General features: G+C 49.8%; 102 protein-coding genes, 13 tRNA genes, 2 rRNA genes and 1 pseudogene (1 of these 118 only partly in view). 99 read left to right on the plus strand and 19 right to left on the minus strand.

Translation table 11 applies throughout. The annotated features are described in order from the left end of the window. From MKX98_RS08300 to yajC, 21 genes are all read left to right on the plus strand, one after another. Positions 1-1,801: ribosomal RNA gene (locus MKX98_RS08300) — 23S ribosomal RNA — on the plus strand; it begins 1,128 nt to the left of the window's first position. A gap of 212 nt (positions 1,802-2,013) precedes the next feature. Further along, positions 2,014-2,130: ribosomal RNA gene (gene rrf / locus MKX98_RS08305) — 5S ribosomal RNA — on the plus strand. 10 nt (positions 2,131-2,140) lie between these two features. Beyond that, positions 2,141-2,216 (plus strand) — tRNA-Asn (locus MKX98_RS08310). A gap of 5 nt (positions 2,217-2,221) precedes the next feature. Next, positions 2,222-2,313: transfer RNA gene (locus MKX98_RS08315), tRNA-Ser, on the plus strand. Between the two features lie 17 nt (positions 2,314-2,330). Beyond that, positions 2,331-2,405, plus strand: a tRNA-Glu gene (locus tag MKX98_RS08320). A 136-nt stretch (positions 2,406-2,541) separates the two neighbouring features. Beyond that, positions 2,542-2,617: transfer RNA gene (locus MKX98_RS08325), tRNA-Val, on the plus strand. A gap of 88 nt (positions 2,618-2,705) precedes the next feature. Next, positions 2,706-2,782, plus strand: a tRNA-Met gene (locus MKX98_RS08330). A 30-nt stretch (positions 2,783-2,812) separates the two neighbouring features. After that, positions 2,813-2,889 (plus strand) — tRNA-Asp (locus tag MKX98_RS08335). A gap of 128 nt (positions 2,890-3,017) precedes the next feature. Then, positions 3,018-3,093, plus strand: a tRNA-Lys gene (locus MKX98_RS08340). 40 nt (positions 3,094-3,133) lie between these two features. Further along, positions 3,134-3,208 (plus strand) — tRNA-Gly (locus tag MKX98_RS08345). Positions 3,209-3,212: 4 nt separating this feature from the next. Next, positions 3,213-3,289: transfer RNA gene (locus tag MKX98_RS08350), tRNA-Arg, on the plus strand. Positions 3,290-3,330: 41 nt separating this feature from the next. Then, positions 3,331-3,410, plus strand: a tRNA-Leu gene (locus MKX98_RS08355). 8 nt (positions 3,411-3,418) lie between these two features. Next, positions 3,419-3,492: transfer RNA gene (locus MKX98_RS08360), tRNA-Pro, on the plus strand. A 146-nt stretch (positions 3,493-3,638) separates the two neighbouring features. Further along, positions 3,639-4,352: a BofC C-terminal domain-containing protein gene (locus MKX98_RS08365; RefSeq protein ID WP_071222745.1), complete on the plus strand. Its 714-nt coding sequence runs from the start codon at positions 3,639-3,641 to the stop codon at positions 4,350-4,352. 212 nt (positions 4,353-4,564) lie between these two features. After that, a complete protein-coding gene (gene ruvC / locus MKX98_RS08370) occupies positions 4,565-5,068 on the plus strand; it encodes a crossover junction endodeoxyribonuclease RuvC (protein WP_071222746.1) in 504 nt (167 codons plus the stop codon). Beyond that, entirely contained in the window at positions 5,065-5,682 is a 618-nt protein-coding gene (gene ruvA / locus MKX98_RS08375; RefSeq protein ID WP_127594677.1) for a Holliday junction branch migration protein RuvA, read from the plus strand. The genes ruvC and ruvA overlap by 4 nt, the downstream gene beginning before the upstream one ends. Before the next feature lie 29 nt (positions 5,683-5,711). Next, a complete protein-coding gene (ruvB, locus tag MKX98_RS08380) occupies positions 5,712-6,719 on the plus strand; it encodes a Holliday junction branch migration DNA helicase RuvB (RefSeq protein WP_071222748.1) in 1,008 nt (335 codons plus the stop codon). 57 nt (positions 6,720-6,776) lie between these two features. After that, positions 6,777-8,867, plus strand: coding sequence for a SpoIID/LytB domain-containing protein (locus MKX98_RS08385; protein ID WP_339222547.1), 2,091 nt, complete (start codon positions 6,777-6,779; stop codon positions 8,865-8,867). 5 nt (positions 8,868-8,872) lie between these two features. Next, entirely contained in the window at positions 8,873-9,904 is a 1,032-nt protein-coding gene (queA, locus tag MKX98_RS08390) for a tRNA preQ1(34) S-adenosylmethionine ribosyltransferase-isomerase QueA (RefSeq protein ID WP_071222750.1), read from the plus strand. A gap of 20 nt (positions 9,905-9,924) precedes the next feature. After that, on the plus strand, positions 9,925-11,064 hold the full coding sequence (tgt, locus tag MKX98_RS08395) for a tRNA guanosine(34) transglycosylase Tgt (protein ID WP_339222549.1): 1,140 nt from the start codon (positions 9,925-9,927) through the stop codon (positions 11,062-11,064). A gap of 47 nt (positions 11,065-11,111) precedes the next feature. Then, positions 11,112-11,426: a preprotein translocase subunit YajC gene (gene yajC, locus MKX98_RS08400; RefSeq protein ID WP_071222752.1), complete on the plus strand. Its 315-nt coding sequence runs from the start codon at positions 11,112-11,114 to the stop codon at positions 11,424-11,426. Between the two features lie 136 nt (positions 11,427-11,562). Here yajC and MKX98_RS08405 read toward each other — a convergent pair whose 3' ends face one another. After that, positions 11,563-11,952: a TIGR04086 family membrane protein gene (locus MKX98_RS08405; RefSeq protein WP_220686138.1), complete on the minus strand. Its 390-nt coding sequence runs from the start codon at positions 11,950-11,952 to the stop codon at positions 11,563-11,565. Between the two features lie 192 nt (positions 11,953-12,144). Between MKX98_RS08405 and MKX98_RS08410 the strand changes: the two genes are divergently transcribed. Beyond that, the gene (locus MKX98_RS08410; RefSeq protein WP_220686137.1) at positions 12,145-12,927 is read left to right on the plus strand and encodes a DUF421 domain-containing protein; all 783 of its coding nucleotides are present in this window, start codon (positions 12,145-12,147) and stop codon (positions 12,925-12,927) included. Here the strand turns inward: MKX98_RS08410 and spoVB are convergent. Continuing rightward, positions 12,924-14,525, minus strand: coding sequence for a stage V sporulation protein B (gene spoVB, locus MKX98_RS08415; protein ID WP_339222552.1), 1,602 nt, complete (start codon positions 14,523-14,525; stop codon positions 12,924-12,926). The genes MKX98_RS08410 and spoVB overlap by 4 nt on opposite strands. Positions 14,526-14,713: 188 nt before the next feature. Between spoVB and MKX98_RS08420 the strand changes: the two genes are divergently transcribed. The 6 genes from MKX98_RS08420 (at position 14,714) to MKX98_RS08445 (ending at position 21,368) form a co-directional block, all read left to right on the plus strand. Then, entirely contained in the window at positions 14,714-14,971 is a 258-nt protein-coding gene (locus tag MKX98_RS08420) for a post-transcriptional regulator (protein WP_006208841.1), read from the plus strand. Positions 14,972-15,102: 131 nt separating this feature from the next. Further along, positions 15,103-16,353 carry a protein translocase subunit SecD gene (gene secD / locus MKX98_RS08425; protein ID WP_339222554.1) on the plus strand — a complete coding sequence of 417 codons (1,251 nt, stop codon included), beginning with the start codon at positions 15,103-15,105 and terminating at the stop codon, positions 16,351-16,353. Next, on the plus strand, positions 16,343-17,260 hold the full coding sequence (gene secF / locus MKX98_RS08430) for a protein translocase subunit SecF (protein ID WP_074961950.1): 918 nt from the start codon (positions 16,343-16,345) through the stop codon (positions 17,258-17,260). Before secD ends, secF begins: the two co-directional genes overlap by 11 nt. 139 nt (positions 17,261-17,399) lie before the next feature. Then, positions 17,400-18,365, plus strand: coding sequence for a cation diffusion facilitator family transporter (locus tag MKX98_RS08435; protein WP_339222556.1), 966 nt, complete (start codon positions 17,400-17,402; stop codon positions 18,363-18,365). Between the two features lie 61 nt (positions 18,366-18,426). After that, complete coding sequence (recJ, locus tag MKX98_RS08440) at positions 18,427-20,826, plus strand: single-stranded-DNA-specific exonuclease RecJ (protein ID WP_339222558.1); 2,400 nt, start codon at positions 18,427-18,429, stop codon at positions 20,824-20,826. A 26-nt stretch (positions 20,827-20,852) separates the two neighbouring features. Then, the gene (locus MKX98_RS08445) at positions 20,853-21,368 is read left to right on the plus strand and encodes an adenine phosphoribosyltransferase (protein WP_071222758.1); all 516 of its coding nucleotides are present in this window, start codon (positions 20,853-20,855) and stop codon (positions 21,366-21,368) included. Positions 21,369-21,462: 94 nt separating this feature from the next. Here MKX98_RS08445 and uraA read toward each other — a convergent pair whose 3' ends face one another. Further along, positions 21,463-22,767 carry a uracil permease gene (uraA, locus tag MKX98_RS08450; RefSeq protein WP_339222561.1) on the minus strand — a complete coding sequence of 435 codons (1,305 nt, stop codon included), beginning with the start codon at positions 22,765-22,767 and terminating at the stop codon, positions 21,463-21,465. 301 nt (positions 22,768-23,068) lie between these two features. Between uraA and MKX98_RS08455 the strand changes: the two genes are divergently transcribed. The 9 genes from MKX98_RS08455 (at position 23,069) to MKX98_RS08495 (ending at position 34,854) form a co-directional block, all read left to right on the plus strand. Next, on the plus strand, positions 23,069-25,246 hold the full coding sequence (locus tag MKX98_RS08455) for a bifunctional (p)ppGpp synthetase/guanosine-3',5'-bis(diphosphate) 3'-pyrophosphohydrolase (RefSeq protein ID WP_339222563.1): 2,178 nt from the start codon (positions 23,069-23,071) through the stop codon (positions 25,244-25,246). Between the two features lie 473 nt (positions 25,247-25,719). Then, the gene (dtd, locus tag MKX98_RS08460; RefSeq protein WP_194541504.1) at positions 25,720-26,163 is read left to right on the plus strand and encodes a D-aminoacyl-tRNA deacylase; all 444 of its coding nucleotides are present in this window, start codon (positions 25,720-25,722) and stop codon (positions 26,161-26,163) included. Between the two features lie 104 nt (positions 26,164-26,267). Continuing rightward, the gene (locus MKX98_RS08465; RefSeq protein ID WP_194541505.1) at positions 26,268-26,435 is read left to right on the plus strand and encodes a hypothetical protein; all 168 of its coding nucleotides are present in this window, start codon (positions 26,268-26,270) and stop codon (positions 26,433-26,435) included. Between the two features lie 217 nt (positions 26,436-26,652). Then, positions 26,653-27,159 (plus strand): type 1 glutamine amidotransferase domain-containing protein, encoded by a 507-nt coding sequence (locus tag MKX98_RS08470; protein WP_194541506.1) that lies wholly within the window; start codon positions 26,653-26,655, stop codon positions 27,157-27,159. 83 nt (positions 27,160-27,242) lie between these two features. Next, entirely contained in the window at positions 27,243-27,698 is a 456-nt protein-coding gene (locus tag MKX98_RS08475; RefSeq protein ID WP_194541507.1) for a hypothetical protein, read from the plus strand. Between the two features lie 809 nt (positions 27,699-28,507). Continuing rightward, entirely contained in the window at positions 28,508-29,761 is a 1,254-nt protein-coding gene (gene hisS / locus MKX98_RS08480; protein ID WP_220686131.1) for a histidine--tRNA ligase, read from the plus strand. 46 nt (positions 29,762-29,807) lie between these two features. Further along, entirely contained in the window at positions 29,808-31,583 is a 1,776-nt protein-coding gene (aspS, locus tag MKX98_RS08485) for an aspartate--tRNA ligase (RefSeq protein WP_194541509.1), read from the plus strand. Between the two features lie 35 nt (positions 31,584-31,618). Continuing rightward, a complete protein-coding gene (locus tag MKX98_RS08490; protein ID WP_076320449.1) occupies positions 31,619-32,374 on the plus strand; it encodes a tRNA threonylcarbamoyladenosine dehydratase in 756 nt (251 codons plus the stop codon). Positions 32,375-32,676: 302 nt separating this feature from the next. Next, on the plus strand, positions 32,677-34,854 hold the full coding sequence (locus MKX98_RS08495) for a UvrD-helicase domain-containing protein (RefSeq protein WP_339222567.1): 2,178 nt from the start codon (positions 32,677-32,679) through the stop codon (positions 34,852-34,854). 121 nt (positions 34,855-34,975) lie between these two features. Here the strand turns inward: MKX98_RS08495 and MKX98_RS08500 are convergent, their stop codons facing one another. After that, positions 34,976-35,104 carry a hypothetical protein gene (locus MKX98_RS08500; protein ID WP_267907843.1) on the minus strand — a complete coding sequence of 43 codons (129 nt, stop codon included), beginning with the start codon at positions 35,102-35,104 and terminating at the stop codon, positions 34,976-34,978. Positions 35,105-35,382: 278 nt separating this feature from the next. Between MKX98_RS08500 and MKX98_RS08505 the strand changes: the two genes are divergently transcribed. The 4 genes from MKX98_RS08505 to nrdG all read left to right on the plus strand — a co-directional run bounded on the left by MKX98_RS08505 (position 35,383) and on the right by nrdG (position 40,254). Beyond that, the gene (locus MKX98_RS08505; protein WP_071222769.1) at positions 35,383-36,690 is read left to right on the plus strand and encodes a replication-associated recombination protein A; all 1,308 of its coding nucleotides are present in this window, start codon (positions 35,383-35,385) and stop codon (positions 36,688-36,690) included. Between the two features lie 57 nt (positions 36,691-36,747). Next, complete coding sequence (locus MKX98_RS08510; RefSeq protein WP_339222571.1) at positions 36,748-37,287, plus strand: PCYCGC motif-containing (lipo)protein; 540 nt, start codon at positions 36,748-36,750, stop codon at positions 37,285-37,287. Positions 37,288-37,519: 232 nt separating this feature from the next. Continuing rightward, positions 37,520-39,754, plus strand: coding sequence for an anaerobic ribonucleoside triphosphate reductase (locus tag MKX98_RS08515; protein WP_339222573.1), 2,235 nt, complete (start codon positions 37,520-37,522; stop codon positions 39,752-39,754). After that, on the plus strand, positions 39,751-40,254 hold the full coding sequence (gene nrdG, locus MKX98_RS08520) for an anaerobic ribonucleoside-triphosphate reductase activating protein (protein WP_339222575.1): 504 nt from the start codon (positions 39,751-39,753) through the stop codon (positions 40,252-40,254). Before MKX98_RS08515 ends, nrdG begins: the two co-directional genes overlap by 4 nt. A gap of 73 nt (positions 40,255-40,327) precedes the next feature. Here nrdG and mnmA read toward each other — a convergent pair whose 3' ends face one another. Next, positions 40,328-41,437, minus strand: coding sequence for a tRNA 2-thiouridine(34) synthase MnmA (gene mnmA / locus MKX98_RS08525; protein ID WP_339222577.1), 1,110 nt, complete (start codon positions 41,435-41,437; stop codon positions 40,328-40,330). 298 nt (positions 41,438-41,735) lie between these two features. On the opposite strand from mnmA, the gene MKX98_RS08530 reads away from it, so the two are divergent. Beyond that, positions 41,736-42,155: an Rrf2 family transcriptional regulator gene (locus MKX98_RS08530; RefSeq protein ID WP_071222772.1), complete on the plus strand. Its 420-nt coding sequence runs from the start codon at positions 41,736-41,738 to the stop codon at positions 42,153-42,155. Positions 42,156-42,234: 79 nt separating this feature from the next. On the opposite strand, the gene MKX98_RS08535 is transcribed toward MKX98_RS08530, so the two are convergent. Then, positions 42,235-43,323, minus strand: a complete 1,089-nt coding sequence (locus tag MKX98_RS08535) for a tyrosine-type recombinase/integrase (RefSeq protein WP_339222579.1) — start codon at positions 43,321-43,323, stop codon at positions 42,235-42,237. A 62-nt stretch (positions 43,324-43,385) separates the two neighbouring features. Between MKX98_RS08535 and MKX98_RS08540 the strand changes: the two genes are divergently transcribed. Beyond that, positions 43,386-44,522, plus strand: coding sequence for a DNA polymerase (locus tag MKX98_RS08540; RefSeq protein WP_339222581.1), 1,137 nt, complete (start codon positions 43,386-43,388; stop codon positions 44,520-44,522). Between the two features lie 64 nt (positions 44,523-44,586). Here MKX98_RS08540 and MKX98_RS08545 read toward each other — a convergent pair whose 3' ends face one another. Next, complete coding sequence (locus MKX98_RS08545) at positions 44,587-45,009, minus strand: hypothetical protein (protein WP_339222583.1); 423 nt, start codon at positions 45,007-45,009, stop codon at positions 44,587-44,589. Between the two features lie 207 nt (positions 45,010-45,216). Between MKX98_RS08545 and MKX98_RS08550 the strand changes: the two genes are divergently transcribed. Beyond that, positions 45,217-45,348, plus strand: a complete 132-nt coding sequence (locus MKX98_RS08550; RefSeq protein ID WP_339222585.1) for a hypothetical protein — start codon at positions 45,217-45,219, stop codon at positions 45,346-45,348. A gap of 47 nt (positions 45,349-45,395) precedes the next feature. Here the strand turns inward: MKX98_RS08550 and MKX98_RS08555 are convergent, their stop codons facing one another. Next, a complete protein-coding gene (locus tag MKX98_RS08555) occupies positions 45,396-46,253 on the minus strand; it encodes a hypothetical protein (protein ID WP_339222587.1) in 858 nt (285 codons plus the stop codon). A 113-nt stretch (positions 46,254-46,366) separates the two neighbouring features. Here MKX98_RS08555 and MKX98_RS08560 point away from each other — a divergent pair, with 113 nt between their 5' ends. From MKX98_RS08560 to MKX98_RS08575, 4 genes are all read left to right on the plus strand, one after another. Continuing rightward, a complete protein-coding gene (locus MKX98_RS08560; RefSeq protein WP_339222589.1) occupies positions 46,367-47,494 on the plus strand; it encodes a hypothetical protein in 1,128 nt (375 codons plus the stop codon). A 588-nt stretch (positions 47,495-48,082) separates the two neighbouring features. Beyond that, positions 48,083-48,171, plus strand: a tRNA-OTHER gene (locus MKX98_RS08565). Positions 48,172-48,177: 6 nt separating this feature from the next. Next, positions 48,178-48,250, plus strand: a tRNA-Pro gene (locus MKX98_RS08570). Positions 48,251-48,363: 113 nt separating this feature from the next. Beyond that, complete coding sequence (locus MKX98_RS08575; protein WP_339222591.1) at positions 48,364-48,609, plus strand: hypothetical protein; 246 nt, start codon at positions 48,364-48,366, stop codon at positions 48,607-48,609. Positions 48,610-48,995: 386 nt separating this feature from the next. Here MKX98_RS08575 and MKX98_RS08580 read toward each other — a convergent pair whose 3' ends face one another. Then, the gene (locus MKX98_RS08580; protein WP_339222593.1) at positions 48,996-49,610 is read right to left on the minus strand and encodes a hypothetical protein; all 615 of its coding nucleotides are present in this window, start codon (positions 49,608-49,610) and stop codon (positions 48,996-48,998) included. Between the two features lie 291 nt (positions 49,611-49,901). On the opposite strand from MKX98_RS08580, the gene MKX98_RS08585 reads away from it, so the two are divergent. From MKX98_RS08585 to MKX98_RS08595, 3 genes are all read left to right on the plus strand, one after another. Next, positions 49,902-50,069: a hypothetical protein gene (locus MKX98_RS08585; protein WP_339222595.1), complete on the plus strand. Its 168-nt coding sequence runs from the start codon at positions 49,902-49,904 to the stop codon at positions 50,067-50,069. 476 nt (positions 50,070-50,545) lie between these two features. Then, positions 50,546-50,686, plus strand: a complete 141-nt coding sequence (locus MKX98_RS08590) for a hypothetical protein (protein WP_339222597.1) — start codon at positions 50,546-50,548, stop codon at positions 50,684-50,686. 135 nt (positions 50,687-50,821) lie between these two features. Beyond that, the gene (locus tag MKX98_RS08595; protein ID WP_339222599.1) at positions 50,822-51,490 is read left to right on the plus strand and encodes a hypothetical protein; all 669 of its coding nucleotides are present in this window, start codon (positions 50,822-50,824) and stop codon (positions 51,488-51,490) included. A gap of 221 nt (positions 51,491-51,711) precedes the next feature. On the opposite strand, the gene MKX98_RS08600 is transcribed toward MKX98_RS08595, so the two are convergent. Beyond that, on the minus strand, positions 51,712-51,978 hold the full coding sequence (locus MKX98_RS08600) for a hypothetical protein (RefSeq protein ID WP_339224668.1): 267 nt from the start codon (positions 51,976-51,978) through the stop codon (positions 51,712-51,714). On the opposite strand from MKX98_RS08600, the gene MKX98_RS08605 reads away from it, so the two are divergent. The 21 genes from MKX98_RS08605 (at position 51,893) to MKX98_RS08705 (ending at position 71,766) form a co-directional block, all read left to right on the plus strand. Then, positions 51,893-52,288 (plus strand): beta-propeller fold lactonase family protein, encoded by a 396-nt coding sequence (locus MKX98_RS08605; protein WP_339224361.1) that lies wholly within the window; start codon positions 51,893-51,895, stop codon positions 52,286-52,288. The two genes, MKX98_RS08600 and MKX98_RS08605, sit on opposite strands and share 86 nt — an antisense overlap. A gap of 219 nt (positions 52,289-52,507) precedes the next feature. Further along, positions 52,508-52,969: a phage holin family protein gene (locus MKX98_RS08610; RefSeq protein ID WP_339222601.1), complete on the plus strand. Its 462-nt coding sequence runs from the start codon at positions 52,508-52,510 to the stop codon at positions 52,967-52,969. Next, positions 52,966-53,607 (plus strand): N-acetylmuramoyl-L-alanine amidase, encoded by a 642-nt coding sequence (locus MKX98_RS08615; RefSeq protein WP_339222603.1) that lies wholly within the window; start codon positions 52,966-52,968, stop codon positions 53,605-53,607. The genes MKX98_RS08610 and MKX98_RS08615 overlap by 4 nt, the downstream gene beginning before the upstream one ends. A 191-nt stretch (positions 53,608-53,798) precedes the next feature. After that, positions 53,799-54,125, plus strand: coding sequence for a YolD-like family protein (locus tag MKX98_RS08620; protein WP_339222604.1), 327 nt, complete (start codon positions 53,799-53,801; stop codon positions 54,123-54,125). A gap of 203 nt (positions 54,126-54,328) precedes the next feature. Further along, entirely contained in the window at positions 54,329-54,886 is a 558-nt protein-coding gene (locus tag MKX98_RS08625) for a hypothetical protein (protein ID WP_339222605.1), read from the plus strand. 46 nt (positions 54,887-54,932) lie between these two features. Next, positions 54,933-55,208 carry a hypothetical protein gene (locus MKX98_RS08630; protein ID WP_339222607.1) on the plus strand — a complete coding sequence of 92 codons (276 nt, stop codon included), beginning with the start codon at positions 54,933-54,935 and terminating at the stop codon, positions 55,206-55,208. Next, on the plus strand, positions 55,209-55,640 hold the full coding sequence (locus MKX98_RS08635; protein WP_339222608.1) for a protein-export chaperone SecB: 432 nt from the start codon (positions 55,209-55,211) through the stop codon (positions 55,638-55,640). Positions 55,641-55,946: 306 nt separating this feature from the next. Beyond that, on the plus strand, positions 55,947-57,092 hold the full coding sequence (locus MKX98_RS08640) for a cysteine desulfurase family protein (protein WP_339222610.1): 1,146 nt from the start codon (positions 55,947-55,949) through the stop codon (positions 57,090-57,092). Positions 57,093-57,231: 139 nt separating this feature from the next. Then, positions 57,232-57,753, plus strand: coding sequence for a PRC-barrel domain-containing protein (locus tag MKX98_RS08645; RefSeq protein WP_339222612.1), 522 nt, complete (start codon positions 57,232-57,234; stop codon positions 57,751-57,753). Positions 57,754-57,764: 11 nt separating this feature from the next. Continuing rightward, positions 57,765-57,974, plus strand: a complete 210-nt coding sequence (locus MKX98_RS08650) for a hypothetical protein (RefSeq protein ID WP_071222775.1) — start codon at positions 57,765-57,767, stop codon at positions 57,972-57,974. A 164-nt stretch (positions 57,975-58,138) separates the two neighbouring features. Further along, positions 58,139-59,206, plus strand: a complete 1,068-nt coding sequence (locus tag MKX98_RS08655) for an AI-2E family transporter (RefSeq protein ID WP_339222614.1) — start codon at positions 58,139-58,141, stop codon at positions 59,204-59,206. A 422-nt stretch (positions 59,207-59,628) separates the two neighbouring features. After that, entirely contained in the window at positions 59,629-62,256 is a 2,628-nt protein-coding gene (gene alaS / locus MKX98_RS08660) for an alanine--tRNA ligase (protein WP_339222616.1), read from the plus strand. Positions 62,257-62,473: 217 nt separating this feature from the next. Continuing rightward, complete coding sequence (locus MKX98_RS08665; RefSeq protein WP_006208869.1) at positions 62,474-62,734, plus strand: IreB family regulatory phosphoprotein; 261 nt, start codon at positions 62,474-62,476, stop codon at positions 62,732-62,734. Positions 62,735-62,746: 12 nt separating this feature from the next. Continuing rightward, positions 62,747-63,160 (plus strand): Holliday junction resolvase RuvX, encoded by a 414-nt coding sequence (gene ruvX, locus MKX98_RS08670; RefSeq protein ID WP_194541519.1) that lies wholly within the window; start codon positions 62,747-62,749, stop codon positions 63,158-63,160. Between the two features lie 17 nt (positions 63,161-63,177). Next, on the plus strand, positions 63,178-63,480 hold the full coding sequence (locus MKX98_RS08675) for a DUF1292 domain-containing protein (RefSeq protein ID WP_071222779.1): 303 nt from the start codon (positions 63,178-63,180) through the stop codon (positions 63,478-63,480). After that, the gene (locus MKX98_RS08680; protein WP_233354791.1) at positions 63,477-63,791 is read left to right on the plus strand and encodes a DUF1292 domain-containing protein; all 315 of its coding nucleotides are present in this window, start codon (positions 63,477-63,479) and stop codon (positions 63,789-63,791) included. The genes MKX98_RS08675 and MKX98_RS08680 overlap by 4 nt, the downstream gene beginning before the upstream one ends. A 94-nt stretch (positions 63,792-63,885) precedes the next feature. Further along, positions 63,886-64,929, plus strand: coding sequence for an endolytic transglycosylase MltG (gene mltG, locus MKX98_RS08685; protein WP_339224363.1), 1,044 nt, complete (start codon positions 63,886-63,888; stop codon positions 64,927-64,929). 108 nt (positions 64,930-65,037) lie between these two features. Further along, positions 65,038-65,970: a peptidase U32 family protein gene (locus MKX98_RS08690; RefSeq protein ID WP_220686123.1), complete on the plus strand. Its 933-nt coding sequence runs from the start codon at positions 65,038-65,040 to the stop codon at positions 65,968-65,970. 12 nt (positions 65,971-65,982) lie between these two features. Continuing rightward, positions 65,983-67,326, plus strand: a complete 1,344-nt coding sequence (locus MKX98_RS08695) for a U32 family peptidase (protein ID WP_194541521.1) — start codon at positions 65,983-65,985, stop codon at positions 67,324-67,326. 216 nt (positions 67,327-67,542) lie between these two features. Continuing rightward, the gene (locus tag MKX98_RS08700) at positions 67,543-69,717 is read left to right on the plus strand and encodes a methyl-accepting chemotaxis protein (RefSeq protein WP_194541522.1); all 2,175 of its coding nucleotides are present in this window, start codon (positions 67,543-67,545) and stop codon (positions 69,715-69,717) included. 258 nt (positions 69,718-69,975) lie between these two features. After that, a complete protein-coding gene (locus MKX98_RS08705; protein WP_339222622.1) occupies positions 69,976-71,766 on the plus strand; it encodes a penicillin-binding protein 2 in 1,791 nt (596 codons plus the stop codon). Here the strand turns inward: MKX98_RS08705 and MKX98_RS08710 are convergent. Beyond that, the gene (locus MKX98_RS08710; protein ID WP_194541527.1) at positions 71,715-72,878 is read right to left on the minus strand and encodes an AI-2E family transporter; all 1,164 of its coding nucleotides are present in this window, start codon (positions 72,876-72,878) and stop codon (positions 71,715-71,717) included. The genes MKX98_RS08705 and MKX98_RS08710 overlap by 52 nt on opposite strands. A 142-nt stretch (positions 72,879-73,020) precedes the next feature. On the opposite strand from MKX98_RS08710, the gene MKX98_RS08715 reads away from it, so the two are divergent. After that, positions 73,021-74,403 (plus strand): polysaccharide deacetylase family protein, encoded by a 1,383-nt coding sequence (locus tag MKX98_RS08715; RefSeq protein WP_339222624.1) that lies wholly within the window; start codon positions 73,021-73,023, stop codon positions 74,401-74,403. A gap of 137 nt (positions 74,404-74,540) precedes the next feature. Here the strand turns inward: MKX98_RS08715 and ilvD are convergent, their stop codons facing one another. Both ilvD and MKX98_RS08725 read right to left on the minus strand, forming a co-directional pair. Further along, on the minus strand, positions 74,541-76,229 hold the full coding sequence (gene ilvD, locus MKX98_RS08720; protein WP_194541529.1) for a dihydroxy-acid dehydratase: 1,689 nt from the start codon (positions 76,227-76,229) through the stop codon (positions 74,541-74,543). 237 nt (positions 76,230-76,466) lie between these two features. After that, positions 76,467-76,706 (minus strand): annotated as a pseudogene (locus tag MKX98_RS08725) (general stress protein); the annotation flags it as partial. 209 nt (positions 76,707-76,915) lie between these two features. Between MKX98_RS08725 and MKX98_RS08730 the strand changes: the two are divergent. From MKX98_RS08730 to mgrA, 3 genes are all read left to right on the plus strand, one after another. Further along, positions 76,916-77,683: an HAD family hydrolase gene (locus MKX98_RS08730; RefSeq protein ID WP_339222625.1), complete on the plus strand. Its 768-nt coding sequence runs from the start codon at positions 76,916-76,918 to the stop codon at positions 77,681-77,683. Between the two features lie 37 nt (positions 77,684-77,720). After that, positions 77,721-78,473: an NAD-dependent protein deacylase gene (locus MKX98_RS08735; protein WP_339222627.1), complete on the plus strand. Its 753-nt coding sequence runs from the start codon at positions 77,721-77,723 to the stop codon at positions 78,471-78,473. Positions 78,474-78,598: 125 nt separating this feature from the next. Then, positions 78,599-79,615, plus strand: coding sequence for an L-glyceraldehyde 3-phosphate reductase (gene mgrA, locus MKX98_RS08740; RefSeq protein WP_194545089.1), 1,017 nt, complete (start codon positions 78,599-78,601; stop codon positions 79,613-79,615). Positions 79,616-79,747: 132 nt separating this feature from the next. Here the strand turns inward: mgrA and MKX98_RS08745 are convergent, their stop codons facing one another. Then, complete coding sequence (locus MKX98_RS08745; protein WP_194541532.1) at positions 79,748-80,608, minus strand: AraC family transcriptional regulator; 861 nt, start codon at positions 80,606-80,608, stop codon at positions 79,748-79,750. 193 nt (positions 80,609-80,801) lie between these two features. Here MKX98_RS08745 and MKX98_RS08750 point away from each other — a divergent pair, with 193 nt between their 5' ends. The 12 genes from MKX98_RS08750 (at position 80,802) to MKX98_RS08805 (ending at position 97,141) form a co-directional block, all read left to right on the plus strand. Then, a complete protein-coding gene (locus MKX98_RS08750; RefSeq protein ID WP_339222630.1) occupies positions 80,802-81,980 on the plus strand; it encodes a galactokinase in 1,179 nt (392 codons plus the stop codon). A 1-nt stretch (position 81,981) separates the two neighbouring features. After that, positions 81,982-82,971 (plus strand): UDP-glucose 4-epimerase GalE, encoded by a 990-nt coding sequence (gene galE, locus MKX98_RS08755; RefSeq protein WP_339222632.1) that lies wholly within the window; start codon positions 81,982-81,984, stop codon positions 82,969-82,971. Between the two features lie 19 nt (positions 82,972-82,990). Continuing rightward, entirely contained in the window at positions 82,991-84,580 is a 1,590-nt protein-coding gene (locus MKX98_RS08760; RefSeq protein WP_339222634.1) for a UDP-glucose--hexose-1-phosphate uridylyltransferase, read from the plus strand. Between the two features lie 177 nt (positions 84,581-84,757). Continuing rightward, positions 84,758-85,921, plus strand: a complete 1,164-nt coding sequence (locus MKX98_RS08765; RefSeq protein ID WP_339222636.1) for an iron-containing alcohol dehydrogenase — start codon at positions 84,758-84,760, stop codon at positions 85,919-85,921. Between the two features lie 202 nt (positions 85,922-86,123). After that, a complete protein-coding gene (locus MKX98_RS08770) occupies positions 86,124-86,657 on the plus strand; it encodes a protease (protein ID WP_339222638.1) in 534 nt (177 codons plus the stop codon). A 4-nt stretch (positions 86,658-86,661) separates the two neighbouring features. After that, on the plus strand, positions 86,662-88,188 hold the full coding sequence (locus MKX98_RS08775) for a flotillin family protein (protein ID WP_194541538.1): 1,527 nt from the start codon (positions 86,662-86,664) through the stop codon (positions 88,186-88,188). A 148-nt stretch (positions 88,189-88,336) separates the two neighbouring features. Beyond that, a complete protein-coding gene (locus MKX98_RS08780; protein WP_339222640.1) occupies positions 88,337-89,194 on the plus strand; it encodes a PRD domain-containing protein in 858 nt (285 codons plus the stop codon). A gap of 281 nt (positions 89,195-89,475) precedes the next feature. Continuing rightward, positions 89,476-91,557 carry a glucose-specific PTS transporter subunit IIBC gene (ptsG, locus tag MKX98_RS08785; RefSeq protein WP_339222642.1) on the plus strand — a complete coding sequence of 694 codons (2,082 nt, stop codon included), beginning with the start codon at positions 89,476-89,478 and terminating at the stop codon, positions 91,555-91,557. Positions 91,558-91,617: 60 nt separating this feature from the next. Continuing rightward, a complete protein-coding gene (locus tag MKX98_RS08790; RefSeq protein WP_071222804.1) occupies positions 91,618-91,893 on the plus strand; it encodes an HPr family phosphocarrier protein in 276 nt (91 codons plus the stop codon). After that, entirely contained in the window at positions 91,886-93,607 is a 1,722-nt protein-coding gene (gene ptsP, locus MKX98_RS08795; RefSeq protein ID WP_339222645.1) for a phosphoenolpyruvate--protein phosphotransferase, read from the plus strand. The genes MKX98_RS08790 and ptsP overlap by 8 nt, the downstream gene beginning before the upstream one ends. A 339-nt stretch (positions 93,608-93,946) precedes the next feature. Then, complete coding sequence (gene pulA, locus MKX98_RS08800) at positions 93,947-96,304, plus strand: type I pullulanase (RefSeq protein ID WP_339222647.1); 2,358 nt, start codon at positions 93,947-93,949, stop codon at positions 96,302-96,304. A 207-nt stretch (positions 96,305-96,511) separates the two neighbouring features. Then, positions 96,512-97,141 carry a 50S ribosomal protein L25 gene (locus tag MKX98_RS08805; protein ID WP_194541542.1) on the plus strand — a complete coding sequence of 210 codons (630 nt, stop codon included), beginning with the start codon at positions 96,512-96,514 and terminating at the stop codon, positions 97,139-97,141. A 77-nt stretch (positions 97,142-97,218) separates the two neighbouring features. Here MKX98_RS08805 and MKX98_RS08810 read toward each other — a convergent pair whose 3' ends face one another. The 4 genes from MKX98_RS08810 to kduI form a co-directional block, all read right to left on the minus strand. Further along, positions 97,219-98,103, minus strand: a complete 885-nt coding sequence (locus MKX98_RS08810) for a transporter substrate-binding domain-containing protein (protein WP_194541543.1) — start codon at positions 98,101-98,103, stop codon at positions 97,219-97,221. 259 nt (positions 98,104-98,362) lie between these two features. Then, positions 98,363-99,115 carry a 2-dehydro-3-deoxy-D-gluconate 5-dehydrogenase KduD gene (gene kduD, locus MKX98_RS08815; protein WP_194541544.1) on the minus strand — a complete coding sequence of 251 codons (753 nt, stop codon included), beginning with the start codon at positions 99,113-99,115 and terminating at the stop codon, positions 98,363-98,365. Between the two features lie 76 nt (positions 99,116-99,191). Beyond that, a complete protein-coding gene (locus tag MKX98_RS08820; protein ID WP_194541545.1) occupies positions 99,192-99,941 on the minus strand; it encodes a DeoR/GlpR family DNA-binding transcription regulator in 750 nt (249 codons plus the stop codon). Between the two features lie 40 nt (positions 99,942-99,981). After that, on the minus strand, positions 99,982-100,815 hold the full coding sequence (kduI, locus tag MKX98_RS08825; RefSeq protein ID WP_194541546.1) for a 5-dehydro-4-deoxy-D-glucuronate isomerase: 834 nt from the start codon (positions 100,813-100,815) through the stop codon (positions 99,982-99,984). A gap of 274 nt (positions 100,816-101,089) precedes the next feature. Between kduI and MKX98_RS08830 the strand changes: the two genes are divergently transcribed. The 11 genes from MKX98_RS08830 (at position 101,090) to MKX98_RS08880 (ending at position 113,795) form a co-directional block, all read left to right on the plus strand. After that, on the plus strand, positions 101,090-101,989 hold the full coding sequence (locus MKX98_RS08830) for a glycerophosphodiester phosphodiesterase family protein (protein ID WP_339222653.1): 900 nt from the start codon (positions 101,090-101,092) through the stop codon (positions 101,987-101,989). 305 nt (positions 101,990-102,294) lie between these two features. Then, positions 102,295-103,554: an urea ABC transporter substrate-binding protein gene (urtA, locus tag MKX98_RS08835; RefSeq protein WP_194541548.1), complete on the plus strand. Its 1,260-nt coding sequence runs from the start codon at positions 102,295-102,297 to the stop codon at positions 103,552-103,554. A 58-nt stretch (positions 103,555-103,612) separates the two neighbouring features. After that, the gene (gene urtB / locus MKX98_RS08840; RefSeq protein ID WP_220686106.1) at positions 103,613-104,518 is read left to right on the plus strand and encodes an urea ABC transporter permease subunit UrtB; all 906 of its coding nucleotides are present in this window, start codon (positions 103,613-103,615) and stop codon (positions 104,516-104,518) included. 15 nt (positions 104,519-104,533) lie between these two features. Beyond that, a complete protein-coding gene (gene urtC, locus MKX98_RS08845; RefSeq protein ID WP_220686105.1) occupies positions 104,534-105,622 on the plus strand; it encodes an urea ABC transporter permease subunit UrtC in 1,089 nt (362 codons plus the stop codon). Next, positions 105,597-106,436 carry an urea ABC transporter ATP-binding protein UrtD gene (gene urtD, locus MKX98_RS08850; protein ID WP_339222656.1) on the plus strand — a complete coding sequence of 280 codons (840 nt, stop codon included), beginning with the start codon at positions 105,597-105,599 and terminating at the stop codon, positions 106,434-106,436. Before urtC ends, urtD begins: the two co-directional genes overlap by 26 nt. Then, a complete protein-coding gene (urtE, locus tag MKX98_RS08855) occupies positions 106,414-107,109 on the plus strand; it encodes an urea ABC transporter ATP-binding subunit UrtE (protein ID WP_194541551.1) in 696 nt (231 codons plus the stop codon). The genes urtD and urtE overlap by 23 nt, the downstream gene beginning before the upstream one ends. 266 nt (positions 107,110-107,375) lie before the next feature. After that, positions 107,376-108,863, plus strand: coding sequence for an L-arabinose isomerase (gene araA / locus MKX98_RS08860; RefSeq protein WP_194541552.1), 1,488 nt, complete (start codon positions 107,376-107,378; stop codon positions 108,861-108,863). 101 nt (positions 108,864-108,964) lie between these two features. Further along, positions 108,965-110,053 (plus strand): GntR family transcriptional regulator, encoded by a 1,089-nt coding sequence (locus MKX98_RS08865; protein ID WP_220686104.1) that lies wholly within the window; start codon positions 108,965-108,967, stop codon positions 110,051-110,053. A 93-nt stretch (positions 110,054-110,146) separates the two neighbouring features. Further along, entirely contained in the window at positions 110,147-110,836 is a 690-nt protein-coding gene (araD, locus tag MKX98_RS08870) for an L-ribulose-5-phosphate 4-epimerase (RefSeq protein WP_071222819.1), read from the plus strand. A gap of 45 nt (positions 110,837-110,881) precedes the next feature. Beyond that, on the plus strand, positions 110,882-112,552 hold the full coding sequence (locus tag MKX98_RS08875; protein WP_194541554.1) for a ribulokinase: 1,671 nt from the start codon (positions 110,882-110,884) through the stop codon (positions 112,550-112,552). Between the two features lie 61 nt (positions 112,553-112,613). After that, a complete protein-coding gene (locus MKX98_RS08880; RefSeq protein ID WP_339222659.1) occupies positions 112,614-113,795 on the plus strand; it encodes a sn-glycerol-1-phosphate dehydrogenase in 1,182 nt (393 codons plus the stop codon). Positions 113,796-114,005: 210 nt separating this feature from the next. Here the strand turns inward: MKX98_RS08880 and MKX98_RS08885 are convergent, their stop codons facing one another. Then, on the minus strand, positions 114,006-114,923 hold the full coding sequence (locus MKX98_RS08885; protein WP_194541556.1) for a winged helix-turn-helix transcriptional regulator: 918 nt from the start codon (positions 114,921-114,923) through the stop codon (positions 114,006-114,008). Between the last annotated feature and the right edge of the window lie 420 nt (positions 114,924-115,343).

Consider the following 115,343-nt stretch of genomic DNA (forward strand, 5'->3'; position numbering starts at 1 on the left):
ATTTAAAGAGTGCGTAATAGCTCACTGGTCGAGTGACTCTGCGCCGAAAATGTAACGGGGCTAAACACACCACCGAAGCTATGGCTTGATGCGTATGCATCAGGGGTAGGGGAGCGTTGTGTATGCGTTGAAGGTGTACCGTAAGGAGCGCTGGAGAGTACACAAGTGAGAATGCCGGTATGAGTAACGAAAAGATCAGTGAGAATCTGATCCGCCGAAAGCCCAAGGTTTCCTGAGGAAGGCTCGTCCGCTCAGGGTAAGTCGGGACCTAAGGTGAGGCCGAAAGGCGTAATCGAAGGACAACAGGTTGAAATTCCTGTACCACCGTAAACCGTTATGAACGATGGGGTGACGCAGGAGGGTAGTGACGCGGACTGATGGATGTCCGTCCAAGCAGTGAGGCTGATGTGTAGGCAAATCCGCACATCGATAAGGCTGGGCTGTGATGGGGAGTGAAAATTATAGTAGCGAAGGTCATGATCTCACACTGCCAAGAAAAGCCTCTAGTCAGGTGAAGGTGCCCGTACCGCAAACCGACACAGGTAGGCGAGAAGAGAATTCTAAGGCGCGCGGAAGAACTCTCGTTAAGGAACTCGGCAAAATGACCCCGTAACTTCGGGAGAAGGGGTGCCTCGGTAGGGTGAATAGCCCGAGGGGGCCGCAGTGAAAAGGCCCAAGCGACTGTTTAGCAAAAACACAGGTCTGTGCGAAGCCGTAAGGCGAAGTATACGGGCTGACGCCTGCCCGGTGCTGGAAGGTTAAGGGGAGCGGTTAGGAGCAATCCGAAGCTGTGAACCGAAGCCCCAGTAAACGGCGGCCGTAACTATAACGGTCCTAAGGTAGCGAAATTCCTTGTCAGGTAAATTCTGACCCGCACGAATGGCGTAACGACTTGGGCGCTGTCTCAACGAGAGATCCGGTGAAATTTTAATACCTGTGAAGATGCAGGTTACCCGCGACAAGACGGAAAGACCCCATGGAGCTTTACTGCAGCTTGATATTGGATTTGGGTACGATCTGTACAGGATAGGTGGGAGCCTAAGAAGCATGAGCGCCAGCTTGTGTGGAGGCGACGTTGGGATACCACCCTGATCGTATCTAGGTTCTAACCTGGTACCGTGATCCGGTACGGGGACAGTGTCAGGCGGGCAGTTTGACTGGGGCGGTCGCCTCCTAAAGAGTAACGGAGGCGCCCCAAGGTTCCCTCAGAATGGTTGGAAATCATTCGAAGAGTGCAAAGGCATAAGGGAGCTTGACTGCGAGACCTACAAGTCGAGCAGGGACGAAAGTCGGGCTTAGTGATCCGGTGGTACCGCATGGAAGGGCCATCGCTCAACGGATAAAAGCTACCCTGGGGATAACAGGCTTATCTCCCCCAAGAGTCCACATCGACGGGGAGGTTTGGCACCTCGATGTCGGCTCATCGCATCCTGGGGCTGAAGTAGGTCCCAAGGGTTGGGCTGTTCGCCCATTAAAGCGGTACGCGAGCTGGGTTCAGAACGTCGTGAGACAGTTCGGTCCCTATCTGTCGTGGGCGTAGGAAATTTGAGAGGAGCTGTCCTTAGTACGAGAGGACCGGGATGGACGTACCGCTGGTGCACCAGTTGTTCCGCCAGGAGCATGGCTGGGTAGCTACGTACGGACGGGATAAGCGCTGAAAGCATCTAAGCGTGAAGCCCCCCTCAAGATGAGATTTCCCAACTAGTAAGACCCCTTGAAGACGACGAGGTAGATAGGTTGGAGGTGGAAGTGCAGCAATGCATGGAGCTGACCAATACTAATCGGTCGAGGGCTTATCCAAATGACCCCAAAAAGTGAAGCGAAGCTTTGGAGCAACGCCGAATACTTTCCGGGGACCCCGATACCACATCGGGTAATGCTACGGATTCTAATCAACGCAAATTTCGTTTCGTATCTAGTTTTCAGGTGATCAAAACTGAATTGTAAGTGTACAAGCTATACTTGCAAGGAGGATGATCACGGCATTTGGCGATGCCGGATCCTGAATATACGTTTGGTGGCGATAGCGGAAGGGTTCCACGCGTACCCATACCGAACACGACCGTTAAGCCTTCCAGCGCCGATGGTACTTGGACCGAAGGGTCCCGGGAGAGTAGGACGTCGCCAAGCGGATACATATTCCCTGATAGCTCAGTTGGTAGAGCACTCGACTGTTAATCGAGTTGTCACAGGTTCGAGTCCTGTTCGGGGAGCCACTTATGGAGAGGTGTCCGAGTTGGCCGAAGGAGCACGATTGGAAATCGTGTAGGCGCCAAAAGCGTCTCGAGGGTTCGAATCCCTCTCTCTCCGCCAGCAAGGACTTCATATATGGCCCGTTGGTCAAGGGGTTAAGACACCTCCCTTTCACGGAGGTAACAGGGGTTCGAATCCCCTACGGGTCACCACTTTCTTAATTGCATCAGGGGATGAGAATCCCGTCGGTTCGTCGGAGGATATCTTCGTAAGCATTGACTTCGCAGTCTCGAACGAAGTGAGAGTATCCCCTACGGGTCACCACTTTCTTTTAAGATCAATCCAGACGGAGGCTTAGCTCAGCTGGGAGAGCATCTGCCTTACAAGCAGAGGGTCGGGGGTTCGATCCCCTCAGCCTCCACCATGATTTATCCTCAAAAAGTGAAGCACATGCTTCGTAGGTGATTCCGATTACTTTTCGGGGACCCCATACAAGCAACCCTTTATAATGACGCGGGGTGGAGCAGTTCGGTAGCTCGTCGGGCTCATAACCCGAAGGTCGTAGGTTCAAATCCTGCCCCCGCAACCAATTTATATCGCGATAGCGATAATGCCTCTTGGAACTGTGGTGTAGAGGCCTAACATGCCTGCCTGTCACGCAGGAGATCGCGGGTTCGAATCCCGTCAGTTCCGCCATTCTTATAAGCTTCAGGGATGAGAATCCATCATGGGTTCGTCGAAGCAGCATCTTCGTTAGTATAGACTTCGCAGTCTCGAACGAAGAGAGAGTATCCCGTAGTTCCGCCATTTACTCTTAGTAATAAGAGCCATTAGCTCAGTTGGTAGAGCACCTGACTTTTAATCAGGGTGTCGAAGGTTCGAGTCCTTCATGGCTCACCATCTTTACCAAGAGAGCATAAGACGGAATACATATTACATTGCGGACGTGGCTCAGCGGTAGAGCATCGCCTTGCCAAGGCGAGGGTCGCGGGTTCGATTCCCGTCGTCCGCTCCATTTTGCGCCCTTAGCTCAGCTGGATAGAGCGTTTGACTACGAATCAAAAGGTCGGGAGTTCGAATCTCTCAGGGCGTGCCATTTTTTAAACAATTACTTAACTCATTATGAAATTACATTGTGCCGGTGTGGCGGAATTGGCAGACGCGCGCGACTCAAAATCGTGAGGGAAACCGTGGGGGTTCGAGTCCCTTCACCGGCATTAAATAACGGGATGTAGCTCAGCTTGGTAGAGCACCTGGTTTGGGACCAGGGGGTCGCATGTTCAAATCGTGTCATCCCGATTCGATCGAAAGACTGCTTTCAGTGTAACTGAAGGCGGTCTTTCTTTGTTTTGGATTGAAAATGAGGCTGATGGCAAAAGCGGAACTGAATAATTTGGCAGCTTCCCGGTCACAATATGAAAAACATTGAATAGAAGGGGATAACCTTGAGTGTTTTTCATTTCTTTAAGAAGCTGTTCAGAAAACGCTGGAGACGCTGGAGACGCGCGATTTGGTCCTGTGCGATCCTATTGATCGCAGGTATCATGATATGGTCCGGCCAGAATATAAAGGATCAGATGAATAAGCTGCTCACTGCTGCATCCGACGATACGCCACTGGCCGTAGAAACGATGCATTACTTGCAGATTGAGGATGATAAGTTGGAAGAACGCCGGCAGGATCAGAGGGAATTCATGCAAAAGCTGAATACCTCGAAGGGAAAGAAGCATGTTCATGTTCGGATCACCTATGTATGTGGCATCGAAGAACAGGATATGGGAAAGCTTACGGCGGATGGTATTTATGAACTGATGAATAAAAATCCTTTATGGCAGGGACGATTGGATAACAAGGGTGAAGTCTGGCTGGAGCAAACCGTATCCGACCTTTCACCCACCTGTAAGAGGCAAGCCTATATGAGCATTGATTCCAACGGAAACTTAACCTTGTTTGATGGACCACCGGAGGAAGAGAAAGTGATGCGGACCTTCTTTCAGCTGGATGTCGGTTCGATGGAGTCGTCTTTGCCTAGAGATGTGATCCAGCAGCTTGAGGAAGGTATTCGAATTCAAGATATGGAAGAGTATAACAGTGTTCTGTCAACCTTTAGCGACTATGCCCGGGATATGGCTGAAAATGTCATGAACCCGACCCCATAGAACCTCCCAGCCTTGTCGCTTGGTGACCGAAAATGCTGCTGCCCGGAAATTTCCCGGGCAGTTTTTTGCGTTGCACAGGTATGTTAGCGGTCTCAATACAGAGGATACGTAACCGGTGCTTAAAGGATCAAAGTTTTTCCTCAACAGTGGTCGATCTTTTGTTATAATGAGAGAACGATACATATGTTCGCTTCATCAGAGGAGAGATTGGTTTGCGCATTTTAGGGATCGACCCCGGGATTGCGATTGTAGGTTTCGGGTTTGTAGATAAGGTTGGAAGTAAAGTCACGCCGGTACAGTATGGCTGTATCCAGACGGAAGCCCATACTCCGGATGAAGAGAGGCTGCACCACGTGTACGAGGGCATGGGGCAGCTTATTGATAAATATGAGCCTGAGGCCGTTGCTTTCGAGAAGTTATTTTTTAACCGGAATGTAACCACGGCGATGTCTGTATCACAGGCCAGAGGAGTGCTCATCCTGGCTGCGGTCCAGCGCGGGCTCCCGATTGCAGAATATACGCCGATGCAGGTGAAGCAGGCCATTGTCGGTTATGGAAAGGCCGAGAAAAAACAGGTGCAGGAGATGGTCAGGATGTTCCTGAAGCTGCAGAGCATTCCCAAACCTGATGATGTGGCGGATGCACTGGCTGTAGCGATCTGCCACGCTCATTCCTATACACTGAATTCCAAGTTAAATGAGGTATTGCGAAAATGATCGATTTTTTACGGGGACAGGTTGTCCATTTAGAGAGTGAATATATTGTATTGGATGTTCAAGGGGTAGGGTATCGGGTGTTCTGCCCGAATCCATATGCTTTTGCCAAAACCGAAGGAACTATTACGGTGTTTACCCATCATCATGTCCGTGAGGATGCCATCCTGCTGTTTGGATTTCCGACGCGGGAGGAACAGAAGCTGTTCCGTAAACTGATCGAAGTCTCGGGAATCGGCCCGCGTGTGGCGCTCGGCATATTGGGCGGGGGATCTCCGGACCATGTGGTTTCCGCGATCTACCAAGAGAATGTATCCTTCTTGATCAAGCTTCCGGGAATCGGTAAGAAAACAGCGCAGCGCATGATTCTGGATCTGAAGGACAAGCTCGAGGGATTCGGAAATGCGAGCATGATGACCGGTCTGTTTGCCATTCAGGAGCCTGAACCGGAAGCTGACGGCTCGGCGTGGTCTGAGGCACGTGAAGGACTGAAGGCTCTTGGTTATACGGATAGCGAGCTGGATAAGGTCTGGCTTAAGATTAAGGATTCTGCCGCAAGCGGTGAATCCGTTGACGTGCTGATGAAACGGGCACTGCAGCAGCTATACGCCGGCTAGAGGATCGCTGCAGGAGAGGAGTTTAATAGATGGATGATCGAATTATTTCCGCCAATCTGATGATGGACGAGCAGGCTGTCGAGCTTAGTCTTCGTCCACGTTATTTGGCTGAATATATAGGACAGAATCAAGTTAAGGAAAATCTCAAGGTATATATCGAAGCGGCAAAAATGCGTAACGAAGCGCTTGACCATGTGTTGTTGTACGGACCTCCAGGACTCGGAAAAACGACGCTGGCGAATATTATCGCCAACGAGCTTGGCGTTAATCTCCGTACGACTTCCGGTCCGGCCATTGAGCGTCCGGGAGATCTGGCTGCGCTTCTCACCAATCTGCAGGAAGGAGACGTCCTGTTTATTGACGAGATCCATCGCCTGCACCGGACGGTAGAGGAAGTGATGTATCCGGCGATGGAGGATTTTGCGCTGGATATTATGATCGGCAAAGGGCCAAGCGCACGCTCGGTTCGTCTAGATCTGCCACCGTTCACCTTAATTGGCGCCACCACCCGGGCTGGATTGCTCTCAGCGCCGCTAAGGGACCGATTTGGCGTGGTAAGCCGTCTGGAATTCTATACGGTCGACGAGTTGAGTTACATTGTGTCGCGCAATGCCGATCTTTTGGGGATCGAGATATTAGGAGAGGCAGCAGAAGAGATTGCCCTGAGATCGCGCGGGACGCCACGCATAGCCAACCGACTCTTGAAAAGGGTGCGTGATTACGCCCAGGTTCGAGGAGATGGCATGATCACGCCTAGCATCGCTCAGGAAGCGTTGAAGATGCTGCAGATCGACCCGATGGGTCTGGACTTTATCGATCATAAAATGCTGAATGCCATGATCAAAAGCTTCCGCGGGGGACCAGTAGGTCTCGATACCATTGCGGCAACCATTGGAGAAGAAAGCCAAACCATTGAAGATGTTTATGAACCGTATCTCCTACAGATCGGTTTCTTGCAGCGTACACCCCGGGGACGAGTTGTAACGCCCACAGCTTATCAACATTTAGGTATTCCCTTCCCTGAGGATCGTCGTTAGATTATAGAATCATTACATTCATACCAAATCCTAATAGCTACAGGAGGAAATACGTAAATGGATAGGAACTGGACGAAATCATTATTCGGTTGGACCACCAAAGGACTCTTGTCATTGGCTGTTGCCGGAACCTTATGGAGCGCGCCTGCGGTACATGCGGCCGCTCCTTCAATAGATACGATTCGTGTTGCGATGTTCCTGGATCTGGGAAGCCAGTATAAATCAATAACCAATGCCGTAACACTGAAATCCGCTGAGGCTCTGACGGCATCGCTGCTTGCATCCAGTGCACAGCAGGCTTTGATAAACATCCCAGCAAACCAGCAGGTCCGAATGAGTGTGGATACATACCGCGTCAAGGTGCTTGAGACCACGGATTGGAAAACGGCTTCGGAAGCAGCAAAAAAACTGCAAGCGACGAATGACAAACCGTTGCTGTTTGCGGACGGCAATGTTTACAAACTATATGCAGGTATGTACGAAACAGAGAAAGCGGCCTTGGACGGGGCTGCGCGAACGGCAAAGACGGCGGCTGCTCATCTGAATGGTCAAACGCCTTCGGTTAAAGGCGGGCTGCATCTGTCAGCAGGATCGTACGGATCGGAGGCTGAAGCCGAGTCTGTGCGTAAGACGTATGTGGATGCCGGCATGGATGCGTTTAATGTTGTGGTGCCCAGCGGAGGTGCATCCGCTTATGAGGTGTGGGTCGGCGAGGCAGCCAACACAGCCGATCTGGCTGCAGTCAAACAGGAAGCTTCTAAACTATCCGGCTCCCTCGTTGAACAGAATGCATCCGCTGCAGGTCTGATTATGAGACGAGATGTAAGTCTCAACCTGGCGACTCCTCAAGAGACACAGCATTATATGTTGTCGGGTGGTCAGTCCGTATTGCGGCTAGAAGGGACTTCAGGCGCCGGGACGAATGTGAAGGAACGATCGGATCGTTCGTATCGAGGCGTTTTGGAGATCGGACAAAAGAACGGTCAATTGTATCTTGTCAATGAGCTCCCGTTCCAGCAGTACCTGTATTCCGTCGTTGGAGCCGAGGTGCCGTCTACCTGGGGGACTGAAGCACTGAAAGCACAGGCTGTGGCAGCCCGCAGCTATGCGCTCTTCCAAGGTAATAAGTTCGAAGTAGCTCATGTCGTGGACACAACGTTAAGCCAGGCTTATTACGGGACCGCCTATGAGTATCCGAGCATTATTCAAGCAGTGGATGCAACCGACGGCGAAGTTGTCATGAAGGACGGTAAAATTGTGGAAACGGTCTTTTCATCCAATAGCGGAGGAATGACGGCAGATTCCACCGAGGTGTGGGGTAACCGTAACGATCTGTTTGCCGCGGTGGAAAGCCCTGGAGACTCCTCGTCCCAGGCAGCGCTTAAATCTTGGTATCATGTACTTCTTCCGAGTGGCGTTACAGGTTATGTACGTGAGGACAATGTGAAGGAAACCGGAAACAAAACATCGGCAGGACTCCTGTATATGACGGTTACCGCCAAGGATACGAACGTGCGTCCACTCCCATTGATCCAATCGAACGTTGAGCCTGTAGGCAAGATGAATCCGGGCGAAACGGCTGTCGTCCTAGAGAAAGTGGCGGAATCCAACAGCTATGACTGGGTTCGCGGTCCCTATACTTCGGATCAATTGCTTGCCTCTCTAAAAGGAAAAACCTCCAATAGCCTGCCTGCTTCCATTACTTCGCTGGATGTAACGGAGCGAGGCCCGTCTGGACGTGCCCTTGCGGTTAAAGCCAACGGTCAAGTGCTGGACGTGAAATATCCCGATATGTTCCGCTCGGCTTTTAACGGTTTGCCAAGCACATTGTTTGATATTGAATCAACCGGAAGTTATACTGTATTGAGCGCGAATGGTGCGGTATCAACGGTTTCAAGCGGCCAATCGGTGTCCGTCATCTCAGGGAGCGGCAACGGAAATGTCAAAGGTTCCGGCACCGTAGTGATGAATGGAACGGGGAAAGCGCGCGTGATTGAAAGCTCTCCCGGCTTTAAATTTACCGGCAAAGGCTTTGGTCATGGCCTGGGCATGTCTCAATGGGGTGCCAAGGGAATGGCAGACGAAGGGTATGATTACAAGCAGATACTCCAACACTATTACCGCAACACGACTATTACGAAGGACTGACCGACATGAATGTGGATTTGTATGATTTTGAATTACCCGAACATTTAATTGCGCAGACACCGCTGCTGGATCGAAGTTCCTCCAGGCTCCTCACGCTGGATAAACAGAGCGGAGATATACGCCATCAAACGTTTGCGGACATCATAGACTACCTGAATCCGGGAGATACGCTTGTATTAAACGATACCAAGGTAATCCCGGCCCGATTATTCGGTGCAAAGGAAGACACCGGTGCGAAGGCAGAGGTCCTTCTGCTGAAGAATATGGGGCAAGACCGGTGGGAAGCACTTGTAAAACCTGGCAAGAAGCTGAAAAAGGGAAACGTCATCTCCTTTGGCGACGGAAAATTAAAAGCGGTCATCGAGGAAGAAGGAGAGATGGGTGCCCGCACCTTATCCTTCTCGTATAAGGGGATTTTCCAAGAAATCCTCGATGAACTGGGGCAAATGCCGCTCCCGCCATATATTAAGGAAAAGCTGGATGACCGCGATCGTTATCAGACCGTATATGCGAAGCATGAGGGATCCGCAGCTGCACCGACGGCTGGCCTGCACTTCACGGAGGCTCTCCTGGAACAGATCCAGGCCAAGGGAGTGGACATCGCCTTCATCACCCTGCATGTCGGACTGGGGACATTTCGTCCGATGTCCGTGGATCAGGTTGAGGATCATGTCATGCATGAAGAGTACTATTCCCTCTCCCAGGAAACCGCTGAGCTGCTGAATGAGACGAAGCGGCGCGGCGGCCGGGTTATCGCTGTAGGAACCACTTCCTGCAGAACGCTGGAGACGGTTGGATCGGAGCGAAACGGCGAGCCTCTGCGAGAAAGCAGCGGCTGGACGAGCATTTTCATATATCCCGGTTATGCTTTTACCGTCGTGGATGCGCTGATCACGAATTTTCATCTGCCGAAATCCACGCTGGTTATGCTGGTTAGTGCGCTGGCCGGTCGCGAACACATTATGAAAGCGTACAAGGAGGCTGTTGAGAAGGAATACCGGTTCTTCAGCTTTGGCGACGCGATGTTTATCTATTAATTCGGAGGTTGGTTATCACCATGGCAGCAGCTGTTACTTATGAACATATTAAAACGTGCAAACAATCAGGTGCCAGGCTCGGCAGAGTGCACACCCCGCACGGCGTGATCGATACGCCGACATTCATGCCTGTCGGAACATTGGCAACCGTAAAAACCATGAGCCCGGAAGAGTTAAAAGCCATGGATGCCCATATTATTTTGAGCAACACCTATCACCTCTTCCTGCGTCCTGGACATGATATTGTGAAAGAAGCGGGCGGACTGCACAAATTCATGAACTGGGACCGTCCGATCCTGACCGATAGCGGCGGCTTCCAGGTATTCAGCTTGGCAGAAATGAGAAAAATATCGGAAGAAGGCGTACATTTCCGTTCCCACTTGAACGGAGATAAACTGTTTATCTCCCCGGAAGTTGTGATGGAGATTCAGAACGCGCTCGGATCTGATATTATGATGGCTTTTGATGAATGCCCGCCTTATCCTGCAGAGTATGAGTACGTTAAACAATCCACCGAGCGGACCTCTCGCTGGGCTGAACGCTGCCTGAAGAGTCATGCCAGACCGGAAGACCAAGCCCTATTCGCCATCGTTCAGGGAGGCATGCATGAGGATCTGCGCCGTCAGAGCGCCCGTGATTTGACTTCCATGGATTTCCCGGGTTATGCTATTGGTGGACTTAGTGTGGGAGAATCGAAGCAGCTTATGTATGAAGTGCTGGATTACACGGTGCCCCTGCTGCCGAACAATAAGCCTCGCTATTTGATGGGAGTCGGATCACCCGATGCGTTGATTGAGGGCTCGATTCGTGGTGTGGATATGTTCGATTGCGTGCTTCCGACGCGGATCGCTCGCAACGGGACAACGATGACAAGTCAAGGCCGTCTTGTCGTTCGAAATGCTCAATATGCCAGGGATTACGGACCGCTGGATCCGGAATGCGACTGCTACACTTGCCGTAACTACTCGCGTGCTTATCTGCGCCACCTGATCAAGAGTGATGAAACGTTTGGACTAAGATTGACGACGTATCATAACCTGCATTTCTTGATTAATTTGATGCGTAATGTGCGTCAGAGTATTATGGAAGATCGTCTGCTTGACTTCCGCGATGAGTTTTTTGATAAGTACGGCCTACATGATAATGAAAAAGGGTTCTAAAGCAAGCTCATGGCCATCATGATAAGTTTGTGAAAGGGGGGAAAGAAATGTTTGGAACTTCATTTGATCTCGCAGCAGGACAGACCCAAGGCGGCGGAGGCATTTTGGGATTGATTTTGCCGTTCGTGCTGATGTTTGTCATCTTTTATTTTCTGCTTATTCGTCCACAGCAGAAGAAACAGAAGACCAGAAACGCCATGCTTAGCGCCTTGTCCAAGGGCGACAAAGTGGTAACGATCGGAGGTCTTCACGGCACGATTGTGGAGATTACCGACGACATTGTGGTCTTGAAAGTGAACGATGTAACGAAGTTAACGTTCGACCGCAACTCGATAAGCCATAGTGTGAATGCGGATGCATAATGACGTATCACATACATATGGAATGTAATCGTTAAAACAAAGGCCGACTCCCTCATGGGAGCCGGCCTTTGTTTTATATGAGCGTGAAGAATGGGAAACAGAAGTCCTTAAGTAATGGAGGGCATTTGAGCCAGCGTTACTTTTTCAAATTGACCCCGAACATCCCCCCGATGGCGCCGCCAGCAAATACCGTAGCAATCAGCGTCAAATCTCCGAGAGACAAGGAGCTATCCAAAGCAAGAAAGCCAATGACGAGCAGTGTAACGCCGTATACCAGCCCTGTCAGACAGCCGTAATACCAACCTTTGTTTCCTGCGCGCTTGCCGCTCACACAACCTCCGATAAAGGCGGAGACGGCATGTACAAGAAACGTGTAGAACGATAAATCATCTTCGGCCAGCCCGCTGCCCCATAGAAGCAGGGATAACGCCAACGCGCCAAGAAACATCCAGAAAAAAGAATACAATAGTCCTGAAAGAATCGGATTGGTGATCCTGAAAGTGAAGACTCGCCGGATCGGTTCCATGAATCATCCCCCTTAACAAATCTTGATCATTAAATTGTATGGCCAAGCCTGTACATATAGTACAAACTGAATATTTTGCTGCCGGTTTAACATGATTTCCATTAATTAATCTGTTGTAATCGAATGGGAACAGCAGTAGCAGGCCAGAATAGCTGTACATGAGAATGTCAGGCAAGCTAGGAGGGATTGATTATGTCTCATATGACTATTCTGATTCTGCGGACCATTCTGATGTATGTGGTCATCTTTGTCACCATGAGAATCATGGGCAAACGGGAAATTGGAAAGCTATCCATCTTCGATTTGGTCATATCCATCATGATTGCAGAGATCGCCGTTTTTGTTCTTGAAGATATTAAAAAACCGATATGGGAGGGACTTGCTCCTATCGCCGTTTTGGTTGCCATTCAGGTAGGACTTGCTTATATCGGCTTAAAAAATCGAAATATACGGCTATTTGCTGACGGAAAGCCGAGCGTGTTGGTGTCCCGGGGCAGACTCCATCGCAAAGAGATGGCAAGGCTTCGCTATAATTTGGATGATCTGATGCAGCAGTTGAGAGGCAAAGACATTGACAGCCTCGCGGACGTCGAATTTGCGATACTCGAAACATCCGGCCAGCTTACCGTGATTCCGAAAGATACGGGCAGCAGCTCCGACAGCAGTTCGAATAGCTCTTCAAGTTCATCCAACACCTCAGGCGCCACCAACTCTTCATCCACTTCAAATCAATTCGAAAAAGAAAACCCTACAGTCGTAGATATTCCTTACGATAAAATTACGTATGAAGGACTGCCCATACCGCTTATATTGGATGGAAAGGTGCAGGACGAGAACCTTGAATTAATCCAAAAAACGCGGTTCTGGCTAAAGAACGAGATCCAGAATTTCGGTGCTAAGGATTTTAAGGATATTTTTCTATGCTCCATTGACCATAAAGGCCGGATTTACATTGACCGTAAAGACAGGATCTAACGACGGCTGAATTTATTGAACCAGGTGCCGACGACAGGCACACGTTCCAAATCTCGCGGTGTTACCAGCTTGGTCATAAAGATCATGATGAAATAGACCAGAATACCAGCTGCGATGGAAGCCCAAAATTGCAGCCATGGCGCGGTCGAAAACGGAAGATGTTTGTACCCATAGAGGACACAGGCACCCATAATGATCATAACCGCCCCGATTTTGACATAATCCAGCAGACGGAATCGAAAGCCGATCAGCCTCGATAGGCTGAAACCGTGGAGTAATGTAACGGCAATGCTGTTTACGATAATGGCAATGACGGCTCCTTTTATGCCAAAGGCGGGATTGGATGCCAAATACACAATGAGGCTCATTTTGATGATCGCCCCGAATAACGTATTCAGTAATGCCCGGCCTGGACGGTCCAGTGCTTGCAAGGCAGCTTGAAGCGGGGACTGCACATACAGGAACAAGGCAAACGGCGCCATGATTTTGAGCATATCGCTAATCTCCGCGTTGTTGTACAGGAGCAGGCATAATGGCTCAGCCAGGACAAACATAATGATGGCGAACGGAGCTCCGGAGACAAGCGCTAGCCGAAGGGATTGATTCATACGTTTATGGATCGTAGACCGGTCATTACGGGCGGCTGCTTCCGAGAGTGAAGGCACCAGAGAGATGGCCAGGGAAACCGTCAGTGCACCGGGCAGCAGCAGGAGCGGGATGATCATCCCTTGCAGTGCACCGTACTGGGCTGTGGCTACGGACGTCGCTATACCTGCCATGGCCAGGCTGCGATTAGTCAGAATCGTCTCCAGAAGGTAGGAAAAGGACCCTACCATCTTGCCCCCTGTAACAGGCAATGCAATACCGAGTAAACGTTTCAGAATGCCTTGATTCGACGGGGAGTCTTCTTCTGCTTTTTTTTCCGATACTGCTTCTTGGGGCTTGGGTAAAAGTTTACTCGTTCGTCGTCCCTCGCCGGAGTATTGCAGCAGCAGCGCGATCATGCCAATCAATTCTCCTACGGCTGTTCCGAGCATGGCACCCGCTGCCCCATAAGCAATGCCTTTGGGCATCAAGAGATGTGCAAACCACAGCATGCAAATAATGCGGACAATGGTCTCGATCACGGAAGAGCTTGCGGAGGGAATCATGTTCTGCTTGCCCTGGAAATATCCGCGGTAGACTGACGATACAGCAATGATGATCATCATGGGCGTCATACTGATAAAGGTCTGGTATACACGCTCGTCCGGCAAAAGCACGCCGGTTACCCAAGGGGCAAGGAGCAGACTGAGTCCCATAAAGAGAGTGCCTGCTGTAAGCGTCAGTATTAGACTGACATGCAGAATTTTTTGGGAAGCATCCCGCTTCCCGGCGCCTTCCGCTTCGGCAACCATTTTGGCAATGGCCAGCGGAATTCCGCCGGTAATGATGGTCACGAGCACGATAAAGAAGGGGTAGCCCAGTTGGTAAATTCCGACACCCTCGGGTCCGATGATCCGGGGGAGGGCGATCCGGGGGATAAAACCGAGTAGGCGGTTTAATATGCCGGCTGCAAGTAAAATCAGCGTTCCTTTAATAAATGATTGCTTGTTCACTGTCCATCCCACTCCCTGGTTAAGACTGAATACGATGACACGACATGGCTATTCTTATGGATATGCCCTACCTGTCCCATCTGATGACTTTACTTTTTTTTCAGGACATGGTAGGAATAGAAGGAAAGCAATGTATCATGTCGAATGTAACTTAGGGACAACAGGGAGTCAGTGAGGAGGCCATATGCATGGAACTCGAGCAAATGAGCGAGGAAGAATTGATGAGCACCATTGAAATGGTATGCTTGAGCAAGGTTGAGGAAATGCATTTGATTGGGTACGAGTATGTGACTAGCGACGATATATGGAATTGTGTCAGCAGCAAGTATGAAAAGGAAGGCGTTCCCTCCCTCCATAAACTGGTCAATGACATTCTGTCCTTGAAGGCGACAGCGTTAATGAACTATATGACAATATCAGCATATAAGGGATCTTCTTTCGATTAATCGAAGAGGTCCCTTTTGCCTTGCGGATATAAGGGTTCATTCATAAGCCCGACAAATTTTGATAAATTGACTGGGTTTTATGACATCGCTATAATAGGAATATTGAGTAAAAAGGGGGAACAAAGGACGGCATGAAGAGAATTATCAGTTTCGTCGGAACCGTACTCGTGATCACTGTATTAATGGCCGTTACAACTCCGGGCTTGCTGAAAGACGTCCGTCTAGGTTTGGATCTTAAGGGTGGATTCGAAATCCTATATGAAGCGGAGCCTTTGATGGAAGGGCAGCAAGTCACAAAAGAAGCACTGCAGGAAACCGCAAAGAGTTTGCAAAAGCGTGCGGATGCAATGGGAACATCAGAGCCTGAGGTTACGCCGGAAGGGACGAACCGGATCCGCTTAAAGGTGGCAGGCGTAACGGATGAGGCTGAAGTTCGAAAAACAATGAAAGAACCTGCAAACCTCACATTCCGAAGCAATGACGGCTGTAAAGAAGGCGAGGAGTTCTGTAAAATTGAGCTCCGCGGCGACGATTTCGTCGAGAACGGCGCATCGGTTGCCTATGATCAGCTTAATCAGCCTATGATAGATATTAAAGTGAAGGACAAGGGGAAGTTTGCTGAAATTACAGAACGTCTTCTCGGTCAAGAGCTGGCTATCTTCATGGACGACCAACTGCTGTCAGCTCCGACGGTGCGAGCCGTATTAACGGACGGTACCGCACAAATTACGGGGAATTATTCGCTGGATGAAGCAAAGCAGATCCGGGATACGATTAATCTCGGCGCCCTGCCGCTGAAACTGGTCGAGAAATACTCTCAGAGCGTAGGGGCTACGCTTGGCATGCAATCTCTTACAAAGACTTTACAAGCCGGTCTGATCGCTTCTGTTGCGATCCTGCTGTTCATGATTATCAGATATCGCGTACCGGGCTTGCTGGCAAGCTTTGCACTTATTTTGCATACATGGCTTCTGATCCTTATTTTCGTATGGGCTGACTTTACGCTGACGCTCCCAGGTATTGCGGCATTTATATTAGGTATTGGTATGGCGGTTGATGCCAATATCATCACCTATGAGCGCATTCGGGAAGAGATCAGAACTGGCAAGAGTGTTCCATCCGCGGTCAAAGCAGGCGGTAAGTCATCCCTGCGAGCTATTATGGACTCCAACTTGACGACGATACTCGTTGCCGCTGTCATGTTCGGATTTGGTACCGGCGCGGTCAAAGGTTTTGCGCTTGTATTGATTCTGGAGATCATCGTGAGTATTGCCACGAATGTTTATTTCTCCCGTTTCTTGCTCAATCTGCTTGTGAATATTGGTTGGGCCCGCAAACCGAGCCATTATGGCGTAAAGGAGCGTGACATTCGTGAGCTTTAAGAACTTTGATTTCGTAGGCAAAAGCAGGTTTTTCTATATACTGTCCATTGCAATTACGATTCTGGGCTTGGTATTCCTCTTGACTCGTGGTCTTAACTACGGCGTTGATTTCCAATCCGGTTCGAACGTGGACATTTCCCTCTCCAAAACGCTGACTACGGAGCAGATTGATACCGTGTTAGAAGAGGCGGGAATCGGTGAAGATGCGAGCATTACACCTGGTAATGACCGCGTGAATATCCGATTCAGGGAGGTTCTGACCGAGGATCAGGATATGAAAATGCGTACCGGCATTGAGAAGCTGGATGAAAAGGCTACTTTCGAGGTCAACACGGTGGACCCCGAGATGGCAAAAGAGCTGGGCCGAAACGCAATTTATGCCGTATTGATCTCCTGTATCGGAATTATCATCTATGTCAGCATCCGCTTTGAATGGCGCTTTGCGATAGCAGCGATCGTAGCCCTTCTGCATGATGCATTCGTGGTTATCAGTATTTTCTCTATCCTCGGTCTTGAGGTAGACCTGACATTCATTATTGCTGTTCTGACGATTATAGGTTACTCAATTAACGATACGATCGTCATCTTTGACCGGATCAGGGAAAATCTAAGGTTTGCCAAGATCAAGCGGTACTCGGATCTTAAGGATCTGGTAAACAAAAGCTTATCTCAGACACTCGGCCGTTCGATATATACGGCACTGTCCGTGTTTATTGCAGCGTTCTTCATACTTCTGCTTGGCGGTGAGTCGATTCAGATGTTCTCGCTGGCGATTTGTATCGGTTTGTTATTCGGCGCGTACTCTTCGATCTTTATCGCGAGTCCGTTGTGGCTCCTCCTTAAAGGGCGCAATGTCAGCAATAAACCAAATTCGCCTAAGCCAAGCAAAGATAAGATTGAAATTTAATTCAGCCGCTGTTGGTGTAGCAGTCTAGATAGCAGAGGATCCTATACAAGTGGAAAGCCGCGTCGCTGGCGACGCGGCTTTCTAAAGTTAACAAGCGTGATAAACACAGGATCAATAGTGACATTGAGGGGGGCCTCAAGTGAGCAATGAACGTTTGAATCATACGGAGACTGTCCTTTGGACAGGCATTGTAGCGGATTTTGCATTGGCCTTGTGCAAAGGGATCGCCGGTTATTTATCCGGCAGTAAGGCTCTAATCGGAGATGCTCTGCATTCTGCCGCGAACGCCGTAACTTTACTGGTGGACCGTTTGCCAAGCCTCGGTATATTCGGCAATAAAAACTTAATTCGGGACAAACGGAACGTTTCGGGCACAACGGAGCCGGTGATCTCGATCCTATTTGCCGTTTTATTGATCATGGGTGGTATTCAAATTGCGGTATCCGCGATCCAAACCATGGCATCAGGCGACCTGGAGCCGCCGACCGAATCGGCATTGCTTGCAGTTTTTATATCACTCGCGGTGAATGAAGCCGTGTTTCAGTACCAATCCCGGCAGATAAAAAGAAACAATGACCCCAGGTACGAGGTGCTGTCCGCTGATCATCGATTTACCTTGTACTCTTCGCTAACGGTATTGATCGGCGTGTCACTAGCGATGGGCGGCTCCTACTTCGATTGGACACCCCTGCTCTATATGGATTCGGTTGCGGCTCTGATTGTGGCTTGTCTCGTGGTCCGCAAGGGGTATATATTAATCGTTCATTCCGTTTATGGTACCCTCGTGGAAGAGAAGCGGCATGAGCACGAAGCCGAATTCATGGATACGATTCAGCGGGTACATGGCGTGATCACGATCGAGGAACTGAAGGTTCAGGAATACGGGCAGATCCGTCATGTGAATATTGAAGTGAAAGTTACCGTGAATCCCCGGACGTCCGTGTTGGAGGCTCAAGAAATTGCCGAGCGCATCCGGAAGCTGTTAACTCATCGTTTTATTCAGGTTACGGATGCCAAAGTTCACGTTGTACCCTATGAACCGGGTTATCCGTATAAATCGAACTTTGAATTGATGGACAACGATATGCCGACACTGCCGCAGTAGCGTCTGGAGCTAACAGGTATAAGACAGCAGGAAAAAGGCAGGAAAAGGAAGGTGAGTCCCTGTGCTGTATTCCAAATATGAATGGAGAATACGCTCGGCAGAGTCATCGATCACCGATAGGCTGGCCCAGGATCTGTCGTTGCCACCGATGGTGGCTTCGCTCATGGCGTCACGAGGGATACATTCAGCCGAGGATGGACGGAGATTTCTATATGGAACGTTTGAGCTGACGCATGACCCTTATCTCATGCAAGGGATGCAGGAGGCTGTATCGCGTATTCGTAAAGCGCTGGAGGATCGGGAGCATATTCTAATTTACGGCGATTATGATGCAGACGGTGTTTCCAGCACGTCATTGATGATTCATCTGATGCGTTACTTGGGCGCATCTTATGATATTTATATACCTCACCGATCCAATGAAGGTTATGGCTTACATAATCACGCGCTGGATTGGGCCCATCAGCAAGGGGTCAGTCTGGTCATTACCGTTGATACCGGGATTAGCGCAGTGGAGCAAATTGCGTATGCCAACAGCCTTGGCATCGACGTGATTGTCACGGACCATCATGAGCCGCCTGAGGTGCTGCCAGAAGCCTATGCGCTGATCAACCCGAAAATCCCTACATGTTCCTATCCCTTTAAGGGGCTGGCGGGCGTAGGCGTGGCTTACAAGCTGGCACAGGCTCTCGTTGGAGAACCGCCGGAGGAATGGCTTCAGATTGTTTCTATCGGAACCATTGCTGACTTGATGCCGCTCACGGGGGAGAATCGGGTGCTTGTGAAGCACGGGATCGAATCGATGCGGAGTACGAAGTATGAAGGCATCCGCTGCTTGCTTGAGGTATCGGGAATTCATGTGGAGCAAGTGACAGCCGTTAATGTGGCATTCTCCATGGCACCACGGATTAATGCCAGTGGCCGTCTGGATCATGCAGGCCGTGCCGTTACGCTGCTTACAACAGAACACCGGGAAGAAGCGGAGCGGCTTGCCTGGGAATTGGATGGGCTGAACAAGGATCGGCAGCAAGTGGTCGAAAACATCGTCCAGGAAGCGCTGGGCATGGTTCAAAACCGCTGGAGAGGACAGGAGGTTCCTCCTGTAATCGTGTTGGCGGGTGAAGGCTGGAACGTTGGCGTAGTTGGCATCGTGGCCTCCAAAATACTGGAGCGATTCTACAGGCCTGTTGTTATTCTCGGGATTGATCCCGAGACGGGGAACTGTAAAGGTTCCGCCCGATCGATTCCGGGATTCGATATTTATGCGGCTCTGCATTCCTGCAAGGACGTCATGGACCACTTTGGGGGGCATCCATCCGCAGCGGGCATGAGCCTCCATCGGGACCGTTTGGAGGAATTTGAACAGGGACTTCATCGATATGCGGAAGAAGCGCTCGAAGAAGAGCATCTGATTGCAATCTGTGAAGCGGACCTGGAGGCTAGCTTGTCGGAGGTATCGGTGCCTGTTATTGAACAAATTGAACAATTAGGCCCGTTTGGCATGGCCAATGCTGTGCCGAAGATTGTCTTTCGGGATGTTGTCATCAAGGACGTCCGCAAAATCGGCAAAGAGGGGAAACATCTGAAGCTTCGTTTGCAGCAAAAGCGGGAGGTTATCGATGCAATCTCATTCGGCTGGGGACATCTAGCCGATATTTTGCCGGTGGGATCGGTTGTGGATGTGCTTGGCGAGCTTTCCGTGAATGAATGGAACGGGAGCCGTAAAGTACAGCTCATGATTCAGGATATCTGCGCCCCTTATCAACAGGTGTTTGACTACCGCGGGATCAAGGAGCCGATACAGGAAATTCAGAGGTGGAGAGCGGAGCTGGAGCCGCATCTGCGCTGCCCGGCAGTCCGTTCCGCAGTGGTGTACGCAAAAGATTCACATCCGGAAATAAATAGTCAATTGTATGATATGTGCCTTTGGGTATATGATAGGAATGCTGGCATCATGCCGGATAATGATATTGCTGAGAACAGTCAAGAAGATATTTCCGTTTTGTTCGTACTGGATGTACCGGAGACGGCTGAACAATTGGATGCATTCATGTCAGCCTTCCATTCCGTTCCTAATATATTCATGCTGCATCCGACCCGGAACCTGCGCGAACGACTGCAAATTCCGGACCGCGAACAGTTTAAAAAGCTGTACGTTTCACTTGCCGGAATGACGTCCGCTCCCGTGTCGGAGAATGAGGTAGTAGGACGTCTGCAGAAGCAGACGTCCTTGTCCGAACGCATGCTGCTCAAAGTACTGGATGTGTTTGAGGAATTGGCGTTCATCCAGCGTGTTCAGGGACAGATTACCTTTATACCGAAGCCGGAGAAAAAACCGCTGGACGCTTCCCGTCACTTCCGTGAACTAAGCGATTTGGCAGATATGGAGCAGCATCTGCTGCATGCCAGTACGGAACAATTAACCCAATGGATGATGTCCCGCACAAAAGGCGTATCTTAACCGCAACTATACAGGAGGAGATTATTTTGGATTTTAAAGATTATATTCGTGTCATTCCCGATTTTCCGCAGGCGGGGATCAGCTTCAAAGATATTACTACACTGCTCAAGAATGGTGAGGTGTATCGCAAAGCCATCGAAGAATTGAAGGTCTTGGTATCCGATCTCAAAATTGATGTGATAGCTGGTCCCGAAGCCCGTGGATTTGTTGTAGGTGCACCGCTGGCTTATGCTCTTGGGGTAGGATTCGCGCCCATTCGCAAAAGCGGAAAGCTTCCCTACGAAACGATCGAAGTGGGATATGACCTCGAATATGGTAAAGATCGCTTGGCGATGCATACCGATGCAATCGAGAAGGGTCAAAATGTATTGATTGCGGATGATCTTCTTGCAACAGGCGGCACGATTGCGACTTCGGTTAACCTCATTCGTCAATTGGGCGGAAACGTTGTTGGAGCTGCATTCATGATCGAGCTGGCTGATCTCAATGGCCGTTCGAAGCTGGATGGAATCGATGTATTTACATTAATGCAATACGAGTAATCGACAACATTCTCCCTGATTTTCCCGGGAAATAATAAAATGCCCTGAGCAGTCAGCTCAGGGCATTTTTCTATTTTGCAATCAAGTTGTCGTTTCAATCCGGCGTTTTTTCTACGAGCGGCTCATCATTTTTTTCATTAGAGAGGCCGGTAATCTCGAAGACTTTGAAGAGAAGGGCCATGAGAACACCTACGATGGTAGCCAGGGCCATACCCTTCAGCTCGATGGTAGTGTTAGGAATCTTCAATGTTACGCCGCTAATCCCTGTAACCAGGACCAGCGTAGCCAGGATCATGTTGCTTGCTTTGGAGAAATCGACCCTTTGCTCAACAAAGATCCGAAGACCGGAAGCTGCGATAACCCCGAACAGCAACAGAGATACGCCGCCCATTACAGGTGTAGGAATGTTCGCTACAACGGCGGAGAACGTACCGGAGAAGGAGAGCAGAATCGCAATAATGGCTGCTCCGGCAATTACGAATACCGAGTATACCTTTGTGAGTGCCATGACCCCGATATTTTCACCATAGGTGGTATTGGGTGTGGAGCCTACGAATCCTGACAGAATGGTGGATATACCGTTACCGAGAAGGGAGCGGTGCAGGCCAGGGTCTCTGGAGAGGTCTTTGCCCACGATATTGCTGGTGACCAGCAGGTGGCCGATGTGCTCAACGATCACAACGATTGCTACCGGTATGATGGACCAGATCGCTCCGTTATCGAAAACCGGGGTTGTCAGCTCCGGGGCCGACAGGAACTTCGCGTTCGCGATTTTTTCGGTGTCTACCACGCCTAGCGCGAAGGAGAGAGCATAACCGACAACAATTCCGATCAGAATGTGAATGATTTTGGCGAAGCCGCGGAACAGGATCGATCCGAGTACGGTGACGCCAAGTGTTACGAGTGAAATCGTAATGATTTTAGGATCAAGGGATTGTCCCTCTTCTGGTAAGAAGCCGGCCATACCTGCGGCAACCGGTACAAGCTCAAGCCCGATCATGGCAATAATGGCACCCATTACCGCTGGCGGGAATACAAAGTCGATCCATTTGGTTCCTGCATATTTAACGATAAGAGCTACCAGGCAGAAGATAATCCCTGTTACGATAAAGGCGCCCAGTGCCTTGCTATAGTTGGCTTCCGGATCGTCGGCGAGCACGAGCAGAACCGGCGAGATAAAGGCAAAGCTTGAGCCGAGGTAGGCCGGGATCTTCCCTTTACATAAAAAAATGTAGAGCAGTGTGCCGATGCCGTTCATCAGCAGGATCATGCCGGGATCCACGCCGAATAGGTTCGGTACAAGCACCGTACTTCCGAACATGGCGAACAAATGCTGCAGGCTCAGAAGAAAGCCTGGGCCAAACGGAAGTTTCTCATCTACTTGAATTTCTCGTTGCAAACCATTTCACTCCTCTTAGGACTTTAAATATAGGACCGTTCGCGTACGATCTTTAATAGATTAAATACAATCGTTCGTTTTTTCAACATTAATTTTTACAGTTCGTCAAAATATTCATTTCATGTCAAGTTTTGATGTCTCCGAGCCGGAAACGGGCATACTATAAGTGTCTGAACGCTCGACATGTTGACGTATAACGTCACAAGCGTCATAATGATAGGAAAACAATCACGAGGGAACCTGCACGTTTTGACAAGGGCGGGTTCCATTTTATATAGAAAGGGAAGAGAAGGACTCCAAAATGGGCATAGAGCGATTACTCGAAAAGGCCAGCGCCTATATAAAAGAACCCGATCTTCTCCGCATCCAGGAAGCTTATGAATTTGCGGAGCAAGCCCACCACGGACAAGTGCGGAAATCGGGAGAACCTTATATTCTTCATCCGCTTGCGGTTGCAGACATCGTGGTGAATATGCAGATGGACACGTTGTCTATTATTGCTGCGTTGCTTCATGATGTCGTTGAGGATACAACTGTATCGCTCGAGCAGATCCGTGAGCGCTTCGGGGATACCTGCGCACTGCTGGTGGATGGTTTAACGAAACTGGAACGTATCCAATTCCGATCCAAAGAAGAACAGCAGAACGAAAATTATCGTAAAATGTTTATCGCGATGGCCCGGGACATCCGGGTGATCGTGATCAAGCTGGCGGATCGGCTTCACAATATGCGCACGCTTAAGTATCAGTCCGAGGAAAGCCAGCGCCGTATTTCCTATGAAACGCTAGAGATCTTTTGTCCGATCGCTCATCGTCTAGGTATTTCCGCGATCAAGTGGGAGATGGAGGACATCGCGCTTCGTTACTTGAATCCGCAGCAGTATTACCGCATTGCGAATTTGATGCACAAGAAGCGGGCTGAACGTGAGCAGTATATCGACAATGTCATAGTCTGTATCCGTGAGAAGCTCGACGAGATGGGCATACAAGCCGACTTATCGGGCAGGCCGAAGCATATCTACAGCGTGTTTAAGAAAATGACGGTGAAGAACAAGCAATTCAACGAAATTTATGATCTTCTTGCAATCCGTATTATTGTGGACAATATCAAGGATTGTTATGCTACGCTTGGCATCATCCATACCTTGTGGAAGCCGATGCCTGGCCGTTTCAAAGATTATATCGCCATGCCAAAAACGAATATGTATCAATCCCTTCATACGACGGTGGTCGGACCGAATGGGGAACCGACAGAGGTTCAGATCCGGACCTGGGAGATGCATCGTACGGCAGAGTACGGTATCGCGGCTCACTGGTCCTATAAAGAAGGTTCCGCAGGCACCGGAGGCAGCTTCGATAACAAGATGACGTTCTTCCGTGAAATATTGGAGCTGCAGCATGAGACGAAGGATGCCTCGGAATTTGTAGAATCTCTGAAGATGGACTTTTTCTCCGATTTGGTTTTTGTGTTTACGCCAAAAGGCGAGGTGATCGAGCTGCCTTCAGGCTCCGTCCCTCTCGATTTTGCCTACCGAATTCATACTGAAGTAGGAAATCGAACGATTGGTGCCAAGGTCAACGGCAGAATCGTTCCGCTGGATCATCAACTCAAGACCGGCGATATCGTGGAAATTTTAACATCGAAACATTCGTACGGTCCGAGCCAGGACTGGTTGAAGATTGCCCAATCCTCCCATGCCCGCAGTAAGATCAAGCAGTGGTTCAAGAAAGAGAAGCGGGAAGAGAATGTGGAGAAGGGGCGCGATATGCTGGAGCGCGAAATCAAGCGCCTCGGTCTTGAGGTGTCCGAATGGACGACCGATGATAAATTAATGGAGGCGGCCAAGAAATTCGCCTTTAATGATATCGAGGATATGTTATCGGCGGTTGGCTTTGGCGGGATCACGGCCGCTCAAATCTGTACCAAAGTGACCGAGAAGCTCCGTAAGGAGCAGGAGGAAGCGAATCAGCTTGAATTGACCTCCGAGATGAAGGAAATCAAGCCGGCGGAGAAACGAAGCCGTCCGACTAACGGCGTGCGCGTGAAGGGGATTGATAATCTGCTGGTGCGCTTCGCGAGATGCTGCAATCCCGTACCCGGCGATGATATTGTCGGTTACGTTACCCGCGGACGCGGCGTATCGGTTCATCGTTCGGATTGTGCCAATCTGCCGTCCATGGGTGAAGGCGAGGATGCCGCTCGCGTCATCGAGGTGGAATGGGAAACGGCGGTTGAGGCTAACTACAGCGTCGATATCGAAGTGACGGGCCATGATCGCAACGGACTGTTAAATGAAGTTCTTCAGGCCGTTTCAGAGAGCAAAACGAATATTTCCGCTGTGACCGGTCGATCTGACAAGAACAAAATGGCAATGATTCACATGACGATTTTGATCCGCAATACGGATCACCTCCATTCCGTTGTGGAGCGAATCAAGCGGGTGAAGGATGTATATACCGTTCATCGGATCATGCAGTGACGCAAGTGATGGCACGGTAGCGTGGTTAACGGACTCCGGGGTTTCATGGACATGTACAGTCTCGGGATGATTATACGAATGCGGTCTGTTATCCTGCGGGAGACAGGCCGTTTTATTTTAAGATGTCAGTGTCTAAACTTCGGAGGATCTGTCTGCCTGATATCGCAAGAAAAACTACCGATAAACGCGGTCTGTCTTCTTAGAGAGCACATCGATAGACATTTTTCTTAAGATATCAGAGTATAAACTTCGGAGGATCTGTCTGCCTGATATCGCAAGAAAAACTACCGATAAACGCGGTCTGTCTTCTTAGAGAGTACATCGATAGACATTTTTTTTAAGATGTCAGCGTATAAACTTCGGAGGATCTGTCTGCCTGATATCGCAAGAAAAACTACCGATAAACGCGGTCTGTCTTCTTAGAGAGTACATCGATAGACATTTTTCTTATGGAAAAAAAGGAGCTAAACACAATGAGAGTGGTTATTCAAAGATGTAAGCATGCGCAAGTCACGGTTGACAATGAAATCGTTGGCCAGATTGAAGCGGGATTGATGGTGCTGGTCGGTGTGACGCACGAGGATGAAGAGAAGGATGCCAAATACCTTGCCGAGAAGGTTGCGGGGCTGCGCATTTTTGAGGACGAGGATGGAAAAATGAATTTTAGCGTCCAGGACGTGGGCGGAGCCATTCTGTCGGTATCCCAGTTTACACTTTATGGTGACACCCGCAAGGGAAAACGCCCGAATTTCATGGCCGCCGCCAAACCGGATGAAGCGAATGCATTGTATGAAGCGTTTAACCGCGAGCTCATAGCGAAGGGGTTGCAGGTTGAGACCGGGGTGTTCGGAGCCATGATGGACGTGTCGCTAACGAATTGGGGACCGGTAACCCTGATCATTGACAGCAGATCATAAGCGGCTAAAAAGACGGGCAGCATGCATCATATTGGAGAGATGGGGCATCCTGAGTGAACAAATGCTTGTGAGGCATTCACACAAAAAAAGGAGCCGTGTTTGCTATGCGCCAACCTCCCAAATTTTCGATATGGAGCAGTTTGCCCACGATGGTCGGGTCCGGAGACATTAGGGAAGCAGCGAGCACAGAGCGCATGGTTGCAGCTTCGGAAGATCCTGTACAGCTCATCAGCATAAAGGGACATATGCGGAAGCAGCTGCCGAGATCGTAGGACCCAATAGGATCGTGTGTCACTTCTGGTGACTTCATGAAAGAGCCTGAGAATATTCTCAGGCTCTTCTTCATAAGTTGTGAGTCCCACAGCCCCCCTATCATGACCATGTACCTGAATGGTGCAGATCGCAGGGCTTCCGTCCATTCCGCTGTTATAAAAAGGACATTCCAGGGTAATAACAAATCGAGGACAATCATGAAAGGAGACATGCCAGATGAGTAAAGTTGCATTTCTACTAGCTGACCAATTCGAAGATTCCGAGATGAAAACTCCTTATGATGCCGTGAAGGAAGCGGGGCATCAAGCTGATATTATTGGGTTGAAGCAAGGACAAGAGGTTAAGGGTAAACAAGGCAAGGCATCGTATACAACGGATAAAGCCATTGCCGACGTCAATATAAACGATTATGATGCGGTGGTTATTCCAGGCGGCTCTTCCCCGGAAAATTTGCGTCTGGATTCCCATATATTGCAGTTTGTTGCAGCAGCGGACAAGGCAGGCAAACCAATTGCCTCGATATGCCACGGGCCGCAAATTCTGGCAAGTGCCGACCTGCTGAAGGGACGCACGATCACTTCCTATCCTCCGCTTCAGGATGATATGGTAAATGCCGGCGCTAACTTCAAGGATGAGGAAGTCGTCGTGGATCGTAACTTGATTACGTCCCGGACGCCGAAAGACGAGCCGGCCTTTGTGCGTGAGCTGTTAAAGGCACTGTAAGAAGAAAGCAGCTGCATGCTGTATGGTTGTCCATGTTATACCGGTCTTTCAAACACTTGGGTTGAAAAAAAGGAGGAATGGACATGTCTAGACAAATTCAAGCTTATTTCAGAACGGAAGACGACGCTGAAGGCGCAAGGACGAGGCTGTTAACGTACAACACGGAGCAGCTGGAGGTGGGACAGCTTCAGGATTCGGTTCGAGGCGGAGGCAACATCCTCGTGCCGCTGGTGCCGTGGGGCAATTCCGGCACGGGTGGAGCGACTGCTGGGGCTACAACGATGGGAGCACCCGGCGGAGTCGTGGGGGCTCCCGGAGTCATCGTGGGCTCCCGTGACGCCAATGACAGCCGCGATATAGCGCAAGATCGACCGCACGGCGATGACACACTGGGCGACACGTGGCGCGAAGCAGACGTAACGGACCGGGACTATGATGATCTGAGATATACGCTGTCCGTTAAGGTAAGGGACGAGGATTACGATCAGATCGTACATGATTTGCGGGCGAATAACGCTTATGTGGAGCGATTTGACTAATTAGCGAAGAAGCTAGCAGCGCGTTATTTCCCTTTTAGAAGATGGAAGATCATCATTCCCGGGGAGCTTACCTGGGAACGCAAAAGGGCTGTTCCGCTGATGGAGCAGCCTTTTTTGGTTATAATATTAAAAGCGCTTTCTTGCTTGTAACATAACTGTAATGTTTGTTCAATGTTTCTTTAATATTCCCTGTTTATAATAACAGCATGACCCCCTTTTTTATATAATATATGTTTTGGACCTACAACGTGGTTTGTAGGTTTTTTTCTTTTTTCGGGCAATTTCAACAAAGTTTCTTGACTTTAGTGTGGTAGTTCATTTAGAATCTAAAAATATAATGTTTTGGGTATACTATATTTATCAATAACAGATTTCATGACGGGAACAAGTACTCCATCCCCACAAGACCAGAGAAGAATCCCTTGGCTGTAAGGATTCGCTTGATGAGTGGACGAATGACCTCCCCGAGAACAGACGGCGAAGCAAGCACCGGTTAACCGGTGGGATAGACAGTAGCCGAACTGCGCGGCCGGGCGTTATACGGATGAAGCGGATGATTGAACGCACTGATTAAAGGTGTGTCAACGCCGGAATGTGGGTGGTACCACGGGTGATTATATAACGATCTCTCGTCCCTGTTGTCTTAGGACAGCGGGGCGGGAGATTTTTTAGTTTTCACGGCTTATTGCGAAATGACTCCCCAGGAGTTTTTCCATAGTTAGTTCTAAGTTAGTTTCAAGAAGTGAACCAGATCAAGGCAATGGACATGTTCCAAGGGTGAAGATGTCATAGGACGTGGAGGGATGAAGATGGCAAACGAGAAGTTCGAGAAACCGACAGGCACGCAGGACATCCTGCCAGGTGCCGTCGAGAAATGGCAGTTTATCGAGGAGAAGGCACGCGATTTGTGCCGAAGATACAACTACCGCGAAATTCGCACACCGATCTTTGAGCAGACCGAGTTGTTCGAACGCGGGGTGGGCGAAACCACCGACATCGTAGAGAAGGAAATGTATACGTTCAAGGATAAAGGGGATCGCAGCATGACCCTACGTCCGGAAGGAACGGCAGGCGTCGTGCGGGCATATGTGCAAAACAAGCTGTATGGAGAGCCTGACGTCACGAAGCTGTATTACATGGGTCCCATGTTCCGCTACGAGCGTCCACAGGCGGGACGTTACCGTCAATTCCATCAGTTCGGCGTCGAGGTGTTCGGGACGGCAGATCCGGCTATCGATGCCGAGGTGATTGCGCTGGGATACAGCTTCTACAAGGAGCTTGGGCTGAACGGGGTAAAAGCAGAGATTAACTCTGTAGGGACGCCTGAGGTACGGGCGGCTTACCGCAGTGCGCTGCTAGCTTTCCTGGAACCGATGAAAGAGAACCTATGCTCGGATTGCCAGTCGCGCATGGAACGCAACCCGCTGCGCGTGTTGGACTGCAAGAAGGACCAAGGGAAGTTCGATGATGCGCCTTCGATTCTGGACAGCCTGGACGAGGAATGCAGCACGCACTTTGAGAAAGTGAAAGGGTACCTGGATGCGATGGGCATCGAGTATGAAATCAATCCAAGACTGGTTCGGGGATTGGACTATTATACGCATACCGCATTTGAATTCAAGGCCCAGGGCATCGGCGCGATTGATACGGTAGGCGGCGGAGGGCGGTTCAACGGACTGGTCGATCAGATCGGCGGACCGGATCAGCCTGGCATCGGGTTCGGGATTGGTCTTGAGCGAATCCAATTGATTCTGGAACACCAAGGGGTTAATCTGTCGGCAGCCAAGCCGCTGGATGTCTATCTGGTGGCGCTGGGTGAAGCCGCTGAGCAGGAAGTGGCCAAATTGATCTACGAACTGCGAAGCAAGGGCGTAGCTGCCGAACGTGATTACCTTGGCCGGAAAATGAAAGCCCAGATGAAGTCCGCCGACCGTTTGCAAGCTCGTTATACCGCCATTTTGGGTGAAGATGAACTGGCGCGCGGAGAGATTGCACTGAAGTCGATGGAGACCGGCGAGCAGCGTACGGTTAGATTGGACGCTCTGGTTCAAGAATTGGTTTAATCGTCGTATGAAGCGACTTAATTATAGCAAAGGGGAATGATAAACGATGAAAAGGACGCATCAATGCGGTCATCTGACAACCGCGAACATTGGAGAAACTGTAACACTGAACGGCTGGGTACAAACCCGCCGCGACTTGGGCGGCGTGCTGTTCATTGATCTTCGCGATCGGAGCGGCATCATGCAAATCGTATTTAACCCGGATTTCTCAGGCGAAGCTTTGGCTGTTGCCGATAAGGTCCGCAGCGAATTCGTGGTGGCCGTATCCGGTAAAGTCGTAAAGCGTGATCCAGAAACGTTCAACCCGAATTTGCCTACTGGCGAAATCGAAGTTCAAGTGACAAGCATTGAAGTGCTGAATGCAGCCAAAACGCCTCCGTTCTTTATCGAAGACGGCGTGGAAGTGGATGAGCAGCTTCGTTTGAAGTATCGCTATCTGGACCTTCGTCGTCCAGAGATGCAAAAAACGCTGATGCTGCGCTCCAAAGCGTCGAAAGTATTCCGCGACTTCCTCGATGACGAGGGCTTCGTGGACGTGGAGACGCCAATTCTGACCAAGAGCTCCCCGGAAGGCGCACGCGACTATCTCGTACCGAGCCGCGTACACGCAGGTGAATTCTTTGCGCTTCCGCAATCTCCACAAATTTATAAGCAGCTCCTTATGGTGAGCGGGCTTGAACGTTACTACCAAATTGCACGCTGCTTCCGTGACGAAGACTTGCGGGCTGACCGTCAGCCCGAATTTACCCAGGTCGACATCGAGACGTCCTTCATGGAGCGCGACGACCTGCTGAACATGATGGAGCAGCTGATGGTGAAGCTGTTCAAGGAAACCATCGGCGTTGAGCTTGCAACACCATTCCAGCGTATCAGTTATGCTGATGCGATGGGTAAATACGGCTCCGACAAGCCGGATCTCCGCTTCGGTATGGAATTGATCGAAATGAACGATATCGTTGCAAGCAGCGGCGTCAAAGTATTCTCTTCCGTCATTGAAAAAGGCGGCGAAGTCAAGTGTTTGAACGCTAAAGGCTGCGGGACTTGGACACGTAAGGAAATTGATGATCTGGGGCCATATGCAGCCCGTTACGGAGCGAAGGGTCTTGCTTGGATTCAAGTGAAAGAAGGCGAGTTCAAGGGGCCGATCGTGAAATTCTTCAGCGAGCAGGAAATTGAAGCGGTAAGGGAACGCACAGGAGCCGAAGACGGCGACTTGCTGCTGTTCTCCGCAGACAATAAAAAAGTGGTTGCCGACGTGCTTGGCGCGCTCCGCTTGAAAATCGGACGTCAGCTTGGCCTGATCAACGACAACGAGTACAAGTTTGCTTGGGTGCTGGACTTCCCGCTGTTCAGCTATGATGAAGAGGCGAAGCGTTATGTGGCCGAGCATCATCCGTTCACCCGTCCAAAAGACGAAGATCTGGAATTGATGGATACGGATCCGCTTGCCGTGCGCGCGGAAGCTTACGACATCGTTCTGAATGGATATGAAGTAGGCGGCGGTTCCATGCGGATATTCAAACGCGAGATCCAAGAGAAAATGTTTGCGGCTCTTGGTATGTCACCGGAAGTGGCGCACGACAAATTCGGTTATCTTATGGACGCCTTTGAATACGGTACTCCTCCACACGGCGGAATCGCCTTCGGGTTGGACCGTTTGGTGATGCTGCTTGCCGGACGCACGAACCTGCGTGAAACGATTGCGTTCCCGAAAACGGCAAGCGCAACGGATCTGTTGATGGACGCTCCTTCCCAGGTGGACGGAGGACAGCTGGAGCAGCTGCATATCAAACTCGCCAAGAAGCCGGGCGACGAGAAATAAGTCCGTTGTTCTTGATAAAGGAGGTTGCTTGAATTATGCTGCACCAATTTTCCCGTACGGAATTAGCCATTGGTCCTGAGGGCCTTGAAGTGATGAAGAACAGCACGGTAGCCGTGCTGGGTATCGGCGGCGTGGGGGGCATTGCGGTGGAAGCCCTCGCCCGTTCCGGGGTAGGCCGTATCATTCTGATCGACAAAGACGTGGTGGATATCACCAACATCAATCGGCAGATCCATGCCTTAACGACCACGGTAGGTCAGAAGAAAGCAGACCTGATGGTTGAACGTGTCAAACTGATCAATCCGGAATGTGAAGCGATCGCCCTGAACATGTTCTACACCGAAGAGACGTATGAAGAGTTGTTTAAATTCGATCTGGATTATGTGATTGATGCGTCGGATACGATTATTTATAAAGTACATCTGATCAAGGAATGCCTGCGGCGCGGTATTCCGATCATCTCCAGCATGGGGGCAGCCAACAAAATGGACCCCACGAAGTTCCAGGTAGCTGACATCTCCAAAACGTCCATGGATCCGATTGCCCGTATTGTACGCACCAAGCTGCGCAAAGACGGCATCAAGAAAGGGGTCAAGGTTGTTTTCTCACTAGAGGAGCCGATGAAGCCCCGCCAGGACGTTACGGAGAAGATTGTACCCGAGAATGCTCCTGAAATCCGGAAAGCGAAGCAGCCTCCGGCAAGCAATGCATTCGTTCCGCCTGTGGCCGGACTGATTATGGTGAGCGTAACGGTGAAAGAACTGCTTGAAAAAGGCGGCGTTTCGTTGTAACGAGGCATCCGGACAAAATTAAACTCGGCTCGAGAAAACGATAGGTAAACGGAAGGCATGGAGTAAGAACGGCCTTTCGGCAAAGTTGAGCGTGGTTAACCAGACGCAGCGTCAAAGGACGCTGCGTTTTTTCTGCGGACGAAAGCGATCAGGACAACAAACCCAAACATTAAAATTCCTATGACAGAGCTTTGCTAGTATATCCGGGCCAGTTGTGCTACAATGAAACTCCTTTTTGTGTCACGGCCCTTAAAGCCAGACTTCGATGCGAAAAAAATATGTTTCTTAGGAGGTAACTGAAAGTGTCAGAATCTTTTCAAAGTGCCTATCAAGAAGAAGAGTCAAGACTAAACGAGGTTATCGTTGAAATTGACCGTCAGCTTGAACGTTTGCGCGGCATTCCGGTATACACGGGCCATGATTTTACGGAGCAGGTGCTCGAAGCAGGACGGGAAGAGAAACGGCAGGCCCTCGCCAAAAGTTTGCCGGAGCCTTACTTCGGGAGGCTGGATTTTCAGGAGAGCGGAACGGGAGCGAAGAAACCGCTCTACATCGGGAAGATTGGCTTCGATAAGGAAGATGCCGGGGATCACCCGATGGTGATTGATTGGCGAGCTCCGGTCGCGAGTCTTTTTTATTCGTTTACCGGCGGTACCGACCCGGCTTCGTTCGAAGCACCCGAAGGAATCATCGAGGGGCTAGTCTATTTAAAACGCAACGTCGTGATCCGAAAGCAAATTTTGGAACGGGTATCGGATACGTACAATCGGGAAAGCGGCGGACCTGCCGTATCCGATGAGTTTTTGGTTTACCGTCTCGGGGAGAACAAGGATAACCGGCTGCGGGATATCGTATCCACGATTCAGGCCGAGCAGGACAAAATCATCCGGGCTGCCAAAAATACCGCACTTATCATCCAAGGGGTGGCGGGAAGCGGAAAAACGACGGTGGCGCTGCATCGGCTGGCATATTTGCTCTATCAGTACAAGGAGCAGGTAACCGCGGAGAAAATGATCATATTCGCACCCAACCTGATGTTTCTGGATTACATATCCGACGTGCTGCCTGAGCTCGGAGTCGGCGATATACAGCAGCGCACATTTGGCGATTGGGCAGCGGAGCTGCTCGATATTCAGCTCGCTTCGGATGATCATGCACAGACGCTTCATCAATGGTTCGAGACAGAGCCAGGTCAGGGTACCCCGGATATTGACGATAATGTCAGCGGCCGCTACAAAGGCTCATTGAGACTGATGGAGATCATCCGGCGCTGCGTGGAGTCCATCGAAACGGAGGCTCTTCCGGACGGGGACTTCTCTCCATGGGATGGGGCTGTACTGAAACAGGAGACGATCGCGGAATGGTTCTACCAGGAATATAAACCGTACCCGCTGGCCAAGCGGAAGGAACGGCTGCTGGCCAGGCTGCACCGCTGGGTCGAGATGGAGCTGAAGAAATCGCCGTCAGCGGCCGTGATGAAAGAACGGAAGAAAAAAGCGGCTCAACGAGAAAAGGCTTACGGGAACCGATGGCTGAAATTTGAGCCGGTCTCATTATATAAACAATTGTTTGGGGCGGTTAAGGCAACCGGATCGTGGTTTGAAGAGCTATCCGCTCTGATTCCGTCCGAGGTGCTCGCCGCAACGCGTAAAGATCTGAAGAAAAACGTGGTCCGCGAAGAGGATTTGCCTGCCTTGCTGTATTTCCACTGTTTATTGAATGATATTACCGGAGAGCAGCGTTTTGACCATATCGTTATTGATGAGGCTCAGGATTTCTCGCCATTTCAGGTGGCTGTGCTGGACCTGTTCGTCAGAGGACATTCCTTCACCATATTAGGTGATTTGTCGCAGGGCATTCATGCCTATCGCGGCGTTCATGCGTGGGAAGAGATGAGCTCCCTGTTTAAGGAAGAGGAAACAGCCTATTTTGCGCTTACACGCAGTTATCGCTCCACGATGGAGATCATCGAATTTGCGAACGGCATTTTGGAGAAGGGTGTCAGCAGTGATCTGCTTGCCGTTCCGGTATTCCGGAGCGGCGATACCGTTCGCCTGATTCCTTATGATTCGGCGAAATCCCGAACGAGAGATTTGGAACGGGCGATGGAGGCACTCATCGCTAAGGAATATCGGACGGTCGCTATACTCACTCGAACCTTGCGAGAAGCGCAAGAGCTGCATGAGCAATTCATTACTGCGTGGCCGATGCTGAATCTGATCGATGGCAGCAAAGGAACGTATCAGGGCGGTTATTCCGTGCTTCCTGTTTATTTGTCCAAGGGGCTTGAGTTCGATGCGGTGGTGGTGGCGGATGCAGATCGGGCGCATTACGCGGAAAAAGCATGGGATGCCAAGCTGATGTATGTGGGATGTACGCGGGCACTGCATGAGCTGTGGCTGCTGCATAATGAGCCGCTGCCAACGTATATCAGGACGGAGACTTCAGAAATTACTGCCAGCGGCTGGCCCGTGGAGTAAGGTGAGATTGTGTTACTAACGTTGTAATGCAGTGTGAAATGGAAAGATAGGAAGATGTCCCGTGGGGTGGCACATGTCTGCATGTGCTTTCTCTGCGGGACTTTTTTGTTCTGCTTTTTGCTTAACCAAGCATTTGGTAGGAAGAGCCCAGATTCTCGATATACCGGATCAAGGTCCAAACGGCGAGGATGAAAAGTGCAGCTGCCAAGATGATGAAGAGGGTCATTTTTCGCATAGGTTTTCGTTTCATTTCAAGAACCTCCCTTCGAGCTTTAGATGGTCTAGCGAGATTTCGTCTACCTCACTTCGGGCACCCTGTATAATTTCTATATTATGTAACGCTCCGGAACGATAAAAGTTCGTTAACATGTTAAACGGGCGCGAATATCGATGGATTTCCGAATCACTAAAATGGATGTCATAGGGTTGCTACAGGCATGGCGAAACTGAATATGGTATGATAGAGGGTGACGGATTTGATTGAAACCGGCTTATCGTTACATTGATATCAGACAAGGAAGTGTAGCAATGGATTTATTCAGTATCGGGCGTGAAGGGGACCGGGATTCCCGGCTGCTGGCCGATCGGATGCGCCCTTCGTCGCTGGATGAATATATAGGACAAGAACATATTATCGGTCCGGGCAAACTGCTCAGACGGGCCATAGAGGCAGACCAGGTCTCTTCCATTTTATTGTACGGCCCGCCGGGATGCGGCAAAACGACGCTTGCGCATATTATCTCACAGCAAACGAAGGGGTACTTCGTTCGGCTGAATGCGGTGGAGGCCTCGGTTAAGGACGTCAGGGAGGTCATTGAGCAAGCCCAGAGCAACCGCAGTTTGTACGGCACCAAAACGATCCTGTTTCTGGATGAGGTCCACCGCTTTAACAGCTCAAGACAGGACGCGCTGCTGCCTGCCGTGGAGAACGGCACGATTATATTTATCGGCGCGACGACGGAGAACCCCTTTCATTACGTAAATGGGGCCTTGATGAGCCGTTCAACCTTGTTCCAGCTTGAGCCGCTGAATAAGAACCATTCCTTGATCGCGATGCAGCGCGCGCTATCCGATCCGGATAAAGGTCTTGGATTCATGGAGCTTCAGGCAGATGAGGAAGCATTGGAGCATATTGCAACGATGGCGAACGGCGACATCCGGCGTGCATTGAATGCGCTTGAGCTCGCTGCGATGACGACCCCGCCTGATGCAGGCGGCACGGTCCATATTACGCTGGATGTGGCCGAGGAATCGATCCGCAAGCCGCTCGTCAAGGCGGACGAGTCCACGCAGTATGACGTGCTGTCCGCCTTTCATAAAAGCATTCGGGGTTCCAGCGATGCGGCATTGTTCTGGTTCCTGTATGCGGTCGAAAAGCTGGGGATGGACCCGATGGTGTTCATCCGCCGCTTGATTGCTGCCAGCAGCGAGGATATCGGGCTGGCTAATCCGCAAGCGATGGTTCAGGCTGTAAGCGCACTGGACGCCTACCGGAATAACGGCTGGCCAGAAGCCAAGCTTAATATCGCCCAGGCTATCCTGTTTGCGGTGGAAAGTCCAAAATCCGATGGCGTTGTGACCGCCATATCACGGGCGATGTCCGCCATGGATGAAGTAAAGTCGGCGGAGGTCCCGCTTCATTTGCGTGATGCGCATTATTCGGGGGCGGTAAAGCTGGGGCATGTCGGCTATAAGTACCCCCATGATTATCCGGGTCATTACGTGAAGCAGGAATATTTGCCGAAGGAGCTTTCCCGCCGGGTGTTCTATCAGGCGACCGAGCAGGGGAACGAAGCCAAGATCGCTCACAACCAGCGATTACGACGCGAAGAATAAGGTCTTACTGCGATAACGGGATCTACGGCTGTTAGTATAGTTAAATGGAGGAAACGAATGATGAAAACAGGGAAACAACGGTTTGTCATCCTGCTGCTGTCCGTCGGTCTTATGCTGAGCGGCTGTTCGGGGAAAAGCGCCCAGGAGCAGGTCGAAAGTGGACAGGCAACCGAGGCAGCGCATGAGCATGGACATCAGACGCAGCTGTCCAACGGGGATATCCAGGAGGCGACGGCTTCGATTGATGAGCTGCCTGCCTTTTTGAAGAGCCAGACCAGCGAGCTCCAAACGATCTATGCCTTGTCCGCGCAGGTCAGTGATGTCCTGAAATACATTCCTTGTTACTGCGGCTGTGGGGACAGTGCCGGTCATGAGAGCAACCTGAATTGTTTTATTGATGAGATCCAGGAGGACGGCACCGTGGTGTGGGATGATCATGGCACCCGCTGCGGGGTATGCCTGGACATTGCCGTGGAATCAGCTAAAATGAGCAGCGAGGGCAAAAGTCTGACGGATATTCGGACCGCAATCGACGAAAAATACAGCACAGGTTATGCTAAGCCGACACCAACCCCGCTGCCGCCTGCCGAAAGTTAATTCTACTGTGGTTAAACAAGAAGGTACCCGATGTGATCAATGGTCACTCGAGTGCCTTTTTTCTGTTGGGATTCATGTCCTTTAAGGACGTTATCAGGATTGGCTCATATGCTTCATAGGATCAGCAGACGTGATCTATCTCACAGCATCAAACTATATATGGATGTAAATTGATTAAACGAAACTATATATAGTGTATAAATGATCTGAGAAGAAGGAGTTGATTCGTTTCATGAAAGTCATGAAGAGAGACGGATGCCTGGTGAATTTTGAGATAAGCCGGATTGTGAAGGCAGTGGATAAAGCTTTTATAGCTGTTGAGGGGGTGTCCCGCAAGGAGGCTTCCCTGCAGCTTGGCGAGGAGGTTGCCCGCGTCACCGCGGGGATGGAGCAGGTGAGTGTGGAGGAAATTCAAGATATCGTTGTTGAACAATTGGAAAGCACAGGTTATGCAGCGGCAGCGGCAGCTTATCAACATTACAGGGAGGCCCGTGATCTGGAGCGGATGCGGCGGGGAGAACTCTACAAGATCAGCAGGGATGTGATTGGGGTAACGAATCTGGATCTGCTGCGGGAGAATGCGAATCTGAACGGGGAATCCTTCAGTGGAAAAATGAGTCGGATCGGCTCTGAGTATGCCAAATGGATGGCAAGCAAATTTATCCTGCCCGGAGAGCTCATGAGAGCGGTCAGGGATGGTTATGTGTACGTGCACGACCTGGACCAGTATGCACTCGGTACGACGAACTGTATTTTCATCCCGTTTGACCGTCTATTGGCCAAAGGGTTCAATACCGGTAACGGATCGGTCAGGCCGCCGCAGAGCATCATGACCGCGATGGCGCTGGTGGCCATCATATTTCAATCTCAGCAGAACAGTCAATTCGGCGGCGTGTCCGGAAATAAAATCGATTGGGATCTGGCCCCGTATGTCGGCAAATCGTTTCGCCGGCATTTTCGGAAAGGGCTTGCCTACTTCGGAGAGGTGGAGCAGGGCAAGCATAGACCCAATGTACAAGTTCTTCCCGATAACGAATTATACATAGACAACAAGCAGTTGAAGGACTCTTATCCGCGAATATATCATTACGCATATAACGAAACGGTGAATGAAGTAAAACAGGCCGCGGAATCCCTGATCCATAATTTAAACACGATGAGCAGCCGGGCCGGTGGACAGATCCCTTTCACATCGCTGAACTATGGCATGTGCACGTCAACGGAAGGAAGGCTGGTGTCCCATGCTCTATTGGATGCCACGATGAGAGGACTCGGCGGGGGAGAGACGCCGATATTTCCGCAGCATATTTTCCAGTGCAAGCAAGGGGTTAACCAGGCGGAAGGGGAGCCCAATTACGATCTGTTCCTGAAAGCCGTTGAGTGCTCAAGCCGCAGGCTCTACCCGAACTTTGTCAACGTGGATGCGTCGTTTAATCTGGTCTACTATAAGCCGGACGAGCCAGACACGATTATTGCCACCATGGGCTGCAGGACACGGACGATTTCAGACCGGTTCGGGCGAAACCGCCTGAGCGGAAAAGGCAATTTGTCCTTCAATACGATCAATCTGGTTCGTCTCGGCATCGAGCATGGCATCATCGAAGGCAAGCGGGATATGCCCGACCTGAGCCTCTTCTACGAGCAGCTGGATCAGTATATGACGATTGCGGTAGAGGGTTTGGTTCACCGCTACGAGCTGCAGGCGGACCAACCGGCCAAAGCGTCCGATTTTATGATGCGGGAAGGCGTGTGGGAAGGCGGCGAAGACCTGTCCCCGGAGGACAAGGTACGCGAACTGATTAAGCACGGCACTCTGGCACTTGGATTCATTGGGCTTGCAGAATGCCTGAAGGCGTTGACCGGACTGCATCACGGAGAGGATGAGAACAGCCGCAGGCTGGGAATCGAAATCATCCGACATATGCGTCAATTCTGCGATGCGGCCAGTGAAAAATACGATCTGAACATTACGTTGTTTGCCACGCCGGCAGAAGGGCTGTCCGGAAAATTCACGAAGCTGGACCGGCAAACCTTCGGTGTGATCGAGGGTGTGACAGACCGTGAGTACTATACGAACTCGTTTCATGTTCCGGTGTACTATCCGATGGCCGCGTACCGCAAAATCCGTTCCGAAGCTCCTTTCCATGAGCTGTGTAATGCAGGAGCGATTTCATATGTGGAGCTCGACGGCAATGCCCGGCAGAATACGGCTGCTTTTCGGGACATCGTGCAGTTTGCCCTGATGCAGAACATTGGATATTTCTCCGTAAACCATCCTGTCGACCGTTGTCCGGCATGCAACTACGAAGGGATCATCGGAAGCTCTTGCCCAGGATGCGGCGCTACAGAAGACAATGGGAACTTCCAGCGGCTGCGGAGGGTGACGGGATACCTAACGGGCAATTATACGGAGCGCTTCAATTCGGCCAAGCAGGCTGAGGTCAGGGATCGGGTGAAGCATCTGTGAATGTGTGCGGATATATCCCCGAGAGCATTAATGAAGGCCCAGGACTTCGGGCAGTTCTATTCGTGAGCGGCTGCCGTCATGGCTGCGCCGGATGCTTTAATACGGATTCCTGGGACTTTGGAGCGGGGGAGCCGTTTACAGAAGAATTGTCCGCGTCCATACTGCAGGATATCGTCGACAACCCTTTGCTGGATGGCGTGACCTTATGCGGTGGAGACCCGTTCTTCTCGCCGGAGGAATGCGCGGCGTTTGTAAGCAAGCTCAGGACCCTCTGTCAAGGGAAAAGCATATGGGCCTACACGGGCTTCACCTTTGAAGCGCTGATGAGGCAGCCGAAGCTGCGCGAATTGGCAAAACAGTGCGACGTTATCGTGGATGGCAAATTCCAGTTGGAGCTAAGGGATGTCTCGCTTCCCTTCCGAGGCAGCTCGAATCAGCGTTTCATTGACGTATCCGCCAGCCTGGAACGCGGAGAAACGGTAGAATATGTTCTTCGCTAACATGTAAAAAAAGAGCACACACTTTACGGAATCTTCCGTGTGAAGTGTGTGCTCTTTCGTTTAAGCCAGCGGATTAATAAGGAACTTTATCCGCCGTTTCGATCGTTCCGCCGCCAAGGCATTCGTCCCCTTGGTAGAAGACAACGGCTTGGCCCGGCGTGATTGCTTTTTGCGGCTTCGCAAACGCGACATGAACGGTTCCGTCTTCGCGCGGCGTTATCGTTACTTCCTGGTCCGGCTGACGGTAGCGGAATTTCGCGGTGCAGGTGTAGGCGTTTTTGGGCATAGCGTCTTGTCCTGCAATCCAGTTCATTCCGGAGGCAACGAGTCCGGTTGAATACAAACACGGATGATCGCCTTGAACAACGTACAAAATATTGTTAGTCAAATCCTTGTCGGCAACAAACCAAGGCTCTCCTGAGCCTGAGCCGCCAATGCCGAGACCTTGGCGTTGTCCCAGCGTGTAGTACATCAGGCCATCATGGCGGCCTTTCACCTCACCAGTGACAATGTCCACCATATCGCCGGATTGGGCGGGGAGGTATTGTCCAAGAAATTCTTTGAAATTCCGTTCGCCGATGAAACAAACGCCGGTGCTGTCTTTTTTCTTGGCTGTATACAGTCCGGCTTCTTCGGCGAGTCGGCGAACTTCCGGTTTCGGCAGATGCCCGATCGGGAACATCGCCTTGGAGAGCTGCTCTTGGCTCAGCGCATTGAGGAAGTAGGTTTGATCCTTGTTGCTGTCGACGCCGCGCAGCAGCCGGTACTGTCCGTCTTCTTCGATGACGCGGGCGTAATGGCCGGTAGCGACATAGTCGGCTCCCAGATCCATGGCCTTGTTCAGAAATTCGCCGAATTTGATTTCACGGTTGCACATGACATCGGGGTTCGGCGTTCTCCCAGCTTTATATTCATCGAGGAAATAGGTAAATACTTTATCGAAGTATTCCTTCTCGAAATTGACGGTATAGTAGGGAATGTCGAGCTGCTCGCACACGCGGCGCACGTCTTCAGCGTCCGCTTCAGCTGTGCAGTAGCCAAGCTCATCGGTATCATCCCAGTTTTTCATAAAGATGCCGATCACTTCATAGCCCTGCTGTTTGAGCAGGAGCGCTGTTACGGAGGAGTCGACTCCTCCCGACATGCCGACAACGATACGAGTGTTATGTTTTTCTTTTGACATCGTTATCACCATTTTCATATTGAATTGTGCCCATGGAGGTATTTTAACATATTGGAACAAGGTTCACACGTTTCATTTTGTCCACTCAGGGTGAACATTTTTCAATCTTTCCAGCTGGAATATTACCCATTGAGGTCCAGGATATGTTACCATAAGCTGAGGGTAATGATCGGAATACGGAGAAAAATACAGGATAAGCTGCTTCACACGTAGATTACGCCGTATTTATCGCTCACCCGCCACCTACAATTCATTACAGTATGGACATAATATACAATTACCGAAAGAGGTGTCACCTTTGAAGATATCAACAAAAGGAAGATACGGATTAACCATTATGATGGAGCTGGCCGCCAGGTTTGGTGAAGGGCCGACTTCGCTGAAGAGCATTGCCGAGAAGAACCAGCTGTCGGAACATTATCTTGAGCAGCTGATCGCACCGCTGCGGAATGCGGGGCTGGTCAAAAGCATCCGCGGCGCATACGGAGGCTATATCCTGTCCCGTGATCCGGCATCCATAACGGCCGGGGACGTCATCCGCGTACTGGAAGGACCGATATCCCCTGTGGACTTCACGGAAGAGGACGATCCGGCGAAGCGGGATCTGTGGCTGCGCATCCGCGACAGCATTGCTGAAGTGCTGGATTCCACGACGCTGGATTATCTGATCAACTATCAGGAACAGTCTGCTGCAGACAACTATATGTTCTATATTTGACAGGGATTAGAAATCCCGGGTATTCAAAGGGATTGAGAGTTACTAAGGAAAAGCGTTACCCACAAGTTACCCACAAAGCTTAACTGTTAATAGCCCATTCAAAATCGTCTGCAATTGTTAGCTGGCGATTTTGGGTGACGTGCAGATAAATAAGTGTTGTGGTTTTTGAGTTGCCTTTATGTCCTATTCTTGCTTGGATCTCCGGGAGGCTTACTTTTGGATTGGATGCCAGCAATGAGACGTGAGTATGTCTTAAACTATGAGGTGTGAGGCTGGTCGGCAGATCAGCTTCTTTTAGTACTCGACGCATTATCTTAGGTATTGTGGTGATTGGGATCGGATATCCTGGAAACTCACTACTCCAAAAAACAAAATTATCATTTGGATTAAACTCTTTTGCGGATAGTTTCTCCGTTCGTTGCCAGCTTCTTAAAACTTCAAGGGCTTTGGCAACAGTATCCCCGTAACTTACCAATCGCTCGCTCTGATCATTTTTGGGCGGTCCGAATGAGTATTCTCGGACGTTGTCTCCTTCGAGCTGCTTATTCACATCGATCGTACGGCGCTCAGCGTCGATATCCTCCCACTGTAACCCTGCTGCTTCGCTTATACGAAGTCCGGTATAGGCTAACACCAGGAACAATGCCCATAAATTTGGAGAAATCATAAAACGGGCTACCTCTAAGAATCTTTTTAACTGGTTCTTCTCTAAAAATTTGGGAAGGACCTGTCTTTTTTCTCCGATTTTTCGAGGAGCCTTCTTTTCCTTTGGAATCACTGCGTCAGCGGTAGGATCCTCTGTAATTAATTTGTTCCGTTTCGCATGCGTGAACATAAGACTGGCAACAGTGTTAATGGTGATAATTGTATTTCGTTTTCTCCCTTCCTCTTTCAGCTTATACAAAAAAGCCTGATATTCGCTCATAGTTACGTCCCGAAGTATAAATGCCCCGAAGTGTTCGAGAATTACGCCTAAAGCAAATTCTCTATTTTTAATAGTCTTTTTTCTCGGTTCCCGCTCGATGATGTATTCTTTCAACCATACTTTGCTCCAAGCATTTACGGTTAAGTTCGTTTCGTATTTCAGCGTTTTTTGGATTTTTCGAGCCTGAATAAGAATGCCAAAATCAACTGCTTCTTGAACAGTCTCGAAACGAGGCGACTCCATTTGCTTGGTTGTTTTTGTCTCCTTACCGTTTATAACCTTAGTGGTTGGGACCCGGTAACGGTATGTGTATTTCCCGTCCTTTTCAGGCCTGGGTGGAGGAAGAGGAAGGGATCCAGATCGAAGGCTTAACCAAAGACACTATACCGGGGCTGATCAAGGAAGCGAAGAGCAAAAAAGTTAAAACAATGCTAAAGCTTCGGCAGCAGTTGTCCAAAACATCTGTGAAGAAATACGAAGCTATGCAGCGTGCACGCTGCCAGGATGGCCGAGCTAGGGGGTTATTTCAGTTCTACGGGGCTAACCGGACGGGGCGCTGGGCGGGAAGGCTGGTGCAGGTGCAGAACCTACCGCAAAACAAATTACCAGACTTGGAGCTTGCGAGAAATCTCCTGCTGGCCGGGGATTATGAGCTGCTGGAAATGCTGTTTGGCGCTCCGCCATTTGTCCTTTCTCAGCTGATCCGGACGGCCTTCATACCTTCACCTAAATGCCGTTTTAGTGTCTCAGACTTTGCAGCCATAGAGGCGCGGGTAATAGCCTGGCTGGCGGGTGAGACCTGGCGACTGGAGGTATTTAATACCCACGGCAAGATTTATGAGGCATCGGCGGCGCAGATGTTCCACTTGACCCTTGAAGAGATCACCAAGGACCTATGGCAAAAAGGGAAGATCTCAGAGCTTGCACTGGGTTACGGTGGCGCTGTTGGTGCTCTGGAGCAGATGGGGGCCCTCAAGATGGGGCTTTCTCAAGACGAGCTGCCACCACTCGTTAAGACATGGCGTGCAGCTAATCCAAAGATTACACAGCTTTGGTGGGACGTGGACAGGGCAGCCATGACGGCTGTCCAGGAGCGAAGAACGATCAAGCTGCAGTACGGTCTGACATTTTACTGCGAAGGCTGCTATCTGTTTATCCGTCTGCCATCCGGTCGGCGCTTGGCCTACGTAAACCCTCGGATCGTTGATGGGAAATTTGATAAGCCGGCATTGATCTATGACGGCGTGGACCAGACAAAGAAGACATGGGGCAAGATTGACACCTACGGTCCAAAGCTAGTCGAGAACATTGTGCAGGCGATCAGCCGAGACTGTCTGGCCGTGAGCATGCTTCGCTTAGATGTTGCAGGCTTTGAAACTCGGATGCATGTCCACGATGAGGTCATTGTCGATGAGCCGTACGATAATGGCAGGGACTCCTAATGGGCGCCTGGGCTTCCACTTCGTGCCGAGGCATTCGAGACGGACTTTTATAAGAAGGATTAAGTCATTTGCCGTTAACGATACGCTCTATAGATCGATTTCTAGCAATTATCCTTGGGTCGTGATCATCAAGAACGTTAACAATTTCCTCGACAGGGGTATCAATCATGGCTATGAAATTTTTGAAATTACTTCTGTCTGCGAAACGTTTATCATGATCGTCGATATCGGCTACTTTAACGAAGGCCACTTTATTAAATCTTCCGTTTGTATTTTCTCTTTCAAAAAGTTCAGCTAGACGTCGACTGTAATCTTTTGTAGCAGAAACATAAAGAAATTTCTTAGCTTCATCCAGTAAGAGCATTATACCTTGTTTATTATCACTAAATTTATTTACGGGTAATTCGTCGCTCCACTTAAGTTCTTGAATTAGGCCTAATTGATTTTTCAACATCAAGTAATAATCGGTTTTAGAAATGTAATCCATCTGGCACTCTCCATTCAAAATTAGTTAGCTATCACTTAAAATGTTCGACAATATTTGCCAATATCCTTCATCAAGGAGGTAAGCTCCATGCATGATCCAGATCCGTATTTTCAAGATATCCCCTGGGATTTGTTATATGAACGGTGAGCTGATCGGCGAGGTCTATGTGACCTTGCCGGATTCGCCGCCTTCAAGGAGGAAAGCTTTATGAAATGGGAAGCTTTTGAGTGTGACGAATGCCATCAACGATTTGCTCTTGAGCCGAAACTGGACGATGAGATCGAAGAGCCTTTATGCCCAGAATGCGGCAGTTACTATAGCAGCTTGTTGAAGTGTTGATTGGCGGGCGTGGTTACCACGCCAATCAACTACCGAACATAAACTGATTAAGTATCCTTCGGTTTATCACTCCCATATTCATCTACGAGTCGTTGTAATGCAGCACGAATCTCATAGTCTTTTGCATTGAATCCCATCTTATTAAGCTCGTCCTTTATAACTGGTATTAGCTCATTCACGGAGAGTTTATCGATTGAGTTATCTACTAAAAGTTTTCTCAAGACCTCAACCATTGCATCGAACATTCTTGAGGTAGGCTTAAATATTGTTTTAAAGTTCGAATGATGAATATTATAAGATTTCGAACGAGAATCTGAGGCTTTAAGTTCATTAATATCAACTTGTATATCCTGTAGAGTTCTAATAATAAACTCATTCGGCGATACTTCATCTTCTTTTAGTGAGGATACTCTAAAAGTACCAAAGCTCTTTAAGAATGGGGAATGATTAGGATCTTTAAGCGAATCTTCAAACGTTGATTTTACCTTTTGGGCAAGTTGCTCTTTAAAATCAACAATTGCTTTATATCTTAGATCTCTCGGGTACTGTAGGTGTTCAATGACTCCGGTATCAAATGCATATCCCGTCTGATCATCTTTAATAATTACAGTTGGTTTGTCGAAAGCGAGTCGCATACCTAGCTCAAACATGACATTAGGGTTCTTGCAACTAACATCACAAATAACAATATCTGATGTATAGAGGCCTTCAACAATACGTTTATGTATAAGTCCAGTACTGTCTCCTTCACTTACAATTTTAGGATTTGTATCGTAATCTGACAAGCTAGCAAGCGATTCAGTAATGATTCTTTTTACGTCAATCCAGTGCTCAGCGGTACAGCTGTCGATTGGTGCAATTGGCATGACGAGTCCAACATTTAGGAACTTTTTCTCTTTCGTCATAATACCCTCCTGGTTTATAAGAACTAGGAATATTATACCATTACTACAGTTTAATAATCTTTGAGAAATCGATTTTACAAAATAATATTTTTGAAGTTAGTTGAGGTGGCATCATGCAGGAACTGGACATTAGCTTCGGCAAGCACCGGGCTGATACGAACTGGAAAACTGAATATTTGACCTGGGATGAGTTCGTGGACCGGCTGCGGAAGGTCCGGCGGACAGCAGAGACGATGGCCCAGTACGACAAGATGAACAATGTCTCCCGCGGTATGGTGAAGGATGGGCCCGCTTTTGTTGGCGGGCTTGTCCGCACAGGGCGTCGGAAAAAGGAGAATGTCGATAGCCGGAGCTTGATTACCGTGGATGTCGATAGTGGAGACGATGATTTTTTATTTTCGGCTGAGCTTGTGCTGGGAGGGACGGCCTATGTTATTTATTCCACGCATAGCCATCGGCCGGAGAAGCCGAAATACCGCCTGATCATTCCAGCAGATCGGAATATGAGCCCGGATGAGTACGCAGCCGTCAGCCGGAAGCTTTCGGAGCAGATCGGAATGGAGTATTTTGACAAGACCACGTTTGACGTCCACCGGCTTATGTACCTGCCGAGCTGCAGCAAGGACGCGTATCCGGTCTTGGAAGTTTTCGAGGGGGAACCGCTCTCTGTGGATCGGATCCTAGACGACTATGACGATTGGCATGACGTGATGGCTTGGCCGCGGCACCCAGAGGATAAATCTCCTGCTCAGCTAGCAGCCAAGAGAGCGCAGGATTCTCGGGAGAAGTTCGGGACCATAGGCCTCTTCTGCCGGGCATTCACCATTGAAGAAGGCATAGAAACCTTTTTAGCTGATGTTTACGAAAAGGGCTCGATGCCGGATCGGTACACATACACCAAGGGCTCGAGCGGTAACGGTCTAGAAGTCTATCCGGATCAGGATCTCGCATTCTCCCATCAGGACAGTGATCCAATCGCATACGGACGCACTTATAATCTTTTTGACCTTGTACGAGTTCATAAATTCAGCCATCTGGACGAACGAGTGAAAGAGCATACGCCAGACGTTAAGAAGCCGAGTCACATGGCTATGGAGCAATGGGCAATACAACGGCCGGAGGTTAAACGCCTGGCCGCTATTGAGAAGCAAGCCGATTTCGCTGAGATGGCTGCTGCTTTTGATGATGAAGACAGCAGCCCCGACGACCCGGAGGATGACAGCTGGACGGAGAATCTTTAGAGGCACCATAAAGGCGGTGAGCTGCTGCCGACTGCCGGGAACGTCGAACTGATTCTGACGTACGGCCTTTGGCGCGGAACACTTGCCTATGACGCTTTTGGTAATACAGAGGTTATTCGGCACTCGCTGCCGTGGCGTGAACAGGAACGTCTGGGACGCTCCTATGAGCCTTGGCTGGGTGCTGATGATAAACGGCTCCAGCATTGGTTTGCCAAGGTACATGGCATCAATTCAGCCAAGACTATACAGAATGCCTTTACCGAGGTGGTTCATCGTAATACGTTCCATCCGATCAAGTCCTATGTCGAAAGCGCCGTATGGGACGGCCTGCCGCGGGCATTACACCAGGCAGGCGACACGGAAGATGCTGCTGGCTGCCGTCTCAAGGGTGTAAAGACGCGATCAGCTAGGACTTTCATGTCGTCAGGCGGTCGGGTCTTATCATCATACTTTTATCATACTAAATGCGAACTAAGTTGGAACGTTACACCTGACTTTTTGTGGTATTCTTGTAACAATCAAAAATTTAAGGATGCGTCGGCAATGGACCAAACGAGCCGTTAGGCGGCCGTCTCTTTTTAAATGTTCACCGACATAGCTCGACGGTAAGAGCGCTGCGGGGCCCCTGTCAAAACAGAGAGCAGAGGATCCAGGTTCAAATCCTGGGGTCGGTGCCATTATTTCCGGATGTGGTGTAGCTGGGTAGCACGCTTGCCTTGGGAGTAAGTAGTGTGGGTTCAAATCCTGCCGTTCGGATTATTCGTATCTTTTTCATCTCCCCCTTTTGCCGTCTCGGATCGAGGCGGTATTTTCTTTGCAGGAAATATATCCCTTTATGTCGAAATTTGATATCTGGGGGGTGAGAAAGTATGGAATTTTTAGTTGATCTTGAATTTATTTCAGGTGATAGAGCTACAAAGGAGATTATAGGGCAGGATGAAAATCAAATCATTGACCATATTCTGGGGAATAATTGGTTTATGTTTGATGATGGTGAGTACATTAATATGAACCATGTCAAATCTTTCAAAGTAGTTTCTAAACAACAAAGAAGAGAAGAAGAAGAGCAATTTGCAAAAGACACTCAAGCAATGATTAATAGTCTCAGTTTTTAAAGCATCCTAACGGGTGCTTTTTATTTTACATAAAGGAGCTGAGCGCGATGGATCTGAAAACTATTCAGAAAGCCTTTGAGGCAGTTCAACGAGCTTTGAAGCCGATCGTCGAGGCGATCACCCGACTGTGGAAAACATTTAAGACTTGGGTGTCTGAATGTCCACACATAGTCAAGCTGTTTCGGAGGGAACAAACGAGAAATTGTAATCGAGCCGGGGTGAGATCGCTGTTTCAGGCTCAGCCGAAAATGAAAGTGTATCACAGTCAGGTCTCAAGTCGACATGTTCGGCAGGTGGCCCGTAGCAGCTGTTAATAATCAAAACCAACACAACGCCGGGGGTGGTGATTGTGTACTTGCCTTGGAGTAAGTAGTGTGGGTTCAAAACTACCGTTTTAACCGTCTGTTTAGGCGATTTTCCCTGTGTAGTTGTTGGTTTTTCTTTATCTCTATGGCTTCCTCTTTGATTCGAAGAGTTTCTTCTTTGATTCGAAGGGCTTCTTCAATTGCTGCGAAATGAATATTTATTGGTTCTTCGATATAAATTTGAGATGAGAAGTCAATAAGCGAAACTAACAGAATGACCAATAAAATCACTCCGGTTGGCAAGAGAATAGACATCATGTGTTCAGCTAATAAATCTTTTGAGAAAATAGCATACACAGCTATAACGACAGAGAAAACAGGCAGACAAGATGTCAGAAGAAAACTTATTAATGATTTCTCTCGTAGTCCACTTATTCTCGACTTCAACTCGTATCTCATTTCTTTTAGGGTATCAGAATCATATGTAAGATAATGCGCTAGCATGATCTTTTTTTCTTTAGATAATTGAAAATCTGATTCAGCATAATTTTCGTCTTGAACGTATGACTTTTTGAACTTTTTATAAGATGATATAAATTTCTTTTGAAACCAAAGGTATTTTGCGAATTCTACCCAGAAAAGAGCGGTTAACGCTAATGCAAGTGCTATTACAGCAAAGATACCCGCAAAGATCATCAAAAATCCCCCTATTTTTTATTTACGAAGTATATACGAGGGTTAAGTTTCTTGGTTCCAATATCATCAAATTATTAAGGAGTGATATCATGGCAGGAGGGCGGAAAAGTAAATACCATACACACGTTGAACCCAAGCTCCTGCTGATCGAGGCATGGGCGCGAGACGGTCTAACAATTGAGCAAATAGCCGAGAAGTTGGGTGTAGCAAACTCAACTTTTTTTGATTACAAAAACAAATACCCGGAGTTATCGGAGGTCTTAAAAAAAGGGTCAAGAAATCGCTGACGTCATGGTCGAGAACGCACTGTTTAAGCGGGCTACAGGCTATCGATATGACGAAGTAACCAAAGAGGCTGCCAGAGAGCTTGACGAGGAAAGCGGCGAATACAAGACGGTTATGACGGAGACCAAGCGCGTGACTAAAGTCAACGCAGAGCTAGCAGCACTTGAAAAATAACATATCATATCAATGGGTCTCATCATTCTGATGGGACCTTTTTGATTTAGGGAAATGAGGTGAGAGATAGAAAAAGAGAACTTAACATGGGAAGAAGCAACCACCCAAGAAGTAACTTGGGGGGCTGCTCAGGACACTACTTGGAATTAATCAAACGGTTGATGTCTTCCATAATTTTTTTGTTGTTCTCAAGGATCGCTTCTGCAATCGCAGTTCTTGTTCCTTCGGCACTAATTGTAAGATGCCCATCAATATGCTTTTTAAGAACTGTGTCCAATTCCTCGAATGTGAGTCCGATAGTATCTATTTTAAAAACCTCCCTTCTCTCGAAAATAGGCCCAACATCCTACATTTCGACAATAAGGGAGGTTTTACCTTTTAATAAAGGCAGGTGAATACCTTTGGCCCAAGTACAATCTGTCATCCGCTGTGAGATCGATCCGACTAAGCCGGTACCAGAGATCTGAGCGGTGATTATGTCCGTAATTCCCTACCATCCCGGTCAGGAAGAAGCCATCCTGCTTGGGATTAAAGAAGCCGTCGAACAGAGGCTAGTCCATTTGAAAGGAGCTGAAGCACAGCATGGCGAACCGATACGCAAATCTGGTCGGGGCTAAGAAGATCAGTGAAGACTTTAATAACATTAACATCGGCTTTGATCGAGTACAGGAAGAAATGGACGCCAATAAGGGCGTGGCTGACACTCATATCAAAAATGCTGATATCCATGTGACCGTAGCCAAGAAATCTGAATGGGACAGCAAGGTAACGGCAACTTACAAGGTCAAGTGGATACTCATATTGCTGATAAGGTTGCGCACCTTACCAAGCAGGAGCATGACAAGTTAACCGAGTTGAAAGAAGGAGGGGAACCTAACCAGAACGCATTTGCTCGGGTTAACGGGCTGGAAGCCGTAACTACATCTGATGAATTTACTATCGTTGGCGATGTTGGGGTTGACGTAACAACGAACCCTTTGGATAAATCAATCCACCTTACTGTAAATGGAGAATCCACACCAGGTAAGCACGGGGTAACACATGACATTGGCGGCTCCGACCCGATCCCGGGACTAGCCCAAGCGGTGATCGATGCAACCGACGCTAAAACAAAAGCGACGCAAGCGTTAGCAGTGGTAAATGCTGCAGAAACCCCAACGGGAGCGCAGGACAAATGTAAGGCAGCCCGGGTATGCTACAACGGCCGGTACAGCATCAGCTTACATTGTGACACTCGACCCGATACCTACCGTGCTGGCAGATGGGTTCGGGATTACTATCGTGCCTCATATGGATCAACGCTTAATGTCAACAGTATGGGGGCAACTTCACTCAAAAAAAAGGATGGTACTGTTTATGCTACAGGTGATTTATTGGCGGGTAAACCGTACTCTTTCCGCAAAATTGGACCGGATTTTTAGTCGATAGTAGCTGTGAGGAGGTGATTATACAAGGACAGGTTGAGGATAATGTTGAATATGCCGAAAACATCGAAAAAAATAGTCCGATTGTTGTTCGTAAGTCAGGAGATACATTCACAAAACTCCCAAACCCCGATACACTACCTAGAAGAGCTGCATATATGCTAGTTTTACATCGGATGGGAAATATTTAGCTGTTGCAAACTATGGAAACCCTAGCGTTACAATCTATAAACGCTCGGGAGATGTTTTTTTACAAAACTTCCTGATCCTGTTTCTTTACCAGATGGCGGTGCATCAGCTGTTGAATTTTCAGGGGGATGGGATTTATCTGGCTGTTTCCCCTTATGGTCAGATATTGTCACAATATTTAAGCGTTCAGGAGATACCTTTACAAAATTGGTGGATATTGCAACATCTTTTCCTTCTGTTAATTCGTATATAAATTTAAGGTTTTCTCCAGATGGCGTATACTTAGTTATGATCAATAATGAACGACCATTCCTAGAAATATACAAGCGCTCTGGGGATAGCTTTACAAAGCTAAATAATCTATCACATATGCCCTCTTATAGCAATAACCCATATAATGCTGACTTTTCTCCAGATGGGGTATACCTAGCAATTGCAAATGAAGGTTCTCCAAGACTAATAATTTATAAGCGTTCAGGAGATTCTTTCACAAAGCTTCCAAACCCTACTGTACCACCACTAAGAGTAAATGGCTTGGCTTTTTCCCTCGATGGAAATTACTTAGTTGCTGCAACGCAGGAATCGCCCTATATTTCTATGATATAAAACATTAATGCAGGCATTTAATATACGAAATGTCGCAGATTTAAACTCAAGATCAGATACAACTATGATCGGTTACGCTAAGGAACCGGGAAAAGTAGGAGAAACAAAAAAAATTATCGCGATTCTGCATTGAGAATGCCCGACAGCGCCGAATAAGGCGTTTTTATTTTGCCCTCAGAGCCGATCTGGGGGCTATTTTACTCGAGAGGATTGATCTAAATGGATAAGGTTAAATCATTTATTATCGAAGCCGGTGCCGCATTGGTACCGGCTTTTGATTACTTTTACGGAGAGGGTGACGCAGTGGCTGCCATTATGGTAACCCTGCTGTTCTTCGTGATTATGGACTGGATTAGCGGAGTGAGAGCCGCAAAGAAAGATTTCACCTATGCCAGCCGGTACGGTTTGGATGGTGTTATTCGAACATTCTTTATTCTGCTCCTGCCAGCGGGCGGGCATCTGCTGGATGTCGTGCTGTCGTTACCTGGCGTAATTTTTGGTGCCCTAGCATTCGGCACACTGTATCATGTCGTACAAAGTATGACGGCTAACTCTATCCGGGCAGGGTGGGGTGACTGGCTGCCTCTGCCGGTCCTGAACGCGATTATCGAATGGGTTAAATCGGAGCTGGATAAAAAGATTCAACGTGCAGAGTCACGGAAAGGGGGATCAGCAGAATGACAAAGCTTAACTTTGTTGACCCAGGACTTAAATTTAGGTATGCCTTAGATCCGCCGCCTTCCAAGGTGGCTTATTTAGTACAGCACCATATGGCTCATAAGACGTGGGGGATCCATGAGGTCCACGAATTCCATAAAAACTCCAGAGGCTGGAACGGGATCGGTTATAACTGGTGGATTGGGTTTGACGGAACGATCTATGAAGGCCGCGGCTTCCATTATGGGGCAGGGGTATCAATTCACAACCACGATACCCTCCACGTTGGGTACCAAGGCGATTTCACACAACAGCAGATGACTGACGCGCAGCTTGCTTCAGGGATTGCTTTAAATGCGTTGCTATTGGATAAATATCCTTCGGCAAAGGTCGCCGGCCATAATGAACTGGCTTCGACAGCTTGCCCAGGTCAATATTTCCGGATGAACGAACTCAAACAAGGATTATCAAAAAAGGGGGCCACCAACGTGAAACAAAATAGCGAAAAGGTAAATGTCATTGTGGACGGAAAGCAGATCAAGGACGGTAAGCTGGAGAACGGAGTAACATATGTACCTTTACGGACAGTAGGCGAGGCGTTGGGGGCAAAAATAGGATGGGATAAGGATACCAAGACAGCCACGCTCGACACGAAGGTATAAATGATCATTAAGCGGCTATACTCATATTGAGTGATGTATCCCCAAAACATATTCACTCTCCCTCTATAAATGTCACGTTGGATATAAGAGCAAAGACCCTACTGGCTTAGGCTGGTGGGGTTCTTTTTTGTTTTCGGAACTGTTATAATACAAACATATGTTCTTATATTGAATATGAGGAGGGCACTATTGTGAGCAAAAAGTTGGAGGGTAACGGGCTTTGGGAATCGAGTCGCATGATGCTTCCAGAACGCAAGGAAGCTATCATACGCCTACAATTACAGGAAGGGAGAAAAGACCGGCCGACACTGGATCGACAAGAATTTGAGTTGATTGAACAAGCGTTGGCCGAATCTTTTCATGAACACCGTACCATAACAGTAAGGCTGTTTGATGAGTATGAAGATACGGAGTTAATAGGTATTGTCGTACTGATCCACACGTTCAGGCGAGAAATCAAATTGTCTATTGCTGAGGGTGATTGGCGATGGATTAAGATTGACGATATGTTTCATTAAGGTGAATGCCCATCTGTTCCTATGGTCATACAAGAAGCTTCTTTTTATTGTTAAGGGAATTATTATTCCTGAAAAGAGGACTTGACCAACTATTTGTCGAAGTGTATGTTTCATATTAGTTAATATGAAACATACACGACATAAAAAGCGTAAAAGAAGTTAAGGAGAAGTAGCTTTATGCCGATAAGGATACAGGTGAGGAAATGACTGGAAGTGAAGCGTACTATGTTTTACATCTTCATCATGGAACAAGTAAAACTTACTCGAATATGATAACTGAGAGTGGGTTTGAGTTCCCAAAAGTTAAAAGAAAAGATCACTGGTTAGGAAATGGAATTTATTTTTTTCGTGAGGATAAGGAGCAAGCTATGATGTGGGCTTGTTCTAAATTCAAGGACAGTGCCACTGAGACTGAAGTTCATGTACTTCAAACGAGATTTGAAATTCATGAGGATAACTTTCTTGATCTTGACAGCAGAGGCGGGTTATCAAAGTTCGAGACCTTTGTTGATGCAGTGAAGAAACAGCTTGGTGAAGTAAAGTTCAAGTCTGATCCTGCTAAGCTTAGGAATTTCATCATGGATATGTTGCCTAAGAAATACACTGTAATACAAAGAACTTTTGATGTGACCTCAAAAAGGTTCGACAATCACCCCATACTTGCAGCTGCTGAATTGAATCTTCACGGCAAACAGGTTTGCATCAGGGATAAATCGGTGATAACTGGTGATATTAACGTAGTCATGACCAAAAGTCTGTAGCTTAACGCTTTTTTCTTGTGGTTAATAATAATAAGAGGTGATTTCCATGTTGGAAATGAGCATGAATGAAATTCTTAAGTTGGCGAAAGAGTGGGGGATTGAATATGAAGTAGATTCTGCAACCCCGGGTTTTTTCACTGAGGACGATAACGGCAATGAAAAGCAGGTTTCTTTGGAAGAATTGCTCCTCATCGATCCAGCTGTAGATTTAGACAACTCGATTTCAAATGCGTTGAACGCAACTCTGAATACGAACACAAAAGAAATCGAGTTAGGTTTTATGTTTTTTGACATTAATGATACTAATAAGGTGGCGGCTTAAGTGTTAGCAGCAATTCAATTGAAATCATACTATGTCTCGGATATTTCATTTACTTATACTCCTGAATCTGAGTCTATTGAAAACAAACGCGTAGGTTTCACACATGAAATAAATTTCAATCCAAACGATGAGGTTGAGGTAATTCTTAGTTGTTCCATTGAAGATCAGTCAGGTCTTAACTTAGATGTTGTTCTTCATGGACTTTTCGAAGTTACTATTCCAAATGAGGATACCGAAAAATTGGGTTACAAGGTAAAGGATCTATGTGAGCAGAATACGTTATCTATCCTCTTTCCGTACTTACGAAGTGCAATTTCGGATATTTCACTCAAGGCAAATGTGGATCCAATAATTCTGCCGACCATAAATATTGTGGCATTGATTAATGAGCAGAAGAAAAGAACAGAAAATGACATAATGAGCCTAGACTAAGCTTTAATTTTGTGGACTAGGCTCTTGTTTTGCATCATACATAACTAAACGGGACCTTTTCCAATATAGATTGGAATGGTCCCGTTTGTCTTAGTGATGGTCAACTTAGAGAGTGTCTAATGGGCGAGAAGGGGCTATGTGAAACCCACACTTTACACACAAAAAAGCCTGTAGGTTGTTGTTTTTCCTTGTAGGTTGTACTATGATGTAAGACGCTAAAATCTTGATTCTGAAAGGGTTGTTGTAGATGAACTTTAATCTTGTACATCCTGTCAGATATTTCTATATTTAAGGGTGACGACGGATATGAGATCAGTATATTTGGATCATGCCGCATCAACCCCGGTTCATCCGGAGGTTGCCGAGCGGATGATGAATGTGATGACAAGCCAATACGGCAATGCTTCAAGCGTTCATGCTTTTGGACGGGAAGCGAAGAAGATCGTGAACGGGGCGCGTGATCGAATTGCGTCCCTTTTAGGATGCCAATCGGACGAGCTGGTGTTCACCGCCGGCGGAACCGAGAGCGATAATCTGGCTATCCTTGGATTGCTGGAGTCGCTTGGCCTGAAGGGCAATCATGTGATTACGTCGGCGGTTGAACACCATGCGGTGCTTCATACGTGCCACGAGCTGGAACGGCGGGGCTGTGAGGTTACCTATGTCCCCGTCGACTCTACTGGGCGTGTCTCTGTGGAGGACATTGCGGACGCCATTCAGGACAACACAGTGCTGGTTACCATTATGTATGGCAACAATGAAGTAGGCACCGTTCAGCCGATCGTCGAAATCGGCGAGCTCTGCCGCAGCCGGAACATCGTGTTCCATACCGATGCTGTTCAAGCCTTGGGATCGGAAACGATCAACTGCCGCGAGCTTCCTGTGGATATGTGGAGTTTTTCCGCCCACAAAATCAACGGACCCCAGGGCGTCGGAGCATTGGTTGTCCGCAGAGGTCTCAGCGTATCTCCGCGTCTGTTCGGAGGGCTGCAGGAGAAGAAGCGTCGCGCCGGAACAGAGAATATGGCTGGAATTGCCGGTTTTACAGCAGCAGTGGAATGGACCGTTCATAATATGGAGGCGCGTATCCAGCATTATCGCGAGCTGAGATCGACGCTGCTTGAAGGGCTTCGTCAGGAGATTGGCGAGGATGCTTTTGTGATCAACGGAAACTCGGAACATTACCTACCTCACATCCTAAATATCAGCTTTCCCGGTGCCAATACGGAGACGATGCTGATGAACCTCGATATGGAAGGAATTGCGGCGGCAAGCGGCTCGGCTTGTACGTCGGGATCTCTGGAGATATCCCATGTACTCCAAGCAATGAAACTTTCTGATCCTGTTTTGCGCTCCGCGATTCGTTTTAGTTTCGGTTTGGGTAATACTACTCAAGAAATGGAGTACACTGCCCAAAAAATTGGAACCATCCTTAATCGGTTACGTAAATAGATGTTAAGGGATTTCTCCTTCTAGGGAATAGGGGGTATGCGTTCGTCCATTTCATCCTTGGAAATGGCCCGTCAGGCTAACGAAATTTTGACCGGCGGCTGATTTCAAACCATGAAGGATGAGGAGGTGTCCACCGTATATGAAGCTTCAAGAAATGATTGGACTGGCTGTATTCGACGTGGAGAACGGTAAGGAAATCGGCAAAATCCACGATTTTATACTAGATGAGAACTGGTTGATTACCGGTTTGGAGCTGGAAGGCAAGGCTTTGTTTTCCACGCATGTGAAAAGCGTCTCATGGGAAGATATCGTCGCATACGGGGAAGATGCCGTCATGATCCGGAGCCAAGAGGCTGTCCGCAAGCTGGGCGCCAATGATATATCGCTTACGTACCTTTTGGGCAAGCGCAAACTGAAAGAGATGCAGGTCTTGACAGAGGATGGTATCCTGCTCGGGCGTATATCGGATGTTTATTTTGAGCAGGAACAGGGCAATACAATACTAGGGTTGGAAATATCCGATGGATTTGTCTCGGATTTGATCGAAGGTCGCAAATGGCTGCCTTGCACAGCGGAAATGGCTATCGGCGAAAGTGCCGTTATGGTACCCCCGATGAGCGAACAGCGTCTGGAAAAAGCCATTAATTCTGTGAACGGATAGGGTGAGGTAGGATGAAATGTCCAAACTGTAGTTCCAAAGATATCGGGAAAATCGGCTCCCACCAGTTTTATTGCTGGGGTTGCTTTATCGAATTGACAGTCAACGGAGAGAAAATGTCCGTATACCAGGTAGAAGAGGATGGCACGCTCAGCTCGCTGGATGACTTGTTCTTCGGTGATGAAATGCAGCCGGATTTCCCTCCTATGCACGCGTCTTCCTAAAGAACGCGTACATATTGTAAGTTAAAGATAACGACTCCTTGCTGAAGGCCTGTATGGCTGAGGCAGCAGGAGTCTTTTTCATTTGGGCCGGCGGAAATGTTAGTTTATTTCTGGAAGCTTGTACATATACTACAGGGTAGCTTTCGAAAAAGGAGGGTGCCTGTGTGGAACAGCTGACCGAAAACAAATGGTTTCGATTGTTGGTATGGTTAATGCTTGGACTCATCTCTCTTTACTTTGTCTGGCTGCTGCGTCCGCTGTTTCTGGATGTCTATCGATTTCTCAAAGCTGTCCTGGCGCCATTTCTGGTTGCCATGATCATATCTTATGTGCTCAATCCGGTTGTATGCATGCTCTCTGACCGCAAAGTGCCGCGGAGTATGGCGGTGCTGCTTATTTATGCCGTCTTTCTCACGTCGCTTGCCGTCATTCTGATGAACATGATCCCGATGCTGATTCGGCAGCTGGAGGAGCTCAACGAGCATTTGCCTGAATTAACGATGAACGCCCAAAGTCTGATGACCAATCTGGACAGCAGGCTGCTGCCTCCGGGAGTAAGGACAGGCGTCAACAGCTGGTTCTTGCAGATGGAATCGAGGCTGGCCGGAGGGATCTCGGATTTCATGGACAATATCGGCAACACGATTAATATCCTGTTTAATGTGTTAATTGTTCCATTCTTGATCTTCTACATATTAAAAGATTTTGAGGTGTTTCAGCGAACCGCTGTATCCTATCTGCCGCGGAGCCGCCGGAAGTCGATTGTCACGCTGCTTAAAGAGATTGACGAGGCTCTGGGGAATTATGTCCGCGGACAATTCCTGGTATGCTTAATCATCGGCGTACTGGCATATGTAGGGTATATGATTGTTGGTATGCCGTACGCACTGCTGCTGGCAAGCATCGTGGCGGTGTTTAACATCATTCCGTATTTGGGCCCTTTTCTCGGGGCGGCGCCTGCGCTTGTGATGGCGTCCACGATTTCCTGGAAGATGGTGCTGCTGGTGGTGGTGGTTAATATGATCTGCCAGACGCTGGAGAGCAACATCATTTCGCCCCAAGTGGTGGGGAAAAAGCTGCATATGCATCCGCTCCTGATCATTTTTGCACTCCTTGTCGGCGGTCAGATCGCCGGAACCGTGGGCTTGATTTTGGCTGTTCCCGTCTTTGCCGTCATCAAAGTGCTGCTGCAGCATTTTTTCGCTTATTATGTCAGAAGGAAATCCGGCTGAAGACTCCAGTCTGTAGCGGCAATGTTCATGCATTGACAGATAGTTACGCCCTATATATACTTGAAATGATAAACCTATAAACGTACAAATCGATGAGAAAATCAAGTAGGCTTTGCGTACCTTGCCCAGAGAACAGGTTCCTGCCCGGAGAATTTCCGGCTGGCTGCGAGAACCTGGAAGCGAACCTAAGCCGAATGCTAATTTTTGAGTGTGATTCAAATTCACCGGGTGGCCCCCGTTATCCAGCCGTTACGAGGCGATCGTCACATATGTGATTCCAGGAGGACCCTGCTGGAGGATGAATGGACGATAACCAGGGTGGTACCGCGAGAACATCGTCCCTGAATTTAATTCAGGGGCGTTTTTTTGTGTTCGGAACCAAGTGATCCGGACGCCATATTATGACTGGAGGAAGTGTAGAGATGAAAGCTAGTGAAATCCGTTCCAAATGGCTAGAGTTTTTTGCAGAGAAAGGCCACAATATCGAGCCAAGTGCATCGCTTGTTCCGCACAATGACCCGTCCCTGCTCTGGATTAATGCAGGCATGGCTCCGCTCAAGCCTTATTTTGACGGGCGTGTGAAGCCGGAGAATCCGAGAATTGCGAATTCGCAAAAATGTATTCGGACCAATGATATTGAGAATGTCGGCAAAACCCGTCGTCACCATACATTCTTCGAAATGTTGGGCAACTTCTCCATTGGGGATTATTTTAAAGAAGAGGTTATCACCTGGGCTTGGGAGTTCCTGACGGACAAGAAATGGATCGGCTTCGATCCGGAGAAACTGTCCGTTACCGTGTATCCGGAAGACGAGGAAGCCTTCAAATTGTGGAATGAAAAAATCGGACTGCCGAAGGAACGCATCATTAAGCTGCAGGATAACTTTTGGGATATCGGCGAAGGACCTTGCGGACCTTGTACCGAGATTTTCTATGATCGCGGTGAAGGATACGACACGGATGCTCCGGAATCCGAAATGTTCCCTGGCGGTGAGAATGAACGCTGGCTCGAAGTATGGAACCTCGTATTCTCCCAGTTCAACCACAACAAGGACGGCAGCTATACACCGCTTCCGAACAAGAACATTGATACGGGTGCGGGACTCGAGCGCTTTGCTTCCATCCTGCAAAACGTAGCGTCCAACTTCGATACCGACCTGTTCCAGCCGATCATCCAGAAGACGGCAGAGCTTGCCGGCGTTAAATACAATGAGAAGACGGAGTACGATATCGCGCTGAAGGTCATTGCAGACCATATCCGTACGGTTGCGTTCGCAGTAGGCGATGGCGTGCTGCCTTCCAACGAAGGCCGCGGTTATGTCATCCGTCGTTTGCTCCGCCGTGCGGTTCGTTACGGAAAGGTGCTCGGGCTGGACAAACCATTCATGTATACATTGACCGGTACCGTAGGCGATATTATGGGCGTATACTATCCAGAGGTCGTTGAGAAGCGCGCCTTTATCGAGAAGGTCATCGCAACGGAAGAAGAACAGTTCCACAAAACGCTCTCCGACGGCTTGAACATCTTGGCTGACGTTAGCGCCGAAGCGAAGAAGCAGGGCAAATCGGTCATCAGCGGCAGCGACGCGTTCAAATTGTATGATACGTATGGCTTCCCGTTTGATTTAACGGAGGATTATGCGTCCGAACACGGATTGACCGTGGACCGTGAAGGCTTTGATGCTGCGATGAAGGAACAGCGTGATCGTGCGCGTGCGGCCCGTCATGAAACGGAAAGCATGAAGATTCAAGGCGGCGTTCTTTCCGATTATACGGTTAAAAGTGAATTTGTTGGATATAATGACACCGTCAGCGAGGCGAAAGTGCTCGCCATTGTTTCCGGTGACAGCTTCGCAGACAGCGTCAGTGAAGGCGAGACCTGTCAGGTCATTCTGGACGTTACCCCGTTCTATGCCGAAAGCGGCGGTCAGGTCAGCGACCAGGGGATGATAGAAGGCGGATCCGTTCGTGCCAGAGTGGAAGGTCTTTTCAAGGCTCCGCATGGACAGCATGTGCATTTCGTAACCGTAGAGCTCGGCGAGCTTAAAGTGGGCGATACGGTCAAAGCGCAGGTGGACTCCGCTATGCGCAATGATATCGTCAAGAACCATACCGCCACACACCTTTTGCATAAAGCATTGAAGGAAGTGCTGGGCGATCATGTCAATCAGGCAGGTTCCCTTGTTGAACCGCAGCGTCTGCGCTTCGACTTCTCCCACTTCGGCAGCATTACGCCTGAAGAGCTGGCCGATATTGAGCGCCGCGTGAATGAACAGGTATGGAAGAGCATTCCGGTTGTTATCGAGCGCAAGGCCATTGATGAAGCGAAGGCGATGGGCGCCATGGCATTGTTCGGAGAGAAATACGGAGATATCGTCCGTGTCGTTCAGGTCGGAGATTACAGCATCGAGCTCTGCGGCGGATGCCATGTAGGCAACACCTCCCAGATCGGAATCTTCAAGCTGCTTGGCGAGAGCGGCATCGGCTCCGGCGTTCGCCGCATTGAAGCCGTAACGGGACGTTACGCTTATGAGCATCTGGAAGGCCAAATGGATCTGCTCAAGCAAGCCGCAGGTTTGTTGAAGAGCAATCTTGCGGACGTGCCGAAGCGGATTGAAGGCCTGAACCAGCAGGTGAAGGATCTTGCCCGGGAGAACGAGTCCCTGCAAGGCAAACTTGGAGCGATTGAGGCTAGCCAGTTGACCGATAAAGTGAAGCAGGTCGGAAACACGTCGCTGCTTGCAGCTGAAGTGCAGGCTGGCAGCATGGATGGACTCCGCGGCATTGCTGACGAATTGAAGGGCAAGCTGCCGGAGGCGATCCTCGTGCTCGGCTCCAAAGCAGGCGACAAGGTGAATTTCGTCGTAGCCGTTCCGCAGCATCTGGTGAAGCAGGGCTATCATGCCGGCAAGCTCGTTAAAGAAGTGGCTTCGATATGCGGCGGAGGCGGCGGAGGCCGTCCGGATATGGCGCAAGCCGGGGGCAAGGATGGTTCCAAACTGACCCAGGCGCTGCAGCACGCCGAGGATCTCATAGCCCGGGGCGTGTAACAGATTTGTCCAGATTGTGTACAGCTGGCAATCGTAAGCGGGATCCAACGTTTTGCTGTACACAATCCCGAATTTTTTGGAACACTCTCTAAATATTTCGCTTTCGATTTCCGTAGAGACTTAGGATTATGTTATGATATAACTAGATCAAGCTGGTAAATATTTATTCGACGAAGCATGGTAAACATGTTCTTTGAAGAAGCGAGGTGTGTCACACATGGACTCCATGGATAAGACTGTCAAGTTCAATGTAAAAGGTGATGAAAAGGAGGCTTCCGCCCAGGACATTCTACTTTCGGTGTACGATTCGCTGGTAGAGAAGGAGTACAATCCGATTAACCAAATCGTAGGGTATCTTTTGTCCGGGGATCCCGCTTATATACCTCGGCACAATAATGCCAGAAGTTTGATCCGGAAAAAAGAGCGAGATGAATTGATTGAAGAACTGGTCCGGTTCTATTTAGCCAGTCACCGTTAGGAGCACACAGGGATGAAGAAGATCATGGGATTGGATTACGGGGACCGCAGAATCGGTGTTGCCATAAGCGACGCGTTCGGATGGACGGCCCAAGGGGTTGAAGTTATCGAGCGCCGCCGTGATGAAGGCGAACTGGACAGAATTGCCGCACTCGTCAAAGATAACGAGGTCGGTGAAATCGTGGTCGGCTTGCCTAAAAATATGAACGGCACGATTGGTCCGCGGGGCGAAATCTGCATGGAATTCGCAAGCACATTGCGAGAGTCCCTATCCTTACCCGTTCACCTTTGGGATGAACGGCTATCAACAGTATCCGCTGAAAGGACATTGCTTGAAGCCGATGTCAGCCGAAAGAAGCGAAAACAGGTTGTAGATAAAATGGCGGCAAGCTTGATTTTGCAAAACTACTTGGATTCTAAAAGGTAAAGGTGAGGGTGATTACAATGGCTAATGAGCATATTGGTATGGAAGAAGAACCGGAAATTATTTATATTCCCGACGATGAAGGCAACGAGGAAGAATTCGAAGTCATCATGAAATTCGAAGTGGATGGCTCGGATGCTAAATATATGATGGTCGTACCAAGGGAGTCTGCCGACGAAGAGACAGACGAGGTCTACGCCTTCCGTTATGAGGAAGACGGAGACGACTTGAAATTGTTTATGATTGAAGACGATGAAGAATGGGCCATTGTTGAAGAAACCTTCAATACGCTCGTGGAAGAGCTGGACGGGAGAGACGAATGATGTCTGATTTTTCGGTTGAGAATATCGTATGGACCCAAGTACTTAAGGAAGCATTCGGTGAGAGTGTCGAGCTTGAGGACGATAAAGGCCATATCGAGGTTTATGATATTGCCGCCGAATTTGAAGTGGATGGTCAAGGGTATGCCATTCTGGTTCAGCCGGATCGAACCGATGAGGAGTACGAGGTGCTTCGTATCGTAAAGGGCGAGGACGGCGGATTGCAGCTGTCAACCATTGACGACGACGAGGAATGGGAGAATGTGTCAGAGCTCTATGATGAGCTGACGTTTCCCGAAGGAGACGAGGATTAAGTTCCCTCCTGCAGGAGCACATGCTTAATTTTCAAATGAAAGTTCAGGAAGGGGCGGAGCTGTCCGCCCCTTTTGGTGTGAAGGGATGAGTAGATTGAAGAAACTGGCAATAGCAGTATTGGTCCTGATCCTCCTTGCGGGCGGGGCCGTATTTTACGTATGGAATGGTTTACAGCCCGTTCAAAGCTCGGAAACTCCCGTCGAATTCACCGTGGAGTCCGGCATGAGCACGTCCTCTATCGCCGATCTTCTTGAGGAAAAGGGACTGATCAAGAATGCCCTTATACTTAAAGGTTATTTAAAGCTCAGCGGGGAAGGAAGCCGTCTGATGGCAGGGACCTATGAGGCAACCCCAGGCACTCCGTTCAAGGAACTGTTATCGAAGATGAACAAAGGCGAAGTGAAGCCCGAGGAGATGGTTCGTTTCACGATCCCTGAGGGATATACGATCCTTCAAATGGCGGAGACCATCGCTCAAGAGAGCGGAATCGATGAGAAGGAATTCTTGAAAGTTGTGGATCAGCCGGCCGGCTGGGATGTTCCGATTGCTGGAGAAATTCCCCAGGAGGCAGGCCTCAGGCATCATCTAGAGGGATACTTGTTCCCTGCGACCTATAATCTGCCGAAAAAGGATATTACGGCAAAAGGTATTGTAGAAACCATGCTGAAAGAAACGGAGAAACGTTTGGCCGAAATTCCGGATTGGGAGAGTCAATTGGAGGCTCGCGGCGTAACGTTCCATGAACTCATGACCATCGCTTCGCTGGTGGAGCGGGAAGTGGTTGCAGATCAGGAGCGTGCCCTGGTGGCTGGCGTTATATATAATCGATTGGAAGAGGACATGAAGCTGGAAATCGATGCAACCGTGCAATATCTGTTGGATAAACCGAAGGAACGATTGCTTTATGCCGACCTTGAGGTTGAAAGCCCGTATAACACATATCGTCAAAAGGGTCTGCCGCCTGGCCCGATCTCGAGCCCGAGCCTGGAATCGATTCAGGCTGCTTTGAATCCGGAGAAATCCGATTATTTGTTCTATGTAACAAAGAAAGACGGTACACAAGAGCATCTGTTTGCCAAAACGTATAAAGAGCATTTGAAAAATATCGAGACCAGCAAGAAGATGGCACAACAATAATATTACGTGTTGAGCAAGTCCGCTGATACGCTGAGTGACAAGGAACAGATCCAGCTCGTACTCAGAAGAGTCTTGTTGAACAACCTCTAAGTAGGGAGGAATTTTTAAATGAGTATCAAACCTGAATTATTGGCAGCAGCCGGGTCTCTGGCTGATGCCGCTGCTTATCTGGAAGCGGGAGCCGACGCACTGCTCGTTGGCGAGGATCGATTCGGCATGAGACTGCCTGGCAGTCTGACATTGGATGAAATAACCCAAGTCGTACATCTTGCTCATGAACGAGGAAGCAAAGTGTACGTCAGCTTGAACAACTTGATGACAAATGATTTGCTGCCCGAGCTACCTGCCTATGTTAAGGCGCTCGGAGAAATCGGGGTAGACGCGGTGGAATTTAACGATCCATCCGTACTCACTACCGTAAAAGAGCTGGCTCCACAGGTAAAACTTCATTGGAACGCAGAAATGACCGCCACCAACTATTCAACGGCCAATTACTGGGGAAGCAAAGGCGCCTCCCGGGTTATACTTGCGCGTGAATTAAATATGGACGAGGTAACCGACATGAAGCCGCAGCTTCAGCTGGAAGCACAGGTTCAGGTTCATGGCATGACCAACATCTATCATTCCAAGCGGCGCCTGGTGAACAGCTATATGCAGCAGCAGGGCAGACCGGTGAATGAAGGCAGCCTTGGCAAGGAGCGCGGTTTGTTTCTCATTGAAGCTGAGCGTCAAGAAGAGAAATATCCGATCTATGAAGATATCAACGGAACCCATATTATGAGTTCGGAGGATATTTGCATTCTGGAGGATTTGCATCTGTTAATGGCAGCAGGCATGGACAGCTTTAAGGTTGAGACGCTGCTGAAGCCGCGGCATTACAATGAGCTGGTGATTCGAACCTATCGCCAAGCGATTGATTTATATGCTGCAGATGCATCCACTTATGCTTTTCAGGAAGAGTGGATGGACGGAATTCGCGCGATTCAGGATCCGGAACGTGAATTGTCGTTTGGATTTTTCTATAAGGAACAAGTTTATTAAGGAGTGGACAGCATGGAAGCAATGGCACAGCCAAAGTACAAGGGCAAACGCTATCGCCTGGACAAGCCGGAATTGCTCGCCCCGGCGGGTAATCTGGAAAAACTGAAATTTGCGGTGCATTATGGCGCCGATGCGGTATACATTGGGGGCCAGAAATACGGGCTTCGTTCAAATGCGGACAATTTCAGTTTTGAAGAAATGAAAGAGGGCGTGGAGTTCGCCAAGAAATACGGCGCCAAAGTATTTGTGGCAACCAACATATATGCGCATAATGAGGACATTGAGGGAATTGAAGCCTACCTGCGAAGTTTGGAGGAAGCAGGCATTGCGGCAATCATCGCCGCAGATCCGGCAATTATTGAAGTGGCCAAACGTGCCGCGCCCAAGCTCGAAGTTCATCTGAGCACACAGCAATCCACGCTGAATTGGCAGGCCGTGAAGTTCTGGAAGGATGAAGGATTGCCGCGGGTTGTACTTGGACGCGAGGCGAGTCTGGAGGAAATCGCGGCGATTAAAGAGCATGTCGATATTGAGATTGAGGCCTTTATCCATGGCGCGATGTGCTCCTCGTTCTCCGGTCGCTGCGTGTTGTCCAATCATTTTACGGATCGTGATTCCAACCGGGGCGGATGCTGCCAATCCTGCCGTTGGAAATACGATTTGTTTGTGGATGGAAGAGAAGAGCAAGGCCAGTGGGTATCGGAAGAGCAGCAGTTGATGGAACAGCCGGCCCCTGCTCCGTCCCCATTCAAACCGGGCGTTACGCAGATCCCGTTGTTCCAGCCGGAAGACAACCAGTTTACGATGGGGTCGAAGGATCTCTGCATGCTCGAGCATATTCCGGATCTGATTGAGGTGGGAATCGACAGCTTCAAGATTGAAGGACGGATGAAGTCGATCCATTACGTAGCGACTGTGGTTAATGTATATCGACAGGCGATTGATTCCTATATGGCTGACCCTGATCATTATGTATTGAAGCCGGAATGGATCGAAGAAATTAATAAAGCGGCCAATCGACCGCTGAATACCGGGTTCTTCTATGATACACCGGACCATGAGGATCATATCTATGAACCCGAAGAGAAGGCGGTCCCTTATGACTTCGCCGGCCTGGTGATGGACTATGACGAGAAGTCGGGAACGGCTGTCATTCAGCAGCGGAACCACTTTAAGCCAGGGGATGAAATCGAGTTTTTCGGACCGGAAGGAACCTTCTTTAAGCAGGCAGTTGGTCCTATTGAGGATGAGAACGGCAGTGAACTTGATGCAGCTCGCCATCCTTTGCAGCTCATTCGCATGAAGGTGGATCAGCCGGTGCGCCATTTTGATATGATGAGAAAGCGTAAAGGGTAACAAAAAAATAGATCTAAAGAACTACACAATTGAGAATCCGGGTCTGTGGATGGACCTTGGATTCTTTTTGTTTGTAAAAAAATTAGGGATTAAGAATTATTTTTTTGCGAAAACCCAAAGGAAAACACCTCCAATTGTCGAAATAAAGAGTAACGAATACGTTGCAAGGGATTGGACCGACGTATTAATAATATGATTGTGGTAGGTGAACAGCTAATGTCAGAAGTTGAGCAGCATGATAAGAAGCCGAAAAAGGGCAAGAAGCCCGGGGGTATCAAAGAGAAAAAGGAAAAATCTTCGGCATCAACAGGGATACATACTGCCAAGTCGTTTTTTTCAAACGTGGGAACGGCTATAAGCCGGATGCCGATGAACCCGGCGAAATCCGTCGGAATTCGATTGTTCCTGATCTTTTTGTCAGCGATTGTATTTTTTGTGATCGTCTTGGGTTATCTGTCCTACGATAAGGCGAAGAGCACGATTGAGAAGAATGCTGCAAACGGCAATCAGCAGACGATCATTCAAACCTCTGAGAAAATCGACATCATTCTGGAGAAGTACGAGAATGCCGGTAGACAAATCTTCTATGACATTGAATTGCAGAAGTTGTTGTCTGAATACACGGATAAAAAGTTAAGCGATTACGACGCGTTTACGGTGGAGCGCAGCATTCGGGATAAACTATCCAATCAGATTACATCGGATTCGTCGATCCGAGCCATTTATTTGATTCCTACCAAGAGTGAGAAGATCATATCGGCAGGTCAAGCCTCAGAGTCTTCGAAAACCGTCCTTGAGCAAAGCTGGTATACCGAATTGAAGGAAGGCGACAAGAAGATTATGTGGCTGCCAACGATGCAGAACAGCGGGGCACCATATTTCACGATTGCCCGTTCTTTAGGGTCTATGAACGATCTGACTTCAACGTATGTGGTGATGTTTGAACTTAACGCCTCGGTACTGGATACGCAGCTGAAGGGAATCAACCTGGGCGAGAACGGCCAGCTGCAATTGATCAGTCCGGAAGGCATCGTTGTTTCCTCCAGCGAGTCCTCCATTGTAGGTTCGGAAACCGCTTGGACGTTTGCGAAGGAATTTCCGGCCGACACCAAAACGGATGACGTAAGAACGAAGGATGAGGAAGGAAGAAATGTGCTGGCGGTTTATAATACGCTGAACACCAACGATTGGAAGCTCGTAGGATCTGTCCAAACCAGCGAGCTGACGAAGGATGCATCAAGCATACTGGTCATCACGCTTATCGTGGCTGCCATCGACGTTATTTTTGCCATTCTGATCGGGATTTGGATGGTAAGAATGATTGCCCGTCCATTAGGCAAGCTTAACCTGTTGATGAAGGAAGGCGCCAAAGGCAATTTGAATGTTCGCACAGACCATAAGAGCCAGGACGAAATCGGTCAGCTCTCCGCAAGCTTTAACGATATGATGGAGCAGATTACCGGACTCGTTCAGCAAACGAGCAATACCGCTCAGGAAGTGCTTAGAACGGCAACCGAGTTAAGTGATGCCTCGAAGAAGACGGCTATTTCCGCCAAAGAAATTGCCGTAGCGACCGAGGAAATTGCCAACGGTGCCAGCAGTCTGGCGGTTGAAGCCGAGCGCGGCAGCGATCTGACCAACAATATCTCGAAGCAGATGCAAATGGTCGTTTCAGCCAACGAAGAGATGGGCAAATCGGCCCGTCACGTGGAAAGCGCGAGTGAGCTTGGAACGAAGCATTTGAGCGACTTGCTGGATAAGACCCATCAGACTGAGGATATGACCCGTTCCATGATGCACAAGGTTGATGGCTTGAAGGAGACAACCTCCTCGGTTGTCAAAGTGCTGGACGTACTTCAGAATATTACAAAGCAAACGAATATCCTTTCATTGAATGCAACAATCGAGGCTGCCCGTGCTGGGGCGGCTGGTAAAGGCTTTATGGTCGTGGCCGATGAGATCCGCCAGCTGGCAGACCAATCCAGGCAGTCCATTGATATGGTGAGCCAGATTACAGACCGGATCATGACCGAGATGAATGAAACCGTCCAGGTATTGCTGGATGCGAATCCTCTCTTCAAAGGTCAGATGGACGCTGTTAAGGAAACAAATGATATCTTCGTATCCGTTCAGCAGCAGATGGTCGATTTTATCGAATCCTTGGATTCGGTAACGCATTCGATTGATGAACTGAATGAATCTCAGAATGTACTTTCGGAAGCGATGAGTAATGTGAGCGCGGTAGCGGAAGAATCCTCCGCAACTTCGGAAGAGGTAGCTTCTCTCTCTACAGAGCAGCAAAGCGTCAGCAGTCAGCTGGTTAATCTATCATCGCAGCTGGAGAATGTATCGAATGACCTGAAAGAGACCTTGTCTCGTTTTAGATTGTAGGATTGAAATATAATTCAAAGGCTGCTCCATCCGTATAAGCTGATGGGGCAGCCTTTTTTTTAGTTTACAGAGTGTACAAGTCTTCAGCGTGCGAATAAGCGACGAAGCATAGGCTCCACTTTGTGGGGTTATTTTTGATGCCGGATAATCGGGGTTGTCTTTTCTGGAGAGCTCATTTTGGTAGAGAAGCGAGGGTGATTGAGGCAGGTTCCATATGGAAATAATGATGAGACATCGACCATATTGGAGGAGCAAGACATGAGGCTTATCCGCAATAAGCGAATTACATACGGATGGCTAATACTCACGCTTTTAATCGCCGTATTGACGCTGCGTCTTGCATGGGTGCAGCTTGTGATGAAGCATCAGCGCGTTCCCGGCAGCCGGCATACGATGGTAGAGGCATCGCTGATCCAGAGGGAGCGGGGCCTTGTGCTGGATTCGGGTCGCGGTCATTTTACGGATCGGAACGGAAAACCGCTCACGGGCAAACTTATCTGGGCAGCCGTGATGTTTCCTGCTGGCGAGCAGGAACTAAAGAACTCCCATCATCAGTTAGTGAAGCTGGCCCGTATACTGGGAACAAATAAGGATCATTTGATACAGACCTGGGGTAAGTTAAAGGAACCAGAATTGTGGCATGGGGACAAATCCCTCATTCCTCGTTCCTTAACCAAAGATGAGATTGCGCAGATTCAAGAGCTTGAACTACCGAAACTCAAGGTTCTTCCCTATGAGCAGCGATACGGCAATCGCCAATCGGGAATGCAGTGGCTTGGTTTTGTGTCTGGTCAGCGTAAGGAAAGCCTGTTCTTTGACGATTATCCAGTGGTTACCGGAACCAGTGGATTGGAGAAAACGATGGATTCGTTGATACGGGGGGAAGGGCCGACCATTGTCTATTTTCCGGTTAACAGCACCAATGAAGTCATTCAGGATATCAAGCCCATGGTGAAGGCGCCTGACAATCGGTACTATCCATTACGGATATCCACCACGATTGATATCGATATTCAACAAGGGATTGAGGCTATAACGGAGAAAGCGGGCATGAAAGAAGGGGCGGTTGTTGTGCTGGATGCCCGCAATGCGGATATCGTGGCCATGGTTTCAAGACCATTCTACAATCCGGAGCAGATTCACCCGAAGGATGGTCAGTGGGAGAATCGCGGGTTGAAGGCAGCTACACCAGGGTCCATCTTCAAGCTGGTCACGGCTGCAGCCGTACTTGAGCATGGTTTAAGCTCTGAAGGAGAACATTTCCATTGTGATGGCGAATACGGTAAGTTCGGAATGTCCTGCTGGAAAAAAGGGGGGCATGGAACGATTGATCTTCGTGAAGGCTTCGCGGAATCATGCAACGTCGTATTTGCTACACTTGCAGAGAGACTGTCCGCTCAGCAAATGGCAGAGGCGGCCTCTGCACTGGGATTCGGGCAAACGGTAGGCTGGAAATCCCAGCAGTTTCTAGGGCTTCGTTCTTTTGCGCCATTGGATCATGAAGAGAAGGGTACGGTATTTTCCAGCTTGGCGGACGCCTCTGATGCGGGTGTTAGAGTCCAGACTGGCATAGGTCAAAGGGACACTGCCGTATCCCCGCTGCAAGCCGCCAATGCGATGGTAACGCTGCTACATGGCGGGGTGAAGACCCAGCCCCGTATTTTACAGCAGATCCGGTATGCTAACGGGCAATTGCTGCAAGATACGGATCCTTTAAAGGATCGAACATCTGGAAAAGGTATTTCCCGGGAAACCTCTTCCATTCTGCTCGAGTGGATGGAGAATGTTGTCGAAGAGGGAACAGGCAGCTCATTAAAAAATCGCATATGGACTCTTGCAGGTAAATCCGGTACGGCCCAGGTAACAGTGAAAGGCCGTACCCGAAACAACCAGTGGTTTGTCGGGTACGGCCCAGTGGAGAAGCCACGTTATGCCGTGGCTGTATTGGTTGAGAATCGGAACCCGAACAGCAGCAATCAGGCAACCGACATATTCGGTCAGGTTTCCGATTTCTTGGCTTCGGTTGAATCGGCCTCCGGCTCTGCGTAAGAGCGGGACATGTCCCATGGAGACACATCGAATTCTTCACTCGGCAGCCGGATCCACTGCTTCAGATATCCCTGCGTAAGCAGTTCCTTGATGAGAATCAGCAGGATAGGCGCCAGGATCAAACCGGCAACTCCAAAAATGGACAGCGAGATCATCATAAAAGACAACATCAGAAATGCAGAGGATACGCCGATCGAGTTTCCTGTAATTTTAGGCTCGAGCAGCTGTCTGGAAATGACAACCACGGCAAGCAGCACGATCAAGCCAATGGCGAGTCCCGTGTTCCCGACGATGAACAAATAGGTAATCCACGGAATAAGAATAACGGGAACACCCAGCAGCGGCAATACATCGAACACGGCGCAGATGAGCGCAACGGACAGCGAATTCCCCGTACCTAATATCAGAAGTCCTATATATACAATAACAAAGGTAATGCTGACCAGCTTCATCTGAGCTTTTAAATAGGAGCCAATTGCCTTGAATACATTATCTTTGAGGAATACAAAAGCCGTCTTGAGGGTTCTTGGCGTCTTGTCTTTGGCGATTCTCCGCCAGCTGCCGATCTCAGTGCTCAGGAAGAAGGCAAGGATAATCGCAACCCCGAAATTCGCGATGAACGAGGAGAACGACCCCATAAATCCGACGACATAATGGAAAAATGATTCTGCAGCACCTTGGGCAAAGGTAGTGATGTCCTGGAAATAACCGTTCAGACGTTCTGTCAAATCCGGTGGCAGGGCGTCGAGCCTGGTCTGCAGGAATATGAGGGTTTCCGAGAAATGTTTTTGGATCGTTTGGGTGTAAGCCGGCAAATTATCCTGCAGGTTCATGAACTGCGACACGATGAGAGCCCCTGCTCCGAACAGGACGCCCAGGATGACGAGCAGGAAGAGCAGAACGGATATAGCCGCGGCAAATGGTTTCGGGAGCCCCCTGCGGTGCAAAAATTTGGAGAAAGGCTCGATAATCAGGAAAACGAGGAAAGATAAAAACACCGGAGCCGCAATTTGGTACAGCTTGCTGAATATGAACATGATGAGGTAAACCGTAAGCACGATTAAACCTATATCAAAGGCGGTTCTCCAATATTTTTTATACAAGGGAAGCATAGTGGGATATCGGCTCCTTTATACTTTATTAATTGATATCATTGTACACGATTTGTGAAAAAAAAGCCTATTTCTTTAAGTGCTATGCTAAAATAATAATAGTGGGTTCATTAGAAAAAGAAATAAAAAGCGGGGAGTTAGCATGCAAACATTACTGCTATGGTTGTTTTACCTTTCATCTTTTTATGCATTTATTCCCGGCATCTTGACCCGGATATTTGGTTTCCGAGTATTTCGCAGGGGAACAGGCTCGAAAGACTTTGCCTTAACCTTTGATGATGGTCCTGATCCGATCTATACACCAAGACTTCTGGATCTTTTGAAGCAGTATAATATGAAGGCGACGTTTTTCCTGGTGGGTTCCCATGCCGAGAAGCATCCAGAAGTTGTAAAACGCATTCATAGTGAAGGTCATCTGATCGGGATTCACAACTATGTTCACAAGAGCAATTGGTTCATGCGGCCGGTCACCGTCCGTAAACAAGTCAAGCGCACGGATGATATTATTTACTCTATCACCGGTGAACGATCGAGTTATTACAGACCGCCCTGGGGAATCGTGAATTTATTCGATTTTGCCAAGAATACCGGCTGCCGGATCATCCTATGGTCCTCAATGTTTAATGATTGGCGGAGCAAGATCGGCGCCGACAAGCTGACCCAGCGAATGCTTTCCAAGCTTAACGGTGGTGAGGTTATGCTCTTACATGACTGCGGTACGACGATGGGGGCGAATCCCGATGCACCGGAGCAAATGCTGATCGCGCTGGAACGTGTTCTGAAAGTCGCAGAGCAGAAGGGAATGAGAAGCATCCGAATCGACGATATGATGGCGAAGGAAAGCAAAGCGAAAGCGAAGAAGCTGTCTCCTCTGAAGCGTATGATCGTCTCGTTGTGGCTTCTGTGGGAAAAAGGATTTCATGCGGTATTTGCGCTCAAAACGGTCTCGCCGGCAGATCCGATGCTGCATTTCCGAAAGCGCGCTTTTACCGGCAAAACGGTCGTGATGGAAGATGGCAGCCAGCTTGAAAAGGGAGACCAGGTGCTGGAGCTCCATTTTGATAACAAAAAATTGTTTGAGATCGGCAGCCGCTCCCGTTCGGAAGTGCAGCTCGCCATCAAAATGATTCGTGCCGTGCAGAAAGATCTGCCTTCTCTGGCTAATATGGTATTGGAACGGCCTGAGTACAAGGATATCAGGGGATTGTATGCTGTAACCATGATTTCACGGGGACCGGAGCAATTCGGATTTCATGTCATGGATTTACCGCGGGGACTGTTTGCAAGCTCGTCCAGACTGTATCTGAAGCTGCTGCTTAGCGTTATTCATCCGAAAGGGCAGGCCCGTCTTAAAGAGGGCAGTCAGATCATGGAGCCAAAAATGCTGATGATGCCGGTGGATGTTCTGATCGGGCGGTATGCTGAGAAGAAGAGTCAGGTTCAGCCTCCATCCGAGGAGCAGCAGGAAATAGAGCAGGAACATGTGGCTGACCTGGCGGTTGCCGGTGCATCGCAGGGCATGTAGTTCATCGAATCGATGGTTTACTGTCATTATGTATGGATTATCTCATAGATGTGATGTGGATATAAAAAAAAGGGGTTATCCCCGCAGGCTTCAATGCCTGCGAGGGATAACCCCTTTGCTTTTGTACGAATGATGAATTAGATTTTCAATACGCCGCCTGAGCTGGCGTTCGTAACAAGCTTCGAGTAGCGAGCAAGATAACCGGTCTTCACTTTCGGTTCGAAGTCAACCCATTTGCTGCGGCGTACAGCCATTTCCTCATCGGAAACGTCCAGCAATTGAATGGTCCGGTTATTCAGGTCAAGCTCGATGATATCACCGTCTTCAACGAAAGCGATAGGTCCGCCTTCCGCCGCTTCCGGCGAGATATGGCCGATGCTGATACCACGGGAAGCACCGGAGAAGCGTCCGTCTGTGATCAGACCGACTTTGGCTCCGAGTCCCATACCTGCGATCTGTGAGGTCGGCGCCAGCATTTCCGGCATACCCGGTCCGCCCTTAGGCCCTTCATAACGAATGACAACCACATGACCTTCCTTGACCTTGCCGTTGGCAATGCCGCTAAGCGCCTCGTCCTGAGAGTTAAAGCAGATAGCAGGCCCTTTATGGTATCCGCCAACCGATGGATCAACGGCACCGACTTTGATGATAGAACCTTCAGGAGCCAGATTGCCATACAGTACCGCGAGACCGCCGCGTTCGGAATACGGGGAATCGATCGGATGGATGACGTTCTCATCCTGGATTTCACAGCCCGCTACATTCTCGGCCAGCGTCTTGCCCGTTACGGTGATGCAATCCCCGTGTAGTGCGCCCGGCTTCTTGAGAAGCTCATGCAGAACCGCGCTCACACCGCCTGCCAAGTGTACATCTTCAATAAAGTAATCCGAAGCTGGAGCCAGCTTGGAGATGTGAGGAACGCGGTCAGCAACTTCGTTGATCCGCTCCAGCGGGTAATCGAGACCTGCTTCTTGTGCGAGAGCCAGCGTATGAAGCACGGTGTTGGTGGACCCGCCCATCGCCATATCCAGCGCAAACGCGTTGTCGATTGCTTCAACGGTTACGATATCACGCGGCTTGAGGTCCATTTTGACGAGTTCCATCAATTGTTTGGCGGATTGTTTGACGAATTCTTTACGCTCTTCGGCGATGGCAAGAATAGTACCATTACCCGGGAGAGCAAGACCCAGCGCTTCGGCTAGACAGTTCATGGAGTTAGCGGTGAACATGCCGGAGCAGGAACCGCAGGTTGGACAACCGAATTGTTCCAGTTCCAGGAGCTCATCATCATTGATTTTGCCGACCTGGTGAGCGCCGACGCCTTCAAATACGGAGGTCAGGGACAATTTGCGGCCTTTGCTGTCCACGCCGGCTTTCATCGGCCCGCCGCTGACAAACACCGTAGGGATATTGACGCGCAGGGCACCCATCAGCATGCCGGGCGTGATTTTGTCACAGTTCGGGATACACACCATGCCATCGAACCAGTGAGCCGATACGACGGTTTCTAGGGAATCCGCTATGATCTCGCGGCTTGGCAGCGAGTAGCGCATGCCGATATGACCCATGGCAATTCCGTCATCCACGCCGATGGTGTTGAACTCGAACGGAACGCCGCCAGCTTCACGGATCGCTTCCTTCACGATTTTACCGAATTCCTGAAGATGCACATGACCCGGAACGATGTCGATGTAAGAGTTACATACGGCGATGAACGGTTTGCCGAAATCCTCTTCCTTAACGCCTGCTGCACGCAGAAGGCTGCGGTGCGGCGCGCGGTCAAAGCCTTTTTTGATCATGTCTGAACGCATTTTTTTGGTTGTCATGATGTCGATTTCCCCCCAGATCTATTATAAAATTGTTACGCTTTAGCGCGGTCTTCCGGCAAAGCAGCCGGGTACCTGTAATCAGCGAATAGGTTTTAAATGAGTCTATCACAAAAAGGTAGGTTTTTCTACATGATATTAATAGGAAGCGATGGAAAGACGCCAGCTGTGATGGCATGCAAAGAGCCTGTTTCCCTAGGGTGGGATCAGGCTCCTTTTTGAGTGGTGATGCTATTTCTTGCCGCCTTTGCGGCCAATTTCCTGATAGAATTCACGATTATGATTCCGCGAGGTGGCTTCGCCGCCCTTTTGACCGATTTCCTGGTAAAACTCGCGGCTATGGTTCTTGGACGTCGCTTTGCCGCCTTTTTTACCGATTTCCTGGTAGAATTCTCGGCTGTGTTTTTTCGCGGTCGCTTCGCCGCCAAGACGTCCTGCTTCTTCGCGGGTCATCTTTCGATTGCTGCTTGTTGCCATCACAAATCACTCCTTTACCGTCGTATTTGCTATGCGTATATGTTACTTACCACGGCTTATTTGTCATGAATCACAACATTCGACTAAAGATTGGTAAATTTCCGTTTTGGATCGATTTCAGAGTCCGGCGTTATTTCCGCTTAAATCAGAGTTTATTTCATGGTTTAATAAGAGTATGATCAAGAATAGGATAGGGAGGTTTTTTAACATTGCCGTTTGTTCAAGTGAAGGGACGAACCGTTCCCTGCAAAGGGATTTTGTTTGATAAAGACGGAACGCTGCTCCATTTCATGGCGCTGTGGGGAGGATGGGCCGATTATGTGCTCAAGTTCATGGAGGAACGGCTGGGATTAATGGGAGCCGGCTTCACGGTGCCGAAAGAGCACGTGCTGGGCACTAAGCATGATGCCAACAGTCGTGTGACGGGGTACGACGTTCAGGGTCCTCTCGCCATGGGTACCGTGGAGGAGACGAACGGGCTGCTGGCTTGGCAGCTGTACGCTGCAGGAATGCCATGGAACGAAGCGATTATGCAGGTCCATCAGATTACGAAAAACGCCATGTATGAGGTTCGTCAGCAGAAGCCGGCATTCCCGATGCCCGGGCTGGAGAATTTTCTGAAGAAATGCAGCTTGGCGTCCGTGAAGATGGCCGTGGTTACTTCGGACGACACCTCTAATGCCAAGGAACAGCTGGAGTGGATGGGGCTACACACTTCCTTTACAGCCATTTTGGGAAGAGATCAGGTTCGAAACGGCAAGCCGCACCCGGAAATGACGGAGACCGCTTGCCGCCTGCTTGGGATTATGCCCGAGGAAGCGGTGGTGATCGGTGACAGCAACGCGGATATGCAAATGGCGAAGCAAGCAGGCGCCGCTCTGGCTGTGGGTTTAATGACAGATGAAGGGGAACCTGTACATCTGACAGATGCCGATGTCGTCATATCCGATTATAATGAATTAGACGTGTACAGGTAGACGTGTTATTTTAAGGGCTGTACGGAGGTGTAAAAGAGTGGAGAACAGGGAAAAGATCGAGCAGTTGGCAACATGGATCGAAGCGAGCGACTACATTGTTTTTTTCGGGGGAGCCGGTACCTCCACGGAGAGCGGGATTCCTGACTTCCGTTCGGCAGCCGGATTATACCAGAGCGAGCACCAATCTCCGTATCCGCCGGAGGTCATGCTCAGCCACACTTTTTTCATGAACCATCCGGAAGTGTTTTACGACTTTTACCGAAGCAAGATGCTTCACCCGCAAGCGCAGCCGAACGGCTGTCACCGGTTGTTGTCGAGACTGGAGCATGACGGTAAGCTGAAGGCGGTAATCACGCAAAATATTGACGGTTTGCATCAGACCGCCGGATGCTCCGAGGTACTGGAGCTTCATGGCTCTGTGCACCGCAATTATTGCATGGATTGCTCCCGGTTCTACAGCCTCCAGGATATTCTGGACATCAAGGAAACCGTCCCGCGCTGCAAGGATTGCGGTGGACTGGTGCGTCCGGATGTCGTGCTGTATGAAGAGGAATTGGATCAGAACATCATCATGCGCTCGATCCAGGAAATATCGACGGCAGATTTGTTGATTATTGGCGGGACTTCCCTGACGGTACATCCCGCTGCGAGTTTGATATCCTATTTTCATGGGAGCAAGGTAGCTTTGTTGAATGCGGATCCAACCCCTTACGATCACCGTGCAGGCCTTTTGATTGCAGATCGGATCGGTCAGGTCATGACGCAGGTGGATAAGCTGATCAGCACGTAGGCGGCGACGGCGGCTGGCGCGCTGCTGCACCTATGACTGTAATCGTTTTCTTGTCAAAGGACGACCAAACACGATAAGATGGAATTTAGCAATGGACCTATCACTTAGAGAGGCAGGGATTGCAAGTGACCTATGTGGCTAGCGAAGACCGCTATGAAGGAATGAAGTATAACCGCGTGGGGCGATCCGGATTGAAACTTCCGGCGATCTCCCTTGGATTATGGCATAATTTCGGTGGTGTCGACACGTATGAAAACGGGCGTAATATGATAACGCGCTCCTTCGATTTGGGCATTACCCACTTCGATCTGGCGAACAATTACGGACCGCCTGCAGGCTCTGCCGAAGAGACGTTCGGTAAGGTTCTCTCAAGGGATCTTAAGGCATACCGGGATGAGCTCGTCATTTCGTCCAAAGCGGGCTATCATATGTGGCCGGGACCTTACGGCGACTTCGGTTCGCGTAAATATTTGGTTGCAAGTCTCGATCAGAGCTTGAAACGTATGGGCCTGGACTATGTCGATATTTTCTATCATCATCGGATGGATCCGGAAACGCCGCTTGAGGAAACCATGGTAGCGCTGGACCATCTTGTTCGTTCAGGCAAGGCGCAATATGTCGGAGTCTCCAATTATTCGCCGGAGAAGACGCGGGAAGCGATCTCGATTCTGAAAAGCCTGGGAACTCCGCTGCTCATCCATCAACCAAGCTACTCCATGCTGGACCGCTGGGTGGAGAACGGGCTGCTCGATGTCCTGGAAGAGAACGGGGTCGGAAGCATCGCCTTCACTCCGCTGGCTCAAGGACTATTGACCAACAAATATTTGAATGGCGTGCCCGGCGATTCACGCGCCGCAAGCGCATCCGTATTCTTGAACGAAAGCAATATCACGCCAGAAGTGCTGCGCAAGATCAGAGCTTTGAATCAAATCGCTCAAGCGCGGAACCAGACTCTTGCCCAATTTGCTCTCGCTTGGGTCCTCCGCGGCGGCCGGGTGACATCTGCCCTGATTGGGGCAAGCAAGGTAAGTCAGATCGAAGACAATGTGGCTGCCTTGAACAACCTGGAGTTCTCGAAGGAAGAACTGGATCGCATTGAAGCGATTCTGAAAACGGAGAACGCCTCTTCTGCAGAGGGATAATGATTACCACTAAGGATTGCATGCTGAACACATAACATAGATACCAAGCTACATGAATGGAGCGCCTCAGGGTGGATGACAGACCTGACAGGCGCTCCTTTTTCGTTCAGATATATCGGGCAAACAATATCGTTAAGAAAGTGTCGATGATGAGAGGATATCCTTGCGGTACCTTGTAGGGGATCGACCGACGAGACGCTTGAACTGACGCGAGAAATAGAGCGGATCGGTGAGTCCAACGGATGCGGAAACCTGCTCGATGGACAAATCGGGACGTTCGCGCAGCAGCCGCTTGGATTGGTCGATTCTTAATTTAAGCAGATACGTAATCGGAGTCATGCCCGTTTCCTGCTTGAAGATGCGCGACAGGTACGCGCGGTTGTAGCCCAGGCTTGCGCACATTTGTTCAATCGATACGGGATGGGCGTATTGAGAAGCCATATAACTGATCATCTGCTTCACCGTGCGCTGAACCTGCGGCTCAGCCAGCGTTAAACGGGACGGTCGGTCACTCCGATTCATGATCTCGGCCCAGATTAAATGCAGATAACCGATAGCGGCGATATGGGAGCTCTCCTCCCTGGATTGAAAATGGCTCTGAATGAGGGACACGTAGCCCGGAATCGGGTTGTTCTCCATGAGATGGAGGACAGGCTTTTCGGGGGTGAGTCCCGAACGGTGTACACCTTCGCCGGCGTGTTCTCCATCAAAGGCGACCCATCGGTAACGCCAGGGATGGCTCGCATCAGATACATAACTGACAATTTGACCGGGATGGATCAGGAAACAGTCGCCGGGGCCGAGCTGATAACTGTCGGTTTCGGTTCGAAATATGCCATGTCCCGACTCGATAATATGCAATAAGTAATGATCGTATATTTTCGGACCCAATGCGTGCTCCGGCAGGGTCTGGCTCTCGCCGGCGAATCGGACGTGAAGCGAATCGCTGCCTTGCTGCGCAGGATTGGAAGCAACAGAATAGGTTGGTTTCATTATTTATTTTCCTTTACAATAAGTTTGGGAAAAAGAGGAACTGTGAAGACATCGTTGATTTCATGAATTAATTGTACCTCCAGAAGTCACATAAATCCATATGTAACGCACAAGATTTCATTATCGGTTAACGAGATTTCCATTATACTGAAGACAGTAAAACTACCATATGTACAGGATGGAGTGATGGGCAGTGACGACGGAACAGCTTATGGAAAGATTTATGGACAAGCACGGTGAGAGCCAGCATAAGGTTCGCATATTTAACGCGCCCGGCCGCGTGAATCTGATCGGGGAGCATTTGGATTATAACGGAGGCTACGTGCTCCCGGCTGCCTTGGAGTTTGGCACGACCTTGATTATAAGGCCTCGCGACGATAACAAGGTGAGCTTTTCATCCACCAATATCCCTTATGAGTTAACGATCAGCCTGGATGAGGATTATGGCTACAAAAGCGATCAATGGACAGATTATCCGGTTGGCGTCATAACGGAGCTGAATAAAATCGGCTGTAACCTTAGCAGCGGTTACGACCTGCTCTACCATGGGGATATCCCGAACGGCGCGGGTCTCTCTTCCTCGGCTTCCATCGAAGTGGTCACGGCTTACGCCTTCTTGAAGATGGAAGGCAAGGAGACGGATACGGTGGAGATTGCGAAGCTCTCGCAGCGGGTGGAGAACCTGTTCGTCGGCGTCAACTCCGGCATTATGGATCAATTCGCCGTAGCCAACGGCAAGCAGGATCATGCCATTCTGTTGATGTGCGATACGCTCGAATATGAACTGGTGCCGTTCCGGACCGGAGCTTACAAAATCGTGATTTCAAATACCAACAAACGGCGCGGACTCGTGGATTCCAAATACAATGAACGCCGCAGCGAGTGTGACCGCGCATTGGAAATTTTGCAGAAGGAGCTGCCGGCGTTATCGTATCTCGCTCAGCTGAATCCGGATCAATTCGCCAGCCTACAGGACAGCATCCGGGATGAAACCGTCCGTAGACGTGCCCAGCATGTCGTTGAGGAAAACCAACGTGTGCATGATTCCGTGAAGGCCTTGAGGAACGGAGATCTGGAAGCATTCGGACAATTTATGAATCAGTCCCACGACTCCTTGCGTTATCTGTACGAAGTAACGGGCGACGAACTGGATGCGCTGGTGGAAGAAGCACAGCGGATTCCGGGCACGCTGGGTTCCAGAATGACAGGAGCCGGCTTTGGAGGCTGTACGGTATCTCTCGTACACGAGGATGCGGTGGAGCGTTTCATTGCGGAGGTGGGGCAGCAGTACGAAGCCAGAACGGGACTGAAGCCGGACTTCTATGTATGCGGCGTAGGTCAAGGTGTGCATGAATTGAAGGAGGGCGAATAATATGGCTATTTTAGTGACTGGCGGTGCGGGTTATATCGGTTCTCATACCGTAGCGGAGCTGTTGGAGCAAGGGGAAGAAGTTGTTGTGATCGACAGCCTGGAGACGGGACATCGCGAAGCGCTGCTGGGTGGAAAGCTGTATGTCGGCGATCTGCGCGACAAGGCGCTGCTGAAGCAGTTGTTCTCGGAAAACGATATTGATGCCGTTATCCACTTTGCCGCGAATTCACTGGTTGGCGAGAGCATGAAGGATCCGGTGAAATATTACGATAACAACGTATACGGAACGCTGTGCCTGCTGGAAGCCATGAATGAAGCGGGTGTCCGGAAGATCGTCTTCTCGTCAACGGCAGCAACCTACGGCGAGCCTGAGAAGGTGCCGATCGAGGAAACGGACCGTACGCAGCCGACGAACGTGTACGGAGAAACCAAGCTGATGATGGAACGGATGATGTCCTGGTTTGATACCGTGCTTGGCGTGAAGTATGTGTCCCTTCGTTACTTCAATGCAGCCGGATCGCATGCCAGCGGAAAAATCGGCGAGGATCACCGTCCGGAGAGCCATCTGATCCCGCTTGTCCTGCAAACCGCTTTGAAACAGCGCCCAAGCATCTCGGTGTTTGGCGACGATTATTCAACACCTGACGGCACTTGTGTCCGTGACTACATTCACGTCAGCGATCTTGCGAACGCTCATCTGCGCGCGGTTGATTACCTCCGCCGCGGAGAGGCCAGCAATGTGTTTAACCTCGGCAATGGACTCGGATTCTCGGTTAAGGAGGTTATCGAGACCTCAAAGCAGGTGACGGGTGCTGACATTCCGGTTGTCATGGAGGCACGGCGTGCCGGTGATCCTGCCGTGTTGGTAGCATCTTCGGATAAAGCACGTACCGTTCTCGGATGGACCCCATCCAGAACGACGCTGGAACAGATTATCGAGAGCGCATGGAAATGGCACAGCAGTCACCCGGACGGTTACGGTGACAATTAATCCAAGGGGGACGAGGACCATGAATGCAGCAACATCAGGAACTCCCGAATCCAAGCAGGTTCTTCATGCAATTGAAATGCTCGTGCGTTTTGCACTTCATAAAGGTCTTATCCAGGCAGCGGACGCGGATTACAGCCGTAATCTGCTGCTGGAGGATTTCGGTTTCAGCGAGCCGTACGGAGACGAAGTGAACGGCCCTGTACCGGATGGGCCGCAGGCTATGCTCGACGTAATGATCGATTACGGTGCAGCGCATGGAATGATTCCCGAGAATACCGATACGTACCGGGATCTGCTGGACGCTAAAATCATGGGTCGGCTCATGGCGAGACCTTCGGACGTAACGGCTCAGTTCCGGACGGTCCAGCAGGAGCAGGGGATCATTGCGGCAACCCGCCAATTTTACAATCTATGCATCGATTCCAACTACATTCGCATGGATCGCGTAGCCAAAAATGAATACTGGCGGCACGCCAGCCCGTATGGCGATATTGAGATCACCATCAATCTCTCCAAGCCGGAGAAAAGCCCGAAGGAAATCGCCATGGCTAAACTGCTGCCTCCGCCGGTTTATCCGAAATGCCAGCTCTGCCGCGAGAATGTCGGTTATGCAGGCAGAGTCAACCACCCGGCACGGCAAAACCTGCGCATTATTCCGTTGGAGCTAAACGGGGAGCCGTGGTTCTTCCAATACTCGCCGTATGTTTACTATAATGAGCACTGCATTGTATTCCATCATGACCATGTGCCGATGAAGCTGACCAAAGCGACGCTTGCCCGCCTTTTGAGTTTTGTTGATGCTTATCCGCATTATTTTCTCGGATCGAACGCGGATCTCCCCATTGTCGGGGGCTCGATTCTCACGCATGATCATTTCCAGGGAGGACGGCATACCTTCCCGATCCAGAAAGCACCGAAGGTGGCCGGGTTTACGCACGCGGATTATCCAGACGTATCCGTGGCCATCGTGAAGTGGCCGATGTCGGTGATTCGGCTATCCTCAAGCGATCGGAATTCGCTTCTTGAATGCGCAAACGGCATTTACGAGGCATGGAAAATTTACAGTGATCCTTCAGCGGACATTGAAGCGTTCAGCGAAGTGGACGGAGAGCGCGTCCGCCACAATACGGTTACTCCGATTGCCCGCCGAAATGACGAGGGCATCTACGAGATGGACCTGGTTCTGCGGAACAATCGCACGAATGAGCAATATCCGGAAGGGATTTTCCATCCTCATCGGGAGATGTTCCACATCAAGAAGGAAAACATCGGCTTGATCGAAGTGATGGGGCTGGCGATCCTGCCGGGCAGGCTTAAGGAAGAGCTCGATCAAATCGCCGACATCCTTGCAGGGAACGAGGAGCTGTACGCGGACAGCAAGGCTGCGGACCATCCGCTTGCCGTCCACGGGGACTGGATCGAGGAGCTGCGTGGACAGGAAACAGCAGCGCTGGATAAAGCCGGGGCGATCGAGCTGATTCGCCGGGAGGTCGGCCTCAAATTCACGACGATTTTGGAGCATGCCGGGGTATATAAACAGACGGCAGAAGGACAACAGGCATTTCAGCGATTCCTGAGCCATATGGGATACGTCCCAGGCAGCAAATAGACATTCATTTATGGATAAACGATGTATTGAAGTTAACGATATCTCTGATCATTATGCAAACAGCCGATCTTTCTGGAGAAGGACGGCTGTTTGTTTTGCATAAGGGGAATGGTATAGAATGAAAAAGCATGCAAGATAAAATATAGATGCGAACCAGATGCGATGGAGGTAATGTACATGAGACCTTTTGTCTTTCATAATCCGACTCAGTTGATTTTTGGTAAGGGCAAGCTGAGCGCTTTAAGTGGTGAAGTGGCTAAATACGGCCGGAACGTATTGCTTGTATATGGTGGCGGCAGCATCAAGCGCAGCGGGCTGTACGATCAGGTTATCGCGTTTCTGCAGGAAGCGAATGCGGTGGTAACGGAGCTTGCCGGTGTGGAACCGAATCCGCGCCTGTCGACGGTCCACAAAGGCGTGGCATTGTGCCGGGAGCATAACATTGATCTTATACTGGCCGTTGGCGGCGGAAGCGTCCTTGACTGCTCCAAGGCCATTGCCGTAGGGGCCAAGTATGACGGAGATATGTGGGATTTCGTCGAACGCAAAGCCGTTCCGCAAGCGGGTCTCCCACTTGGAACCGTGCTTACGATGGCTGCAACCGGATCCGAGATGAACGGCGGCTCCGTTATCACCAATGAAGTAACCCAAGAGAAGATGGGCTGGGGTAGCCCTTATGCTTACCCTGCATTTTCCATTCTTGACCCTGTACATACGTTCTCCCTTCCGCGGGATCAGACGGTGTACGGTATCGTGGATATCATGTCTCACGTACTGGAGCACTACTTCCATCAGGATACCAACACGCCGGTGCAGGACGGCTTCTGCGAAACGATTCTTCGGACCGTTATCGATACGGCGCCGAAGCTGGTTGAGGACCTGGAGGACTACGAGCTCCGCGAGACGATCATGTACTGCGGTACGATGGCGCTGAACGGCATGATCAATATGGGGATGGCCGGCGACTGGGGAACCCATAATATCGAGCATGCGGTATCTGCCGTATACGACATTCCGCACGGCGGCGGCTTGGCGATCCTGTTCCCGAATTGGATGAAATATAATCGGAGTGCGGATCCTCAGCGCTTCAAGTCTCTTGCCGTGAACGTATTCGGAGTTGACCCGGCAGGAAAAACCGATGAAGCCATCGGATTGGAAGGGATCGAAGCGCTTCGCAGCTTCTGGACTTCCATCGGTGCGCCAAGCACGCTGGGGGCGTACGATATTGACGACAGCCAGATCGAGGCAATGGCCGATAAGGCGATGCGATTTGGTCCTTTTGGCAACTTCCGCAAGCTGCAGCGTGAAGACGTCGTGGAGATTTATCGGATGTCGCTATAAGGGTTGTCCTGTCGTTATATGACAAGGAATTGAAATGGTTTTAAAGCCTGCCGGTTCATACCGTGCAGGCTTTTTTGTGGGTGTGTCGAATATAGATATGAAGAGATTTCCATACGTTTGAGGGAAATAATTGAAACTTTAGCAAACATTTTGCCGTATTACTTGTTATACACAGTAAGGGATTTCAGAGGGGGCAATCAACATGGAAGCGTTATATTGGGGCTGTCTGATCGGAGGCGTGATATTTGCCATCGTAACCGTGGTGCTTGGCGACATACTTAGCTCGGCGCTTGACGGATTGTTGGACTTTTTGTCAGTGGATTTTTTCAATCCGGTTGTGATCGCTGGAGGAATCACCGTATTTGGCGGTACCGGAATCATGCTGACGAAATACACGGAATTGGCGGCAGGTGCCCATGTAACGCTGTCTATCTTAGCGGCTATCGTCATTTCGATTCTCGTCTACTTCGGGTACGTGAAACCGATGGAGAACAGCGAGAACTCGACGGGCTTCTCCATCAAGGAGCTGGCTGGGATGATCGGCGTTGTCACCGTACCGCTTCCTGCAGAAGGATTCGGTGAAGTGATGGTCAAGATTGGCGCAGGCAACACAACGCACATCGCGTCAAGCTTTGATCGCCAAAATCTTTCCGCAGGAGTCCGCGTGGTGGTTGTTGACGTTGTTGAGGGTGTCCTGAGAGTGTCCGAACTGGAAGAACGAAAAGGAGAGGATTGATTCAATGCCAGAATACTTAGTAATTCCGTCAATTGTTGTAGGTGTCATTGTTGTGTTAGGACTTGCGTTCTGGGCCCGTTACAAAACGGTGAGTCCGGATGAAGCGATGATCGTAACCGGTTCTTTTTTGGGAAGCAAAAATTTATCGGAGGATGAATCCGGCCGCAAAATCAAAATCGTGCGCGGCGGCGGCGCTTTTATACTCCCCGTATTTCAGCGCTCCGAATTTGTATCGCTTTTATCTCATAAACTGGATGTTATGACGCCTGAAGTGTACACGGAGCAAGGCGTTCCGGTTATGGCCGATGGGGTAGCCATCATAAAAGTGGGAAGCTCGATCGAAGACGTGGCAACGGCAGCCGAGCAATTCATGGGCAAGCCGATTGAAGCGCTGAAGGGCGAAGCCCAGGAAGTGCTGGAAGGCCATCTTCGTGCCATTCTCGGTTCCATGACGGTAGAGGAAGTTTACCGTAACCGCGACAAGTTCGCGCAGGAAGTTCAAGGTGTCGCTGCAAGAGACCTCAAGAAGATGGGTCTGCAGATCGTATCCTTTACCATTAAGGACGTTCGCGACAAGCATGGATATCTGGAAGCGCTGGGTAAACCGCGGATCGCTACGGTAAAGCGGGATGCGGAGATTGCCGAAGCCGAAGCGATGCGCGACGCGCGGATTCAAAAAGCGCGTGCGGAAGAAGAAGGACAGAAGGCCGAGGTCGTACGCGATACCAATATCGCGGAAGCCGAGAAGGAACGGGAGCTGAAGGTTGCGTCCTTTAAGAAGGAGCAGGATACGGCGAAAGCTGAAGCGGACCAAGCTTATCATATCCAGGAAGCCCGTGCTAGACAAACGGTGGTCGAGGAGCAGATGAAGGTTGAGCTCGTTCGAAAGGAACGCGAAATCGACCTGCAGGAGAAAGAAATCATGGTTCGCGAGAAGCAGTATGACGCGGACGTGAAGAAGAAAGCCGAAGCGGATCGTTATGCCGTTGAGCAGGCCGCGGAAGCGGATAAAGCCCGGAAGATGCGCGAAGCAGATGCCGTGCAGTACTCCATCGAAACCCAGGCCAAAGCGTCTGCCGAACAGAAGCGCCTGGATGGTCTGGCCGTTGCGGATGCCGAGCGTGCCAAAGGTACGGCCGAAGCCGAAGTCATCCGCCTGCGCGGTATTGCCGAAGCCGATGCTAAGGAGAAACTTGCCGAAGCGTTCCAGAAGTTCGGAGAAGCTGCTGTGCTCGATATCATCGTAAAAATGCTGCCTGAGCTTGCCGGCAAAATTGCTCAGCCAATTTCGTCCATCGACAAGCTGACGGTTGTAGATACAGGCAAAGGCGAAGGTGCGGCTCGCGTGAGCAATTATGTGACTGAGCTGATGTCTACGGCGCCTGAAATGCTGAAGAGTGTGTCCGGGATTGATGTGGAAGAACTGATAAAGGGATTGACCAAGAAGCCTGCCTCGGCTCAAAAGCCAGTAGCTGTGGAACAGGAACTTGTTCCGGTACCTGTTGAGACAAGTGCTGCTAAGGAAGAGTAGAGGGAGCGGCAAGTAGGATTGGGATAGCGGTCACAGGCAGCGGTACGGCACTTTGGTGTCTTTGGCAACCACATATGATTTTGCCGCGGACTTATATTTCTGATAAGATATCCGAGTATACGCGTATGAATCAAAAAGAGGTGCAAACGTGAGCAGCTTACAAGTGGCTAAAGTGTTGAACAATAATGTAATCATAGCGAAGCATCCTCAACATGGCGAGGTTGTTGTTATTGGCAAGGGAATAGGCTTTAACCGGAAGAATAAAGACCTTATCCCGGCCTCCGCTGCCGAGAAGATGTTCATTTTGACCAAACCGGAGGAGCAGGAGCAGTATAAGCAGCTGGTGCCTCATATCGATGAGAAGCTGATTGAGGCGATGAATGACATTATTCTGAATGCTGCCAAATCCAGCGACGCTCCTCTGAATGAGCATATCCACATAGCGTTGACTGATCATATTGCATTTGCCATTAAACGTCATGCCCAAGGTCTCTATATCCATAATCCTTTTTTATACGAAACCAAAGAGATGTATCCTGAAGAGTACGAGATGGCGGAATACGCCGTCCGTACCATCCGGGAGAAGCTTGGGGTCGACTTGGGCCAAGAAGAAATCGGATTCATTGCCCTTCATTTTCACGGTGCCCTCACAAACCAGCACATTTCGGAGGTTCGCAAGCATTCGGAGCTGATTGCGGATTTAGTACGTACTGTTGAACAGCAGCTGGATTACGCCATCCCGAGGGATTCCTTGGATTATTCCCGACTGCTGACTCATCTCCGGTTTGCCTTGGAGCGAATTCGGCGGGGAGAAGCGGTGAACGAGACGAGTTCATTGGATGGTCTATTGAAGCGCGAATATCCCGAAACGTATTCCTTGGCATGGAAACTGACGAAGATGATGGAGCAGCGGCTGAAAAAGCCTGTATATCCCGCCGAGGCCGGTTATTTGACCATTCATCTGGAGCGGCTGGTCCAGCGCAAAGAGCAGGGCGAGCAAATGTGAAGATTTTATTAAGTCCCTTACCATGTGGTTGCAACGAAAAATGAACGGTGTTACAATACGAACAGTTATGAAGCATAAAACTTCAAATCAAACGTGTAACTGATTCGATCAGGCATGAGTATTGCAGGAATTTGGTTGTTATTACCCATTTCTGGGTAATCTAATCCATGAGATTAGCCATCCATTTTCCCGTGGTTACTCATGCCTTTTTTTGATTTGGTTGTTTTATGATGCTCCACATTCAGCTTGTGACCACAACTAGATAGAGGGTGAAAATTTTCATGTTTAAGCGGCTTTTTGGCGTACTGCAAAGGGTCGGTAAAGCTCTGATGCTGCCCGTGGCCATATTGCCGGCGGCCGGACTTTTGCTCGGCCTTGGCAATATGCTGGTCAACCCCGATTTCCTGCAGTACGCACCGTGGCTCGATGCGGCTTGGGTTCAGTCAGCTGCCACCGTCATGATGAATGCAGGACAAATCGTGTTCACGAATTTATCCTTGCTGTTTGCAGTAGGGGTTGCCGTCGGTTTGGCCGGAGGCGAAGGTGTTGCCGGGCTTGCGGCTATCATCGGTTACCTCGTCATGAACGTTACCATGGGCAGCGTGATCGGCGTGACGCCATCGATGATTGGCACGAATTACGAATATGCCAGCGTGCTAGGCATTCCGACCTTAGCCACTGGGGTATTCGGCGGGATTATTGTAGGTATATTAGCGGCAAGCATGTACCGGAGATTTTTCAAAATAGAGCTTCCGTCCTATCTGGGCTTTTTTGCAGGAAAACGGTTTGTTCCGATTATGACGGCTGCAACTTCCGTTTTGCTTGGTCTGTTGATGGTCTTTATATGGCCTCCGATCCAGTCTGCGCTTAACACTGCATCCCATTTCATGCTGGAACAAAACCTGACGCTGTCCGCTTTTGTGTTCGGCGTTGTGGAACGCGGATTGATTCCGTTCGGTCTGCACCACATTTTCTATTCTCCCTTCTGGTTTGAGTTCGGGGAATATTTGAATCATGCAGGTCAAATGGTGCGCGGTGATCAAAATATATTCATGGCTCAGCTTCGGGATGGTGTCGAGTTCACGGCAGGCACCTTCATGACGGGTAAGTATCCCTTTATGATGTTTGGTCTTCCTGCGGCTGCGCTTGCCATCTATCATGAAGCGAGACCGGAGAACAAAAAGTTTGTCGCCGGTATTATGGGTTCGGCAGCGCTGACCTCCTTCCTGACAGGGATTACGGAACCGCTTGAGTTCTCCTTCCTGTTCGTCGCGCCGATCTTGTTCGCCGTACATGCACTGTTCGCAGGTCTGTCTTTCATGATCATGCATATTCTGGGTACCAAGATTGGCATGACCTTCTCGGGCGGTCTGATCGATTACATGATATTCGGTGTCATTCCGAACCGGACGCCATGGTGGAATGTACTCATTGTTGGTGCTATCATGGCAGTAATCTATTATTTCGGATTCCGGTTTGTCATTCGGAAATTCAATCTGAAGACGCCGGGCCGGGAAGAAGCTTCCGCAACGGAGCCGGAATCAGTTTCCCAGGGATCAGGCGGTAACAGTAAAAATGATCTGCCGCTTAACATTCTGACTGCGCTTGGCGGCCAGCCTAACATTGCGCATCTGGATGCCTGCATTACTCGGCTTCGGGTAGAGGTGAAAGACAAGGGTCATGTCGATAAGGCAAGGCTGAAACAGCTGGGTGCGTCAGGTGTGCTGGAGGTGGGGAATAATATCCAGGCGATATTCGGAACACGTTCCGATACCATCAAATCGCAAATCCAGGACATTATGTCGGGAATAACGCCGACAACTGCGCCTGAAACAGCGGATCCGAAGATGATGCCGACTGCTCAAGAGGAGCAGCAAGCTGGTCAGGACGGGGAAACGCTTGTCATGGAGGAAATCGTATCGCCAGTCGATGGAGAGCTAATGGATATTTCCCATGTGCCTGATCCTGTGTTTGCAGAACGAATGACGGGAGATGGATTTGCGGTATTACCTCATAACGGAACGATCGCTTCTCCTGTTAACGGAACCGTATTTAACGTATTCCCCAGCAAGCATGCGGTCGGCATTATGTCCGATGGCGGTAAGGAAGTGCTTGTCCATATCGGCGTCAATACCGTTAAGCTGAAGGGGCAGGGTTTTGAAGTTCTTGTACAAGAGGGGGATCTGGTATCCACTGGCCAACCGATCATGCAGGTGGATCTGGATTATGTGAAGGAGAATGCCAAATCGATTATTTCTCCTGTGATCTTCTCGAATTTGCCGGAGGGAGCTTCCGTGAAGCTGAACAAGACCGGGGAAGTAAAAAGCGGTGAAAAAGGGATCATCACGATATCAAAGCCTTAAACTCACGATGATCTCAAGGATTCAATAAAAATTAAAATATAGGAAAGTAGGATGATGAACATGCAACAAACATTCAAAATTATTGACGAAGATGGAATTCACGCACGTCCGGCAACAGCATTGGTAAATACGGCTAACAAATTCCAGGACACCAATTCATTTGCCGAAGCTAACGGCAAAAAAGTAACGCTGAAATCGATCCTGGGCGTTCTGTCCCTCGGATTGGAGCAAGGTGATACATTGACACTGATCACGGAAGGCGGCAATGAGAGCGAAGCGCTGACAGCACTGCAAGAAGTGATGGTGAACGAAGGGTTAGGCGAGCTTCATGAATAATTTGAAAGGAATCGCGGCTTCCGCGGGCATCGCGATTGCACGTGCTTTTACACTGGAGCATCCTGATTATTCTGTTACGGAAAAGCAAGTGGCAGACACGGATGCCGAGCTTTCGAAGCTGGATGCGGCGCTGGCTCAGTCCCAGGCTGAGCTTGAAGCGATCAAAGCCCGCACGCTTCAGGAACTCGGGGAGAAGAAGGCTGAGATTTTCGAATCTCACCTTCTCATCCTGAATGATCCGGAATTGATTGAACCAGTCAAAGCGAAAATCGTATCGGATTCGGTTAATGCGGAGTATGCCTTAAATGAAACGGCAACCCAATTCATTCAAATGTTCGAGAACATGAAGAGTGCTTACTTGCAGGAGCGGGCAGCGGATATGCGCGACGTCACCAAACGTATTCTCAAGCATCTGCTCGGCCTGAATTATGTCAGTCCTTCAGAAATCAGCGAAGAAGTAATCGTGGTTGCAGAGGACTTGACTCCTTCGGATACAGCGCAGTTGAACCGCAACTACGTTAAAGGATTCACGACGAATATTGGCGGGCGCACCTCGCATTCTGCCATCATGGCCCGTTCGCTTGAAATTCCGGCTGTCGTCGGAACGAAAAACGTGCTCTCTTCGGTCCAAAACGGGGATTTGATCATCGTTGACGGACTGGAAGGGGATGTCATCATTAATCCTACGGAAGCCATCGTGGCACAATACCGTGCGAAGCAGGATGCCTACGCCAAACAGGTCGAGGAATGGAAGAAACTCCGCTCCGAACCAACGATATCCAAGGACGGGATCCATGTGGAGCTGGCCGCCAATATCGGGACACCGAACGATGTAACCGGCGTGCTGGAGAATGGCGGAGAAGCGGTAGGACTGTATCGTACGGAATTCCTGTACATGGGCAGAGATAAACTTCCTTCCGAAGAGATCCAGTATGTCGCCTATAAATCGGTACTGGAGAAAATGGAAGGCAAGCCGGTTGTTGTCCGCACGCTCGATATCGGCGGGGACAAGGAGCTGCCTTATCTGGATCTGCCAAAGGAAATGAATCCGTTCCTGGGCTTCCGGGCCGTTAGGCTGTGCCTGGATCGTCAGGATATTTTCAGAACCCAGCTTCGGGCACTGCTGCGCGCAAGCGTCCATGGCAATCTGCGAATCATGTTTCCCATGATCGCGACGCTCGGTGAATTCCGTGAAGCCAAAGCTCTTCTTCAGGAAGAGAAATCCAAGCTTGTAAGCGAAGGCATTCCGGTATCCGAGGACATCCAACTCGGGATCATGGTGGAGATTCCATCTACCGCGGTCCTGGCGGATCAGTTTGCCAAAGAGGTTGATTTCTTCAGTATCGGAACGAATGACCTTATCCAGTATACGATGGCCGCTGACCGCATGAATGAACGGGTTGCTTATTTGTATCAACCTTATAATCCGGCGATTCTGCGACTGGTTAAAATGGTCATCGATGCCGCTCATCGCGAAGGCCGCTGGGTTGGCATGTGCGGTGAAATGGCGGGTGACGCCACGGCGATTCCAATTCTCCTCGGTCTGGGGCTGGATGAGTTTAGCATGAGCGCTACATCCATTCTTCCGGCGCGCAGTCAGATCGGGAAGCTGTCCCGCAGTGATATGCAGGCACTCGCTGCCAAGGCGCTTGAAATGGGTACTGCAGAGGAAGTTGTGGCTCTGGTGGAATCCATAGAAACTGCAGCGGAGTAAGAAGGAAGACAACTTAACAACTTGATCGATCCATGTAGTCTCGTATTTCGTTTGTTTTTTGGGGACTCTACCAATCTTTTTCCACGATAGCTTTACATTGACAACATCTGTCCATTCGGGCAGATGTTTTTTTTTTGTCAAAAGAAAGACAGCTGGCATATTTGCTAGTATAATAGCCTAAATATATAGTTATTTGGCATCAAACCCAAACCAAATCAGGGCTTTTGGCATATCATGATATATGAAAGCGTTCTACAATCATGTGCTAGAGGTCTGTCTTATGATTCAGGCGCCCATACTAGGAAGTAAATCTACTTATAAGTGACGGTGATGATGACTATGGACATGATCAAGAGCTGCACAAGTGTTAAGCTGGGGGCAACCTGCCGAAGAGAGGGAACGACCTTTCAGGTGTGGGCTCCGGATGCGGTTCATGTGAAACTGGCTTTGTATGAAAGCCCGGGAGAGTATAACGAGCAAGGTGTCGTAACGGATCACGAGTGTGGCACATTATATTTGATGGAACGTAATGGCGACGGCATATGGTCGGCTGTCGTAAACAGGGATCTTCACGGAACCTATTATATGTACCAAATCGAGTCAGCGGACGGTGACGTGCATTATGCCGTAGACCCCTATGCAACAGCGGTGTCAGCCAACGGCTGCCGCGGAGTGGTTGTCGATCTGGCGAAGAGCAATCCGCCGGGGTGGGAGCAGGATGTTAGACCCAAGCTGCTGAAGCCTACGGATGCGGTGCTCTATGAGCTTCATGTACGCGATTTCTCGATTCATACCGATTCGGGAATGAAATATAGAGGTAAATATAAGGCATTCACAGAAGGTGGCCTGCGGGATTCCGAAGGGAATACCATTGGACTGGATCATCTCGAAGAATTAGGTGTGACCCATGTGCATCTGCTGCCGATATTTGATTTTCGAACGGTCAATGAGCTGGACGGATATAATGCCGGGAGCTTAAGCCGCGAGTATAACTGGGGGTATGATCCGCAGAATTACAATGTTCCTGAAGGTTCATACTCGACAGATCCTATGGATCCGATCCTGCGCATCCGGGAGCTGAAGGAGCTGATTCTGGCTCTGCATGCCAAGGGAATCCGTGTCGTCATGGACGTGGTTTACAACCATACGTATACGGTGGATGACGGTCCGTTTGAACGATTGGCGCCAGGGTATTTCTATCGCAAGGATGAATATGGACATTTATCGAACGGTTCAGGTGTAGGCAACGAGCTGGCTACGGAGAAGCCGATGGTACGCAAATATATCAAGGATTCCTTAAGGTACTGGGCCGAGGAGTATCATATCGACGGCTTTCGATTTGATCTGATGGCTCTGATCGATACAACAACGATGAAAGAGATTGTAAGCGAGCTGCGTCGTGAGGTCGATAGCTCTCTCTTGTTCTACGGTGAGCCCTGGACGGGAGGAATGAGTCCGCTGACGGAGCAAACCGTCAAAGGAAGCCAGAAGGGTCAAGGTTTCGCTGTATTCAATGATCATTTCCGGCATGCCATCAAGGGTGACAATGACGGGCGCGGCCGAGGCTTTGCTACGGGCGAAGCGTGGTACGAGGGCGCAGTCGTTGAAGGGATGATGGGCTCGATCCATGATTTTGCCCTTCATCCGGATGAGACGGTCAATTATGTCACTGTGCATGATAATTTGAATCTGTGGGACAAAATTTTAGTGGCGAGCGGGATGGAAGAACAGGCGGGTCTGCTTCGCATGACGGACGGGAAGCTGGTTAACGGCGGCGATGCATGGCAGGCAACGGCTGCTTCCACACCCTATGTCGGTATTCCTGATGAAGATGTAATGTCGGCAGCGGCTGTGCGCCGCAGCTTGCTGGCTAACGGGATTGTCCTGCTCTCTCAAGGGATTCCGCTGCTGCATGCTGGCGATGAGCTGCTTCGCACGAAATTTGGCGATCATAACAGCTACCGCAGCGGCGATGCCGTTAATGCGATCCGCTGGTCGAACAAGAAACGATTCAAACCCGTGTTTGACTATTACAAAGGCCTTATTGCCTTGCGCAAAGCTCATCCGGCATTTCGTATGGCAGCAAGAGAAGAGATCGAGGAACATATGGAAGTGCTGCGCAGCAGCGATCGGATTATCGCCTACCGATTAACGCATCATCCACAAGAAAGCTGGGGCCAGATTGTAGTGATCGTGAACGGGAATGAGCATGAAATGACGGTTGATTTGCCGCCTACACCTTACCGCTGGAGCATCGTGGTGAATGATCGTCAGGCAGGTACGGATACGATCGAGACGTTGGACCAAGGAGCTATAGCGGTCCCAGGGCTTTCGCTGATGGTGTTGTACGAAGACCAGACCCAGAAGAAGCAAGGCTTGACTACCGTAGAGATTGAATATGAAAGACGTGATCAAGCATATGATGGCTGGAACGTATGGGTGTGGGGAACGGGCGTGGAGGATGGCAGCGTGCCATTCTCAAGAGTGGACGGCGGCAAAGCTCGAGCGGTCTTCTATGCAGCTCCCGGAACCAAGCGGGTCGGCTGTATCGTCAGGTTGAACGATTGGGAGGATCGGGAAGGCGAGAACGACTGGTTTATCGATATTCCGCCAGACGAAGCCAAAGTACGGATCTCGCTGCTAAGTGTCAAAGGCGACGGCTCCAAGGGCCAAGAGCAGCGGGATATGGCGAGTTGAGGATTGTATATAAGGGATTGTATATTAAAAAATCAGGAGCCCTCCTATTGTACTGAAAAGGGGGCTCCTATTATTTATACTTCAAAAGGGGTACCATTCATTACCCACAGGATTGAAATTTAAAACATCTGAAACTCATGATTAGTTAGCAGGTAAATAGGGTAATAATGAGATAGACTTTGTTTTCGATAAAGGAGGATGTCACTCATGTCAAAAGGAAACACAGTTCAACTCCAAGCAGATGTTCGTGATGAATTTACCCGGGCTTCTCGCCGAGTGCTTCGCGAAAATGGCGGAATCCCCGGCGTTGTATACGGCGCGGGCGAGGAAAGCATCCCCGTAGCTGTTAATTTCAAGGATACGGCCAAGCTGTTCCACACCGGACGTTCAGAGGTATTCCAGCTTGATATTCCAGGCTCCGGTAAAATTCCGGTTTTGATTAAGGACATTCAAAAGAGACGCGGCACTGTATCCCATGTGGACTTTCTGCGGATCTCCATGAACAAGCCGGTTCGTGTCAGCATACCGGTGGATTATCAAGGTACTGCTGCCGGAACGAAATCTGGCGGTATTCTGCAAACCCAGGTGACCGAAGTCGAAGTAGAAGGATTGCCAGGCGAGCTGCCTACTACCCTCGAAGCGGACGTATCCGCTCTGGAGATTGGCGACAAGCTTACGGTTGCAGATATTAAAGTACCGGAAGGTATTACATTGCACGCTTCGGATGAGGAGGTTCTCGCAACCGTCATCGTGCCACGCGCCGTTGAGGCTGCTGAGACGGTGGATGAAGCGGACGCTGAGGAAGCGGATGCGGGAGAGACAACCGAAGAATCATAATATGCACATTTAAAAAGGCGCCTGCTCCGCTGGATTCCCAGCATAGCAAGCGCCTTTTTGTCACGAATTTTTAAAGTTTATTTAACTTTTCGATCATGGATTCCTTTATAACTCATCGGTGCGTCTCCAAAGTATTTGTTCCAAATGGTCAAATACGTTCCGTCCTGCTGCATGGTAGCCAATGCATTATCAACGGCGGCCACGAGATCCGGATTCCCTTTTACAAAGGCTGCGGAAATCTCGGACACCTGATCGGCGGATTCGGCGGCAGCGACCGGCAGATCCGGGAACTGCTGCTTCAGGTTGGTTACGGATAATTGGTCCGAAATGACGGCATCCAGCTCTCCGTTTGCGAGCTTGTTAGCTGCGTCTGATATATATTTGATGGGGACAATTTCCGCTCCATGCTTCTTGGCCATATCCTTATAAATTCCGGTTGGGTTCAGGCCGACACGCTTATCCTTGATGTCCGAGAAGGTGCGAATCTGATCTTCACCCGAGGAACGCACAAGCAGAACCGGGGTTGAGGATAGATAAGCGACGGAAAAATCATAGAGGGCCCGCCGGTCCGGCTTGTCTTCAATCTGGTTGAAGACGGCGTCGTATTTGCCTTCCGTCAATCCTGGCAGCAGATTCTCCCACTCGGTTTCAACGAATTCTGCTCTTAGCTCCATATGACGGGCAACCTCTTCAGCGATTTCCACATCAAAACCTGTAAGTCTTCCGCCCGTTCCATGGTAACTGAAAGGGGGATAATCCCGTTCCGTTGCAATTCGCAGGGTCCCGCGCTCCACGGCATTCCGAAGCAGGAAGCCCGTGTTCACCCGGTAAGGATTTACGCCCATGTTGGGGGTAGGCACCCGGTCATTGCTGTTAGGCGTGCATCCGGTAAGTACAATTGAACCGATCAGTGTGAATAAACAGGCAAGACTGATCCAACGTATCGATTTTGTTCCGCGCATGATTCCAGAAACCATCCTTTCTTTATTCACGGTCCTTCGAGGCCCATTTCGTAAAGTTAGGATGTCCCAAAGGATGGTTCGTATATTCGTGAAATGTCGGTACACGGTAAGAACTTAGGGTCTCTAATCGGATTGGAGAGGAGAATGAAATAGGCTGTGCTATCTCCGCCTGCAGCAGCAGCGGATAAGCACAGCCTATTTTTGCTAGATAGAATTGAAGCTAGCGTTGATATGCTCTTGATACAGCGCTTTATGCTTCTTAACGGGCCATCCATCCGCCATCAACACAAAGCACATGTCCGTTCATATAATCCGAAGCGGCGGAAGCGAGGAATACGGCGGGTCCGCCAATATCCTCGGGTTTCCCCCAGCGTCCGGCAGGAATACGTTCCGTAATGGAAGTCCGTCGTTCCTCATCCTGACGGATGGCTGCCGTATTATCGGTTTCGATATAACCGGGAGCAATTCCGTTCACTTGGATGCCGCTGGCTGCCCATTCATTGGCCAAAGCTTTCGTAAGGCCGGCAACACCATGCTTGCTTGCCGTATATCCGGGCACGTTGATTCCGCCTTGGTAGGACAGCATGGAGCAAATGTTAATGATTTTGCCGCTGCCGCGTTCAATCATATGTCTTCCGGCAAGTTGGGACAGCAAAAATACGGTATTCAGATTCAAGTCAATCACGTCAAGCCAATCTTGAGTACCATGATCCTTGGCGGGCGTCCGGCGGATAATGCCGGCATTGTTTACGAGAATGTCCACATGCCCCGTCAGCTCCAGCGCTTGGTCAAAAGTTTGCTGGAGTTTGCTCTGGTCGCTTAGATCGACCTGAATTTCGGAAGCTTTTCTGCCGAGTGAAGTGATGGCTTCTATCGTTTCGGCGCTTGTATTCATGGACACGGCAACGATATCCGCTCCGGCTTCGGCTAGAGCTATCGCTATGCCTTGCCCTAGTCCTCTGGCGGAGCCGGTGACGATTGCGGTTTTGCCTGATAAGTCAAACCTGTTCATGCTCCAGTATCCCCTCTCATATGCTCTCTATTTAGTAATTATGAAGTTAGGCCGGTTTTGAGTTTTGATGCGGCGCTTACAGCATGGTAACGCCGGCACCTTCATATTGTTTGATCGTCTCGGGTGGCAGTCCCGCATCGGTAATGATGCCGTTGATCTCCTGCAGGGATGAAAATGTCCTTAATGCCGTTTGACCAAATTTGTGATGATCGACAACGGCATATACCTCCAGTGAAGTTTCGATTAATGCCCGTTTGAAAGGGATCAAGTCCCCGGTATATATGGACAATCCATGATCAAGATGGACGCCCGTGGCGGATATGAAAGCTTTTTGAATGTTCAGCTGTGATACATACGATACGCCTTCAGGGCCTGCGAGCATATTTCGGACCCGGTAGCCCCCCGGAACGACCAATCGGATATGATTCTTGGTCGCCAATTCGCTGATGATATACACATCGTTCGTAATGACCGTCAGAGGCACATCCTCCAGCCTGCGGGCAATCTCCAGCGTGGTGCTGCCTCCGTCTAAGGCGATGATGTCATCGGTATTGATATGCTTCAGCGCTTTCAGCGCGATTTCGGTCTTTTCAGTCGGATGCTTGGCAAGCGGTTCTTTGGACGGCAGGATGCCGAATTGATCGCTGTGCGCAAGGACAGCTCCGCCATGCACACGAACGATTAGACCCTGTTCCTCCAGCTTGGTCAGATCCTCGCGTATGGTTTTTCCGGTTACTTGAAGCTGCTGGCTTAGGTCGGCGACAGTCACTTCTTTATGGGTTAGAAGGTACTCCATTATTTTTTCATAGCGTCGTAACGGGTTCATATGAATCTCAACTCTTCCGTGGGTTAATGGATAATCCCCTCTATTTTAAATCTTTTATGGACACCGGGTCCATATCATCATAACGTTTATTATCTCCGGCCATGCCCCAGATGAAGGTATAGTTGCTTGTGCCTACCCCGCTGTGGATCGACCAGCTTGGCGAAATCACGGCCTGCTCATTGCGCATGACGATGTGCCGCGTTTCATTGGGTTCACCCATCAGATGGATGACAACCGCTTCTTCCGGTAAATCAAAATAGAGATAAGCCTCCATCCGTCTTGGGTGGGTATGGGCAGGCATCGTGTTCCACATGTTTCCTTCTTTCAGCAGGGTCATACCCATGACAAGCTGGGCGCTCTCAATGCCTTTTTGATGGATGAAACGATAGATCACGCGATCATTGGAATTTTTGATATCGCCCAAAGCGCTGGAATCGGCTTCCTCCAGAGTGGCCTTGGCTGTCGGGAATGTTTGGTGCGCTGGCGCAGAATTCAAATAGAATTTGGCTGGGTTGGATGGATCCGTGCTTTTAAAAATAACCTCTTCCGTGCCCATGCCAACGTACAAGCATTCTTTGTTGTTCAGTTCATGCTCCGCACCGTCCACCAGTACGGTACCATGTCCGCCAATATTGATAATGCCAAGCTCACGGCGTTCCAGGAAAGAGGAAACACCCAGCTCTTTAAGGTCGGTTTCCAATTTGACTTGTTCTTGAACGGGAGCGGCGCCACCGATAATCATACGATCTTCGTGCGTCAGGACAAGCTCCAGCTTGTCAGGCGTAAACAGGACGGGGATATGGAATTCCTTGCGGAGTCTTTCTGTGTCATATTGTTTCACTTCATTAGGGTGTGATGCATAACGTCTTTCCATGTTCGTTCATCTCCTCATCATTCTATTATAATGAATTCATAATGTTCATATAAGTACAAATTACTCCATTTATGTTCATATTACAAGAGCTAAATACAAAATGAACCATAATTAACACCTGGTGAACATCGAGCCGACTTCATATATATCTGACTGAACTTGGAGCAGAAAGGGAAGAACTAGCATCAATGGGGATGGGCAGGCTGCCCTGAAATGTTCTTCAGCAAGGCTAGCTATGAAGTGAACAAGGTACGACTAGGAGATTGATAACCCGATGAAAAGAATGATTGTTATTCTAACAGCTGTGCTCGCAGTGGCCGGTTCTCAAAATAACGCTGATGTCCCGTATTATCCTTATCATCAAACTGGGGAACGGGAAGTATGGATGAGGTCGGAGAATGAGCGCGATCAGTCCTGGGTTAATATTGCCCATCGGGGGGCGTCGGGTTATGCCCCGGAAAATACGATGGCTTCTTTTGTTAAAGCATTTGATATGGGAGCGGATATGCTGGAATTGGATGTCCAATTGAGCAAGGATGGACAGGTCGTTGTAATTCATGATTCCACGGTTGAGCGAACCACCGATGGGCAGGGAGAAGTAGGCGATTTAACCTTTGAGGAGCTGCGTATGCTGGATGCAGGTTCATGGTACGATTCGGCGTTTAAAGGAGAAGTCATTCCCGCTTTGGCGGAGGTGCTTGAGCATTTCGCGGGGCGTATCGGGCTGTTGATCGAATTGAAATCTCCCTCCCGGTATCCGGGTATCGAGCAAAGGGTTGCAGACGAGTTGAAAAGGTATATCATCGGCGCTGATGGTGGTGAGAGGTATAAGGACCTGATCATCGTGCAGTCAGCAGATAAGGACTCTCTCCTTCGATTCCGGCAGCTGATGCCCGATATCCCGCTGGGCGTTGTTATCACCAGTGCGGGCGACTTATCCAAGCAGCAGCTGGAAGATATGAAGACCTATGCGGAGTATGTGAATGTATCGATGAGGCTGGTATCCAAAGGGCTGGTTCAAAAGATACATCAATCCGGGCTGAAAACGATGGTATGGACCATTCGGGATATGCTGCAGATTCCTTATGTGCTTCAAATTAACGTGGATGGGATTATTACGGATTACCCGGATCGGGTACCGATTTCAATTTCGAACAGGAAAATGATCAGATAAATGGCGTAACGGTGTTGACAACCTTTTGAGAAATCAAGGGTTGTCTTTTTTAATATGTAAGTAAATATAACATATGAATAAAAATTAAGAGTGAATTGCATGGTTTATCTATCATTAATGTAATATAACATCACTTAAAATGCGAAAAACAAAAAGAATTCTTAGTTATTTTCGAAAAAATAAATAAAATAATGTCATGATTATTGACATAGGAAATATAAGGCAACTATAATGTGGGATAACGAACAGAGAAGTCAGTTTGCAGATAGAATGTTCGGAAACGTAAAAAAGGGAGTTGGGAGCGAATGAAGAAACAAAGCGTGATCGTTAAAGGCTGGGCCTCATTTGTTTTATGTGCAATCTTGATGTCAGGCTGCGTGACGGAAAAGGAAGCCGCTCCAACCGCCGGAGCGGATAACGGGAGTCCGGCGGTAGAAGCCGCTGGCGATTCAATTAAGGTTGGCATTCTTCACTCACTCAGCGGAACGATGGCCATAAGCGAGGTATCCGTTAAGGATGCAGAGATGCTTGCCATCGAAGAAATCAATGCAGCTGGCGGCGTGCTTGGCAAGCAGATCGAACCCGTAATCGAGGACGGTGCCTCGGATTGGCCGACCTTCGCGGAGAAAGCGGGCAAATTGCTGCAGCAGGATAAGGTTGCCGCCGTATTCGGAGGCTGGACCTCTGCCAGCCGGAAAGCCATGCTCCCTGTTTTCGAACAGAACAACGGCCTTTTATTCTATCCGGTCCAATATGAAGGGCTGGAATCCTCACCTAACATTTTTTATACGGGCGCAACAACCAATCAGCAGATCGTACCCTCAGTGTCCTGGCTGCTGGAGAACCGCGGCAAAAAAATGTTCCTCCTCGGCTCCGATTACGTGTTTCCGAGAACGGCCAACAAGATCATCAAGGCACAGTTGACGGCAGAGGGCGGCGAACTGGCTGGGGAGGAATACACGCCGCTGGGTCATACCGATTTCAGCACGATTATAGCCAAGATCAAGGAGGCGAAGCCCGATATCGTCTATAACACGCTGAACGGCGACAGCAATGTGGCCTTCTTCAAGCAGCTGAAGGATGCGGGCATTACCTCCAAGGATATGACCACGCTGTCCGTCAGCGTGGCGGAGGAGGAGATCCGAGGCATCGGCGCAGATATACTGGAGGGTCATCTGGCAGCCTGGAACTATTATCAATCTACCGATACTCCGGAGAACAAGGCTTTTGTCGACAAATACAAAGCAAAATACGGCGCTGACCGCGTGACGGCTGACCCGATCGAAGCGGGATACACGGCGGTGTACTTATGGAAGGCCGCGGTAGAGAAGGCAGGAACAACGGAGGTGGCCAAGGTGAAGGAAGCGGCAAAAGGCATTGAGTTCGCCGCTCCGGAAGGGAAAGTAACCATTGATGGGGAGAATCAGCACATTCATAAAACGGTGCGCATCGGCGAGGTGCAGGCTGACGGACAATTTAAGGAGCTCTGGAATTCGGGAGAACCCGTTAAACCGGATCCCTATCTGAAAACCTATGATTGGGCGAAGGGATTAAGCGGAGAATAAAGCTTCATCTCATGCATGGATGGCCTTCAGGCTATTTCGTGAAAGGAGGTTCACCCGGATGGAAATGACGATCCTGCAAGTGTTTAACGGACTCAGCGTCAGCTCGATCCTATTATTGATTGCTCTTGGCTTAGCGGTGACGTTCGGCTTGATGAATGTCATTAATATGGCCCATGGCGAGCTGATCATGATCGGTGCTTACTCAACGTACGTCACGCAAGGTTTGTTTACCGCGTATATGCCGAAATCCTGGTTCGACACCTATTTCATCGCAGCTTTGCTTGTATCGTTCTTGGTTGCAGCCGCCGTCGGATGGCTGCTTGAAATGGTGCTCATCCGCCATCTGTACGGCAGGCCGCTGGATAGTCTGCTCGCTACATGGGGCGTCGGGATGATGCTCCAGCAAATCGCAAGATTCATCTTCGGCGCGCCGAATGTGGCTGTTACCAGCCCGTCCTGGCTAAACGGCGGGCTGGCGATCACTTCAAGCATCGTCCTTCCATACAAGCGGCTGTTCATCATCGTATTGGTGGCCGTCGTGCTGACAGCCATGTATCTCTATATTTATAGAACGGTCCAAGGCCGAAGAATGCGGGCGGTGATGCAAAATCGAAGCATGGCCGGGTGTCTCGGTATTTCAACCCGACGCGTGGACGGCCTGACGTTTGCGATCGGCTCGGGCATTGCCGGCATTGCCGGCTGCGCGTTAACATTGCTTGGCCCGATCGGTCCTTCGATCGGAACCTACTATATTGTCGATGCTTTCATGGTGGTGGTCCTTGGCGGCGTTGGGAAATTGATCGGCACGGTTGCCGGGGCGCTGGGCATTGGCGTGTTCAATACGCTGTTTGAGACCTACACTTCGGCATCCATCGGCAAAGTGCTGGTATTCGCCTGCATCGTGGCATTCCTGCAGTGGAAGCCACGCGGGCTCGTTGCACTACGAACACGCAGCCTGGATTAGAGAGGAGGGGATGGTATGGTGCTGAAATGGTTGACAGGAAACCCCGGCAGCCGATCGAAACGGATGATGTGGAGCGTGGTACTGCTCCTGATGTGTATGGCACCTTTGTTCACGACCCCTTTTCGCCTCGGTTTGTTAACGAAATTTCTGGCTTTGGCGATCCTGGCGGTCGGGCTTGATCTGATCTGGGGCTATGGCGGCATTTTAAGCCTTGGGCACGGCGTGTTCTTTGGATTAGGCGCTTATGCCATGGCCATGTATTTGAAGCTGGACGCCAGCGGCGCTTCCCTGCCTGATTTCATGGGATGGAGTGGGGTGACGGCGCTCCCATGGTTCTGGGAGCCGTTCCGATCGTTCCCCGCGGCCTTGCTACTCGGGATGCTGCTTCCGGCCCTGCTTGCGTTGATACTTGGATTCTTTACGTTTCGCAACCGGATCGTCGGCGTATATTTTACGATTCTGACGCAGGCTCTGGTTATGATTGTGGTTACGCTGTTTGTAGGCAAGCAGGAGTGGACAGGGGGAACGAACGGGCTTACGGGATACAATTCCATTTTGGGTTTTAATCTGAATGCGCCGTCAACGAAAATCGGGTTGTATTTTATTACGCTTGCCGCTTTGGTAGGAGCCTATATTCTGTGCCGAAGAATTGTGAACAGCAGGGTGGGCCAGGTACTGGAAGCCTCAAGAGATGGGGAGAACCGGGTGCGGTTTCTGGGTTTTGACCCTTCCCGTTACAAGACCTTTGCCTTTGCCGTATCGGGCGGTCTGGCAGGGCTTGCAGGCATGCTGTTTGTCCTTCAGGTCGGCATTATTTCGCCGTCAATGATGGGCATCGTTCCATCCATTGAAATGGTGCTCTGGGTCGCTCTCGGCGGCAGGGGAACGCTGATCGGCGCTATTATTGGCGCCGTGCTGCTGAACGCAGCCAAGACCGGGATCAGCGAGGCTTATCCGGAAGGATGGCTGCTTGTATTGGGTGCATTATTTGTCATCGTTGTTGTGTTGATGCCAAAAGGATTGACCGGATTGTGGAGCAAGGTGGTTTCGTCATTATCTCGAAGAGGAGGGACTGTGCATGCAGCCGTACGCGAAGAGAGTTGATTTGCCGCTAGCTGTCCATGGAGAAGTCAGGGATATCGGTATTTCCACCATCGTGTTGTCCGCGGAGAACATTACGGTCACTTTTGGCGGGTTTGTGGCGGTAAACGGCATGAATCTGGCACTGCGTCAGCATGAGCTGCATTTTCTGATCGGCCCGAACGGCGCGGGAAAAACCACGATGCTGGACGTGATCTGCGGGAAAACAAAGCCTGCCGCAGGAAAGGTGCTGCTGGGGGACGGACTGGAAATCACCAGAAAGCGGGAGTATGAAATCGCCCGTCTCGGCGTGGGGCGAAAATTTCAAGCGCCGTCGGTATTTCCTAACCTGAGCGTCAAAGAAAACCTGGAGCTGACAGTCGATCCCGATCGAAGCGTGTTCCGTGCGCTGAAGGCCAGGAGAAATCGATGCACCACGTTCGAAATGAAGAAGGTTCTGGAGTTGATCGGGCTGCCCGATCGGATACACGTTCGGGCAGGCTCTCTGTCGCATGGAGAGAAGCAATGGCTGGAGATCGGCATGCTGCTGCTTCAGAAGCCGCGGCTTCTGCTGCTCGATGAGCCGGTAGCGGGGATGACGGACGAGGAGACGATGAAGACCGGTGCGCTCCTCCAGCGTATCGCCAAGGAATGCTCCGTCGTTGTCGTTGAGCATGACATGGAGTTTGTCCGCTCTTTTGCCGCTAAGGTTACCGTGATGCATGAAGGGAAACTGCTGAAGGAAGGCTCCATGCAGGAGATTCAACGCGATCCGCTGGTAGCCGAAGTTTATCTGGGAAAAAGGAGGGAGGCGAATGCTCAAGCTGCAGGGCATTGAATCGGGCTACGGGGAGAGCCCCGTCCTCCGCGGCGTATCCATGGTTGTCGACCCGGCGAAGGTCGTGTGTCTGGTAGGGCGCAACGGCGTCGGCAAAACCACGCTCATGCGGACCCTGATCGGGCAGCTGAAAATCCGGCAGGGACGGATGACTCTTGGCGAGCAGGAGGTTACCGGCTGGGATTCCGTAAAAAGAGCGAGAGGCGGCATCGGGTATGTTCCGCAAGGGCGCGAGATTTTTCCCCAGCTTACCGTGAAGGAAAATCTGCTGCTCGGACTTGAGCCAATCGTGCCGAGGAGGAAGGCATTCCCGGAGGATGTGTTAGCCCTGTTCCCAGTGCTGCCCCAAATGTACCACCGTCAAGGCGGTGATTTAAGCGGTGGTCAGCAGCAGCAGCTAGCCTTTGCGAGGGCGCTCGCTTCCAGACCCAAGGTGCTGCTGCTCGACGAGCCGACCGAGGGAATCCAGCCTTCCATCGTGGAGGAAATTCAAGACGTGATCCGGGGGATCAAAGCCAAAGGGGAAACGTCGGTCATTCTGGTGGAGCAGAGCATCGAGTTTGTCCGGAGCGTAGCCGACTATATCTATGTCATGGATAAAGGCACAATTGTTGCCGAAGGGGTACAGGATGCTATCGATATGGAGCAGTTCGAGCATTATTTGACGGTCTAAGGAAGAGTACTCATTCGAGTTCATTGGCGTTTTGGAGATAAATTATCATCATCATTTGAATAAATAGAAGGTTGTCTCTGTAAGGGTTCGTTTTTTCCACCTGCAGGGGCAGCTCTTTTTTTTATTTAGATCTTGCTATTTTTGAGATGCGGGGTTAGAATGTGAGTGATTCAACTTGTACGTACATTTATAAGTAGATCGATAATTATTGTATATAGGTATGTACAAATTAGTGAGCAAGCATTCATACAGGAGGCGTTATTATTATGAAATTGAAACCGCATTCTTTTTGGTTCGTCACCGGAAGCCAGCACTTGTATGGTCCCGAAACGCTGGAGCAGGTAGCTGAGCATTCCCGCATCGTGGCAACGGAGTTTGATAAAGATCCTGTATTTTCCTACCCCATTGTGTTCAAGCCGATCGTAACGACACCCGATGAAATATACAACCTGATTCTTGAGGCTAACAACGATGAGTCCTGCGCAGGGATTATGACCTGGATGCATACCTTCTCCCCGGCCAAAATGTGGATTGCGGGGCTAGCCCAATTGCAGAAGCCGCTTCTTCATTTCCATACCCAATTCAACCGGGATATCCCTTGGGAAACGATTGATATGGACTTTATGAATTTGAACCAATCCGCGCACGGTGATCGCGAGTATGGTCATATCGGTGCCCGTCTCGGCATTGCCCGCAAGGTGGTTGTGGGCCATTGGGAAGACGGGGAGGTTCGTGACAGCATTGCCGGCTGGATGCGGACCGCCGCGGCCTATGCCGAGAGCCGCAGGCTGAAGGTGGCCCGCTTCGGCGATAATATGCGCCAGGTGGCAGTAACCGAAGGAGATAAAGTAGAAGCGCAAATCAAGCTTGGCTGGTCCGTGAACGGTTATGGCATCGGCGATCTTGTGCAGTCCATGAATGAAGTCGGCGATGATGAGGTAAAAGCCCTCTTGAATGAATATGCCGACTTGTATTCGATAACCAAGGAAGGGCTTAGCGATGGCCCTGTACGCGATTCCATTGCGTACCAAGCCCGGATCGAGATTGCGCTTCGTCGTTTCCTCGAGGAAGGCGGCTTTGGCGCATTCACGACGACCTTTGAGGATCTGCATGGAATGAAGCAGCTTCCGGGACTCGCCGTACAGCGTCTGATGGAGTCGGGTTACGGCTTCGGCGGGGAAGGGGATTGGAAAACAGCTGCCTTGACCCGTGTATTGAAGGTGCTTGCCGGCAATAAAAGCACTTCCTTCATGGAGGACTACACCTATCACTTCGAGCCGGGGAATCATATGATTCTTGGATCGCACATGCTGGAGGTATGTCCGACCATCGCATTGGATAAACCGACGCTTGAGGTTCATCCGCTCGGAATCGGGGGCAAGGGAGATCCGGCACGTCTCGTGTTTAACGGCCAGGACGGCCCGGCTGTGAATGCTTCCCTGGTTGATCTCGGACACCGTTTCAGACTGCTGGTGAATGTGGTGGATGGCGTCAAGGTTGAACAGCCGATGCCGAAGCTGCCGGTTGCCCGTGTGCTGTGGAAACCGCAGCCATCCCTTCGCGAGTCTGCGGAAGCGTGGATTTTGGCTGGCGGAGCGCACCATACCGTTCTATCTTATGCCATGACGGCAGAGCATTTGAGCGATTGGGCGGAGATGGTCGGCATTGAAGCGGTCATTATTGATAAGGATACAACGATACCGCGCTTCAAGAACGAGCTCCGTTGGAGTGAAGCCGCATACCGTCTGCGGTAACTGGTTCTGTCGGCATTCCCCTGGCCTGTGTTACAATAGCGAGATAACTTAGGATTGCAGGTGATCCTAACATAATGAGTGCGTGAGGCTAGAGGTGAATGATGAATAATAGACGGATACCCAAATATATTGTATTAAAAAACGAACTGCTCTCCTGGTTTGAATCCGGAAGGCTTCAAGCAGGCAAACAGGTTCCTTCGGAGCATGAAATCGCCGACCAGTTCGGCGTAAGCCGCCAGACGGTCCGCCAAACCTTCGGCGAGCTGGAGAAGGAGGGCTGGCTGGAACGGATTCAGGGAAAAGGGACGTTCGCCAGAAATCCCGACCGGCGGGAGAGTGAGCAGGTTAAGACGATCGGCATCATTACAACCTACATCTCGGATTATATCTTCCCGCATATCGTTCGGGGAGCGGAGGCGGAGCTGCGCAGCAAGGGATATCGCCTGCTGCTCTCCAGTACCGATAACAACAAGGTGAAGGAGATGGAGAGTCTTCAGCTCATGACCAGTCAGCCGCTCAGCGGGCTCATTATCGAGCCGACCAAGAGTGCGGAGGGCAACCCGAATTTGACGTATTTCCTGTCCCTGCAGGAGAAGGGAATTCCGTTTTTGATGATCAATGAGAAGTATCGGGAGCTGGAATGTCCTTGTCTGAAGCTTGATGATGAGCTTGGCGGTTACAAGGCCACACGTCATTTGATCGAGAACGGACACCAGGCGATAGCCGGATTCTTCAAGCGGGATGATCTTCAAGGCGTGAACCGGCTGAAAGGCTTCTTACGTGCGCATCGCGAGGCTGGAATTCCCGTTTCACCGGAGCGGGTGGTTACGTATACAACGGAACAGAAGGGAAGTCTTCCGTATGATCAGGCCATCCAGTTGCTGAAGCAGCCGGAGGAGCAGCGACCGACGGGGTTTGTATGTTATAACGACGAGCTGGCTGTATCTTTAGCGGAGGCTGCCGGGCAATGCGGGCTGCATATTCCGCAGGATGTGTCCATGGTCGGCTTCGATGATTCGACGCTTGCCGTTGCTTCCGGCGTGAAGCTGACGACGATGACCCACCCGAAGACAGAGATGGGAATCATGGCGGCCAGACAATTAATTAGTATGATTGAGTTTCATACCGTTATAGAGGATACGGTGTTTCAGCCGGAGCTGGTGGAGAGAGAATCGGTGAAGAAACGGTAGAGATAAGGGAGTGCAAGGTCCGAGTTTCGGACTCTTGTTTGCCAACTTGTACGTACAACTATATTTTTCAAATATAGAGAGGAGCGGTTGTTCATGTTGGAGGATTTAAAGCAGCAGGTGCTGGAGGCGAATCTGGAGCTTCCGAAGCACGGACTCGTTACCTTTACATGGGGAAATGTCAGCGGCATCGACCGTGAACGTGGACTGTTTGTCATTAAGCCAAGCGGTGTGCCTTATGAGGATTTAAAAGCGGCCGACATGGTCGTTCTGGATTTGAAGGGAAATGTCGTTGAAGGGGATATGCGCCCCTCCTCCGATACCCCGACTCATCTGGTCCTATATCAGAACTTTAAAGAGATTGGCGGAATTGTGCATACCCACTCTCCGTGGGGAACGAGTTGGGCTCAAGCCGGACGTGCGCTTCCTGCCTACGGAACGACGCACGCCGACTATTTTTACGGAGAGATTCCGGTTACGCGGCCCATGACCCGCGAAGAAATTGAGGGAGCCTATGAGCTGGAGACGGGCAACGTTATTGTCGAGCGATTCGCGGACCTGGATCCGAACATGGTGCCCGGGGTGCTTGTCCATTCGCATGCGCCATTCGTGTGGGGCAAGGATCCGCATAATGCGGTGCATAACGCGGTAGTGTTAGAGGAATGCGCTAAAATTGCAGCCCGGATGCAGCAAATTAATCCGGAAACCGAACCGATGGATCAGACGCTGCTGGATCGCCATTTTTTGCGGAAGCATGGAGTTAATGCCTATTACGGTCAAAAGTAACTTGTATTCATCATTCATGATTTCATCTGTAGGGGAGGAAATAAGATGGGGAATAAATACACCATTGGTGTTGATTACGGAACACAGTCCGGGCGAGCGGTGTTGGTTAATTTGGCTGACGGGCAGGAAGTAGCGGATCATGTTACGCCTTACCGGCATCATGTCATCGATGAATTTTTGCCAGGTTCCGGTAAGAAGCTGGAGCACGATTGGGCGCTGCAGCATCCGGGGGATTATCTGGAGGTTCTGAAGGTATCCGTGCCTGCCGTTATTCAGCAATCCGGCATTGATCCGGCGGATGTGATCGGCATCGGCATTGATTTTACGGCTTGCACCATGCTGCCCGTTGACGAGCTTGGGGAGCCGCTCTGCTTCCAACCGGAGCTGGCCGACCAGCCGCACAGCTGGGTTAAGCTGTGGAAGCATCATGCCGCCCAGCCTGAAGCAGACAAGATCAACGCGATTGCCGCTGAGCGCGGAGAAGCCTTCTTGCCCCGCTATGGCGGGAAGATTTCTTCCGAATGGATGATTGCCAAGGTATGGCAAATTCTTGATGAGGCACCGGCGATCTATGAACGTGCGGACCGATTCCTGGAAGCGACCGATTGGGTCATTTCCCAAATGACCGGCCAGATTGTCCGCAACAGCTGTACGGCTGGTTACAAAGCGATATGGCATAAACAAGACGGATATCCAAGCAAGGAATATTTTAAGGCGCTGGATCCCCGGCTGGAGGATCTGACCGATACGAAGCTGCGCGGAGAGGTCCGTCCCCTCGGCAGCAGCGCAGGCGGTCTTACTGAGAAGATGGCGGAGATGATGGGCTTAACTCCAGGGATTGCCGTGGCCGTCGGCAACGTTGACGCTCATGCCGCGGTGCCTGCGGTCGGTGTCGTCACACCGGGCAAGCTGGTAATGGCGATGGGCACATCGATCTGCCATATGCTGCTCGGTACCGAAGAGAAGCAGGTTGAAGGGATGTGCGGTGTCGTCGAGGACGGCATCATTCCCGGATTATACGGTTATGAAGCCGGGCAATCGGCAGTAGGCGATATTTTTGAATGGTACGTCGAGGAAGCCCTTCCCGCGTATGTAAAAGAAGCTGCGTCCGAGGAAGGAATCGGCGTGCATCAATGGCTTGAGCGAGAAGCGGCTGCCTATAAGCCGGGTCAAACCGGATTGCTCGCACTGGATTGGTGGAACGGCAACCGTTCCGTGCTGGTGGATACGGATCTGACCGGGCTGATCTTAGGGATGACCCTGTTGACGAAGCCGCAGGAAATCTACCGCGCCTTGCTTGAGGCGACCGCATTCGGTACGCGCAAAATCGTGGACGCTTTTCACGAGAACGGTGTCGCGGTGGACGTCCTGTATGCTTGCGGCGGACTGCCTCAAAAGAACCGTCTCTTGATGCAGATTTATGCGGATGTTACGAATCGCGAAATTATGGTGGCTGATTCCAAACAGACGCCGGCGCTTGGCGCCGCGATGTTCGCTGCAGTCGCTGCGGGCGAGGCGCAGGGCGGGTATGATTCGATTATCGATGCCGCCGAGAAGATGGCACGGGTGAAGGAAGAGACCTTCAAGCCGATTCCGGAGCATGTGGAAGTGTATGAGCAGCTGTATCAGGAATACAGCAAGCTGCATGACTATTTTGGCCGGGGCGAAAACGACGTGATGAAGCGGCTGAAACGAATTAAGCAAACGGCTGAATAGGCCCTGTCAGACTAGAAGCCTGAATAAATACGGCAGGATGGGATGAAGGAGAGGAACGAACGTGACGGATTACTTGAACGATGCAAAAGGTTTAATGAACCGGATTAGGGAGCAGCAGCCGACGTTCCGCGGGCTAGAAACCATGGTGCTTGAGCCCGGCGCTGTGCAAGACGTGCCTTCGTATCTTAAACGGCAGGGCCTCAGTTCACCAATCGTTGTTGCAGATGCGAATACGTATGAAGCGGCGGGTAAAAAGCTGGTGCAGAGCCTGGAAGCCGATGGTCAGAAGCCCCGGCTGTGTCTGATTCAGCCAGATGAGCAAGGCGACGTTGTCGCGGATGAACGCTCCTTGATGCAGCTGTTTATCGATGTGGAGCCTGAAGGGACAGGATGCCTGATCGCTGTGGGGTCCGGGACCATTCATGACATTACGCGCTTTGTGAGTCATCGGAGCGGCAAACCCTTCATCTCGGTGCCTACGGCACCTTCGGTCGACGGCTTTACTTCGGCGGGAGCGCCGATCGTGATCCGGGGAGTCAAGCAAACCTTTGCGGCCACGGCTCCGATCGCGATATTCGCCGATCCGGACATTCTTGTGAAGGCACCGCAGCCGCTGGTAGCGGCAGGCTTTGGCGATATGCTAGGCAAATATACATCGCTGCTGGATTGGAAATTCTCTTCGACCACGGCCGGCGAGCCCTATGATGAACAGGTGGCGGCCATTACGGAGAAGGCGCTTGAGGCTTGCATTCAGCATGTGGAGGCGATTGGCCAGCGCACGGAGGAAGGGATCCGCATTCTGATGACGGCTTTGATCGAGTCGGGTATCGCGATGCTGCTGTTCGGTCAGTCCCACCCTGCCTCCGGGGCGGAACATCATCTGTCGCATTATTGGGAGATGGAGTACTTGCGCCGCGGCAACCGGGCCCTGCTGCATGGTGCCAAAGTGGGGGTGGCCTGCAGCGAAATATCGAGCCTTTATCACGACGCGGCCGATAAGGGCATGTATCCTCATGCCGAGCCTACACACTGGGCGACATATAGAGAGCAGGTTCGGGAGTGGCTGCGTAAGGTCCCTTCGAAGGAGGAGATCGCCGAGCTGCTGCGGCAAGCCGGAGGTCCGTCAACCCTGCAGGAGCTTGGCATTGATGACGAGCTGTTCCGGGAGAGTCTTCAGGAGGCGCACACGCTGCGCGACCGCCATACCATTTTGAGGGCATTGAACGAGGCCAAGGTTGGTTAGAAAAGACGGAGCAGTCCATGGAAGTGGATGAATCATGAACTGTAATCGTTCAATAAAACAGTGAAGTTATCATTCGTGTTCTTAACACAGGCTTATGATGATATCTATGAAAAAGAGGCTCTTTATGATCGAATGATCATGGAGAGCCCCTTTTTGTTGAAATCCTTTGTGTCTCAAAGCATTCAAATAACGAAGTATCTGTATTTCCTCTTAATCTTCCTTCACATCATACAGCACGCGGGCCAACAGGTCCTGGCTGTAGTTGCCGAAATGCTTGCCGTAAATCGTTAAACCGCGTTTATTAACAGATCGCTCGTTAACGGCGATCCTGAAGGTGAGCTCGCTCTTGTAATCAAGCTGAATCTGGTTCAGACCGACATCCGAAATGCGGCATCCATCGATAAAGCTGCCTTCCTTGTTAATCCGGATCAGCTTCAACATGCCGTATTGGTTCAAATGCGGCGGCCACCATTCAGGGTTGAAGGTACCCCGTTTGTCCCCGAAATCTCCCGGACTTGTCCAGCTGCCAATCTCGATCCCGTTAACGTAAAAGAAAATGTCCGACGGATAATTGTCGCAATATCCCGGCGCCTCGGAGCCAAGCTCTAGAGAGAATTGGATCTCGCGGAACGATTGGTTGGACTTCAAATAATTCGGAATCCGGTATTCCAGAAAACCTTCGGTAAGCCAGATGATCTCCGAGTTGATCCGCTCCGGATCGGCGAAATAACGCGGATCGTCAAAATCTCCGATAATGCTGTCCTTGGTCGCAAGCCCGCAGGTCGGGATAGCTTGATAATCGCTGTAATGGCCAACCTGAATCTCCACCTCGTACAAGTTATCAATGTCCTTGCTGCGAAGATCAACCATGAGGGTATCTTTGTTCAGGTAGCAGATTTTCTGAATGCCATGCTTCCCGCCAGTCGTATTGATTTCGATCAGGCCGCTATCTTCCAATTTCTTGATATGCATAGTAATAGCACCATTGCTGAGATTCAGCTTGTTCGCGAGATCGTTCAGGTTCAAGCTTTGGTTCTTGGCCAGCAGTTCCAAAATTTGAATGCGAATTTCCGAGCTGAGCGCTTTAAAGATGTCAAGCCCGCTCATTAAATCTTTAATGTAGATCATCTTATCTCAAACCTTCTTCCGATTAAAGGATTATATAACGATGGTAAATAGGTAAAGTTGTTTATTTCAAATAATTATAAATCAATATGTGCGCTAAATAAAGATGCCATCTGATTCTGCGTGATTTTTATTGGAAAAACAAGAAATTGAGCAGTGGAAACTCATTTTGTTTGAGATTATTATGAAAATAATAACTCGAAATACACGGGAAAATGGTGATTTTGAGCAGGATTAAACGATCTTTTAGGGATAAAAGTAATTCATTTCTAATTTATATAAATCATTTTATATTTCTATATTTACAGCTGATCTCTCATATGATATTTTATACTTGAAAACGAATTCATTCAATATTATTTGAATTGTTTCATAATTATATTAACGGAAGGTGAAGGACTTGGCAGCTGAGAAATTGAAAGC

It is taken from the genome of Paenibacillus sp. FSL W7-1332 (genome assembly GCF_037969785.1).
Classification (GTDB): domain Bacteria; phylum Bacillota; class Bacilli; order Paenibacillales; family Paenibacillaceae; genus Paenibacillus_AQ.

Excerpts from the sequence above, each read along its gene's own strand:
- ruvA (WP_127594677.1), top strand. The coding sequence starts at position 5,065 with ATGATCGATTTTTTACGGGGACAGGTTGTCCATTTAGAGAGTGAATAT.
- ruvB (WP_071222748.1), top strand. The coding sequence starts at position 5,712 with ATGGATGATCGAATTATTTCCGCCAATCTGATGATGGACGAGCAGGCT.
- MKX98_RS08385 (WP_339222547.1), top strand. The coding sequence starts at position 6,777 with ATGGATAGGAACTGGACGAAATCATTATTCGGTTGGACCACCAAAGGA.
- queA (WP_071222750.1), top strand. The coding sequence starts at position 8,873 with ATGAATGTGGATTTGTATGATTTTGAATTACCCGAACATTTAATTGCG.
- tgt (WP_339222549.1), top strand. The coding sequence starts at position 9,925 with ATGGCAGCAGCTGTTACTTATGAACATATTAAAACGTGCAAACAATCA.
- yajC (WP_071222752.1), top strand. The coding sequence starts at position 11,112 with ATGTTTGGAACTTCATTTGATCTCGCAGCAGGACAGACCCAAGGCGGC.
- MKX98_RS08405 (WP_220686138.1), bottom strand. The coding sequence starts at position 11,952 with ATGGAACCGATCCGGCGAGTCTTCACTTTCAGGATCACCAATCCGATT.
- MKX98_RS08410 (WP_220686137.1), top strand. The coding sequence starts at position 12,145 with ATGTCTCATATGACTATTCTGATTCTGCGGACCATTCTGATGTATGTG.
- MKX98_RS08420 (WP_006208841.1), top strand. The coding sequence starts at position 14,714 with ATGGAACTCGAGCAAATGAGCGAGGAAGAATTGATGAGCACCATTGAA.
- secD (WP_339222554.1), top strand. The coding sequence starts at position 15,103 with ATGAAGAGAATTATCAGTTTCGTCGGAACCGTACTCGTGATCACTGTA.
- MKX98_RS08455 (WP_339222563.1), top strand. The coding sequence starts at position 23,069 with ATGGGCATAGAGCGATTACTCGAAAAGGCCAGCGCCTATATAAAAGAA.
- dtd (WP_194541504.1), top strand. The coding sequence starts at position 25,720 with ATGAGAGTGGTTATTCAAAGATGTAAGCATGCGCAAGTCACGGTTGAC.
- MKX98_RS08465 (WP_194541505.1), top strand. The coding sequence starts at position 26,268 with ATGCGCCAACCTCCCAAATTTTCGATATGGAGCAGTTTGCCCACGATG.
- MKX98_RS08470 (WP_194541506.1), top strand. The coding sequence starts at position 26,653 with ATGAGTAAAGTTGCATTTCTACTAGCTGACCAATTCGAAGATTCCGAG.
- MKX98_RS08475 (WP_194541507.1), top strand. The coding sequence starts at position 27,243 with ATGTCTAGACAAATTCAAGCTTATTTCAGAACGGAAGACGACGCTGAA.
- hisS (WP_220686131.1), top strand. The coding sequence starts at position 28,508 with ATGGCAAACGAGAAGTTCGAGAAACCGACAGGCACGCAGGACATCCTG.
- aspS (WP_194541509.1), top strand. The coding sequence starts at position 29,808 with ATGAAAAGGACGCATCAATGCGGTCATCTGACAACCGCGAACATTGGA.
- MKX98_RS08490 (WP_076320449.1), top strand. The coding sequence starts at position 31,619 with ATGCTGCACCAATTTTCCCGTACGGAATTAGCCATTGGTCCTGAGGGC.
- MKX98_RS08500 (WP_267907843.1), bottom strand. The coding sequence starts at position 35,104 with ATGAAACGAAAACCTATGCGAAAAATGACCCTCTTCATCATCTTGGCA.
- MKX98_RS08505 (WP_071222769.1), top strand. The coding sequence starts at position 35,383 with ATGGATTTATTCAGTATCGGGCGTGAAGGGGACCGGGATTCCCGGCTG.
- MKX98_RS08510 (WP_339222571.1), top strand. The coding sequence starts at position 36,748 with ATGATGAAAACAGGGAAACAACGGTTTGTCATCCTGCTGCTGTCCGTC.
- MKX98_RS08515 (WP_339222573.1), top strand. The coding sequence starts at position 37,520 with ATGAAAGTCATGAAGAGAGACGGATGCCTGGTGAATTTTGAGATAAGC.
- mnmA (WP_339222577.1), bottom strand. The coding sequence starts at position 41,437 with ATGTCAAAAGAAAAACATAACACTCGTATCGTTGTCGGCATGTCGGGA.
- MKX98_RS08535 (WP_339222579.1), bottom strand. The coding sequence starts at position 43,323 with ATGGAGTCGCCTCGTTTCGAGACTGTTCAAGAAGCAGTTGATTTTGGC.
- MKX98_RS08540 (WP_339222581.1), top strand. The coding sequence starts at position 43,386 with ATGTGTATTTCCCGTCCTTTTCAGGCCTGGGTGGAGGAAGAGGAAGGG.
- MKX98_RS08545 (WP_339222583.1), bottom strand. The coding sequence starts at position 45,009 with ATGGATTACATTTCTAAAACCGATTATTACTTGATGTTGAAAAATCAA.
- MKX98_RS08550 (WP_339222585.1), top strand. The coding sequence starts at position 45,217 with ATGAAATGGGAAGCTTTTGAGTGTGACGAATGCCATCAACGATTTGCT.
- MKX98_RS08555 (WP_339222587.1), bottom strand. The coding sequence starts at position 46,253 with ATGACGAAAGAGAAAAAGTTCCTAAATGTTGGACTCGTCATGCCAATT.
- MKX98_RS08560 (WP_339222589.1), top strand. The coding sequence starts at position 46,367 with ATGCAGGAACTGGACATTAGCTTCGGCAAGCACCGGGCTGATACGAAC.
- MKX98_RS08575 (WP_339222591.1), top strand. The coding sequence starts at position 48,364 with ATGGAATTTTTAGTTGATCTTGAATTTATTTCAGGTGATAGAGCTACA.
- MKX98_RS08580 (WP_339222593.1), bottom strand. The coding sequence starts at position 49,610 with ATGATCTTTGCGGGTATCTTTGCTGTAATAGCACTTGCATTAGCGTTA.
- MKX98_RS08585 (WP_339222595.1), top strand. The coding sequence starts at position 49,902 with ATGGTCGAGAACGCACTGTTTAAGCGGGCTACAGGCTATCGATATGAC.
- MKX98_RS08590 (WP_339222597.1), top strand. The coding sequence starts at position 50,546 with ATGTCCGTAATTCCCTACCATCCCGGTCAGGAAGAAGCCATCCTGCTT.
- MKX98_RS08595 (WP_339222599.1), top strand. The coding sequence starts at position 50,822 with ATGGGACAGCAAGGTAACGGCAACTTACAAGGTCAAGTGGATACTCAT.
- MKX98_RS08610 (WP_339222601.1), top strand. The coding sequence starts at position 52,508 with ATGGATAAGGTTAAATCATTTATTATCGAAGCCGGTGCCGCATTGGTA.
- MKX98_RS08615 (WP_339222603.1), top strand. The coding sequence starts at position 52,966 with ATGACAAAGCTTAACTTTGTTGACCCAGGACTTAAATTTAGGTATGCC.
- MKX98_RS08625 (WP_339222605.1), top strand. The coding sequence starts at position 54,329 with ATGACTGGAAGTGAAGCGTACTATGTTTTACATCTTCATCATGGAACA.
- MKX98_RS08630 (WP_339222607.1), top strand. The coding sequence starts at position 54,933 with ATGTTGGAAATGAGCATGAATGAAATTCTTAAGTTGGCGAAAGAGTGG.
- MKX98_RS08640 (WP_339222610.1), top strand. The coding sequence starts at position 55,947 with ATGAGATCAGTATATTTGGATCATGCCGCATCAACCCCGGTTCATCCG.
- MKX98_RS08645 (WP_339222612.1), top strand. The coding sequence starts at position 57,232 with ATGAAGCTTCAAGAAATGATTGGACTGGCTGTATTCGACGTGGAGAAC.
- MKX98_RS08650 (WP_071222775.1), top strand. The coding sequence starts at position 57,765 with ATGAAATGTCCAAACTGTAGTTCCAAAGATATCGGGAAAATCGGCTCC.
- alaS (WP_339222616.1), top strand. The coding sequence starts at position 59,629 with ATGAAAGCTAGTGAAATCCGTTCCAAATGGCTAGAGTTTTTTGCAGAG.
- MKX98_RS08665 (WP_006208869.1), top strand. The coding sequence starts at position 62,474 with ATGGACTCCATGGATAAGACTGTCAAGTTCAATGTAAAAGGTGATGAA.
- ruvX (WP_194541519.1), top strand. The coding sequence starts at position 62,747 with ATGAAGAAGATCATGGGATTGGATTACGGGGACCGCAGAATCGGTGTT.
- MKX98_RS08675 (WP_071222779.1), top strand. The coding sequence starts at position 63,178 with ATGGCTAATGAGCATATTGGTATGGAAGAAGAACCGGAAATTATTTAT.
- MKX98_RS08680 (WP_233354791.1), top strand. The coding sequence starts at position 63,477 with ATGATGTCTGATTTTTCGGTTGAGAATATCGTATGGACCCAAGTACTT.
- MKX98_RS08690 (WP_220686123.1), top strand. The coding sequence starts at position 65,038 with ATGAGTATCAAACCTGAATTATTGGCAGCAGCCGGGTCTCTGGCTGAT.
- MKX98_RS08695 (WP_194541521.1), top strand. The coding sequence starts at position 65,983 with ATGGAAGCAATGGCACAGCCAAAGTACAAGGGCAAACGCTATCGCCTG.
- MKX98_RS08700 (WP_194541522.1), top strand. The coding sequence starts at position 67,543 with ATGTCAGAAGTTGAGCAGCATGATAAGAAGCCGAAAAAGGGCAAGAAG.
- MKX98_RS08705 (WP_339222622.1), top strand. The coding sequence starts at position 69,976 with ATGAGGCTTATCCGCAATAAGCGAATTACATACGGATGGCTAATACTC.
- MKX98_RS08710 (WP_194541527.1), bottom strand. The coding sequence starts at position 72,878 with ATGCTTCCCTTGTATAAAAAATATTGGAGAACCGCCTTTGATATAGGT.
- MKX98_RS08715 (WP_339222624.1), top strand. The coding sequence starts at position 73,021 with ATGCAAACATTACTGCTATGGTTGTTTTACCTTTCATCTTTTTATGCA.
- ilvD (WP_194541529.1), bottom strand. The coding sequence starts at position 76,229 with ATGACAACCAAAAAAATGCGTTCAGACATGATCAAAAAAGGCTTTGAC.
- MKX98_RS08745 (WP_194541532.1), bottom strand. The coding sequence starts at position 80,608 with ATGAAACCAACCTATTCTGTTGCTTCCAATCCTGCGCAGCAAGGCAGC.
- galE (WP_339222632.1), top strand. The coding sequence starts at position 81,982 with ATGGCTATTTTAGTGACTGGCGGTGCGGGTTATATCGGTTCTCATACC.
- MKX98_RS08760 (WP_339222634.1), top strand. The coding sequence starts at position 82,991 with ATGAATGCAGCAACATCAGGAACTCCCGAATCCAAGCAGGTTCTTCAT.
- MKX98_RS08765 (WP_339222636.1), top strand. The coding sequence starts at position 84,758 with ATGAGACCTTTTGTCTTTCATAATCCGACTCAGTTGATTTTTGGTAAG.
- MKX98_RS08770 (WP_339222638.1), top strand. The coding sequence starts at position 86,124 with ATGGAAGCGTTATATTGGGGCTGTCTGATCGGAGGCGTGATATTTGCC.
- MKX98_RS08775 (WP_194541538.1), top strand. The coding sequence starts at position 86,662 with ATGCCAGAATACTTAGTAATTCCGTCAATTGTTGTAGGTGTCATTGTT.
- ptsG (WP_339222642.1), top strand. The coding sequence starts at position 89,476 with ATGTTTAAGCGGCTTTTTGGCGTACTGCAAAGGGTCGGTAAAGCTCTG.
- MKX98_RS08790 (WP_071222804.1), top strand. The coding sequence starts at position 91,618 with ATGCAACAAACATTCAAAATTATTGACGAAGATGGAATTCACGCACGT.
- ptsP (WP_339222645.1), top strand. The coding sequence starts at position 91,886 with ATGAATAATTTGAAAGGAATCGCGGCTTCCGCGGGCATCGCGATTGCA.
- pulA (WP_339222647.1), top strand. The coding sequence starts at position 93,947 with ATGGACATGATCAAGAGCTGCACAAGTGTTAAGCTGGGGGCAACCTGC.
- MKX98_RS08805 (WP_194541542.1), top strand. The coding sequence starts at position 96,512 with ATGTCAAAAGGAAACACAGTTCAACTCCAAGCAGATGTTCGTGATGAA.
- MKX98_RS08810 (WP_194541543.1), bottom strand. The coding sequence starts at position 98,103 with ATGCGCGGAACAAAATCGATACGTTGGATCAGTCTTGCCTGTTTATTC.
- kduD (WP_194541544.1), bottom strand. The coding sequence starts at position 99,115 with ATGAACAGGTTTGACTTATCAGGCAAAACCGCAATCGTCACCGGCTCC.
- MKX98_RS08820 (WP_194541545.1), bottom strand. The coding sequence starts at position 99,941 with ATGAACCCGTTACGACGCTATGAAAAAATAATGGAGTACCTTCTAACC.
- kduI (WP_194541546.1), bottom strand. The coding sequence starts at position 100,815 with ATGGAAAGACGTTATGCATCACACCCTAATGAAGTGAAACAATATGAC.
- MKX98_RS08830 (WP_339222653.1), top strand. The coding sequence starts at position 101,090 with ATGAAAAGAATGATTGTTATTCTAACAGCTGTGCTCGCAGTGGCCGGT.
- urtA (WP_194541548.1), top strand. The coding sequence starts at position 102,295 with ATGAAGAAACAAAGCGTGATCGTTAAAGGCTGGGCCTCATTTGTTTTA.
- urtB (WP_220686106.1), top strand. The coding sequence starts at position 103,613 with ATGGAAATGACGATCCTGCAAGTGTTTAACGGACTCAGCGTCAGCTCG.
- urtC (WP_220686105.1), top strand. The coding sequence starts at position 104,534 with ATGGTGCTGAAATGGTTGACAGGAAACCCCGGCAGCCGATCGAAACGG.
- urtD (WP_339222656.1), top strand. The coding sequence starts at position 105,597 with ATGCAGCCGTACGCGAAGAGAGTTGATTTGCCGCTAGCTGTCCATGGA.
- urtE (WP_194541551.1), top strand. The coding sequence starts at position 106,414 with ATGCTCAAGCTGCAGGGCATTGAATCGGGCTACGGGGAGAGCCCCGTC.
- araA (WP_194541552.1), top strand. The coding sequence starts at position 107,376 with ATGAAATTGAAACCGCATTCTTTTTGGTTCGTCACCGGAAGCCAGCAC.
- MKX98_RS08865 (WP_220686104.1), top strand. The coding sequence starts at position 108,965 with ATGAATAATAGACGGATACCCAAATATATTGTATTAAAAAACGAACTG.
- araD (WP_071222819.1), top strand. The coding sequence starts at position 110,147 with ATGTTGGAGGATTTAAAGCAGCAGGTGCTGGAGGCGAATCTGGAGCTT.
- MKX98_RS08875 (WP_194541554.1), top strand. The coding sequence starts at position 110,882 with ATGGGGAATAAATACACCATTGGTGTTGATTACGGAACACAGTCCGGG.
- MKX98_RS08885 (WP_194541556.1), bottom strand. The coding sequence starts at position 114,923 with ATGATCTACATTAAAGATTTAATGAGCGGGCTTGACATCTTTAAAGCG.